At 44.9% G+C, this 115343-nt stretch carries 118 protein-coding genes, 1 other RNA gene and 1 other annotated feature (2 of these 120 only partly in view); of the genes, 91 read left to right on the top strand and 28 right to left on the bottom strand.

Annotated elements, in window-relative coordinates; genetic code table 11:
- Positions 1 to 162, bottom strand: partial view of an FMN-dependent NADH-azoreductase gene (locus tag ATL39_RS11530; protein ID WP_120193501.1) — the 5' portion only. 474 nt of this gene lie to the left of the window's left edge; only the first 162 of its 636 coding nucleotides appear in the window; its start codon is at positions 160 to 162; its stop codon lies off the left edge, out of view.
- 179 nt (positions 163 to 341) lie between these two features.
- Here ATL39_RS11530 and ATL39_RS11525 point away from each other — a divergent pair, with 179 nt between their 5' ends.
- Positions 342 to 926: a TetR/AcrR family transcriptional regulator gene (locus ATL39_RS11525; RefSeq protein WP_342768778.1), complete on the top strand. Its 585-nt coding sequence runs from the start codon at positions 342 to 344 to the stop codon at positions 924 to 926.
- Between the two features lie 45 nt (positions 927 to 971).
- Here the strand turns inward: ATL39_RS11525 and ATL39_RS11520 are convergent, their stop codons facing one another.
- The 3 genes from ATL39_RS11520 to ATL39_RS11510 are packed head-to-tail and all read right to left on the bottom strand — an operon-like array spanning position 972 to position 3463.
- Positions 972 to 2156: a M20 family metallopeptidase gene (locus ATL39_RS11520; protein WP_120193500.1), complete on the bottom strand. Its 1185-nt coding sequence runs from the start codon at positions 2154 to 2156 to the stop codon at positions 972 to 974.
- 51 nt (positions 2157 to 2207) lie between these two features.
- A complete protein-coding gene (locus tag ATL39_RS11515; protein ID WP_342768777.1) occupies positions 2208 to 2933 on the bottom strand; it encodes a cytochrome c biogenesis CcdA family protein in 726 nt (241 codons plus the stop codon).
- Between the two features lie 5 nt (positions 2934 to 2938).
- A complete protein-coding gene (locus tag ATL39_RS11510) occupies positions 2939 to 3463 on the bottom strand; it encodes an antibiotic biosynthesis monooxygenase family protein (RefSeq protein WP_170146912.1) in 525 nt (174 codons plus the stop codon).
- A gap of 155 nt (positions 3464 to 3618) precedes the next feature.
- Here ATL39_RS11510 and ATL39_RS11505 point away from each other — a divergent pair, with 155 nt between their 5' ends.
- From ATL39_RS11505 to ATL39_RS17625, 5 genes are all read left to right on the top strand, one after another.
- On the top strand, positions 3619 to 5787 hold the full coding sequence (locus tag ATL39_RS11505; protein ID WP_120193497.1) for a transglycosylase domain-containing protein: 2169 nt from the start codon (positions 3619 to 3621) through the stop codon (positions 5785 to 5787).
- 207 nt (positions 5788 to 5994) lie between these two features.
- Positions 5995 to 7041 carry a uroporphyrinogen decarboxylase gene (hemE, locus tag ATL39_RS11500; protein WP_120193592.1) on the top strand — a complete coding sequence of 349 codons (1047 nt, stop codon included), beginning with the start codon at positions 5995 to 5997 and terminating at the stop codon, positions 7039 to 7041.
- A 1-nt stretch (position 7042) separates the two neighbouring features.
- Complete coding sequence (hemH, locus tag ATL39_RS11495; RefSeq protein ID WP_120193496.1) at positions 7043 to 7978, top strand: ferrochelatase; 936 nt, start codon at positions 7043 to 7045, stop codon at positions 7976 to 7978.
- Between the two features lie 5 nt (positions 7979 to 7983).
- Entirely contained in the window at positions 7984 to 9381 is a 1398-nt protein-coding gene (gene hemY / locus ATL39_RS11490) for a protoporphyrinogen oxidase (RefSeq protein ID WP_120193495.1), read from the top strand.
- Positions 9382 to 9556: 175 nt separating this feature from the next.
- The gene (locus ATL39_RS17625; RefSeq protein WP_281270895.1) at positions 9557 to 9682 is read left to right on the top strand and encodes a hypothetical protein; all 126 of its coding nucleotides are present in this window, start codon (positions 9557 to 9559) and stop codon (positions 9680 to 9682) included.
- A gap of 48 nt (positions 9683 to 9730) precedes the next feature.
- Here ATL39_RS17625 and ATL39_RS11480 read toward each other — a convergent pair whose 3' ends face one another.
- The 3 genes from ATL39_RS11480 to ATL39_RS11475 all read right to left on the bottom strand — a co-directional run bounded on the left by ATL39_RS11480 (position 9731) and on the right by ATL39_RS11475 (position 11528).
- Complete coding sequence (locus ATL39_RS11480) at positions 9731 to 10159, bottom strand: hypothetical protein (RefSeq protein ID WP_211326986.1); 429 nt, start codon at positions 10157 to 10159, stop codon at positions 9731 to 9733.
- Between the two features lie 165 nt (positions 10160 to 10324).
- Positions 10325 to 10510: a hypothetical protein gene (locus tag ATL39_RS17260; RefSeq protein ID WP_147419355.1), complete on the bottom strand. Its 186-nt coding sequence runs from the start codon at positions 10508 to 10510 to the stop codon at positions 10325 to 10327.
- Positions 10511 to 10577: 67 nt separating this feature from the next.
- Positions 10578 to 11528, bottom strand: coding sequence for an agmatinase family protein (locus tag ATL39_RS11475; RefSeq protein WP_120193493.1), 951 nt, complete (start codon positions 11526 to 11528; stop codon positions 10578 to 10580).
- Positions 11529 to 11902: 374 nt separating this feature from the next.
- On the opposite strand from ATL39_RS11475, the gene ATL39_RS11470 reads away from it, so the two are divergent.
- From ATL39_RS11470 to pheA, 4 genes are all read left to right on the top strand, one after another.
- Positions 11903 to 12415, top strand: a complete 513-nt coding sequence (locus ATL39_RS11470; RefSeq protein WP_147419354.1) for a Spo0B C-terminal domain-containing protein — start codon at positions 11903 to 11905, stop codon at positions 12413 to 12415.
- A gap of 12 nt (positions 12416 to 12427) precedes the next feature.
- Complete coding sequence (gene obgE / locus ATL39_RS11465) at positions 12428 to 13717, top strand: GTPase ObgE (protein WP_120193491.1); 1290 nt, start codon at positions 12428 to 12430, stop codon at positions 13715 to 13717.
- Between the two features lie 121 nt (positions 13718 to 13838).
- On the top strand, positions 13839 to 14279 hold the full coding sequence (locus ATL39_RS11460; RefSeq protein ID WP_120193590.1) for an ACT domain-containing protein: 441 nt from the start codon (positions 13839 to 13841) through the stop codon (positions 14277 to 14279).
- A gap of 24 nt (positions 14280 to 14303) precedes the next feature.
- Positions 14304 to 15203, top strand: a complete 900-nt coding sequence (gene pheA / locus ATL39_RS11455; protein WP_120193490.1) for a prephenate dehydratase — start codon at positions 14304 to 14306, stop codon at positions 15201 to 15203.
- A 30-nt stretch (positions 15204 to 15233) separates the two neighbouring features.
- Here pheA and ATL39_RS11450 read toward each other — a convergent pair whose 3' ends face one another.
- A complete protein-coding gene (locus ATL39_RS11450) occupies positions 15234 to 15773 on the bottom strand; it encodes a transcription repressor NadR (protein WP_120193489.1) in 540 nt (179 codons plus the stop codon).
- A gap of 98 nt (positions 15774 to 15871) precedes the next feature.
- Between ATL39_RS11450 and ATL39_RS11445 the strand changes: the two genes are divergently transcribed.
- From ATL39_RS11445 to aspS, 18 genes are all read left to right on the top strand, one after another.
- Positions 15872 to 16618 carry a YebC/PmpR family DNA-binding transcriptional regulator gene (locus tag ATL39_RS11445; RefSeq protein ID WP_120193488.1) on the top strand — a complete coding sequence of 249 codons (747 nt, stop codon included), beginning with the start codon at positions 15872 to 15874 and terminating at the stop codon, positions 16616 to 16618.
- Positions 16619 to 16687: 69 nt separating this feature from the next.
- Positions 16688 to 17281: a Holliday junction branch migration protein RuvA gene (ruvA, locus tag ATL39_RS11440; protein ID WP_120193487.1), complete on the top strand. Its 594-nt coding sequence runs from the start codon at positions 16688 to 16690 to the stop codon at positions 17279 to 17281.
- A gap of 37 nt (positions 17282 to 17318) precedes the next feature.
- Positions 17319 to 18320 carry a Holliday junction branch migration DNA helicase RuvB gene (gene ruvB / locus ATL39_RS11435; RefSeq protein WP_120193486.1) on the top strand — a complete coding sequence of 334 codons (1002 nt, stop codon included), beginning with the start codon at positions 17319 to 17321 and terminating at the stop codon, positions 18318 to 18320.
- Entirely contained in the window at positions 18317 to 18535 is a 219-nt protein-coding gene (locus ATL39_RS11430) for a DUF2905 domain-containing protein (protein WP_120193485.1), read from the top strand. Before ruvB ends, ATL39_RS11430 begins: the two co-directional genes overlap by 4 nt.
- A 29-nt stretch (positions 18536 to 18564) precedes the next feature.
- On the top strand, positions 18565 to 19608 hold the full coding sequence (queA, locus tag ATL39_RS11425) for a tRNA preQ1(34) S-adenosylmethionine ribosyltransferase-isomerase QueA (RefSeq protein ID WP_120193484.1): 1044 nt from the start codon (positions 18565 to 18567) through the stop codon (positions 19606 to 19608).
- On the top strand, positions 19605 to 20744 hold the full coding sequence (tgt, locus tag ATL39_RS11420; RefSeq protein WP_120193483.1) for a tRNA guanosine(34) transglycosylase Tgt: 1140 nt from the start codon (positions 19605 to 19607) through the stop codon (positions 20742 to 20744). The genes queA and tgt overlap by 4 nt, the downstream gene beginning before the upstream one ends.
- 32 nt (positions 20745 to 20776) lie before the next feature.
- On the top strand, positions 20777 to 21031 hold the full coding sequence (gene yajC, locus ATL39_RS11415; RefSeq protein WP_120193482.1) for a preprotein translocase subunit YajC: 255 nt from the start codon (positions 20777 to 20779) through the stop codon (positions 21029 to 21031).
- Between the two features lie 137 nt (positions 21032 to 21168).
- Positions 21169 to 21492, top strand: coding sequence for a post-transcriptional regulator (locus ATL39_RS11410; RefSeq protein WP_120193481.1), 324 nt, complete (start codon positions 21169 to 21171; stop codon positions 21490 to 21492).
- Positions 21493 to 21658: 166 nt separating this feature from the next.
- Positions 21659 to 22963, top strand: coding sequence for a protein translocase subunit SecD (gene secD / locus ATL39_RS11405; RefSeq protein ID WP_120193480.1), 1305 nt, complete (start codon positions 21659 to 21661; stop codon positions 22961 to 22963).
- Positions 22950 to 23888, top strand: coding sequence for a protein translocase subunit SecF (gene secF / locus ATL39_RS11400; protein ID WP_120193479.1), 939 nt, complete (start codon positions 22950 to 22952; stop codon positions 23886 to 23888). Before secD ends, secF begins: the two co-directional genes overlap by 14 nt.
- Before the next feature lie 81 nt (positions 23889 to 23969).
- On the top strand, positions 23970 to 24878 hold the full coding sequence (locus ATL39_RS11395; RefSeq protein WP_120193478.1) for a cation diffusion facilitator family transporter: 909 nt from the start codon (positions 23970 to 23972) through the stop codon (positions 24876 to 24878).
- 11 nt (positions 24879 to 24889) lie between these two features.
- Positions 24890 to 25201 (top strand): LapA family protein, encoded by a 312-nt coding sequence (locus ATL39_RS11390; protein ID WP_120193477.1) that lies wholly within the window; start codon positions 24890 to 24892, stop codon positions 25199 to 25201.
- 66 nt (positions 25202 to 25267) lie between these two features.
- On the top strand, positions 25268 to 27634 hold the full coding sequence (gene recJ / locus ATL39_RS11385) for a single-stranded-DNA-specific exonuclease RecJ (RefSeq protein ID WP_120193476.1): 2367 nt from the start codon (positions 25268 to 25270) through the stop codon (positions 27632 to 27634).
- On the top strand, positions 27624 to 28148 hold the full coding sequence (locus tag ATL39_RS11380) for an adenine phosphoribosyltransferase (protein WP_120193475.1): 525 nt from the start codon (positions 27624 to 27626) through the stop codon (positions 28146 to 28148). The genes recJ and ATL39_RS11380 overlap by 11 nt, the downstream gene beginning before the upstream one ends.
- A gap of 266 nt (positions 28149 to 28414) precedes the next feature.
- Entirely contained in the window at positions 28415 to 30592 is a 2178-nt protein-coding gene (locus ATL39_RS11375; RefSeq protein WP_120193474.1) for a RelA/SpoT family protein, read from the top strand.
- A gap of 31 nt (positions 30593 to 30623) precedes the next feature.
- Entirely contained in the window at positions 30624 to 31076 is a 453-nt protein-coding gene (dtd, locus tag ATL39_RS11370) for a D-aminoacyl-tRNA deacylase (protein ID WP_120193473.1), read from the top strand.
- Between the two features lie 53 nt (positions 31077 to 31129).
- Positions 31130 to 31352 (top strand) — a binding site (T-box leader).
- Positions 31353 to 31430: 78 nt separating this feature from the next.
- Positions 31431 to 32708, top strand: a complete 1278-nt coding sequence (gene hisS / locus ATL39_RS11365) for a histidine--tRNA ligase (RefSeq protein WP_120193472.1) — start codon at positions 31431 to 31433, stop codon at positions 32706 to 32708.
- Between the two features lies 1 nt (position 32709).
- Complete coding sequence (gene aspS, locus ATL39_RS11360) at positions 32710 to 34497, top strand: aspartate--tRNA ligase (RefSeq protein ID WP_120193471.1); 1788 nt, start codon at positions 32710 to 32712, stop codon at positions 34495 to 34497.
- 73 nt (positions 34498 to 34570) lie between these two features.
- Here aspS and ATL39_RS11355 read toward each other — a convergent pair whose 3' ends face one another.
- On the bottom strand, positions 34571 to 34888 hold the full coding sequence (locus ATL39_RS11355; RefSeq protein WP_120193470.1) for a hypothetical protein: 318 nt from the start codon (positions 34886 to 34888) through the stop codon (positions 34571 to 34573).
- A 149-nt stretch (positions 34889 to 35037) separates the two neighbouring features.
- Here ATL39_RS11355 and ssrS point away from each other — a divergent pair.
- Together ssrS and ATL39_RS11345 are read left to right on the top strand one after the other, a co-directional pair.
- Positions 35038 to 35219, top strand: a non-coding RNA gene (gene ssrS, locus ATL39_RS11350) — 6S RNA.
- A 94-nt stretch (positions 35220 to 35313) separates the two neighbouring features.
- Complete coding sequence (locus ATL39_RS11345) at positions 35314 to 37464, top strand: PAS domain-containing sensor histidine kinase (RefSeq protein ID WP_120193469.1); 2151 nt, start codon at positions 35314 to 35316, stop codon at positions 37462 to 37464.
- Positions 37465 to 37514: 50 nt separating this feature from the next.
- Here the strand turns inward: ATL39_RS11345 and ATL39_RS11340 are convergent, their stop codons facing one another.
- Positions 37515 to 38786 (bottom strand): replication-associated recombination protein A, encoded by a 1272-nt coding sequence (locus ATL39_RS11340; RefSeq protein ID WP_120193468.1) that lies wholly within the window; start codon positions 38784 to 38786, stop codon positions 37515 to 37517.
- A gap of 184 nt (positions 38787 to 38970) precedes the next feature.
- Between ATL39_RS11340 and ATL39_RS11335 the strand changes: the two genes are divergently transcribed.
- The 6 genes from ATL39_RS11335 to recD2 are packed head-to-tail and all read left to right on the top strand — an operon-like array spanning position 38971 to position 45341.
- Positions 38971 to 39672 (top strand): YczE/YyaS/YitT family protein, encoded by a 702-nt coding sequence (locus tag ATL39_RS11335; RefSeq protein WP_120193467.1) that lies wholly within the window; start codon positions 38971 to 38973, stop codon positions 39670 to 39672.
- A complete protein-coding gene (gene cymR / locus ATL39_RS11330) occupies positions 39605 to 40024 on the top strand; it encodes a cysteine metabolism transcriptional regulator CymR (RefSeq protein WP_120193466.1) in 420 nt (139 codons plus the stop codon). The genes ATL39_RS11335 and cymR overlap by 68 nt, the downstream gene beginning before the upstream one ends.
- A gap of 23 nt (positions 40025 to 40047) precedes the next feature.
- Positions 40048 to 41184: a cysteine desulfurase family protein gene (locus ATL39_RS11325; protein WP_281270894.1), complete on the top strand. Its 1137-nt coding sequence runs from the start codon at positions 40048 to 40050 to the stop codon at positions 41182 to 41184.
- A gap of 19 nt (positions 41185 to 41203) precedes the next feature.
- Complete coding sequence (mnmA, locus tag ATL39_RS11320) at positions 41204 to 42322, top strand: tRNA 2-thiouridine(34) synthase MnmA (RefSeq protein ID WP_120193465.1); 1119 nt, start codon at positions 41204 to 41206, stop codon at positions 42320 to 42322.
- Positions 42323 to 42378: 56 nt separating this feature from the next.
- Positions 42379 to 43038 carry a tetratricopeptide repeat protein gene (locus tag ATL39_RS11315; RefSeq protein WP_120193464.1) on the top strand — a complete coding sequence of 220 codons (660 nt, stop codon included), beginning with the start codon at positions 42379 to 42381 and terminating at the stop codon, positions 43036 to 43038.
- Between the two features lie 14 nt (positions 43039 to 43052).
- Positions 43053 to 45341 (top strand): SF1B family DNA helicase RecD2, encoded by a 2289-nt coding sequence (recD2, locus tag ATL39_RS11310; RefSeq protein WP_120193463.1) that lies wholly within the window; start codon positions 43053 to 43055, stop codon positions 45339 to 45341.
- Between the two features lie 335 nt (positions 45342 to 45676).
- Here the strand turns inward: recD2 and ATL39_RS11305 are convergent, their stop codons facing one another.
- Positions 45677 to 46588: a proline dehydrogenase family protein gene (locus tag ATL39_RS11305; RefSeq protein WP_120193462.1), complete on the bottom strand. Its 912-nt coding sequence runs from the start codon at positions 46586 to 46588 to the stop codon at positions 45677 to 45679.
- A 694-nt stretch (positions 46589 to 47282) separates the two neighbouring features.
- On the opposite strand from ATL39_RS11305, the gene alaS reads away from it, so the two are divergent.
- From alaS to ATL39_RS11270, 7 genes are all read left to right on the top strand, one after another.
- A complete protein-coding gene (gene alaS / locus ATL39_RS11300) occupies positions 47283 to 49922 on the top strand; it encodes an alanine--tRNA ligase (protein WP_120193461.1) in 2640 nt (879 codons plus the stop codon).
- Positions 49923 to 50073: 151 nt separating this feature from the next.
- A complete protein-coding gene (locus ATL39_RS11295; RefSeq protein ID WP_120193588.1) occupies positions 50074 to 50346 on the top strand; it encodes an IreB family regulatory phosphoprotein in 273 nt (90 codons plus the stop codon).
- A complete protein-coding gene (ruvX, locus tag ATL39_RS11290; protein WP_120193460.1) occupies positions 50339 to 50770 on the top strand; it encodes a Holliday junction resolvase RuvX in 432 nt (143 codons plus the stop codon). The genes ATL39_RS11295 and ruvX overlap by 8 nt, the downstream gene beginning before the upstream one ends.
- 15 nt (positions 50771 to 50785) lie before the next feature.
- A complete protein-coding gene (locus tag ATL39_RS11285) occupies positions 50786 to 51070 on the top strand; it encodes a DUF1292 domain-containing protein (RefSeq protein WP_120193459.1) in 285 nt (94 codons plus the stop codon).
- Between the two features lie 113 nt (positions 51071 to 51183).
- Positions 51184 to 52302, top strand: a complete 1119-nt coding sequence (gene mltG, locus ATL39_RS11280) for an endolytic transglycosylase MltG (protein ID WP_120193458.1) — start codon at positions 51184 to 51186, stop codon at positions 52300 to 52302.
- Between the two features lie 194 nt (positions 52303 to 52496).
- Entirely contained in the window at positions 52497 to 52973 is a 477-nt protein-coding gene (greA, locus tag ATL39_RS11275; RefSeq protein ID WP_120193457.1) for a transcription elongation factor GreA, read from the top strand.
- Positions 52974 to 53185: 212 nt separating this feature from the next.
- Positions 53186 to 53944 (top strand): YrrS family protein, encoded by a 759-nt coding sequence (locus tag ATL39_RS11270; RefSeq protein ID WP_120193456.1) that lies wholly within the window; start codon positions 53186 to 53188, stop codon positions 53942 to 53944.
- A gap of 101 nt (positions 53945 to 54045) precedes the next feature.
- On the opposite strand, the gene ATL39_RS17555 is transcribed toward ATL39_RS11270, so the two are convergent.
- Positions 54046 to 54261, bottom strand: coding sequence for a DUF2536 family protein (locus ATL39_RS17555; protein WP_245960977.1), 216 nt, complete (start codon positions 54259 to 54261; stop codon positions 54046 to 54048).
- Positions 54262 to 54370: 109 nt separating this feature from the next.
- Between ATL39_RS17555 and mtnN the strand changes: the two genes are divergently transcribed.
- Complete coding sequence (mtnN, locus tag ATL39_RS11260; protein WP_120193455.1) at positions 54371 to 55069, top strand: 5'-methylthioadenosine/S-adenosylhomocysteine nucleosidase; 699 nt, start codon at positions 54371 to 54373, stop codon at positions 55067 to 55069.
- Here the strand turns inward: mtnN and ATL39_RS11255 are convergent, their stop codons facing one another.
- Complete coding sequence (locus tag ATL39_RS11255) at positions 55070 to 55690, bottom strand: NUDIX hydrolase (protein ID WP_245960976.1); 621 nt, start codon at positions 55688 to 55690, stop codon at positions 55070 to 55072.
- 105 nt (positions 55691 to 55795) lie between these two features.
- Between ATL39_RS11255 and ATL39_RS11250 the strand changes: the two genes are divergently transcribed.
- Positions 55796 to 55993, top strand: a complete 198-nt coding sequence (locus ATL39_RS11250; RefSeq protein ID WP_120193454.1) for a hypothetical protein — start codon at positions 55796 to 55798, stop codon at positions 55991 to 55993.
- A gap of 51 nt (positions 55994 to 56044) precedes the next feature.
- Here ATL39_RS11250 and ATL39_RS11245 read toward each other — a convergent pair whose 3' ends face one another.
- The 10 genes from ATL39_RS11245 to ATL39_RS11200 all read right to left on the bottom strand — a co-directional run bounded on the left by ATL39_RS11245 (position 56045) and on the right by ATL39_RS11200 (position 64931).
- On the bottom strand, positions 56045 to 58036 hold the full coding sequence (locus ATL39_RS11245) for a S9 family peptidase (protein WP_120193453.1): 1992 nt from the start codon (positions 58034 to 58036) through the stop codon (positions 56045 to 56047).
- A 364-nt stretch (positions 58037 to 58400) separates the two neighbouring features.
- Positions 58401 to 58694: a HesB/YadR/YfhF family protein gene (locus ATL39_RS11240; RefSeq protein ID WP_120193452.1), complete on the bottom strand. Its 294-nt coding sequence runs from the start codon at positions 58692 to 58694 to the stop codon at positions 58401 to 58403.
- Positions 58695 to 58809: 115 nt separating this feature from the next.
- Positions 58810 to 59082, bottom strand: coding sequence for an HU family DNA-binding protein (locus tag ATL39_RS11235; RefSeq protein WP_120193451.1), 273 nt, complete (start codon positions 59080 to 59082; stop codon positions 58810 to 58812).
- 106 nt (positions 59083 to 59188) lie between these two features.
- Positions 59189 to 59536 carry a monovalent cation/H(+) antiporter subunit G gene (gene mnhG / locus ATL39_RS11230; protein ID WP_120193450.1) on the bottom strand — a complete coding sequence of 116 codons (348 nt, stop codon included), beginning with the start codon at positions 59534 to 59536 and terminating at the stop codon, positions 59189 to 59191.
- A complete protein-coding gene (locus ATL39_RS11225; protein WP_120193449.1) occupies positions 59517 to 59798 on the bottom strand; it encodes a Na(+)/H(+) antiporter subunit F1 in 282 nt (93 codons plus the stop codon). Before ATL39_RS11225 ends, mnhG begins: the two co-directional genes overlap by 20 nt.
- A complete protein-coding gene (locus tag ATL39_RS11220; RefSeq protein WP_120193448.1) occupies positions 59798 to 60274 on the bottom strand; it encodes a Na+/H+ antiporter subunit E in 477 nt (158 codons plus the stop codon). The genes ATL39_RS11225 and ATL39_RS11220 overlap by 1 nt, the downstream gene beginning before the upstream one ends.
- A gap of 5 nt (positions 60275 to 60279) precedes the next feature.
- Positions 60280 to 61761, bottom strand: a complete 1482-nt coding sequence (locus ATL39_RS11215) for a Na+/H+ antiporter subunit D (RefSeq protein ID WP_120193447.1) — start codon at positions 61759 to 61761, stop codon at positions 60280 to 60282.
- Complete coding sequence (locus ATL39_RS11210) at positions 61754 to 62092, bottom strand: Na(+)/H(+) antiporter subunit C (RefSeq protein WP_120193446.1); 339 nt, start codon at positions 62090 to 62092, stop codon at positions 61754 to 61756. Before ATL39_RS11210 ends, ATL39_RS11215 begins: the two co-directional genes overlap by 8 nt.
- The gene (locus ATL39_RS11205; protein WP_120193445.1) at positions 62092 to 62514 is read right to left on the bottom strand and encodes a Na(+)/H(+) antiporter subunit B; all 423 of its coding nucleotides are present in this window, start codon (positions 62512 to 62514) and stop codon (positions 62092 to 62094) included. Before ATL39_RS11205 ends, ATL39_RS11210 begins: the two co-directional genes overlap by 1 nt.
- Positions 62511 to 64931, bottom strand: a complete 2421-nt coding sequence (locus ATL39_RS11200) for a Na+/H+ antiporter subunit A (RefSeq protein WP_120193444.1) — start codon at positions 64929 to 64931, stop codon at positions 62511 to 62513. Before ATL39_RS11200 ends, ATL39_RS11205 begins: the two co-directional genes overlap by 4 nt.
- A 547-nt stretch (positions 64932 to 65478) precedes the next feature.
- Here ATL39_RS11200 and ATL39_RS11195 point away from each other — a divergent pair.
- The 10 genes from ATL39_RS11195 (at position 65479) to ATL39_RS11150 (ending at position 73673) form a co-directional block, all read left to right on the top strand.
- Positions 65479 to 65997, top strand: coding sequence for a YqeG family HAD IIIA-type phosphatase (locus ATL39_RS11195; protein ID WP_120193443.1), 519 nt, complete (start codon positions 65479 to 65481; stop codon positions 65995 to 65997).
- Positions 65998 to 67104, top strand: a complete 1107-nt coding sequence (gene yqeH, locus ATL39_RS11190) for a ribosome biogenesis GTPase YqeH (RefSeq protein ID WP_120193442.1) — start codon at positions 65998 to 66000, stop codon at positions 67102 to 67104.
- A complete protein-coding gene (aroE, locus tag ATL39_RS11185) occupies positions 67101 to 67946 on the top strand; it encodes a shikimate dehydrogenase (RefSeq protein ID WP_281270893.1) in 846 nt (281 codons plus the stop codon). The genes yqeH and aroE overlap by 4 nt, the downstream gene beginning before the upstream one ends.
- Positions 67947 to 68243: a ribosome assembly RNA-binding protein YhbY gene (gene yhbY / locus ATL39_RS11180; protein ID WP_120193441.1), complete on the top strand. Its 297-nt coding sequence runs from the start codon at positions 67947 to 67949 to the stop codon at positions 68241 to 68243.
- Between the two features lie 12 nt (positions 68244 to 68255).
- Positions 68256 to 68831: a nicotinate-nucleotide adenylyltransferase gene (nadD, locus tag ATL39_RS11175; protein WP_120193440.1), complete on the top strand. Its 576-nt coding sequence runs from the start codon at positions 68256 to 68258 to the stop codon at positions 68829 to 68831.
- The gene (yqeK, locus tag ATL39_RS11170) at positions 68824 to 69408 is read left to right on the top strand and encodes a bis(5'-nucleosyl)-tetraphosphatase (symmetrical) YqeK (RefSeq protein ID WP_120193439.1); all 585 of its coding nucleotides are present in this window, start codon (positions 68824 to 68826) and stop codon (positions 69406 to 69408) included. Before nadD ends, yqeK begins: the two co-directional genes overlap by 8 nt.
- Positions 69398 to 69751, top strand: a complete 354-nt coding sequence (gene rsfS, locus ATL39_RS11165; protein ID WP_120193438.1) for a ribosome silencing factor — start codon at positions 69398 to 69400, stop codon at positions 69749 to 69751. The genes yqeK and rsfS overlap by 11 nt, the downstream gene beginning before the upstream one ends.
- Before the next feature lie 6 nt (positions 69752 to 69757).
- Complete coding sequence (locus ATL39_RS11160; protein ID WP_120193437.1) at positions 69758 to 70513, top strand: class I SAM-dependent DNA methyltransferase; 756 nt, start codon at positions 69758 to 69760, stop codon at positions 70511 to 70513.
- A 136-nt stretch (positions 70514 to 70649) separates the two neighbouring features.
- A complete protein-coding gene (locus ATL39_RS11155) occupies positions 70650 to 71297 on the top strand; it encodes a helix-hairpin-helix domain-containing protein (RefSeq protein ID WP_245960975.1) in 648 nt (215 codons plus the stop codon).
- 36 nt (positions 71298 to 71333) lie between these two features.
- Positions 71334 to 73673 carry a DNA internalization-related competence protein ComEC/Rec2 gene (locus ATL39_RS11150; protein ID WP_120193436.1) on the top strand — a complete coding sequence of 780 codons (2340 nt, stop codon included), beginning with the start codon at positions 71334 to 71336 and terminating at the stop codon, positions 73671 to 73673.
- Positions 73674 to 73751: 78 nt separating this feature from the next.
- Here ATL39_RS11150 and ATL39_RS11145 read toward each other — a convergent pair whose 3' ends face one another.
- On the bottom strand, positions 73752 to 73889 hold the full coding sequence (locus ATL39_RS11145; protein ID WP_120193435.1) for a YqzM family protein: 138 nt from the start codon (positions 73887 to 73889) through the stop codon (positions 73752 to 73754).
- Positions 73890 to 74030: 141 nt separating this feature from the next.
- Here ATL39_RS11145 and holA point away from each other — a divergent pair, with 141 nt between their 5' ends.
- Positions 74031 to 75086 carry a DNA polymerase III subunit delta gene (gene holA / locus ATL39_RS11140; RefSeq protein WP_147419353.1) on the top strand — a complete coding sequence of 352 codons (1056 nt, stop codon included), beginning with the start codon at positions 74031 to 74033 and terminating at the stop codon, positions 75084 to 75086.
- Positions 75087 to 75130: 44 nt separating this feature from the next.
- Here holA and rpsT read toward each other — a convergent pair whose 3' ends face one another.
- A complete protein-coding gene (gene rpsT, locus ATL39_RS11135) occupies positions 75131 to 75397 on the bottom strand; it encodes a 30S ribosomal protein S20 (RefSeq protein ID WP_120193433.1) in 267 nt (88 codons plus the stop codon).
- A gap of 269 nt (positions 75398 to 75666) precedes the next feature.
- Here rpsT and lepA point away from each other — a divergent pair, with 269 nt between their 5' ends.
- The 30 genes from lepA (at position 75667) to ATL39_RS10985 (ending at position 106143) form a co-directional block, all read left to right on the top strand.
- Positions 75667 to 77493 carry a translation elongation factor 4 gene (gene lepA, locus ATL39_RS11130; RefSeq protein WP_120193432.1) on the top strand — a complete coding sequence of 609 codons (1827 nt, stop codon included), beginning with the start codon at positions 75667 to 75669 and terminating at the stop codon, positions 77491 to 77493.
- Positions 77494 to 77564: 71 nt separating this feature from the next.
- Positions 77565 to 78710 (top strand): radical SAM family heme chaperone HemW, encoded by a 1146-nt coding sequence (gene hemW / locus ATL39_RS11125; protein ID WP_120193431.1) that lies wholly within the window; start codon positions 77565 to 77567, stop codon positions 78708 to 78710.
- Positions 78711 to 78820: 110 nt separating this feature from the next.
- A complete protein-coding gene (gene hrcA, locus ATL39_RS11120) occupies positions 78821 to 79855 on the top strand; it encodes a heat-inducible transcriptional repressor HrcA (protein WP_120193430.1) in 1035 nt (344 codons plus the stop codon).
- An 84-nt stretch (positions 79856 to 79939) separates the two neighbouring features.
- Complete coding sequence (gene grpE / locus ATL39_RS11115) at positions 79940 to 80521, top strand: nucleotide exchange factor GrpE (RefSeq protein WP_120193583.1); 582 nt, start codon at positions 79940 to 79942, stop codon at positions 80519 to 80521.
- Between the two features lie 40 nt (positions 80522 to 80561).
- Complete coding sequence (gene dnaK / locus ATL39_RS11110; protein WP_120193429.1) at positions 80562 to 82406, top strand: molecular chaperone DnaK; 1845 nt, start codon at positions 80562 to 80564, stop codon at positions 82404 to 82406.
- A gap of 178 nt (positions 82407 to 82584) precedes the next feature.
- Positions 82585 to 83712: a molecular chaperone DnaJ gene (gene dnaJ, locus ATL39_RS11105; protein ID WP_120193428.1), complete on the top strand. Its 1128-nt coding sequence runs from the start codon at positions 82585 to 82587 to the stop codon at positions 83710 to 83712.
- A gap of 21 nt (positions 83713 to 83733) precedes the next feature.
- A complete protein-coding gene (gene prmA / locus ATL39_RS11100) occupies positions 83734 to 84678 on the top strand; it encodes a 50S ribosomal protein L11 methyltransferase (RefSeq protein ID WP_120193427.1) in 945 nt (314 codons plus the stop codon).
- 13 nt (positions 84679 to 84691) lie between these two features.
- Positions 84692 to 85450, top strand: a complete 759-nt coding sequence (locus ATL39_RS11095) for an RsmE family RNA methyltransferase (protein WP_120193426.1) — start codon at positions 84692 to 84694, stop codon at positions 85448 to 85450.
- A gap of 5 nt (positions 85451 to 85455) precedes the next feature.
- On the top strand, positions 85456 to 86799 hold the full coding sequence (gene mtaB / locus ATL39_RS11090; protein WP_120193425.1) for a tRNA (N(6)-L-threonylcarbamoyladenosine(37)-C(2))-methylthiotransferase MtaB: 1344 nt from the start codon (positions 85456 to 85458) through the stop codon (positions 86797 to 86799).
- Positions 86800 to 86811: 12 nt separating this feature from the next.
- Positions 86812 to 87483, top strand: a complete 672-nt coding sequence (gene deoC, locus ATL39_RS11085) for a deoxyribose-phosphate aldolase (RefSeq protein ID WP_120193424.1) — start codon at positions 86812 to 86814, stop codon at positions 87481 to 87483.
- 120 nt (positions 87484 to 87603) lie between these two features.
- The gene (gene rpsU, locus ATL39_RS11080) at positions 87604 to 87777 is read left to right on the top strand and encodes a 30S ribosomal protein S21 (protein ID WP_120193423.1); all 174 of its coding nucleotides are present in this window, start codon (positions 87604 to 87606) and stop codon (positions 87775 to 87777) included.
- A 302-nt stretch (positions 87778 to 88079) separates the two neighbouring features.
- Positions 88080 to 89393: an NfeD family protein gene (locus ATL39_RS11075; protein ID WP_120193422.1), complete on the top strand. Its 1314-nt coding sequence runs from the start codon at positions 88080 to 88082 to the stop codon at positions 89391 to 89393.
- 28 nt (positions 89394 to 89421) lie between these two features.
- The gene (gene floA / locus ATL39_RS11070) at positions 89422 to 90429 is read left to right on the top strand and encodes a flotillin-like protein FloA (protein WP_120193421.1); all 1008 of its coding nucleotides are present in this window, start codon (positions 89422 to 89424) and stop codon (positions 90427 to 90429) included.
- A 24-nt stretch (positions 90430 to 90453) separates the two neighbouring features.
- Positions 90454 to 91020: a hypothetical protein gene (locus tag ATL39_RS11065; protein WP_120193420.1), complete on the top strand. Its 567-nt coding sequence runs from the start codon at positions 90454 to 90456 to the stop codon at positions 91018 to 91020.
- Positions 91021 to 91201: 181 nt separating this feature from the next.
- The gene (locus ATL39_RS11060) at positions 91202 to 92200 is read left to right on the top strand and encodes a PhoH family protein (RefSeq protein WP_425452997.1); all 999 of its coding nucleotides are present in this window, start codon (positions 91202 to 91204) and stop codon (positions 92198 to 92200) included.
- Between the two features lie 18 nt (positions 92201 to 92218).
- Positions 92219 to 92683, top strand: a complete 465-nt coding sequence (gene ybeY, locus ATL39_RS11055) for an rRNA maturation RNase YbeY (RefSeq protein WP_120193418.1) — start codon at positions 92219 to 92221, stop codon at positions 92681 to 92683.
- Positions 92664 to 93050, top strand: coding sequence for a diacylglycerol kinase family protein (locus ATL39_RS11050; protein WP_120193417.1), 387 nt, complete (start codon positions 92664 to 92666; stop codon positions 93048 to 93050). Before ybeY ends, ATL39_RS11050 begins: the two co-directional genes overlap by 20 nt.
- A 13-nt stretch (positions 93051 to 93063) precedes the next feature.
- The gene (locus tag ATL39_RS11045; RefSeq protein WP_120193416.1) at positions 93064 to 93453 is read left to right on the top strand and encodes a cytidine deaminase; all 390 of its coding nucleotides are present in this window, start codon (positions 93064 to 93066) and stop codon (positions 93451 to 93453) included.
- Positions 93450 to 94355: a GTPase Era gene (gene era / locus ATL39_RS11040; protein ID WP_120193415.1), complete on the top strand. Its 906-nt coding sequence runs from the start codon at positions 93450 to 93452 to the stop codon at positions 94353 to 94355. Before ATL39_RS11045 ends, era begins: the two co-directional genes overlap by 4 nt.
- Positions 94356 to 94381: 26 nt before the next feature.
- On the top strand, positions 94382 to 95140 hold the full coding sequence (gene recO / locus ATL39_RS11035) for a DNA repair protein RecO (RefSeq protein WP_120193414.1): 759 nt from the start codon (positions 94382 to 94384) through the stop codon (positions 95138 to 95140).
- A gap of 284 nt (positions 95141 to 95424) precedes the next feature.
- Positions 95425 to 96315, top strand: coding sequence for a glycine--tRNA ligase subunit alpha (gene glyQ / locus ATL39_RS11030; protein WP_120193413.1), 891 nt, complete (start codon positions 95425 to 95427; stop codon positions 96313 to 96315).
- The gene (glyS, locus tag ATL39_RS11025) at positions 96308 to 98404 is read left to right on the top strand and encodes a glycine--tRNA ligase subunit beta (RefSeq protein ID WP_120193412.1); all 2097 of its coding nucleotides are present in this window, start codon (positions 96308 to 96310) and stop codon (positions 98402 to 98404) included. The genes glyQ and glyS overlap by 8 nt, the downstream gene beginning before the upstream one ends.
- 72 nt (positions 98405 to 98476) lie before the next feature.
- Entirely contained in the window at positions 98477 to 99124 is a 648-nt protein-coding gene (gene ccpN / locus ATL39_RS11020; RefSeq protein WP_120193411.1) for a transcriptional regulator CcpN, read from the top strand.
- Between the two features lie 32 nt (positions 99125 to 99156).
- Positions 99157 to 99969 carry a pyruvate, water dikinase regulatory protein gene (locus ATL39_RS11015; protein ID WP_120193410.1) on the top strand — a complete coding sequence of 271 codons (813 nt, stop codon included), beginning with the start codon at positions 99157 to 99159 and terminating at the stop codon, positions 99967 to 99969.
- A gap of 15 nt (positions 99970 to 99984) precedes the next feature.
- The gene (locus tag ATL39_RS11010; RefSeq protein WP_120193409.1) at positions 99985 to 100491 is read left to right on the top strand and encodes a YaiI/YqxD family protein; all 507 of its coding nucleotides are present in this window, start codon (positions 99985 to 99987) and stop codon (positions 100489 to 100491) included.
- A gap of 27 nt (positions 100492 to 100518) precedes the next feature.
- Positions 100519 to 102339, top strand: coding sequence for a DNA primase (gene dnaG, locus ATL39_RS11005; RefSeq protein ID WP_120193408.1), 1821 nt, complete (start codon positions 100519 to 100521; stop codon positions 102337 to 102339).
- A 181-nt stretch (positions 102340 to 102520) separates the two neighbouring features.
- Entirely contained in the window at positions 102521 to 103639 is a 1119-nt protein-coding gene (gene rpoD / locus ATL39_RS11000) for an RNA polymerase sigma factor RpoD (protein ID WP_120193407.1), read from the top strand.
- A gap of 192 nt (positions 103640 to 103831) precedes the next feature.
- Positions 103832 to 104203 carry a c-type cytochrome gene (locus ATL39_RS10995; protein ID WP_120193406.1) on the top strand — a complete coding sequence of 124 codons (372 nt, stop codon included), beginning with the start codon at positions 103832 to 103834 and terminating at the stop codon, positions 104201 to 104203.
- A gap of 99 nt (positions 104204 to 104302) precedes the next feature.
- Positions 104303 to 105025 (top strand): tRNA (adenine(22)-N(1))-methyltransferase, encoded by a 723-nt coding sequence (locus ATL39_RS10990; protein ID WP_170146911.1) that lies wholly within the window; start codon positions 104303 to 104305, stop codon positions 105023 to 105025.
- Complete coding sequence (locus ATL39_RS10985; RefSeq protein WP_120193404.1) at positions 105022 to 106143, top strand: Nif3-like dinuclear metal center hexameric protein; 1122 nt, start codon at positions 105022 to 105024, stop codon at positions 106141 to 106143. Before ATL39_RS10990 ends, ATL39_RS10985 begins: the two co-directional genes overlap by 4 nt.
- Positions 106144 to 106166: 23 nt before the next feature.
- On the opposite strand, the gene ATL39_RS10980 is transcribed toward ATL39_RS10985, so the two are convergent.
- A complete protein-coding gene (locus ATL39_RS10980; RefSeq protein ID WP_120193403.1) occupies positions 106167 to 107111 on the bottom strand; it encodes a 4-hydroxy-3-methylbut-2-enyl diphosphate reductase in 945 nt (314 codons plus the stop codon).
- A gap of 231 nt (positions 107112 to 107342) precedes the next feature.
- Here ATL39_RS10980 and ATL39_RS10975 point away from each other — a divergent pair, with 231 nt between their 5' ends.
- The 3 genes from ATL39_RS10975 (at position 107343) to ATL39_RS10965 (ending at position 110411) form a co-directional block, all read left to right on the top strand.
- Positions 107343 to 108665, top strand: coding sequence for a DEAD/DEAH box helicase (locus tag ATL39_RS10975; RefSeq protein WP_245960974.1), 1323 nt, complete (start codon positions 107343 to 107345; stop codon positions 108663 to 108665).
- Between the two features lie 15 nt (positions 108666 to 108680).
- Positions 108681 to 109571, top strand: a complete 891-nt coding sequence (locus ATL39_RS10970; RefSeq protein WP_120193402.1) for a deoxyribonuclease IV — start codon at positions 108681 to 108683, stop codon at positions 109569 to 109571.
- Positions 109572 to 109715: 144 nt separating this feature from the next.
- Positions 109716 to 110411 carry a lytic transglycosylase domain-containing protein gene (locus ATL39_RS10965; protein ID WP_245960973.1) on the top strand — a complete coding sequence of 232 codons (696 nt, stop codon included), beginning with the start codon at positions 109716 to 109718 and terminating at the stop codon, positions 110409 to 110411.
- Between the two features lie 52 nt (positions 110412 to 110463).
- Here ATL39_RS10965 and ATL39_RS10960 read toward each other — a convergent pair whose 3' ends face one another.
- Together ATL39_RS10960 and ppx are read right to left on the bottom strand one after the other, a co-directional pair.
- A complete protein-coding gene (locus ATL39_RS10960; RefSeq protein WP_120193401.1) occupies positions 110464 to 112569 on the bottom strand; it encodes an RNA degradosome polyphosphate kinase in 2106 nt (701 codons plus the stop codon).
- Positions 112570 to 112686: 117 nt separating this feature from the next.
- Complete coding sequence (gene ppx, locus ATL39_RS10955) at positions 112687 to 114219, bottom strand: exopolyphosphatase (RefSeq protein ID WP_120193400.1); 1533 nt, start codon at positions 114217 to 114219, stop codon at positions 112687 to 112689.
- Positions 114220 to 114367: 148 nt separating this feature from the next.
- Here ppx and ATL39_RS10950 point away from each other — a divergent pair, with 148 nt between their 5' ends.
- Both ATL39_RS10950 and ATL39_RS10945 read left to right on the top strand, forming a co-directional pair.
- Positions 114368 to 115147 carry a metal ABC transporter ATP-binding protein gene (locus ATL39_RS10950; protein WP_211326985.1) on the top strand — a complete coding sequence of 260 codons (780 nt, stop codon included), beginning with the start codon at positions 114368 to 114370 and terminating at the stop codon, positions 115145 to 115147.
- Positions 115148 to 115343: the beginning of a metal ABC transporter permease gene (locus ATL39_RS10945; protein WP_120193399.1), read on the top strand. Its footprint extends 686 nt past the window's final position; only the first 196 of its 882 coding nucleotides appear in the window; its start codon is at positions 115148 to 115150; its stop codon lies off the right edge, out of view. It begins immediately after the preceding gene.

Here is a 115343-nt window from a genome sequence, read left to right as displayed (position 1 = left end):
GTTGAATAGATCCTGGCCGAAGTAAGGCATATCTTCTTCAAACACATCGAATGTGTTTACATTTAAATTTTCTTTTCCCTGGACGCTCTCCATAAAAGTTTCGTACATTTTTGTAGAGACTCCATCAGGGCGGTTATTTGCTTTTACTACTAATACATTCATGTAATAATTTCCTCCGTTTATTGTAAAATTTTAAAAACAAGGTTCGTTTATCCAACACTTGTTGTATAATCACACTATATAGACTTTCATTCCGTTATTCAACCAATAGTTCCTGGCTTTTATTGTTTAAACAACATATGGACGAAAATGTTTAATAAGTAGAGAGGATGTTCACGTGTATGACTATGTCTGAAATCAAAATAGATCCGCGTATTAAGCGGACGAGAAAATTAATTATGGATTCCTTTATTGAGCTTGCCATGAAAAAAGATGTTAAGGATATTACGATTAAGGATATTACCGCAGAGGCTACGGTAAATCGTGCGACATTCTATTCTCATTTTACGGATAAATATGACCTGCTGGAGAAATCATTAACCGAAGACTTGATGATGAATGTCAGCAATGAAATTGCCCAGCATGAAAAACTGACGGAAGACACAATTGTAAGTATATTTTTATCCATCACGACGTTTCACCTGTCGCTGTCTTCTCAGTGCAGAAGAAGCTTTCAGGCTTTTTCGGTTACGATTGAAGCCATCATTAAAAAGAAGCTGGAAGCGATATTTTATCAGGCTCTGCTGAAACAGCATGCAGCAGACAGCGATGAATCGTTAAGAATAGCTGCATTTATGCTGAGCTGGGGGATTTACGGGGCATCGGTAGACTGGAAACAGAGCAGCTCTATTGCACCGGAGGAGTATATAAGACTGGCGCTGCCTTATTTCATGTACGGCATGGACTTTTATGTAACAGCTGAATAGATAAAAAGAAGCTCTTCCCTAGTGGGAGGAGCTTTTTTTTGATTCTTACGCCTGTCCCGGATAATCAAGGACAGCTTTAGCCATTACTTTGGCAGCGGTAAGCATCGCTCTTTCATCGATATCAAACTTAGGATGATGATGCGGATAGGTTTTTGTCCATTCCGGATTTTCTGCTCCGGTGAAGAAGAAGCTTCCTTTTATGTTTTCCAGGTAGTAGGCGAAATCCTCGCCGCCCATTTCCGGCTTCATTTCTTCTGTTTTTTCAACCCCCGGCACATTGGAAGCACATGCTGCCAGATAGGCGGTTTCCTTTTCGTGATTTACGACAGGCGGGTAACCGCGGTAGTAATGGAAATCAGCTTCCGCTCCCCAGCTGGAAACAATACCATTGGTGATGACTTCCAGTTCTTCTTCAATTAAATCCCTCACTCCGGGATCAAATGTCCGCACCGTTCCGGTCAATTTCGCCCGGTCTGCAATCACGTTAAATGCATTGGAGGCTTCAAAAGAGCCAACGGATACGACGGCCGGCTTCTGCGGATCAACGTAGCGGCTGACAATCTGCTGAATCTGGGTAACGAGCTGGGAGCCGATAAGTACGGCATCTTTCGTTAAATGAGGCATGGCACCATGTCCGCCCTGACCAATTATTTCAATTTCAAAGCGATCTGCCGCTGCCATCATCGGCCCGTTGCAGTGCTGGATCGTACCATATGGAGTGGTTGCCCAGAGGTGGGTGCCGAATATAACATCCACTCCTTCGAGGCAGCCGTCTTCAATCATGGCGATGGCGCCTCCCGGGGCAAACTCCTCCGCGTGCTGATGGATAAATACGATAGTTCCTTCTATTTCTTCTTTTATTTCGGTTAAGCATTTGGCAAGAACAAGAAGCGTAGCCGTATGACCGTCATGGCCGCAGGCGTGCATCACTCCGTCTACTTTAGAAGAGAAGGGAAGCCCGGTCTGCTCGTGGATGGGAAGGGCGTCAAAATCGGCGCGCAGGGCTGTTACGGGGCCGGGACGGCCGCCTTTGAGCGTTGATACGACGCCGCGTCCGCCGACCTTCGTCTGAACCTCAAGACCAAGCTTTTCATGGTAGTCCGCAATGTAAGCCGGAGTATTTTCTTCTTGAAAAGAAAGTTCGGGATGCTGGTGAAGGTGACGTCTTATTTCCACCATTTCCTCATAGCGGCCATCAAGCAATTCGTATAGAGACGTTTCTGTATTCATCGTATTCTTCCTTTCTGTATAGTGCAGAGTGTGTTTGTAATGTGAGTTTGCTTAAATGCCGAATGGCACAAACCGGGCCAGATAGCTCGACAGCATTTGGAAATGGCCGGTGAAAATCATAATGCCAAGCGCAATCATAATATAGCCGCTCGTTATTTGGAGACGGGGCAGCCATTTGTTCCAGCGTTTCAGCTTGTTCAGTGACCTCGAATAAAGAAGGGCCACGATAATAAAAGGAACACCGAGCCCGGCTGAATAAAATAACAGCATCGTTATCCCGGAGTAGAGTGTATCCGACTGGCTGGCCATGGCAAGAATAGAACCGAGCACCAGGCCGATGCACGGCGACCATCCGGCCGCAAATATCAAGCCGAGGGAAATAGAGCCCAAGAAGCTGGACGAATGAGTTGGCTTTTTATGTATGCGTTTTTCAGACAGCAGGGCACGGATGGAAATAATACCTGCCATCTGCAGGCCGAATAAAACAATAATCACTGCTCCGAGCTGCTCGATCATGTTCCCCCAGCGGGCAAACTGCTGCCCGAGAAAAGTAGAGGAAGCTCCTAAAAGAAGAAAAATAATCGTAAATCCCATTATAAACCCAACGCTTCTGGAGAGAATCATGCTCCGCGAAGCTTCCACCTTGCTGTCCGTGATGGAAGTGCCGGTAAGCTGGGCCAAATAAGCCGGAATTAATGGAAATATACAGGGCGATAAAAAAGAAATAACGCCTGCGCCGAAGGCAAGCCAAATACTAATTTCATTCAATGCTGTCACCTCATTTAATCATCCATCCCGCCTGCCGCATGCAGAATGCCATTGTAGTATTCTACATAGGAAGGACGGGAGAAAATACTTTTTGATAACCCCTGCTTCGTGTTTCTATGTTTATGTGCTTCTTTATAGGCGTCGGAGTTCTGCCAATCTTCAAAAAAAGAAGCATCCCGCCAAAAAGTGATAATGACATTTACATCTGAATGGATTGGCTTTAAAATACGTATAGCTTCAAAACCGGGCTCTTTTTCGACTTTCCCGGCCCTCTGCAGAAAGCGTTCTTCGAACTGGGGCTGCTTTTCTTCAAGCACGGGAACGTTATTGCAGACAATAAAAGAGCGGGCCGGCAGAGCGCCGGTTTTATTGATAACGGTATGGGTAGCTTCGGATTTAATGGAATCATCGAGTTCTTCAGCGTACCATGCCTCCGCTGAAGAATTATTTTCTGTTTCAGCTGACAGTTGAATCATTTTTATAGATGGTTTCGTAATTAGAATGTCAGCTTGTTTTCTGTCAAAGCGGGCATAGCTCATGTAACTTTTCCTCCTTAAGAAACGACTGGTGTAAAGAAGCATGAAAAGCGTATACAGACTTTCGTTTTCTATTGGTGAAATAAAACGCTTTATTCAATTGTAAAGGTTTTTAATCCAGAAAGAAATATGGAAGGCTGTAAGAAAGGAACACGAACATGTTAAAAAAGAAATGGCTGGTTGTACTTGTACTTGGTACAGCATTTATTATATTAAGTTTTGGGATTTATCTTTCTTCTGTTGTCATCGGTGCAGCAGCTATTGATGAAAAAGAGCTCGTGATGAATGAAACATCCGTGCTTGAAGACGAAAATGGAGAGCTTATCGCGGAGCTGCAGGAAGAAAATAGAGATTTAGTCGATATTGAGGAACTGCCCGATCACGTTAAAGAGGCATTTGTGGCTATTGAAGATGTGCGTTTTTACGAGCACCAGGGAATAGACCCCAGAGCTATAGCACGTGCGCTTTATCGGGACATCCTTGCAGGAGCTGCCGTTGAAGGCGGAAGTACGCTGACACAGCAGCTGGCTAAGAATGCCTTTTTAACAAATGACAAATCATTAATGAGAAAAACAAAAGAAGTACTTATTGCCATGGGACTGGAGCGGAAATTCAGTAAAGATGAAATTCTCGGGTACTATTTAAATCAAATCTATTTCGGCCACGGGGCTTACGGTATTCAATCTGCTTCAGAAATGTATTTTAATAAAGATGCTTCGGAGCTTACTGTTCATGAAGCCGCGCTGCTTGCGGGTATGCCTAAAGCACCAACTACTTATTCACCGGTAGACAATCCGGAGGGGTCAAAAGACCGTCGCGACATTGTTCTTTCCGTTATGGAGAGGCACGGCTTTATCAGTGCAGAAGAAGCGGTAGCCGCGCAGGGCAGAACGGTGCCTTCCGAGCTGCACCGGACCGAAAATAACCCGGCCTACTATACGTATATTGATATGGTTTTAGCAGAAGCAGAAAATAAGTATCAAATCAGTGCGGAAGAAGTGTACCGGGGTGGTTATACGATTACAGTACCAATGAATAATGAGATGCAGCAGATATCCTATGACTTATTTCAGGACAGCAGTTATTTTCCGGAGTCATCCGAAGCCAGAAGTGAAGCCTCCTTTTTCATGATGGACAGTGATACCGGAGGAGTGACAGCGGTGCAGGGGGGAAGAGAATATGTCCGCCAGGGCCTGAACCGAACAACAATGAAACGTCAGCCGGGGTCTGCAATGAAGCCGCTTGCTGTATATGGACCGGCACTTGATACCGGCGACTACGAACCTTATTCGATGCTGGTGGATGAAAAAACAGATTATGATGGATACGAGCCATCCAATAATAATGATGAATACCAGGGTGAAATCTCCATGTCACAGGCATTGATCGAGTCTACGAACACGTCAGCCGTATGGCTCTATGATCAAATCGGAGAAAGCTACAGCAGAAGCTGGATGGAAGAAGCCGGACTGCAGGTGGAAGATGAAGGACTGGGTGTAGCTCTGGGGGGCTTGTCTGAAGGAACGTCCCCGCTTGAAATCGCCAGGGCCTATACGTCATTTTCCAATAACGGTATGAAAGTAGAACCTTATTTCATAGAAAAGATTGAAGACCGAAGTGGAGAAACAATCGGCGAACGGGAGGTAAATGAAACCGAAGTAACCACTCCGCAGAACGCATGGTATATGACAAGGATGCTGGAGCAGGCTGTACTGGAAGGAACCGGTTCAGCAGGCGGCAATACTTCCTATGCCCTTGCCGGCAAAACCGGCACCACCTCCTTTGAAGCTGTGGATGATGCAGCCCGAGATGCCTGGTTTGCAGGCTATACTCCGGAGTGGACGGGATCCCTGTGGATGGGGTATGACCAGACGACAGAGGAAAATTATCTGGAAGGCGGCAGTTCGTACGCCGCTACTTTGTTTAAAGAAATTTTAAACCGTCTTCCGGAGGAGCAGACAGCATCACAGCAGGAGTTTGAAAAGCCGGAAGGGGTGCAGGATCTGGCTGATCCGATCAATATGGGAGAAGTCGATGACCTGAATTCTTCCTTAAGCTTTAAAGGCTCCGGTTTGATTAACGTCCAGCTTACCTGGACGCCATCCGAGGACGACCGGGTGAAATATAAGCTTTACGAAATCGACGGGGATGAAGAAACAGAGATTGCTGAAGTTCAGGGCGAAGGCTCTTATACGGTCGAAGGAGTAAATGTATTTTCATTAAAAGATTACAAAGTAGTTCCATTTAATTCCCAGACGAGCCAGGAAGGTGAACCTTCCAACATTACGGAAGTAGAGGTTGGGTCCATCTGGGGATCTGCTTCTTAAAGCAGACAGCCGGCACTTATATAGTGCCGGTATTTTTTATGAAAAAAAGTCAGCGCCGGCATAAGGCGTTATGGACAATTAATGACTCTTTGCGATAAGTACTATACATGACATTCAGACAAGAGTATGGTAAAAATGATATGGAATTCACACAGAATAAGACAGGCCACCGATATGATATCAGTGCAGTTAAAAGGGGTGCAGGAGATGAACATGCCATTCAACGACCGGTTTTTAAAAGCTTGCAGAGGCGAGGCAACGGATCATGTACCGGTTTGGTATATGAGACAGGCGGGAAGATCTCAGCCGGAATACCGCAAGATAAAAGAAAAATATTCATTATTTGAAATTACCCACCAGCCGGAGTTATGCGCGTATGTAACCAAACTGCCGGTTGATCAATACAATAACGATGCAGCTGTTTTATATAAAGATATTATGACTCCGCTTCCAGCCATGGGAGTCGATGTAGAAATTAAATCAGGCATCGGCCCGGTCATTTCCAATCCGGTCCGGTCCATGCGGGATATCGAAGCGCTTGGTGAACTTCATCCAAAAGAAGACGTTCCGTATATATTCGATACTATTTCCCTGCTCGAAAAGCAGCTGAATGTTCCTTTAATCGGTTTCAGCGGCGCACCATTCACATTGGCAAGCTACATGATTGAAGGAGGACCATCGAAAAATTACCACCATACCAAAGCGTTTATGCACGCGAAGCCCGAAGCATGGAATCTGCTTATGAATAAATTGGCTGATATGACCATCGTGTACATTAATGCACAGATAGAAGCCGGCGCTAAAGCGATTCAGATTTTTGATTCCTGGGTCGGAGCATTAAATGCCGCAGATTACCGGAGGTTTGTAAAACCGGTAATGCATAGAATATTTACAGAACTGCAAAGAAAAGACGTGCCCTTTATTATGTTTGGTGTAGGTGCCGGTCATTTAATGCAGGAGTGGAATGACCTGCCTATTGATGTAATGGGACTCGACTGGAGAACAAGCATTGGAGAAGCAAGGCAGGCAGGCGTTCATAAAGCCCTGCAGGGCAACCTGGACCCATCGCTTCTCTTGGCACCGTGGGAAAAAATTGAAGAGCAGGTAAAGCCTATTCTTGATGAAGGCATAAAAAATGATGCATATATCTTCAATTTGGGACACGGCGTCTTTCCGGAAGTAGATCCACAGGTGTTAAAACGATTGACCGCGTTTGTTCATGATTATACGAAACAGGCAAAGGAGAGTAATTAATATGAAAAAGAAAATTGGACTCCTCGTCATGGCTTACGGAACGCCGAGAAGCCTGGAAGAAGTAGAGCCTTACTATACCCATATCCGCCGCGGCAGAAAGCCTTCAGAAGAAGCACTCGAAGACCTGGTGTCCCGTTATAAAGCGATCGGCGGTATTTCTCCGCTGGCGCGTTTGACAGAAGATCAGGCAAACGGCCTGACAGAGGTGCTTAACAGCCGTCATGAAGATGTAGAGTTTGTGATGTACCTGGGCCTTAAACATATTGACCCGTTTATTGAAGAAGCGGTAGAACAGATGAAAGAAGACGGTATTGAAGAAGCATACAGTATCGTTCTGGCTCCGCACTTTTCCACCTTCAGCGTAAAGTCATACAACGGACGTGCCAAAGAGACGTCTGAAAAGATTAACGGTCCGGTTATCCACAGTGTGGAAAGCTGGTATAAAGAACCGCTCTTTATAGACTACTGGGTCAATCAGGTGAAAGAAACGCTGGCAGAAGTAGAAGACGAAAACAGAACCTGCGTTATTTTTTCCGCCCACAGCCTTCCGGAAAAAATTCTGGCCAATGGAGATCCTTATCCGGAGCAGCTGCGTGAAACGGCGGAAATGATCGCCGAACAGGCAGGCATTAAGCATTATGATATAGGGTGGCAGAGTGAAGGCAACACGCCGGATCCATGGATTGGTCCCGATGTTCAGGATTTAACTAAAGACCTGGCCCGCAATAAGGGATTTAATGCGTTTGTTTACTGTCCGGTAGGATTTGTGACCGACCATCTGGAAGTTTTGTTTGATAACGACGTAGAATGTAAAGCCGCGGCAGATGAAGTAGGCGCCGCTTACTATCGTCCGGAGATGCCTAATGCAAAGCCTGAATTTCTAAATGCGCTGGCGAATGTCATTGAAAGCAAAATGAATGCCAGCGTAGAGAAGTGACTGGCATGACGACCAAAACAGCTATTATTGGGGGCGGCATCACGGGCCTTTCCGCCGCCTATTACCTGCAGAAAGCTATTATGGCAAATGATCTGGATATGGAGTTTAAGCTGTTTGAGAGCAGCGGCAGGCTTGGCGGGAAAATACAGACGGAATACCGGAACGGTTTTGTTATGGAAAGAGGACCTGACTCTTTTCTTGCCCGAAAAGAAAGCGCGTCCCGCCTTGCAAAAGAGGTAGGTATCGATAAAGAGCTGGTTTCCAATTATGCCGGCCAGGCTTATATTCTAAAAAAAACTAACTTATATCCGATTCCTAAGGGTTCAGTTATGGGTGTGCCGACGAAGTGGATGCCTTTTTGGAAAACGCCTCTTCTCAGCTTTAAAGGAAAAGTGCGGGCTTTAGCTGATTTAGTGATACCGAAAAGCTCGCCGGCAGAGGATCAGTCCCTCGGCGGCTTTTTCCGCCGTCGTCTTGGCAGTGAAGCGGTTGATTATTTGATTGATCCGCTCTTATCAGGAGTGTATGCGGGGGATATAGATAAGCTCAGCCTGCAGGCGACTTACCCCCAGTTTTTCGAAGCAGAACAGAAATATCAGAGTCTGATGCGCGGCCTGAAGCCGCCTGCTCCTGATAAAAATGAAGAGCCTTCCAAGAAAAAGGGGGCCTTTCTCAGCTTTGAAAGAGGATTGTATTCTTTAGTGGAAGCCATTGAAAACCATTTAGAAGAAGAGGCCGTAAAAAAAGATACGACGCTGACGCGGCTTTCCAAAACGGACCGCGGCATGATGCTTCATTTTAAAGACGGCTCCACTGAAGAAGTAGATAATGTTATTATGGCAACCCCTCCGCACGTAACGTCAAGGCTGCTTCAGGATCCGGTTATTGAAAAGACACTGGGAAGTATCCCGTCTACAACTGTAGCTACGATATCGATGACGTTTGAAGCCGGAGAAGTGCCGGAAGCATTTGATGGTACAGGGTTTGTTGTATCCAAAAAAGCAGACTATACGATTACAGCCTGCACGTGGACCCACCGCAAATGGAAGCATTCCGCACCGGCGGGAAAAGCGTTAATCCGCTGCTATGTAGGAAAGCCCGGCGGAGAAGATATTGTCGAAAAAACGGATGAGGAAATACTGAATGCTGTACGTCATGATTTGGAAAAGATTATGCAGATTCAGGCAGAGCCTTCCGACTTTTTAGTAACAAGATGGAGACAATCCATGCCCCAGTACGAGATTGGGCATAAGCAGGCGCTCGCGGAAACCAGAAATCGTCTTCAAACGGCGTTTCCTGCTGTATACGCAGGCGGCGCAGCCTTTGAGGGCGTAGGCCTTCCTGATTGTATCCTGCAGGGAGAAAAAGGAGCGCAGTTTGTGCTGCAGCATGAAAAATACTAAACAAAAACCCCTCCACAGGAGGGGTTTTGCACGTTGTTAAGAAATGAAAGAAACAAGGTTGTTTTTCTTTCTTTCTTTCTTTCTTTCTTTCTTTCTTTCTTTCTTGTTTTCGATCTGCCTGCACCTTAGCTTACAGTTTTGCTGGATAGGCAGGAACTTTGGGGGATTTGGCTTTATGCAGAAATTTATTTTTATTGGCATTGGCCTGGACATGGGTGGAATCACTCACGAGAATCCGCCCATTCAGACCCCTGCCTATAAAAAGACTGTCGAGAAAGAAAACTTTCCCGACAGCTTTTAAAGTTTAGATAGTTTTCATTTTTCTATGAGTTAAAACAAGAAGGACGTGTTAGTCTCTATTTCTACTGTTATTTTTCACCAAGCCAAAGCCAAGCGTCAATAAACCGGCAGCAAGAAGGACAGCCCCAGCGTAAGCAGTATAAATAAAAGCATTCGGCTCTGTGGCCTGCGGATCTAATACGGAAAAGAAAAAACCAACCGGCAGCAGGATGGCCGACAATGGAATGCTGTGCCGGATAAAGCGCTTCGGTCCCGGTCCGTAGGAAGTATGATCCACATATAACAGCACGACTAACGCCAAGATAAGGAGCACTCCCGCATGCGCATGACCTGCACGAAACAAATCCTGCCGAATTGGATTGTCTACATAACCTGCATCCATGGAAACAATCATTTGCAGTAGACTAACTCCCCCATAAATCACTGTAGGCAATACGATAATAAGCCAGCCAGCGGTTTTGCGGCTCTCTTCTTCCACTTGTTTTCCTCCCTGCTCTCCAAATTATTTTTCAGCTATGGGGCACTCTCTATCCGGAGCATCGTAAACGGAACCGGCAGCAACTGGTATACAGCTCGTCATGCTGCGCTTTCTTGGCGATGTATGCCTTTTCGCTGCCCGCTTTTTGCTTACCAGCCTCTGCCTTTAGTATCTTTCTTCAATAAATTGAAAATCACTCATTGTATAAATGGTTCGAAGAAAGTTATCAGCGGGCACCAGTTCTTTTACAGAAACAGTTACTTGACCGCATCGATGATTTTTGGCTTTGCCAAGCATCTTAGGATCGTCCTTTTTCTTTTTAGTATACGACCATTCCAGTGTATTGCCCACAAAAAACTGCCGAGAAAGAAAACTTTCTCGCCTACCTGAAAAAACCCCTCCACAGGAGGGGGTTTGATTATGCTTTGGAAAGCTGATGGCCGGCTAAAGCATAAAGCACGGCGTTTGTTACAAAGTGAGAGGAAAAGTCGTTGGGATCCTGCTGGGGATACACTTCCACGTAATCCATTCCAATCAGCCCTTTTTTAGCAAAAGCGTGAATAAGCGTTAATAGTTCATGAGAATGAAGTCCATTTCCGTCAATGGGACCACCGGGGTTAAAAGCGTGGTCAAGGACATCGCTGCAGATGCTTAAGTAAACGGCATCGGTCTGTTCGGCAGCAATAGCGTATACTTTATCCGCAAACGCCTCCAGATCGTGCCCGTTTTTGCGGATATCATGAAGCGTGAGCGTTACGGCGCCGGCTTCTTTTGCGCTGCGCCCATTTTCCGGCTTGTTTCTCGGTCCGTGAATGCCTAAGTGAACGAGGCTTTCATTTCGGACGCCGTCTGTTTCATACAGGCGGGCAAATGGAGCGCCCCGGCCGTATGGGTCCCCCATGGAGCTGTCATTGTTGTCGTAATGGGCATCCATATGAATGATGCCGACTTTTTTTCCTTTGGAAGCCAGTGCTTTTACAATAGGATAGGTAATGCCGTGGTCTCCGCCAAACGCTATGGAAAATGCACCGCTGTCCCAGGCCTTGTCCGCAAATGCGCCAATCCGTTTCATCGTTTCTTCTACATTGGATGGAACAACGTCAATGTCGCCGGCATCGCCCATCGTTAGATGTTCTTTTACATCTATATGATCAAGTTCAGGCAGGTAGCCGCTGTATCTTGCGGAGCTGAGCCTTATCACTTTAGGAGCCAGCTCACAGCCTGTAAAGTCCCCCCAGGTCACTGCCCCTTCCCAGGGAACACCGTAAAACAGCACATCTTTGCCGGCTGCTTTCTTCCAGTCGCCGGAGACGTCGGTGCTTCCTAAATAACAAGGTGTATTACCGTAAATATATTCTTCATCCTGCATGTCCATTCCCTCATTTCTAAATATAGCTTTAATGTGAAGAAAACTTTATTATTTTATTGTATAGGAGAACGCGGCTGATAAAAAGAAATATTATCCCGGGAATGGCCCGGCTTTACCCGGCGGCAGAAGCAGCCGTCGAAAATTTTTGTTGTTATTTCACCCAATGTCAGGTACATTCAATTCTGGACGATTTATAGGCTGTTCTGGTTTTCACCGGGGAATTAGTGGTACGATAAGAAAAACAGAAGCTGTAGAAAACAGCCCGAACGGGTCTTTTCATTATTAATCATACTAGGTTTCAGCCTTTGGCTGCACACAACTTTAGTCTAATGTCAAAAACTGGGAAGTGTTGAATATTGCAGGAAAAAGATAAATTGAATATTCTACGGCATTCCAGGCATGACTGGATGAATGTAGTGCAGGTCATCAAAGGCAATCTTCAGCTGGACCGAAAAGATCGTGTCTATGACATTCTCAATGAAGTAACAAGACGCGCTGAGCACGAAGCAAAGCTGTCCGACTTAAATACGCCGGACCTTGCTTATAAATTGATTACCTTCAATTGGCAGTGGCAGAAATTTCATTTAGATATTGAAATGATCGGAAAACCAATAGATTGTGCCCGGCATGAAATGTGCTGGCTGAAATTTTTTGACCAATTTTTTGAAAAGCTTACTGAGCAGTCCGACAGCATGACAGACCCGAATCTTCTCGTGAGCTTTCATCTTCAGGAAACCCCCTATATTGAGTTTGATTTCCAGGGCGGTATTCAGGATATGAAAAACATGCAGGAGTGGCTGGCTGAGTGGAAAGTTTCCTCGAGCTGCTACGTGGAGAATATCGTAGCAAACGAGCAGGAACTGGTATTTGTACTGAATAAAAAATAAGGAGTGAAGCATGTGTTTGTAGATAGAGTAAAAGTCTACCTGAAAGCCGGAGACGGCGGCGATGGTATGGTAGCATTCCGGCGCGAAAAATATGTACCAGACGGCGGCCCGGCCGGAGGCGACGGCGGAAGAGGTGCCGACGTTGTATTTGAAGTAGATGAAGGCCTTCGTACGTTAATGGATTTCCGTTATAAAAAGCACTTCAAAGCCAAGCCGGGTGAACATGGACGCCCTAAAAACCAGCATGGCAGAGGGGCTGACGATTTAATTATTAAAGTTCCGCCCGGTACGATTGTAACCGACGATGAGACGGGCCAGGCGCTGGCCGACCTGGTAGAACATGGACAGCGCGCGGTTATTATAAAAGGCGGACGCGGAGGACGAGGGAACTCAAGATTCGCGTCTCCTTCCAACCCTGCTCCGGAACTTAGTGAAAAAGGGGAGCCGGCAGGCGACCGGAACGTAACGCTTGAGCTGAAGGTTCTGGCTGATGTTGGTCTCGTAGGATTTCCAAGTGTAGGAAAATCAACTATACTAAGCGTGGTTTCTTCGGCACGTCCCAAAATCGCTGATTATCCCTTTACTACGTTAAAACCAAACCTTGGTGTGGTGAATGTAAAAGAAGGCGTCAGCTTTGTTATGGCTGATCTTCCCGGTTTAATTGAAGGCGCCCACGAAGGCGTGGGACTTGGACACCAGTTCCTCCGCCATATCGAAAGAACACGTGTCATTGTGCACGTTCTGGATATGTCCGGTATAGAGGACAGAGACCCATATGATGATTATTTAAAAATTAATGAAGAGCTTAAACAATATAATATGCGTCTGCTGGAACGCCCGCAGGTCGTAGTGGCTAACAAAATGGATATGCCGGAAGCCCAGGAAAGACTGGATGCTTTTCTGGAAAAAGCACCGAAAGACCTGCAGGTATTTCCAGTATCGGCCCTGACAAAAAGTGGGTTAACGAATCTGCTGCGCACGGTGGCGGAATTGATCGACACGACCCCTGAGTTTCCTCTTTACGAAGATCATGTGGATAAAGAACAGCGTGTCCTTTACTCCTTTGATAAGGAAAAACAGGCTTTCGAAATTACGATTGATGAAGACGGTACGTTTATCATTTCAGGAAAAGAAATTGAGCGCCGCTTCAAAATGACCGACATGATGCGCGATGAATCCATTAAAAAATTCTCCCGTCAGATGAGACACATGGGAATAGACAGTGCGCTCCGGGAAAAAGGAGCAAAGCACGGCGATATAGTAAAACTTCTTGATTTTGAATTTGAATTCATGGAAGGCTAGAGAAGACCCTGGGCTTGCCCGCTTGTTGTAAAACAGCGTGCAAGTCTTTATAATGTATAATTAGTATGAAAATGATGGTATCGACCATGGTTAATGGCGGTGAAACATATTGGCAGAGAAAATGGACCAATTTTATTTAGTGCGCCAGGATCTGCTGACAGAAGCAATGCAGAAAACACTGGCTGCAAAAGCTATCCTCGAAAGCGGGAAAGTAGCCAGAGTGGCAGATGCAGCAGCTGAAGTCAACTTAAGCCGGAGTGCTTTTTATAAATACAAAGATGCAGTCTTTCCTTTTCACCAAATGATACAAGAGCAGATTATTACATTATCTATTCAGCTTGTGGATAAGTCAGGCTCATTATCCGAGCTGCTGGCACTAATGGCGAGAGCGAATGCCAACGTATTAACAATCAACCAAAGCATTCCTCTTCAGGGAAGAGCCAACGTAACGCTCACAGTAGATACGTCTGCTTTGAATATGGAAATTAGAGAGCTTGTGCGCAGAATTCAGGCAATGCCTGCTGTAGAGAAAGCAGAAGTAGTCGGATCAGGGTCATTGTAAATTTATTGAAACAGGGAAGGAACGATGGTTATGAATAAGATAGGATATCTCGGCCCGAAGGGGACGTTTACTGAAATGGCGGCAGTTTCTATATTCGCAGGTGAAGAACTTGTTCCATTTGAGACGATTCCGGCCTGCATGGACGCCTTAGCTGCCGAAGATATAGACCGGGCGGTTATTCCTCTTGAGAATACGATTGAGGGATCAGTAAACATGACGCTGGACTATTTAATTCACAAACACAACCTTCCTATCATCGGGGAAGTAACCGTTCCGATTGAACAGCATTTAATGGTGCATCCTTCCCGCGCTGAGCAGTGGAGGGAAATTGAGGATGTGTATTCGCACCCTCATGCGATTGCCCAATGCCATGATTTTCTGACGGATATACTGCCCGGTGCCAGCCTGCATTATACAAACTCTACGTCCGCTGCTGCCGAAAAGCTGCATGATGATCCATCCATGAACGCAGCGGCTGTGGCTAATGTATTAGCGGCCGAACAGTATGGATTGACGATTGTTAATGAAAATGTACATGACTACGAAAATAATCATACGAGATTTGTCGTGCTTGCACAGGAAGCTTCAATGGAATTACAGCCGGCTGCCAGCCGGACGGGAGATAAAACCACATTAATGGTTACTCTTCCTTCCGACTTTTCCGGTGCCCTGCATCAGGTCCTGTCTGCATTTGCCTGGAGAAAGCTGAACTTGACGAAGATTGAATCAAGGCCGATGAAAACAGGAATCGGAAACTACTTTTTTGTGATTGACGTGGATCAGCTGATGGATGATGTGCTGCTTCCCGGTGCAGTAGCAGAACTGGAAGCCCTTGGCTGTGGAGTACGTATATTAGGGAGCTATCCCTGTCTATTCTCCGTTGAAGAAATAGAAAGCACAGAAAAAAAGCCAATTCCTAAATAAGGAATCGGCTTTTCTTCAAGAAGACAGGCATTAGGAAAGAAGGAATCCTTCTTTTTCCAATGCATCACATACGTTATCCAAAATTTGTTCGGAAGCGGCTTCAATAGTATGCATATGCGTGCCGCCGGTCAGCTCGGAGAGCAGCGCAGCGTTTGTGCTGGATATTTTTTTGATAAACTGACTGATATCGTAACGATTTTTTATTAATAAGGAGGCGGTAAGGTCGCCGTAAATAGGGTGGTCTACCGAAACATCCACAACTACCGCTCCATAATCCACTACAATCTGAAGCTCTTTCTGCGTCGTTTCTATATCAGAGAGATGATAGCAGGCTATTTTTCGTTGAACCATGGACGGCGCCTGGGCAGCTACAAGAATATAGCCCTGGGCTGTTGCCAGAATAGGCTGTCCTTTTGCTTTTAAAAGGGAAACATCCTGTACAATAACCTGCCGGCTGACTTTTGTTCGTCTGGCTAATTCACTTCCTGTTAAGGGAGAGGATGCTTCCTCAAGCCACTTGAGTATTTGGTTACGGCGTGCTTCGCCGAGCATTTTATCCGGGTTATTCATAGTATATGCTCCTAGTGTGCTTATTTACGGTACCTCGTGTAATTGACTTTAAAGGAAAAACAGCTATTTATCAAGATAAAATAGAGGAGAGATCTGTTATGGCAGGGCATTCAAAATGGAATAATATTAAGCATAGAAAAGAAAGACAGGATGCAAAGCGGGCAAAGATTTTTACGAAGCTTTCCAAGGAAATTTTTGCTGCAGTGCGGGAAGCAGGAGATGATCCTTCAACAAACCTGCGGCTTCGGGCTGCCATTGCCAAAGCAAAAGCAGAAAATATTCCCGGAGATAATGTAGAACGGACGATTAAGAAAGCATCCGGTGATACCAGCGGCATCCAGTATGAAGAAATTACGTACGAAGGGTACGGCCCGGGAGGCGCGGCAGTCATGGTCGAGGTGCTTACAGATAACAAAAACCGATCCGTAGCCGAGATCCGTCATGCCTTTAATAAAAACGGCGGCAATATGGGAGAAAGCGGCTGTGTTGCTTTTATGTTTCACAAAAACGGTTATATTTTTCTTTCCAGTGAAGGTGTAGAAGAGGAAACCGCTATGCTTGATGCTATTGAGGCCGGCGCGGATGATGTCTGGCAGGATGAAGAAGTATTCACAGTAACCGTGCCGGTTAAAGAGCTGGAGCAGGTGAAAGCGGAGCTTGAAGAAAAAGGATATAAAGTAGAAAAAGCGGAAGTGCTGATGGAGCCTGAAACCACAGTAGAGCTCAATGAGGAAAACGCCGAAGCGATGATAAAGCTGATTGATGTGCTGGAGGAAAACGATGATGTCCAGGACGTTCATCACAATTATGACTGGAATGAAATGCAGGAACAAATAAATCAGTAATACCCAAACGCCGGCTTTTTTGATAGGATTAGGGAAAGTATGTTCGCAGGATGGGGAAGGGTGTCTTGATTGATAGAATATGTAGCAGGCAGAGTGGTACGGGCTGAAGGAGACACGATTACAGTAGAGGTCGGGGGCATTGGATACTTGATCTACTGCGCCAATCCTTTTGTGTTCCAGCTGAATGAAGAAAATACGGTGTATACCTACCAGTATGTAAGAGAAGATATACTAAGACTTTACGGATTTAAATCAAGAAAAGAGCGCGAGCTGTTTGAACGGCTGCTTCAGGTGAGCGGCATCGGTCCGAAGGGTGCGCTTGCGATTCTCGCAGCCGGGGCCCCGCTTCAGGTAGTAGAAGCAATTGAAAATGAGAATGAGGCATTTTTAGTGAAATTTCCCGGCGTTGGAAAAAAGACAGCAAGACAGATGATTCTCGACCTAAAGGGAAAGCTTCAGGATATTGTAGGAGAAGAAGGCTACCTGGCTTCGTCGAATGCATCCGGCCCCCTATTCGACCAGCCGCTTGAAGAAGCATTAGAAGCATTGAGAGCACTGGGCTATGTAGAAAAAGAAATACAAAAAGTGAAGCCAAAGCTTGCCAAGGAACAGATGAGCGCAGATGAGTACGTCAGGAAAGCCCTGCAGTGGATGCTCTCATAAAGGAGAGACGAATGAATAAAAATGGTGGTGAGCAGTAATGGATGACCGTATCGTATCGCAGGAAGCAACCAACGATGATCAGTCGATGGAAAGCGGTCTTCGTCCTCTGCAGTTTTCAGAATACATTGGACAGCACAAAGTAAAAGATAATTTAAGTATTTTTATAGAAGCCGCCAAGATGAGGGAAGAATGCCTGGACCATGTGCTGTTATATGGTCCGCCCGGTCTTGGTAAAACGACGCTTGCGATGATTATTGCAAACGAAATGGGCGTAAACATCAAAACAACGTCCGGTCCCGCAATTGAAAAGCCCGGCGATCTGGCAGCGGTTCTTACCGCGCTGGAGCCGGGAGATGTTTTGTTTATTGATGAAATACATCGTCTTCCGCGCACGATTGAAGAGGTACTGTACCCGGCAATGGAAGATTTCTGTATTGATATTATGATTGGAAAAGACGCGACGGCCCGTTCCGTGAGGCTTGATCTTCCGCCTTTTACCCTCATAGGAGCAACAACAAGAGCGGGCATGCTTACAGCTCCTCTGCGGGATAGATTTGGGGTTCACGCCCGTCTGGAATATTACCAGCCGGAGGAGCTCGCTAAAATTGTTGCCCGCAGCGCGGATTTATTCCAACTCGACATTACCGAAGAAGCTTCTTATGAAATGGCAAGACGTTCAAGGGGAACCCCGCGTATTGCCAACAGGCTTCTGCGCCGCGTCCGTGATTTTGCGATGGTGCAGGGAGACGGCCTCGTAACAGAAAGCATAGCAAGAAATGCGCTGGAAAAGCTTCAGGTCGATAAGCTGGGACTGGACCACATTGACCATAAGCTCCTTAAGAGCATTATAGAAACTTTTGCCGGCGGACCGGTGGGAGTCGAAGCTGTGGCAGCGTCTATTGGGGAAGAATCCCACACGCTGGAAGACGTATATGAACCGTATCTGCTCCAGATTGGGTTTTTAATACGGAGTCCGAGAGGGCGGATGGTCAGCGCCAGAGTATATGAGCACTTTCAGCTGGAGGTGCCGGAACAGTGAATGATATCCCAAAACTGCTGATTGGTCTCGGAGCGGCACTTATCCTATTTGGATTGATCTGGCAGGTAGGCGGACGTTATATATCATTAGGCCGGCTGCCGGGGGATTTTTTCTTTAAAGGAGAAAATACTTCTTTTTATTTTCCACTCGCTACTTCCATCATTATAAGTATCGTGTTATCTTTGATCTTATTTGTGATAGGCCGTTTTCGTTAAAATGGCATGCATAGAAAGGAATACTGGAAATGAACGTACAGGATTTTGATTTTGAACTTCCGGAGGAGCTGATCGCCCAGACTCCTCTGTTAAATAGAGACCGCTCCCGGCTGATGGTAGTCGATCCGCAGTCAGGTGAAGTGGAGCACCGTCAATTTCCAGAAGTGAAAACGTTTCTTCAAAAAGGAGATGCACTGGTTATTAATGACACACGCGTGCTCCCCGCACGGCTGATCGGAGAAAAAGACACGGGTGCTGCCATTGAAATACTTCTGTTAAAGCAGCTCGAAGGGGACAAGTGGGAAACGCTCGTAAAGCCTGCCAAAAAAATTAAAACCGGCACAGTGATAACGTTCGGCGGAGGAAAGCTTACAGCCGAATGTACAGAACTGCAGGAACACGGCGGCCGCATTCTTCAGTTTTCCTACGAAGGAGTGTTTCTGGAAATTCTGGAATCACTCGGTGAAATGCCGCTTCCTCCTTATATTAAAGAAAAGCTCGAGGACCAGGAGCGTTACCAGACGGTATATGCTGAAAACAATGGTTCAGCCGCTGCGCCGACAGCAGGCCTTCATTTCACAGAAGATCTGCTTCATGAACTAAAGGAGCAGGGGGTTCACATCGTTCCCCTTACCCTTCACGTCGGCCTCGGTACGTTCCGGCCCGTTTCGGTGGATTCCATCGAAGATCATGACATGCACTCTGAATTTTATGAATTAAAGCAGCAGGCTGCGGAGACGCTGAATGAAGTAAGGCGTTCCGGCGGCACTATTACAGCGGTGGGAACCACGTCGGCCCGTACGCTAGAGACTATTGCCGGACAGAATAACGGCCTGTTTGCTGCAGGGTCGGGATGGACGAATATTTTCATCTATCCAGGCTATTCCTTTTCAGGAATTGACGCCCTGCTCACCAATTTCCACCTTCCGAAATCAACGCTGGTTATGCTTGTCAGCGCTTTAGCAGGAAAAGATACGATATTAAATGCATACGAAGAGGCAGTAAATAATAAATACAGATTTTTCAGCTTTGGAGATGCTATGTTTATTAAAAAGGGAGGGGGCGTCACATGAGCGCGATTCGTTATGAACTAATAAAAACGTGCAAGCAGTCCGGAGCCAGGCTTGGAAAGCTTCATACTCCTCATGGGGTAATTGAAACACCGATATTTATGCCGGTAGGCACGATGGCGACTGTCAAAACCATCAGTCCGGATGAACTCGAGGAAATGCACGCCCAGATTATTTTGAGCAATACGTATCATCTATGGATCAGGCCCGGCGAAGATATTATTAAAGAAGCCGGCGGCCTGCATAAATTCATGAACTGGAACAAGCCGATTCTAACTGATTCCGGCGGGTTTCAGGTGTTCAGCTTAAGTAAGCTCAGGGACATTAAAGAAGAAGGCGTTCACTTTAGAAATCATATCAGCGGAGAGAAGCTGTTTTTGTCTCCTGAAAAGGCGATGCAGATTCAAAATGACCTTGGACCGGACATTATGATGGCTTTTGATGAGTGTCCGCCGCATCCTGCGAGTGAAGAATACATGAAAGCCAGCGTAGAAAGAACTTCCAGATGGGCGGAGCGCTGTCTGGGTGCACACGCTAATCCGGATACGCAGGGGTTATTTGGAATTGTGCAGGGCGGAGAATATGAACATTTTCGTAAACAATCGGCGAAAGAATTGATTTCTCTCGACTTTCCGGGTTATGCTATAGGCGGTCTATCAGTTGGAGAGCCGAAAGAAATCATGAATCGTGTGCTGGAATATACGACTCCACTTCTTCCGGATAACAAGCCAAGGTATTTGATGGGTGTAGGATCTGCTGATTCATTAATAGATGGAGCGATCCGCGGCATCGATATGTTTGACTGTGTCCTTCCGACTCGAATTGCAAGAAACGGGACATGCATGACAAGTTCCGGCCGTCTTGTCGTTAGAAATGCAAAGTTTGCCCGGGACTTCCGGCCAATTGATGAGAAATGTGACTGCCATGTTTGCAAAAATTATTCCAGAGCTTACATACGTCATTTGGTGAAGTGCAACGAATCATTTGGTTTCAGGCTCACTTCTTATCACAATCTTTATTTCCTGTTAAACTTAATGGAGCAGGTCCGCCAGGCTATACGCGAAGACAGGCTCCTCGATTTCAGGGAAGAATATTTCGAGGCATACGGCTTTAATAAAGAAAATGCCAAGAACTTTTAGGTTTTTTTAATCAGCGAAGGGAGGGACAAATCATGGAAGCAATAATTATGCTTGTGCTAATGTTTGCTATTTTTTATTTTCTGCTTATTCGTCCACAGCAGAAAAAGCAGAAACAAATCACGCAGATGCACTCTAATCTCCAAAAAGGAGATCGTATCGTCACAATTGGAGGCCTTCACGGCACAATTGATGCGATAGATGAAAACAAATTAGTTATTATCGTAGATGGAAGCAATAAGCTGACTTTTGACCGCAGCGCGGTTAAAGAGGTAGTAAACGAAGATTAATGTACTTCCATTAAAAAAAATGCTGTTTCTCCATTTTATTAATTTTGGAGAGACAGCTTTTTCTTTGTGCTCTCCCCTGCTAGAATAAAGAAGAGGTTAGGTAAAGAGAAGAGCAAAACAGGTGAAGGAGCGGAAGTATGCTATATTCAGTCAGCAATTGGAAAGATGTGGTTCAGCCGGCCCTGCAGAGTAAAAAAGAGGAATTTCATATGCTTGGCTATATTAACGTTACAGAAGAAACAATATGGGAGTATTTACTGGAGAACGAGCGGACCTGGAAAAAAAGAGTGCACTTACATAAAGTAGTACAGGATATTCTTCATCTGAAAATGAGTGACTACATGAACCGTCTTACGATTAATTCTTATATTGACCTTGAAGCAAAAAGCCGCAGCGGCAATCAGCTCGCCTCTATTTTGGAAGATATCGAAAACACCCGAAGTGCCCGTTCGGAAGGATAGGGACAGCCGTGCAGAAAAAAGTGATTTGACATTGATTTAGATGCATCCGTATAATTAGCTTGTTCTGTGTATAAAAAGGCCCGTAACAGCAAACTTGGCAGCACTGCCAAGTTTTTTCATGAAAAAAGCAATGATGAGCCAGCGTATAGAGAGGATGTACCGAAGCATGATAAAAAAATCGAGAATTGTTATCTTTTTTCTCATCGTTCTTGCTATTGGGGGATTGATGTCCCAAACGGCGCTTAATACCGCCAAAAGCATTAATCTCGGCCTCGATCTGCAGGGGGGCTTTGAGATATTATATGAAGTCAGCAACCCTGATGGTGAAGGGGAAGTGACTGAAGAAACGATGCAGTCAACCGTTAGTGCCCTTGATCAGCGTGTGAACGTTTTGGGGGTGTCAGAACCTAATATATCAATCGAAGGAGATAACCGTGTCCGGGTTCAGCTGGCCGGCATAGACGATCAGCAGCAGGCACGGGAGCTTCTGGCTACCGAAGCGGACCTGAGTTTCCGCGACATAGATGACAACGTGCTTTTGTCCGGAGATGATCTTCAGGAAAGCGGAGCGAGCGTGAATTTTGATCAGGGCAATCAGCCTGTGGTTTCTGTTGGTCTCCGGGACGGCGATGAATTCGGCCGGGTAACAGAGCAGGTAATTGAAGAATATCCTCCACCGGAGAACCTGATGGTTATTTGGCTCGATTACGAAGAAGGCGATTCTTTTATGGAAGAATCGCAGAAGGAAGATCCTAAGTTTTTATCGGCGCCTTCCGTTAACGAACCTCTTTATACCGATACCGTACAGATAGAAGGAAATTTTGAACTCGAAGAAGCGGAGTTTTTAGCGGAAATTCTTAATTCCGGATCGCTTCCGGTCGAACTGGAAGAAATTTATTCCAATGCGGTCGGCGCTTCGCTTGGGGAAGAGGCAATGGACCAGACCATATTTGCCGGATTTATCGGAATTGGGCTGATCTTTGCGTTTATGCTTTTCTATTACCGGTTTATGGGAGTTATATCCATTATTTCTCTTACAAGCTATATTTACGTCGTTCTGGTTGTCTTTAACTGGATGCAGGGAGTTCTTACTCTGCCCGGACTGGCAGCTTTAGTACTCGGTGTAGGTATGGCAGTAGATGCCAATATCATCACCTACGAGCGGATTAAAGAAGAACTGCGTGAAGGTAGATCTGTCATCAGTGCTTTTAAATTAGGAACAAGCCGTTCCTTCTCCACAATCGTTGATGCAAACATCACAACGATTATTGCTGCCGGCGTGCTCTTTTATTATGGCACCAGTTCGGTTCAGGGATTTGCTGTCGTACTGATTGTCAGTATTTTAACGAGCTTTTTAACCGCCGTTCTTTTAACAAGGTTTTTACTCGGGTTATGGGTGAAAAGCCGGATTTTCAATAAAAAGCCAAGAGTGTTTGGAATAAAGGAGCGTGACATAGATGCTCGGCAGTAAACGAAGAAAAGAAATTCCATTCGTTAAACACAGAAAAAAGTTTTTTATCATTTCGCTTGTGATGGCGGCTGTTGGAATTGCCCTGCTTGTCACGATCCGTTTAAATCTCGGCATTGATTTTGAGAGCGGGTCCCGGGTGGAAGTGTCTGGAGATGAACCGCTGACCGCAGAGCAGGTGCAGGAGGATTTTGCATCGATTGGAGAAGGGTACGAACCGGATGATATTACGCTTGCCGGGGATAACGGGCAAATGGCCCATGCCCGTTTTATAGGGGCACTGGACCAGGGAGAAATCAGTGAAATACAGACATATTTTATTGATAACTATGGCCAGGAACCTAATATCAGTACCGTTTCTCCGCAGGTGGGAGAAGAACTGGCAATGAATGCCCTGATTTCTGTTCTTATAGCGGCGGTTGGTATTATCATTTATGTAACCATTCGCTTTCAGTTTTTATATGCGCTTGCGGCTATCGTTGCCTTGTTCCATGATGCATTTTTTATTATCGTCGTATTCAGTGCGCTGCAGCTTGAAGTAAACGTACCCTTCATTGCAGCGGTATTGACTATTGTCGGTTATTCCATCAATGATACGATCGTTACGTTTGACCGGATCCGGGAGAATATGGCGAAAGAAGAAGTTTCGACCTTTGAGCAGCTCTCTGCCGTTGTTGATAAAAGTTTAAATCAGACGCTGGGCCGGTCGATCAGCACCGTTCTTACTGTTGTATTTGCAGCAGTTTCTCTTTACGTGTTCGGCGGAGAGGCGATACGTTCGTTCTCCTTTGCCCTGATTGTCGGACTTATTGCCGGAACGTATTCTTCTTTATTCCTGGCAGCCCAGCTGTGGGTCTCCTGGAAATGGAAAAGCATACAAAAGCAGCAGAACAAAGAAGCGCAGAAAGAAACAGAACCAACGATATAATGAAAAGACCATGGTTTGTGCCATGGTTTTTTCTATCTTTTTTTATGGAATCAAGGAAACAACGGTAAAGGAATGATAGCAATGAACGATTATCAGGAACATCGGTATAAAATGGTACGATTGGGTGCTATGATCGGGATTTTTGGAAACATTATTTTAGCTATTATAAAATTTATAATCGGAATTATGGCAGACAGCCGGGCTCTTGTTGCTGATGCTGCCCATTCCGCCTCGGACGTTGTCGGTTCGGTGGCGGTACTGGTCGGTATTCGTGCGGCAAAGCTGCCGCCGGACGCAGATCATCCATACGGCCACGGCAAAGCAGAAACGCTGACGGCCATTATCGTAGCGGTGCTGTTGTTCGTTGTAGGGTTTGAGATTGGCTTGAACGCAGTGAGAGATATCGCCGAGCCCGTCGTTGTTCCGGGAACTATGGCGCTGTATGCCGTTCTTTTTTCGATCGTTGTAAAAGAAGCGATGTTTCGCTACAAATACAAGCTGGGTATAAAATATAAAAGTGAAGCGATTATAACGGATGCCTGGCATCACCGTTCTGATGTATTTTCATCGATTGCCGCTTTAATAGGAATAGGAGCTTCCATTGCCGGAGGAGCCTATAACATCGACTTTCTCACCTATGGTGACCTTTTAGCGGGTTTGTTTGTTTCTCTGCTGATCATGAGAATGGCCTGGAAGCTTGGGAAAGACTCTATTCACAACGTGCTTGACCATGTGCTGCATGCAGAAGATACGGTGGAAATGAGAAAAAATGCGGAACAGGTGGAAGGCGTGCTTCATGTCGATGAATTTTTTGCACGGGAACACGGGCATTACGTTATAATTGATATCAAGATAGGCGTAGATCCGTATATCAGCGTAGAGGAGGGACATGCGATCGGAAAGCAGGTAAAGGAATCGTTAATAACAATGGAAGAAGTGCAGGATGTATTTGTGCACGTGAATCCATTTGAAGAAAAAACCCCGGAATAGGAGAATGCGTCATGAAAACACAAACCGTCTTTATTATAAGTTTAGTTTTAGCTATCATTATTGCTGTTTTTGCTGTTATTAACGTAAATAGTGTGGAAGTGAACTACCTGTTTGGTACCGCCGAATGGCCGCTTATTCTGATCGTACTCGGCTCTGTATTAATAGGAGCCTTCATCGCAGGGTCCATTAATGCAGTGAAAATATACGGACTTCGCACGGAATTAAAAAAATATAAAAACCGCACGCCTGCTTCTGAATCCTCAGGAAGCAAAGGGTTTAGCCGTAAGAAAGATAAGCAGAGCACTGGAAAAAACGGTTCATAAGCCAAAAATATAAGATTGTCACCCTTCCACCCCTTTAGTATAATAAACGGGTTGAGGGGTGTTTTAATGTTAAAATCCAAAATGAATTGGAAAACAGCTTCCTCTATAAACGAGGAATGGAAAGTACTTCAAAAAAAAATGAACCTGTCTCCTCTCGCAGCAAAAGTATTATCTGCTAGAGGATTTTCCTCTGTAGAAGAGGCCTCCTCCTTTTTGGACACGAGTATGTCCAGGCTCCACGACCCTTTTTTACTGGATGGCATGGAGCGGGCGGTCTCCCGAATAAAACAGGCGATAGAAGATAAAGAAAAGATATTGATTTTTGGTGATTATGACGCAGATGGTGTATCCAGCACAACGTTAATGGTGCTTCTGCTCAAAGAAGCAGGAGCGGTGTTCGGCTGGTATATTCCTAATCGCTTTACAGAAGGCTACGGGCCCAACGTACCGGCTGTGGAACAGGCAGCGGCTGACGGAGCGTCCCTGATGATTACGGTGGATACGGGAATTAGTGCAAAAAATGAAGTAGCCGCAGCCAATGCACTGGGAATGGATGTTATTATTACCGATCATCATGAGCCGCCTCCAGAACTGCCGGAAGCCTATGCAATTATAAATCCGAAAAAACCGGGATGCCCTTATCCATTTAAAGAACTGGCCGGTGTCGGCGTTGCTTTTAAAGTGGCTCACGCCCTGCTTGGAGAAATGCCCGAACATTATTTAGATCTAGTGACCCTTGGTACGATAAGCGACCTCGTGCCGCTTATCGGTGAAAACAGGAGTATGGTGAAAAAAGGCCTTCATTCTCTTACCTCTTCTACAAGGCCCGGAATTTCGGCATTGAAGAAAGTGTGCGGTATTGAAGCGGAAACGATGCAGGAAGATCATGTAGGATTTACAATGGGGCCGCGTTTGAATGCAGCCGGGCGTATGGATTCCGCTGATCCGGCTGTTCACCTGCTGCTCTCTGAAAATGGAGAAGAAGCGGCCGAATGGGCCGAGCGCATAGATACGTTGAACCAATCGAGAAAAAATATAGTAAAAGAATTAACAGAGACAGCCGTAAAACAGGTGGAAGACAAACGTTATTACGAAAATGAAGTAATCATCACTGGAGGAGAGGGATGGAACGAGGGAGTTATCGGCATTGTTGCCTCACGGCTTGTTGAAACATACCACCATCCAGTCATTGTTTTATCGATTAATGCCGAAACCAAAACGGCAAAAGGATCAGCCCGGAGTATTGAAGGCTTTAATATGTTTGAGCATTTATCCCGGCAGCGTCCGCTTCTTGAAAAATTCGGAGGCCATGAAATGGCAGCCGGCCTTTCCATGAATGTAGAGAATATTGAAAGCCTGCGCACAGAGCTGTGCCGGCAGGCCGCATCTGTGCTGGATCCTTCTGCCTATGTCGCTTCTGCTTCGATTGACCTGCAGGTACCTTTATCTGATATTACGGTGTCGGCGCTCGAAGATCTAAGTACGCTTGCCCCATTCGGCATGGCAAACCCAAAGCCTGTGTTTCTGCTTGAAGATGTAGAGATTACTGCATTCAAGAAAATAGGCAGTGACAAAACACACTTGAAGCTTTCGCTGGAACAAGCCGGCAGCCGGCTCGATGGTATTGCTTTTCAAAAAGGCCACCTGGCTGATCAAATGACAGTAACAGCAAATGCTTCATTCATAGGTCAGCTTTCCATAAATGAATGGAACAATTTCCGTAAGCCTCAGCTGATGATGCACGATATGGCTATTACAACATGCCAGATTCACGATAAGCGCCAGCAAAAAGGGCTCAAACAGATGATACAGGCACTTCCTGCCGGGACGGCGGCAGTCGTTTTTCAGGATCAGACAAAAGCGTTAATAGCAGACGAGCTGCCTGACGATGCAAATCTATACATGGCCCGTGATCTGGCAGAGCCTCTGGAAGAAAAATATACAGCTTTTATTGATATTCCAGCCTCACTTGAAGAATTAAACCAGGCGCTTCATTTCTGCCGGCAGACAGAGCATATGTATGCCTGTTTTTTCACGGAAGAAGAAACGTATTTCCAGCACGGCGGCACAAGAGAGCATTTTAAGTGGTTTTATTCCTTTTTAAATAAGTATCAGTCGTTTAATATGGATACGCTCAAACAAAAGCTGATTCAGCAGAAAGGCTGGAAAGCGGCAGATATTGATTTTATGACAGACGTATTTACGGAGCTTGGGTTTGTCAGGATGGATGGCAGCATGATTGAATTTTTAGGATCGAATGAAAAGAAGCCGCTGACAGAATCAGTTTCATACAGGCGCCGGGACCAGCTTAAACAGATGGAGCAGGACCTGCTTTTTTCCACGTACAGGCAGCTTAAAGACCGGCTGCTGGGGGAACTGCTTTTAGATAAACAAGACAATGAACAAAGAGAGAAGGTTAATCATGGATTATAAGAAATATATTACGGTCGTTGAGGATTACCCGAAAGAAGGCATTCGTTTTAAAGATATAACCACCCTTATGCAAAACGGTCCGGCCTACAAAGAGGCAATTAACGAAATGAAAGAATTCGCGAAAGACAAGAACATAGACGTGATTGTCGGACCAGAGGCCAGAGGATTTGTGGTAGGCTGTCCGATTGCCTATGCTATGGAAATCGGGTTTGCGCCTGTACGAAAGAAAGGAAAACTGCCCCGGGAGACAGTAGATATGGATTACGGGCTTGAATACGGGGAAGATCAGCTTTCCATGCACCTGGATTCCATTAAACCCGGGCAGCGTGTATTAATCACGGATGATCTGCTGGCTACCGGCGGTACTATTCATGCCACTGTAAAGCTTGTAGAAGAGCTTGGCGGTATTGTAGCAGGTCTGGCTTTTCTGATTGAACTGGACTACCTGAACGGCCGCGGAAAGCTTGCTGAACTTGGCGAATATGATATTTTTTCTTTAGTGACTTTTCAATAAATCAGTCAAAGGCTGATAGTTGTACAAAAAGTACTCCTGAAACGGAGTGCTTTTTTTATTTCTTGAATAAAGTAGTGCAAATGAGGGCATAGTCGAGTTATACTTAACAGATTAGACCCAAATTTGCATGGAGAGCCTTTTAACAAAGTACAGACCTTTTAAGTTAATTAGAACAAGTCTAAAAACTTTACAGAAAAGCAATTCTTACAGATAATATAGAAAATAGAAAAAACACGTTATAGTAGAAAGGTGTGCAGGGTGATTCCATGACCATCGACGAAGTGTTGGAAAAAGCTCGACATTATTTATCCGAAAATCATGTCTCTTTTTTAGAAAAAGCATATAAATATGCAGAAGAAGCTCACAAAGATCAGTACCGCAAGTCTGGAGAGCCATATATCCTCCATCCCATTCAAGTAGCAGGAATATTAGTAGACCTTGAAATGGACCCCAATACAGTTGCGGGTGCTTTTTTGCATGACGTGGTGGAAGATACGGAAGTAACCGTGGAGGACATTACGGAAGCATTTAACGAAGAAGTAGCTATGCTGGTAGATGGCGTAACCAAATTAAAGAAAATTAAATATAAATCAAAAGAAGAACAGCAGGCGGAGAATCACCGGAAAATGGTCGTTGCGATGGCAAAGGATATTCGGGTTATCCTGATCAAACTGGCAGACCGCCTGCACAACATGAGAACGTTAAAGCATCTGCCGCCGGATAAACAGCGCCGTATATCCAATGAAACCCTGGAAATATTCGCGCCGCTTGCCCACCGTCTTGGTATTTCAAAGATTAAGTGGGAGCTTGAGGATACGGCTCTGCGTTATTTAGATCCGCAGCAGTATTACCGGATCGTTAACCTCATGAAGCAGAAGCGCGCAGAGCGTGAGCAGTATATTGAAGAAGTGATCGGGGATATCAATCATAATCTTGATGATTTAAACATCAAAGCTGAAATGTACGGACGTCCCAAGCATATTTACAGCATTTACCGGAAAATGGTCAAACAGAAAAAACAGTTTAACGAAATATATGATCTGCTGGCCGTGCGTATTATTGTAAAGAGCATCCGGGACTGTTACGCCGTGCTGGGTATTATCCATACCTGCTGGAAGCCGATGCCGGGACGATTTAAAGATTATATTGCGATGCCAAAAGCAAATATGTACCAGTCTCTTCACACGACCGTCATCGGTCCAAAAGGAGAGCCGCTTGAAGTGCAGATCCGCTCTACCGATATGCACCGTGTAGCTGAATTTGGTGTAGCTGCACACTGGGCCTACAAAGAAGGCAAAAGCGTTTCCGGAAAGCAGACGTTCGAAGACAAGTTAACATGGTTCCGGGAGATTATTGAATGGCAGAATGATGCCGATGACGCCCAGGATTTCATGGAATCATTAAAAATGGACCTGTTTTCCGACATGGTATTTGTGTTCAGTCCGAAAGGTGACGTTATCGAGCTGCCGAGAGGATCGGTGCCTATTGATTTTGCGTACCGCATTCATACGGAAATCGGAAACCGGACCATTGGAGCTAAAGTAAACGGGAAAATGGTGCCGCTTGATTATCAGCTTGATACCGGTGATATTGTAGAAATGCTGACTTCCAAACATTCCTACGGCCCGAGCCAGGACTGGCTCAAGCTTACCCAGAGTTCCCATGCTAAAAATAAAATTAAGCAGTTTTATAAAAAAGAACGACGCGAAGAAAACGTTCAAAAAGGTAAAGAGCTGGTGGAAAAAGAATTAAAAAACCAGGATTACGATCCAAAGCAGATCCTTACCGAAGAGAACAAAAATGAAGCTGCTGACAAATTCAGCTTCAGCGGAGAAGAAGATATGTTTGCTGCCGTAGGCTACAATGGCGTAAGCCCCAAGCAGATTGTAACCAGACTGACAGACAAGATCCGCCACCAGAACGAACAGGAAGAAAAGCAGTCCGTGGCTGAAGCAGTTAAAACGATTAATACGAATCATCCCGTGAAGAAAACAAACGCAGGGGTACGTGTTAAAGGGGTGGATAACCTGCTTATCCGGTTATCCAAATGCTGCAGCCCGGTGCCGGGTGATGATATTGTAGGTTTTATTACGAAGGGGCGGGGAGTATCCATCCACCGCCGGGACTGTGCAAATGTAGACAATGACGAAGCGCGTCCCCGCCTTCTCGATGTAGAATGGGAAGGCTCAGTTGAAACGAATAAAAACTACAATGTGGATATAGAAATTATCGGTTACGACAGGCGCGGCCTGTTGAATGAAGTGCTGCACTGTGTGACGGAAGCAAAAACAAATATTAATGCAGTCAGCGGACGAAGCGACAAAAATAAAATGGCATTTATTGATTTGAGCATATCCATCCACAACACCGGTCATTTACAGAAAGTTGTAGAGAAAATAAAAAAACTGCCGGATATTTATACAGTGCAGCGCGTTATGCATTAATGCCGGTTTACAGAAAGGGCACATCCGAGCAATGAAAGTCATAATTCAGCGAGTATCAGAAGGAGCCTGTTCCATTGATGGAGAGATTTCCGGTTCTATTACAGAAGGGCTTGTTGTATTAGCGGGATTTACTCACGTTGATACGCACCGGGAAGTAGAATGGATGGCTGAAAAAATAGTTAATCTCCGCATTTTTGAAAATACAGATGGGAAATTCGACAAATCCCTGCTCGATATTTCGGGTGAAGTGTTGTCGATTTCACAGTTCACGCTGTACGGAGACGCTCAAAAAGGCAGGCGTCCAAGCTTTACAGAAGCCGCCCGGCCGGAAGATGCCGAACCGCTTTATCATTTGTTTAATGAGAAACTCCGTGAAAAAAAAGTTACGGTGGCGGAGGGAAAATTCGGCGCGGATATGCAGATATCACTAACGAACAACGGACCCGTTACCCTTACGCTGGAATCCCCCGGATCAAAGGCATAATACGCAGGTTCGTATTGACACAAAAGCTAATTATTCGTATGATGGAATTCGATAGAAAACCAATGATGGAGAAAAGTATGTAAAGGTAGACGAGGTCAGAGAAGAGATGCCAAGGCTGGAAGCATTTCTGCTCGTTATTTACAGAAAGACACTCCTTAGGTGCTGCTTTGAAACCACGGGAAGTAAAGGCAGCCGTATACAGGCGTTAACTGTTAAAGCGGGAGCTTGCAAAGCTCTAACCAGGGTGGTACCACGGGAATAAATCCCGTCCCTCATATTTTTGAGGGGCGGGTTTTTTGTGTTTTTTATTAAGCTGGTGGAGGCATCGACAATTATTTTTAAAGGAGTGGGGAAATGGCAGTTCAAATACCTAGAGGAACCCAGGATATACTTCCGGGAACATCAGAAAAATGGCAGTATGTAGAAAACAGAATGCGCGATTTATGCCGGGCTTTTAATTATTCGGAAATCCGCACTCCTATTTTTGAACAGACAGAGCTGTTTCAACGCAGCGTTGGAGACACGACGGATATTGTACAGAAGGAAATGTACACTTTTGAAGATAAAGGCGGACGCAGCATGACCCTCCGGCCGGAGGGAACGGCATCTGTAGTGCGTTCTTACGTAGAAAACAAACGCTTTGGGCTTCCGGATCAGCCGGATAAGTTATATTATATTGGTCCTATGTTCCGCTATGAGCGCCCGCAGTCGGGGAGAATGAGACAATTCGTTCAGTTCGGGGTTGAGGCGATAGGCAGTGATGATCCTTCTATTGACGCCGAAGTTATTGCTCTGGCGATGGAGCTGTATTCGTCTCTTGGATTAAAAGGATTGAAGCTGGTTATTAACAGCCTTGGAGATAAGGAAAGCCGTGAGAATCACAAGCAGGCGCTCATCAGCCACTTCAAGCCAAGCATCGATGAGTTCTGCAGCGACTGCCAGGAGCGTCTGGAAAAAAATCCGCTCCGCATCCTGGACTGTAAAAAAGACAAAGATCATCCTTTAATGGAAACGGCACCGTCTATTCTCGATTATCTTAATGAAGACAGCCGCCGCTATTTTGAAAAAGTACAGGCTTTTCTCAGCCAGATGGATATTTCATTCGAAATCGATCCAGGGCTGGTAAGAGGACTGGATTATTACAACAACACAGCCTTTGAAATTATGATTGAAGGAGAAGGATTTGGCGCGATAACTACGTTGACAGGGGGCGGCCGCTACAACGGCTTAACAGAAGAGCTCGGAGGACCGGAAGCACCCGGTATTGGCTTTGCCTTAAGTATTGAAAGACTGCTGATGGCACTTTCCGCCCAGAATGTGGAGCTTCCTGTCGAAAAAGGTCTGGACTGCTATGTAGTAACCATGGGGGAAAAGGCAGAAACAGAAGCGGTATCTATTCTTTGGGATCTGCGTCGAAAAGGACTTCGCGTGGAGAAAGATTACATGCAGAAAAAAATCAAAGCGCAGTTTAAAGCAGCCGATCGAATGAATGCGGCTTATACTGTTGTTATTGGTGAGGATGAACTGCAGAGCGGAGAAGTCAGTATTAAAAAAATGAGCGATGGCAGCCAGGAAAAAACGGCAATAGCAGATCTAGCTGCCTATCTGACTGATAAAACGGGGAGAGAATAATATGGGAAAAAGAACACATTATGCAGGAGATATAACGGAATCACTTATTGGGGAAAAGGTCCGCCTGAAAGGATGGGCCCAGACGAGAAGAGATCTGGGACAGGTTATCTTTATTGACCTGCGCGACCGCAGCGGAATTGTGCAGATTGTAGCCAATCCGGAAATTTCGGCGGATGCTTTGGAAACCGCGGACAGCGTACGCAGCGAATATGTGCTGGAAATCTACGGTACAGTCGTACAGAGAGACGAGGAAACGTATAACGAAAAGATTCCTACCGGTACGGTGGAAATCCGTGTAGAACAGATCGATATTTTAAATACATCCAAACCGCTTCCTTTCCAGATCGACAGCAATCAGGAAATTTCGGAAGATGTCCGCCTGAAGTATCGTTACCTTGATTTAAGAAGAGAAGAAATGCGGGAAACCATTAAGCTGCGCAACCGCGTGACTAAAATTATCCGTGACTATATGGATGACAACGAATTTGTCGACATTGAAACGCCAATGCTGACAAAAAGCACACCGGAAGGAGCCCGGGATTATTTGGTGCCAAGCCGCGTGCATAAAGGGGAATTCTATGCCCTTCCTCAGTCTCCGCAGCTGTTTAAACAGCTTTTGATGGTATCCGGTTTTGAAAGATACTACCAGATTGTACGTTGTTTCAGGGATGAAGACCTGCGGGCAGACCGTCAGCCGGAATTCACCCAGCTTGATATTGAAGCCTCTTTCCTGGAAACGGAAGAATTTCTTCCTATGATTGAAGAACTGATGAAGAAAACCGTAAAAGAAGTTCTCGGCAAAGACGTCGAGACCCCTTTTCCAAGAATGACATATGAAGACGCAATGAACCGTTATGGTTCCGATAAGCCGGATACGAGATTCGGCCTGGAGCTTACAGAGCTCTCTCATATTGTAGGCAACAGCGATTTTAAAGTGTTTGCCCAGGCGGTTAAAAACGGCGGTATTGTGAAAGGCCTGAACGTTAAAGGCGCCGCTCCAAAAATGTCCCGCAAGGAAATTGACGAGCTGGCGGATTTTGCAGCGATTTACGGTGCAAAGGGACTGGCATGGCTTCGTGTAGAAGAAGATATGCTGCGCGGCCCAATTGCGAAATTCTTTACAGAAGAAGAAACGGAGCAAATTAAATCGGCAATGGATGCAGAACCGGGAGATCTGCTTTTCTTTGGCGCAGATAAAAAAGAAGTTGTTTACGCTACGATGGGTGCGCTTCGTCTGAAATTCGGAAAAGATTTCGAGATGATCGATGAGTCTAAATACAACTTCCTTTGGGTAACGGAATTTCCGCTTGTAGAATACGACGACAATTCAAAGCGCTATACAGCGATGCATCACCCGTTTACAAGTCCTCTTAAAGAGGATGCGCACAAGCTTGACTCGGAGCCGGAAAACGTAAGGGCGGAAGCGTATGATATCGTCCTTAACGGCTATGAGATCGGTGGAGGCTCCCAGCGTATTTATAAAAAAGATATGCAGCAGAGCATGTTCAAGGCACTCGGCTTCAGCCAGGAAGAAGCCCAGGAGCAGTTCGGCTTTCTGCTTGATGCATTTGAGTTCGGCACGCCGCCACACGGAGGAATTGCCCTTGGACTGGACCGTTTTGTTATGATTCTTGCAGGACGGGACAACCTTCGTGATACGATTGCTTTTCCAAAAACAGCCAGCGCAAGCGATCCTTTGACAGGAGCGCCTGGGGCTGTCAGCGAACAGCAGCTTAAAGAACTGCATCTTAAACTGGCCATTGCAAAAAAAGAAGAACAAACAAAATAATTTTAGTTAAAAAAGGTTCCAATTATCGAGTAACGATAATCGGAACCTTTCTTTTTAAATAGCAGCCGTATAATTATAGGTGTTCCAATGTATGGAACGTTGAAATAAACTTTTCAGGCGAGGAATGGATATGAAAGGTACGGATGCCAAACACTGTATGAACATATAAAAACCCAATTTGTTCTTCAGACCAGCGGTAGGAAAGATCAAAAATATCTTCCAGGTAGTATACATGCTGTTCACTTTCAATCCTGTCATCATATAAACAAAGAGAAGAGACGTGTTTTATCCGCTTTTTTTCAAGCCACTCGATTTTCTGTTCAATGAAGACAGTGTCCTGCTCGACGAGGGGCTGCCGGGTATTGTTTTTTTGAACGGAGGAATTAGTCAATATGCTGTGCTCCCTTCTTTAACATAAGTCTTTTAAAAAGAGTACCACAAAGAAACAGGAAAGTTTAGTGATAACAAATACTCTTAAATATGCCGGTTAAGTATCTTGACCATTCGCATCCGTCATGCTATGATAAAAACACAATTTGAAGAGTCCTGAGGTGTACGTAGAACACTGTACGTTTTGAGCCAACACCTATACATCGGGAGCCTGATGTTTTCATCGAAAGTGCATGCCTCTGCGAAGTGGAAGCACGGACGATGAAGCAGGGCACCCACCTGCGAGAGCAGGCTTCAAAACAAAGTTAGTTTAACGGCACTACGGGACTCTTCCTAATTACTACTACAAATTCTTACTCCGAAGGCTGTTACTTCGGGGTTTTTTATATGCTGATCTTATGACTTAATAGATAGTGGGGGAAGTAAATGCGTACGCTGCGGTCGAAATTATTAGTCTTTTTTGTATCCATTACAAGTATCCCACTGCTCGTAATTGGTTTTGTTTCGTATGAAACTCAGGAATCGGATCTTTCAAATCGTATAGAACAAACGTTAATATCATTCTCCGCAAATTTGTCCGTATCGGTAGAAGGAATGATACAAGAACGGCTTTCCGACCTGGAGCAGCTGGCGACAAGCCCTGTTATACGTGATCCGGAGGCTACCGAAGAAGAACTGCAGGCTGAATTTACCCGTTTTATCGAATCCCAGGAGATGTATCATGGCATGGTATTCACGGATAATGAAGGCACGATTGCCCATTCCACAGAAGATAATGCGATCGGGCAGGATGTTAATGACGTGGTTTGGTACGAAGAAGCTAAAAACGGAGATCTCTATTTCTCTGACCTGTTTATGTCCAAAGTACTTGAGCGGCCGATTTTAGCGATGTCAGCCGGGGTTAAGGATGAAGAAGGCAATAATATAGGCGTGATTTCGCCGGCCTATGACCTGGTTTCACTTGAAACGTTTATCTGGGACAGAATGAACCGTTTTACAGATGAGCAGGAGCAGCTGGGGATGAATGGAGAAGCCTTTATTCTAAATGAAGAGGGTTATTATATCGCCCATCCGGACAGTGGATATATTCTGGATCGTAATTTTATCCGGGACACGGAACTCAGCACGGAGGAATTCCGGGAAATGGGAAATTCTCCATCGCTTACGATGAACAGAAGTGAAGAAACGGTCAGTACGGTGGTACCGATTGAACAGATGGAAGGCTTTGATAACCAGTGGTACGTAGGAATTTCCGTACCTGAAAGTGCATTATATGCTCCATTAAGAAGACTGCTGCTTACATATGTGATTTTATTCAGCGCCGTGCTCATTATTACGATCCTGGCGGCTGTTGCCCTTTCCAGATATATTGTCAGACCGCTCGAACTGCTGGTGACGGCAACGCGGGACTTTGCTGTAGGAAAGCCCGTTATGCCTCTGCCTTCAGCCTCCTACTCCGAGGTTAATGAGCTTACACAGACATTTAACGTGATGACGGCCAGATTGGAAGAGAGGGAAAAAAGCCATAAAAAATCAACATTAATTCTTGAAACAACCGACAACGGTGTTATTTCCATTAACAAAAGCACCTATGCTGTTACTACATTTAATTATGCTGCAAGTTCGCTTTTTAAATTGAATAAAAATAATGTTCTTGCTTCATCCCTTGATGATTTAAAAAATCAGAGCAGCTTATTTCGTGCTTTTATCGAAAAAATTGATCTGGAGCTGGAAAAAGAGGAAACAAAGGAAATGGAGCTGACCTTTGAGGGGAAAACCTACTATTTTATTACGAGCGTGACGCTTCTGCCAAGGCTAGAAGATGCTGAACAGGTAGAAGATATTTTAATCGTTTTTAATGATGTGACCGATAACAGAGCGCTTGAAAAGGAATTGATACGAAGCGAAAAACTTCAGGCAGTAGGAAAACTTGCGTCAGGTTTTGCCCATGAAATCCGCAATCCGCTTACGACGATAAAAGGATTTATTCAATTATTTAAAGAAACGTCCGAGCAGAAAGAGGAAGAAGTCCAGCATTATCAAATTATTCTAAGTGAAATTGACCGGGTGAACGGAATTGTCCGCGATCTTCTCGGAATTGCGAGTCCTGAATACGATGAAAAGGCAGTTCAGGTCAACATGAATACAATTCTGCAGGATATTGTGTATCTCCATAAAGACCAGGCGCAGGCAAAAAATATAGAGATTCATACGCCCTGGCAGGAGATTCCCGATATATATGCCAATGAAAAAAAACTAAAGCAGCTTTATTTGAATTTACTTCAAAATGCGATGGAAGCCGTGAAGGAAAATGGCAGAGTCAGCATAAGAACATATGAATTCCTTAATGAAGCCGGCCGTTCCTGTATTGGGGTGGAGATAGAAGATACCGGAGACGGTATGGATGCCCGCACGCTTTCTAAACTGGGGACCCCGTTTTTCACAACGAAAGATGAAGGCACGGGACTGGGACTGATGATCTGCTATCAGATTGTAAGTGAAATGGATGGAAAGATTAAAGTGTTTTCAGCTGAAGGCAAGGGTACGTTGTTTCAGCTTACGTTTCCAACAGAATAAAAGAAAAAGCCGGAAGGGACGCTCCTTCCGGCTTTTTCTATATAACAGCGTTACCGCTTTGTCATTTTCTTATGCCCTTCCGCTAAAGCGTGTTCAAATTTGTTATGGGTTCTGGCTTCATAATATATTTCATTTTTCACTGCATCGGGCAGGTACTGCTGAGCGAGCCAGCCGCCCGGTTCGTTATGCGGGTATTTATATTCCACTCCCCGGTTCAGACTAGAAGATCCTTTATAATGGGAATCTTTCAAGTGGCGGGGGATTTCTGGAGTCCCGTGTTTTAACAGGGACTCGCGGGCTTTATCCACCGCTTTGTAGGCACTGTTTGATTTAGGGGAGAGGCAGAGCTCCACGACGACATTTGCGAGCGGAATGCGTGCTTCCGGAAAGCCGAGTCTTTCTGCTGCTTCCACAGCTGCAACAGCTCTGGCTCCTGCCTGGGGATTGGCCAGGCCTACATCTTCATAGGCGGTAACGATAAGCCTTCTGCTGATACTGATTAAATCCCCGGCTTCGATCAGTCTTGCCAGATAATGAAGGGCGGCATCCGGATCGCTCCCCCGAATTGATTTTTGAAAAGCAGAAAGCACGTCATAATGAGCATCACCGTCTTTATCGTGCTGAAAACGGTTGTGCTGTATACATTCTTCCGCCGTTTCTTTAGTAATCGTAACGGGCTGATCGGAAGAAGAGCTGGATAACACTGCGATTTCCAAAGCGTTTAAAGCAGCTCTCGCATCTCCGCCGCAGGCATAGGCAAGGTGTTCCGCTGCTTCTTCGGATAAATCAGCATTAAAGGAGCCGAGGCCTCGCTCCTCATCTTCCATAGCGGCAAATAAAAGTTCTTTAATATCGTTATGTTCCAGGCGGTGCAGTTCGAAAATCTGGCATCGGCTGCGAATGGCAGGATTAATGGAATGATACGGATTGGCAGTGGTGGCACCGATCATCGTAATCAGTCCTTTTTCCAGGTGGGGAAGGAGAAAATCCTGCTTTGTTTTATCCAGCCGATGTACTTCATCCATAATGACAATTAAATGATTGGATATTTTTGCTTCTGCCACGGCTATTTCCATATCTTTTTTATTGTGGACTACCGCATTCAACATTTTAAATGGGGTGTCGGTACTCCCTGCAATGGCGGAAGCAATTGATGTTTTTCCGGTGCCGGGAGGGCCGTATAGTATAAGGGAAGTGAGACGGTTGGCAGTTATCATTCGTTTTAGAAGCTTTCCCTCTTCCAAAAGGTGCTGCTGTCCTGCAATTTCTTCTATCGTTCTCGGCCTCATTCGATAAGCCAGAGGCTGCTGTTTGTTTTTCATAAAATCCTCCATCTTGCAGCCGGCTCAAATGGGCTTTACGCTGCATCGTATCTACAGCCTTTATTATAGAGAGAGCGGCGGCGGAAGTAAATAAAGGGACATAGAGCACTCCTATGCAAATAATGGGGCTTTCATGCTATAATAGCGTAGACTTCAGTGTGAATCGGTTGAAAGAAGGTCTTTGATGGTAAAATTATATACAAAACGCGAGCATCTTTTCATGCGGTGGCTGATTTTTATGATAGGATTGGTCATTGTATCATTTGGAATTGCGTTGATGATCCGTGCAGATCTCGGCAGCGCTCCCTGGGATGTTCTTCACATTGGCCTCCGCGATCAACTGGGCCTGACGGTAGGAACTTGGAGCATTATAATCGGTATCATCGTAATTGTGATGACATCCCTGCTGCAAAAGGAGACTCCTCAGGCAGGCGGAATAGTAAATATGCTCTTAATTGGAGTGTTTATTGATATATTTCTTCTTCTCATTGAAACACCATCCCTGCTGGCAGTTCAGATCATTATGCTTTTAGCAGGAATTATTATTATCGGCTATGGAATTGGGCTTTATATAGCGCCAGAGGTCGGTGCAGGGCCCAGGGACAGTCTGATGATTGCACTGCATGAGCGGACAGGATGGAAAATTTCCAGAGTGAGAATTATGATGGAAACAGTAGTCCTTGCTGTCGGCTGGGCTTTAGGAGGACCTGTTTTTGTCGGTACTATTCTTTTTTGCCTCGGCATCGGGCAGGTAGTAGGTTTTGCTATGCCTCAAACGTCGAAGCTCGTGCATTATTTGATTGAAAGAGGTGGCAGACATGAAAATTTCAACAAAAGGACGTTACGGCCTTACCATAATGATGGCATTAGCAAAAAAACACGGTGAAGGACCGACATCATTAAAATCCATAGCTCGTGAACATGAACTTTCTGAACATTATTTAGAGCAGCTGATTGCCCCGCTTCGAAACGCCATGCTTGTGAAAAGCGTGCGTGGAGCATACGGCGGTTATATGCTGACGAAAGAACCTTCCGAAATTACAGCGGGCGACATTATCCGTGTGCTGGAAGGCCCAATAAGCCCGGTGGAAGTCCTCGAGGACGAAGAACCGGTAAAGCGGGCGCTGTGGATAAAAATAAGAGACGCTGTGAAAGATGTTCTCGATAACACAACCCTTGAATATTTAGCGAACTATAAAGAAGAAGGCGACATGCAGGACTATATGTTTTACATTTAAACTATGCGAGGAGGGGGCGTAAAGTGGCCTCAGCCATTTATTTGGATCATGCGGCGACAACGCCCATGCTTCCGGAAGTAATTGAAACGATCACAAAAAGCATGCAGGATTCCTACGGTAACGCATCGAGCATTCATAGAATGGGAAGAGATGCGAGAAAGCAGCTTGATAAGGCAAGAAGCATGCTTGCAGAAACGATTCGTGCCGATGCGCGGGACATTGTTTTTACAAGCGGGGGCACCGAAGCAAACAATCTCGCGCTAACCGGCTATGCCAGAGCCAATAAAGAAAACGGAAAGCATATTATTACAAGCGCTGTAGAGCACCATGCTGTTCTGCACCCTCTTGAAAAGCTTCAACAGGAAGGGTTTGACGTTACTTTTCTTCCTGTAGATCAAACAGGGGCAGTATCCCTGGATCAGCTCAAAGCGGCTTTTCGGGAAGATACGATTTTAGTAAGCATTATGCACAGCAATAACGAAACGGGTGTTTTACAGCCTGTAGAGGATATAGCAGCGTTTGTTAAAAACACACGGGCGGCTATGCACACAGATGCGGTACAGTCGTACGGACTTTCCAATCTGGATGTAGAAAAGCTGGGCGTGGATATGCTTTCTGTTTCTGCCCATAAAATTAACGGGCCTAAAGGAACAGGATTTTTGTATATCCGCCGGGGAACGCTGGTGGACCCGCTGCATGCAGGCGGTGAACAAGAGCGCAGGAAAAGAGCGGGAACGGAAAATGTACCGGGAGCAGCTGGTTTTGCAAAAGCAGCGGAAGAGAAAACCCTGTCCCGTGAACAGGCAGCCGCCGATTTGTCAGCACTAAAAAAACACTTTTTAAGCCGTCTTGAAGAAGAAGCGGTTTCTTTTGCCGTTAATGGGGAGGTTTCCCGGACGCAGCCGCATATCGTGAATATTTATTTACCCGGCGTACAGATGGAATCGTTTTTAGTGCAGCTGGATATGGAAGGAATTTACGCTTCCAGCGGTTCTGCCTGCACAGCCGGATCCATGCAGCCATCCCATGTAATAGAAGCTATGTATCCAGGGGAAGAAAGAGCATACTCTTCGATACGGTTCAGCTTTGGGATAGGCAATACGCTTGAAGAGATAGACAAAACAGCAGCCGTTATAGGAAAAATAATAAAACGCTCGTAGAAGCGGAAGGGAGAAAAAAATGGCAGTTAAACAAAAAGCCCCGGAAGATACAAGAGTGGTTGTCGGAATGTCCGGCGGCGTGGACTCTTCGGTTACAGCAGCCCTTCTCAAAGATCAGGGCTATGAAGTAATTGGTATTTTTATGAAGAACTGGGACGATACGGACGGCAGTGGATTCTGTACAGCCACTGAAGATTTTGATGATGTAGTCAAGGTCTGCAATCAGCTGGATATCCCGTATTACGCGGTCAATTTTGAAAAAAAATACTGGGATCTTGTGTTTACGTATTTCCTTGATGAATACCGGGCAGGGAGAACGCCGAACCCCGACGTAATGTGCAACAAAGAAATCAAGTTTCAGGCGTTCCTGCAGCATGCTCTTTCGCTTGGTGCCGACTATCTGGCGACAGGCCATTACGCACAGGTGGAAACCGACAGCGATGGAAACGTTACGATGAAGCGCGGCGTAGACAATAATAAAGATCAGACGTATTTTTTAAATCAGCTGAGCCAGTCACAGATTGAGCAGGTTATGTTTCCGCTTGGAGGCATGAACAAGCAGAAAGTCCGCGAAATCGCAGAAGAAAAAGGATTGGCTACCGCTAAAAAGAAAGACAGCACGGGCATCTGCTTTATCGGCGAAAGAAACTTTAAAGACTTTCTTCAGTCCTTTCTTCCGGCACAGCCGGGGTCAATGGTTACGGTAGACGGAGAAGTAAAAGGCTCCCATGAAGGCCTGATGTATTATACGCTCGGACAGCGCCAGGGACTTGGCATCGGCGGCGCCGGTGAGCCGTGGTTTGTTATCCGCAAAGACCTTGAAAATAATAATCTTATCGTAGGACAGGGCTATCATAACGACGGCCTTTACAGCGACGAACTGGAAGCGTCCGGACTGAACTGGATTAATAAGGAGTACACGGAACCGTTCGACTGTACGGCAAAATTCAGATACCGTCAGGCGGATCAGGCGGTAACCGTTTATCCATCAGCAGACGGCAGCGCACGTGTCGTGTTTCATGAGCCGCAGCGCGCGGTAACTCCAGGGCAGTCTGTCGTGTTTTATGATGGTGATATCTGTCTGGGCGGAGCAACAATTGAATATGCAGTAAAAAAAGAGGAGAGCGTTGAGGTTTAAAACGTTGTCCTCTTTTCCCTCTATCATGCGAATCAATACAAAAGGAGATTTTTAATATGGATACGAATCAACAGGCTCTGCAGGAACTACAGGAAGGAAATATGGAAGAAGCAGCCAGGCTATTAAATCAGGCGATTGAAGAAGAGCCGGATAACCCGGTCGCCTATATTAATTTTGGAAACCTGCTTGCCGAACTGGGAGAAGCAGAAAAAGCGCTGCGCTTTTTTGAAAAAGGGATAGAACTGGACAGCAGTGCCGCTGCCGCATACTACGGAGCAGGCAATGTGTTGTTTAATGAAGATAAGTTTGCGGAAGCGCTGACCATGTACCAGCAGGCCCATAAAGCCGGACTTGATGACAGCAGTCTTCATTACATGCTCGGAATGGCGTATTTTCAGTCCGGCCGTGTACCCCATGCGATGGCTTCTTTTAAACGTGCCGTAGAGCTGGACGCAGAAGATACGGAAGCCCGTTTTTACTATGCAATGAGTATGGCCCAGAACGGAATGGTCGAAGAGGCAGTGGCAGAATTCCACGTGGTGACAGAGCAGGACCCGGAACATGCGGATGCTTATTTTAATCTGGGAGTAGGCTATCTTCATACGAAAGGGGCCGCGGAGGCGCTTCCCTACTTTGAACAGGCGATTGAAATAGAGCCGGACCATATGCTTGCCCATAACGGCAAAAAAGAGGCGTCCAAGCTATTAAATGAGTAACGGAGGAATAAGCGATGAATGACTATTATCCGGAAGCCTATGCCTCCTCTTATATTACAGGCTCTGTGCTTCATATTATTTTCCGGAATGAGGAAAATGGGTATACTGTTTTAGTCATTAAAGTAAAAAAATCGGAACCAAAGCTTGATGAAAAGAAAATGAGCATCGTCGGCTACTTTCCGGAAATTGACAGTGAAGAAATGTACCGCTTTGAAGGAGCGTATAAAGACCATCCCCGGTTTGGCAAACAATATGTAGTGCAATCCTATGAAAAGCTGGTGCCGACGGAAAAAGAAGCACTAATCGGATATTTATCGAGCGACCGTTTTCCAGGCATTGGGGAGAAGACAGCGGGGAAATTAGTCGAGGCGTATGGAGAAAATGTAATTTCCCATGTGCTCGATGATCCGGAACGATTAAAAGAAGTGGTCGGATGGAACGAAGAAAAACGGAATAAAGTGTACCAGGCGATGCTTGAAAACCAGGGAATGGAGAGAGCGATCACGCGTCTTACCCGTCTTGGATTTGGTATGGAACTGGCCGTGAAAATCTACAATTCCTATAAAGAACAGACGCTTCATATTATTGAATCTTCTCCCTATCAGCTCGTATGGGATATCCAGGGCATTGGTTTTGTAAAAGCCGACCGTCTTGGTAAAAGTCTGGGTATTAAGCATGACGACTTAGAAAGAGTAAAAGCAGGTATTTTATACTTATTGTATGAAAAAACCATGCAGGAGGGCCATGTCTATGTGCCGGCGCTGGACCTGCTTGAAGAAGCAGGCGAGCTACTGAAAGAAAGACAGGCCATGGAAGCCGATTTACTGGCGGAGGGGCTCCGGGTGCTGGAACAGGAAGAAAAGGTCAGCCGGGAAGATCAGTTTGTATACGTTTCTTCTTTATACTATGCAGAAAAAGGGTTTGCCGCAAAAGTACGAAAGATGGCTGAATCTGGGGAGCTGGAAGAAACGTTTCCTGAATCGGAATTTCTGGAAGCGCTTGGAGAAACGGAAGAAAAGTACAGCATTGAATACGCCGAACAGCAGAAAGAAGCTATAAAACAGGCGATCCACTCCAAAATTATGATTCTGACCGGTGGGCCGGGTACCGGTAAAACGACGGTTATCCGGGCCATTGTGGAAGTGTTTGCTTCACTGCACGGTTTTCCACTTGATCCGAAAGAGTATAAAAAAGATGAAGCCTATCCTATCGTACTCGCCGCGCCTACAGGACGCGCAGCAAAACGAATGAAAGAATCCACGGGTCTGGCCGCCTCCACGATTCATAAGCTTCTTGGTTTTAATGGCGAAGAAGGAATGGATATTGAAGCAAGAGAGGAAGATTTGTACCTGCCCGGCAAGCTGCTGATCATAGATGAAGTATCGATGGTGGATATGTGGCTTGCCAACCAGCTGTTCCGTGCCGTGCCGGATGATATGCAGGTCATTCTTGTTGGGGATGAAGACCAGCTTCCTTCTGTCGGACCGGGACAGGTGCTGACGGATTTAATCGAATCCGATAAGCTGCCGGTCGTATCGTTGTCTGTCGTCTACCGGCAGGCTGAAGGCTCATCTATTATTGATCTGGCCCATGCTATCAAAGCGGGAGGCCTTCCGGAAGATATAAAAGGAAAATATCCGGACAGGCGGTTCTTTCCCTGTTCAAAAGCGCAGACGGCGGAATTAATTGTGAAAGTGTGTGACGGGGCTGTAAAAAAAGGATACGATCCGATGGATATCCAGGTGCTTGCCCCCATGTACAGGGGACCGGCAGGAGTGCATGAATTAAACAAGCAGCTTCAGCATCTATTTAATCCACTTTCACAGAAAAAGAAAACCGTCAGTTTTGGAGAAGTGACCTACCAGAAGGACGACATCGTGCTTCAGCTTGTAAATAATCCGGAACAGGGCGTGTTTAACGGGGATCGCGGAAGAATTGAAGCGATCTTCGAAGCAAAAGAAACAGCAGATAAACAAATGCAGGTGATTATTACGTTTGATAATAAAGAAGTCACCTATTCACGACAGGATCTGAATCAGATCATGCTGGCATATTGCTCCTCCATCCACAAGTCACAGGGAAGCGAATTTCCAATTGTGGTCGTTCCGATGCTGATGGCGTACCGCAGAATGCTGAGACGTAACTTAGTGTATACGGCGATTACAAGGGCAAAGGACTATTTAATACTATGCGGGGAATATGAAGCATTGGAACTTGCCGTACAGACGGAACACAAAGATACCCGCTACACACGGCTGAAAGAAAAGCTGGAAACACCCTCAGATGAAACGATTAACAAATAAAGAGCTGTTTCAAAAGTCCATTAAAAGACAAAACCTTTACATGGTGCTTTGATAAAAAAGGAGAAACAGGACCAGGCGGAAGCTATCGGCAGGCCATGCCTCAGCTAAAGAGGAAAGAGCCCTCTCTTTAACTTCACCGATGGCTGTTCTGCCAGAGTCCCCGCCTGGTCTTTGCTGCATGTGCGGTTTTCCTTCGTTACAGCAGAGTGGACCATCATAATAATACAAGAAACCTCGTATTCCTTTTGAAAGGAATACGAGGTTTCTTGATGGACCTTTTTTCTAATGAAATGGAATATCAAATCCACAAAATAGGTTTTGGGACAGGCCCTTTGTTATTTAGAAAACATGCCTTTAAAAGCGAATGATACATTCTGAGGCCTCTCAGCAAGGCGCCTCATAAAGTAGCTGTACCAGTCATTACCGAAAGGAACGTAAGTTCTGAATCTATATCCCTCCTGTGCAAGAGCCTCCTGCATGTCAGTGCGGAAGCCATATAACATCTGAAATTCGAATTGATCAGCAGGAATTCCTGCTTCGGCGGTGAAGTTCTTGACCTCTTCAATAATCCGGTGGTCATGTGTTGCAATGGCCGTGTAGCTGCCGCTAGTTAAATGCTGTTTAATAATATTCAGGAAGTTAGCATCAATCTGCTTTTTATCCTGCCAGGCAACAGCATCATCTTCTTTGTAGGCGCCTTTGACTAAACGAAGGGGCACTCCTTTTAAATCATCTATATCGTCAGAGGCTCTATATAAGTATGCCTGAATTACGGTGCCCACGTTATCATATTCTTTTCGCAGTCTTTTCAGCATATCAAGCGTAGGCTGGCAGTGCGCATAATCTTCCATGTCGATTCGTACAAATAGCTGCAGAGAGGCTGCTTTTTCCAATATTTCTTTCATGAATTGGAAACAAAGCTCCCGGTCAATATCAATTCCGAGCTGCGTTAATTTTAATGAAAGATAACAGTCTGCGCCGCAGCGGTCGACAGCCTCTAAAGTGCGCAGACAGTGCTCAGCAGCTTCTTTTGCTTCCTGCTCGCTGGACACAAACTCCCCGAGATGATCAACGGCAGCAAGTATGCCTTTGCGGTTAAGGGAAAGGACGGTATCCATCGCGCTTTCAATGGATTCTCCGGCGACTACTTTGGCCGCCCCCAGATTAAACCCCCAGCGTTTAGCACTCTTATTCAGTGTTTTGTTTTGTGATAAAAACAAAAAGAAGTTTCTCGATGTTTTCTGCATAGCTTTCTCCTTTCATTGGGAAAAACAGCAGCTTGGACAAGCGGCAGAGGGGAACCAAAGATAATGAGACGCGGTATTCGCACGTGAAAATCTCCGCGTGCCCGCTCGAAACGAGTGTGGTTATTGACACTAATGCCCCCAGTGCCAGAGAAAATATAATAACATGTATTCTGTTCTATATATTCTCTGCCGGGAATGGAAATTCCTTCTTTCAGGCGGGGCATACAGCGGGCGTAATAGTTGGGGGAGTCAATCGCTTCAGCCGTTTCGATGGCTGCTGCTTGCTATGAGTTACCGGCTTCAAATACGAAACAGGGAGAAAATTTACGGCATGAAACAAATAGAGGCAAAGACAGCCCGGGATAGATGATTGACAGAAAGAGAAATATTCGTTATAAAAGATAAGAGAATAATAATAACACGTTGAAGGAAAAAGTACGTTTTCCACCCAGTACAGAGACTGTTTAGGCTGCTGAGATAAACAGAAGGGTCCGGATTGCGGAAAGCTGGTCCAGAGTGCACGGTAATGCGTGCCGCTTCGCTGCGTTACAAGCGTTTAAGTTGACGAAGGTTTCATTTCCTTCGTAAACAGGGTGGTACCGCGAGCAATCTCGTCCCTGCGTCCAGGGGCGGGATTTTTTTGTCTGCAGAATTTTGACGAATAGATTGGCCAAATCCAAGGAGGAACCTACAAATGCAACAGCACACTTCCGCACAGGTAAGACAGATGTTTTTAGATTTTTTCAAAGAAAAAGGACACGATATTGAGCCAAGCGCTTCGCTTGTGCCAAGTGAAGACCCAACGCTTTTATGGATCAACAGCGGTGTCGCTACGCTGAAAAAATATTTTGACGGCCGCATTGTGCCGGACAATCCAAGAATTGCAAACGCCCAGAAGTCCATTCGGACCAATGATATTGAAAATGTTGGTAAAACCGCACGGCACCACACGTTCTTTGAAATGCTCGGCAACTTTTCGATCGGTGATTATTTCAAAAAAGAAGCCATTGAGTACGCATGGGAATTTCTTACCTCCGATAAATGGATTGGTTTTGAAAAAGAGCGTCTTTCTGTAACGGTACACCCGGAGGATTTTGAAGCGTATGATCTATGGAAAGAAGTAGTCGGCCTTCCGGAGGAAAGAATTATCCGCCTGGAGGAAAATTTCTGGGATATCGGCGAAGGTCCGAGCGGACCAAATACGGAGATTTTCTATGACCGGGGCCCTGAATACGGCAATAATGAAAAAGATCCGGAGCTTTATCCGGGCGGGGAAAATGAACGGTATCTGGAAATATGGAATCTTGTATTTTCCCAGTTTAATCACAACGCCGATGACACATATACGCCGCTTCCGAAGAAGAATATTGATACAGGAATGGGACTCGAGCGGATCGTTTCCGTTATTCAGGATGCGCGCACGAACTTTGATACGGATTTATTTCTGCCGATTATGAAGGAAATTGAGAGATTTGCAGATGTTCCCTACGGGCAGAAAGAAGAATCGGACGTTTCCTATAAAGTGATTGCCGACCACATTCGTACCGTTGGATTCGCTATCGGCGACGGTGCCCTGCCGTCCAATGAGGGGCGCGGCTATGTGCTGAGACGCCTGCTTAGAAGAGCAGTACGTTACGCAAAGCTGATCGGTATTCACGAACCATTCATGTTCCAGCTTGTACCGGTGACAGGAAGCATAATGAATGATTATTATCCTGAAGTTCAGGATAAAGAAGCGTTTATCCAAAAAGTGATCAAAAATGAAGAAGAACGTTTTCATGAAACACTGAGCGAAGGTTTAAACATTCTTTCAGATATTATGAAAAAAGCAGAAACAAATGATACAACGATTATACCGGGAGAAGAAGTGTTCCGTCTGTATGATACGTATGGTTTTCCGGTTGACCTCACAGAGGAATATTTAACGGAAGCCGGATTCACTATGAACCGCGACAGCTTTCAAACGGCGATGCAGGAACAGCGCAGCCGGGCACGTGCTGCAAGAAAATCGACCGGTTCAATGCAGACGCAGGATTCCCTCTTGTCCGACCTGAAAGAAAAAAGTGAATTTATAGGTTATGACCAGCTGTCGGCTCGTACGACAGTCAGCACGCTTATTCATGATAAACAGGCTGTCGATGAAGTAACAGAAGGAGTAACAGCTCATATTCTGCTTGATCACACGCCTTTTTATGCAGAAAGCGGCGGCCAGGTGGCTGACACAGGATTCATCACGACCGATAATGCGACAGCAGAAGTAACAGATGTCCAAAGAGCACCAAACGGACAGCATCTGCATGCTGTTACTGTTAAAGAAGGCACACTGAAAAAAGGGGATCTCGTCCAGGCTCAGGTTGATTCGTATACCAGAAAAGATATTGTGAAAAATCATACGGCTACACACTTAATGCATCAGGCTTTGAAAGATGTACTGGGAGAACACGTAAATCAGGCAGGATCACTGGTGACTGGAAACAGGCTTCGCTTTGACTTTTCCCATTTCGGTCAGGTGAAGGCAGATGAACTGAAAGAAATCGAGCGGAAAGTAAATGAAAAAATCTGGGCGGATATTCCTGTCGTTATTGAAAGCAAAAAGATTGATGAAGCAAAAGCAATGGGAGCCCGGGCGCTTTTCGGCGAAAAATACGGAGACGATGTACGTGTCGTACAGATTTCAGACTATAGTATTGAATTATGCGGCGGCTGCCACGTGAATAATACCGCAGAGATCGGTATATTTAAAATTGTTTCCGAAGCGGGTACAGGAGCCGGTGTTAGAAGGATTGAGGCATTAACCGGCCAATATGCATACGGGTATATGAACAGCCAGATTGAAACACTTGAACACGCAGCCGAGCTATTAAAAGCTAAATCAGTCGATGATGTCCCTAACAGAATTGATGCACTTCATCATTCTTTAAAAGACCTGCAGCGCGAAAATGAGTCCATGTCGTCAAAACTAGGCAATGCTGAAGCCTCCACCTTGTTAAGCAAAGTACAGCAGGTGAACGGTGTATCTGTTATTGCAGAAACAGTGGCCGCTAAAGATATGGATGCGATAAGAAATACAGTCGACGAATTGAAACAGCAGCTCGAATCAGGTATTGTGGTGCTTGGAGCTGTTAATAATGACAAAGTACAAATTGTAGCAGGGGTTACAGACGATTTAATAAAGAAGGGATATAAAGCCGGTGACCTCGTAAAACAGACCGCGTCTATCTGCGGCGGCGGGGGAGGCGGACGTCCTGACATGGCCCAGGCCGGCGGCCGTAATCCGGATAAGCTCCAGGAAGCTTTGGATTCCGTTCCGGGCATGGTGGAATCTATTTCCTAAACGCTTTTAAATGTTGTACAATGATACACGAAGAGATAAACAAACCATTTCTTTAAATGCATAATCATAGCATGTCTTTCTGTATTTATGATGATAGAGACAGACGATTTCTTTCATTAGAAAAGATAGGCAGATCGAAGGAGGCAGCATGGTGGATCCGAAAGACAAAACAGTAAAGTTTAATGTGCAGGATGAACTATCCACCGATTTGCAAGCGGAAGAAGTCCTTTTAAAAGTATATGATGCGTTGAAAGATAAAGGGTACAATCCAATCAATCAAATAGTAGGCTATCTTCTTTCCGGCGATCCTGCCTATATTCCCCGCCACAATGAAGCGAGAGCATTAATCAGGCGTCTGGAAAGAGATGAACTGCTTGAAGAGTTAGTACGGTCTTACGTACAAAAAGGCGGCGGAAATGGATAGAGTACTTGGACTGGATGTTGGTTTAAAGAGAATCGGGGTTGCCCTCTCAGATCTAATGGGCTGGACTGCTCAGGGACACGATACGATTCATTTAAAAAGCAGCGCGACGGAAGAATCATTTCCTGCTATTAAGCAGATGGTAGATGAAAATGAAGTAGCGGTTGTGGTTGTCGGCCTCCCTAAAAACATGAATGGAACTATTGGGCCAAGAGGGGAACAGTGCCAGGAATTTGCAGCAGCCCTTGAGAAATATATAAATATTCCTGTGGTTCTTTATGATGAAAGACTGACGACCCAGGCTGCCCAGAAAACGCTGATTCAAGCTGACGTCAGCCGAAAAAAAAGAAAACAGGTAGTGGATAAAATGGCTGCTGTGTTAATATTACAGGGATACCTTGACAGGAATCAAAATTCTTTACAATAAATGGAGGCGTTATTTTTGTCTGAAGAAGAAACAGAGCGTATTGTAATACCTGACGAAGAAGGAAATGAGCATTTATTTGATGTTCTTTTTACTTTCCCTATTGAAGAACTGGGGCATTCTTATATTGTTGTTACTGCTTCCGGTAATCAGGAAAGTGAAGATGAAGAGATTGAAATCCTGGCTTTCCGTTATCAGGAAGGCGAAGATGAGGACGATATCGCTTTAGAAGAAATTGAAACAGACGAAGAGTGGGATATGGTAGAGGAAATGATTAACACGCTTGCGGATATGGAAGAGTAGAGCAGGCAACTCTGCAGGAAAGAAAAGCGCTGCCCCTGTTTTTACAGGGCATGGGCGCTTTTCTTTGTACTTTTTCAAGTATGAGCTGTTTAGTATAAAGAAAGGGGAGTCCCGTGGAAGAGACTAACCGCCCCAAAAGAAAAAGGCCATTTTTAAAACGAAAACTATCTATTATTCTTTTAATCATCCTTTTTATTATTATTCTGATAACAGCGGCAGGAAGCTGGTATTTAATGAATGCTATGGGCCCTGTGAAAAGCAGCGAGCCGAAAGAAGTCGATATAGAAATAGAACAGGGATATTCTGCAGCCCAAACAGCAGGTCTGCTCGAAGAAAATAACTTAATACATAGCGAGGTAGTCTTTCGGTACTACTTAAGAGCAACGTCAGACTCCTCTATTCAGGCTGGTCATTATACATTTTCGCAGGATATGCCGATAAGGGATATTGCCGGGCAGCTGGAAGAGGGACCAAACGCAGAGCCTGGTATTGCATTTACCGTGCCTGAAGGAGTCTGGCTTGAAGACATAGCGTCCATTATTTCTGACAATACACCTTATTCAGAAGAGGAAGTAGCCGCCGAGCTGGAGAGCAGTGATTTTATAGCCGACGCTGTAGAACAGTATAGTGCAGTTACTGAAGAAATTGAAAATGAGGAAATCCTCTATCCATTGGAAGGCTATCTCTTTCCCTCCACCTATGAATTTTATGAAGAAGATACGGAACTTCAAGTGATTTTAAACGAAATGATTGAACGAACGGAAGAGAATATGGTAGAATACGCCTCACAAATAGAAGAGAGCGATTATACAGTCCATCAATTACTGACTATTGCCTCTATTGTGGAAAGAGAGGCTCAGTTCGACGTTGACCGGCCGCTTATTGCGGGTGTGATTGAAAACAGGCTGGAGGCGGATATGCGGCTGGAAGTGGATCCGACGGTGGCCTACGCTATAAGGGAACACCGCTACATGACATCTCTTGATGACCTGGATACGGAATCACCTTATAATACGTATCGAAACGCAGGGCTGCCGCCAGGACCGATTTCAAGTCCGGGAATTGCTTCTATTGAAGCTGTCCTCGAACCGGAAGACACGGAGTATATCTTCTTTTATGCCCGTCCCGACGGTGAAGTGATTTATAATGAATCCTTCGAAGAACATCAGCAAACCCAGGAACAGTACCGCAGTGAGTGGGAAGATGGAAGACAAGAGGAAGAAGCTGATTAAAATTCTTTAATGCAGGGAAAGTATAGTAATAAGGGAAATCTATTTCCAAATTTCATCAAATCTAATTGAAATATGGTAAAAAAATGAGTATGATGAAAACTATGGAAATAGCGATATCGCTTACATTTTTAATTGAAATATAAGAATGAACAACTTTAGAGCATTTAAGCTGAGAAAGAGGAGTGACCATAGTAATGGCAGAAGAAAAGCAAAATTATATGACTGAAGAAGGTAAAAATAAATTAGAGGAAGAACTGAATTTCCTGAAAACGGACCGCCGCACAGAAATTGTAGAGCGGATAAAGGTAGCCAGAAGTTTCGGTGATCTATCAGAGAACTCCGAGTATGATGCTGCCAAGGATGAGCAGGCTTTTGTGGAAGGCCGTATCGGGCAGATTGAGAACATGCTGAAAACAGCTATTATGATTGAAGAAGATAAAACGAATAATTCTGAAGTGGCTCTTGGTAAATCCGTAACATTTAAAGAGCTTCCGGATGGAGAAAAAGAAATGTATACCATTGTCGGCAGCGCAGAATCTGATCCGCTGGAAGGCAAAATATCCAATGATTCTCCTATGGCTCAGAGCCTGCTTGGAAGAAAAGTGGGAGAAGCCGTTATGGTTAACACACCCGGCGGTGATATTGAAGTAGAAATTATTGAAGTCAGCTAATATGAAAGAAAACGACTGCCGCTGAAAAGCGGCAGTTTTTTAACATCGCCCAGGGACATCTTTCTCCTGTTTTTCCGGCTGATTACATAGTTTACAATTGTGTGTGAAAAGTATAAAAACAATAGATTCTTGCAGATAACATTGTATAATAGGAAAAAGTAGTGTAGTTTTTTTGATAGGATACATAATGAAAGTGGCAGGTGAATAATTAAATGGATAGAAATAATCGAGGTTTTGGGGAAGAAAAAAGGTATGGTATGCGCCGCAAAAAAAGAATGAACCGCCTTTTAAATGCAGGAATAGCGATAGTAGCAGTACTGATTTTGTTTTTCTCTATCACGCTTCTTTTTACAGGAAATGAGGAAGCGTCTGACGAGGAGCAGAACCAGGAGCAGACGGAGGAACAGACAACAGAGCCGGCAGAGACAGAACAGCCGGAGGAAGAAACAACGGCTCCGGAAGAGGAACCGGATACATCCGAATCGGAAGAATCATCTGATTCGCAGGAAGAAGCAGAAACAGAACCTGCTCAGGAAGAAGAAGCCAATACAACGGAAGAAACAGAAAGTAGTACAAGTACAGAGGAGCAGCAGAGTACGGATGAATCAGCTGCCGAGGAAGATGAGAGCGCAGCGGAGCAGGAAGAAACAGAGGAGCCTGCTTCTGATCCTGCCGAGCAGGGAGAATGGGAGCCTGTCGGGACTGAACAAAGCGGCTCCTTTACCCCGAGCTTCGACAGCGACGGCCAGAACTGGGCGGAAATGGTAAATGCCCTCAGCGCAGCAACCGGCTTGTCCGAGGAGGAAATGACTATTTACAGGCTTGAAAATGGAGGAAGTCCTACAACAGCAGTAGGAACGGTCTCCACCAGCGAAAACCGAAGCACGCCGTACCGTGTGGAAATGGAATTTATTGAAGGCCAGGGCTGGCAGCCGACAAACGTAGAAGTGTTAAGCAGCAATCCTTACTAAAAATAAAATTGCTTAAGCAAAGACCCCCCTTACTTTTGTAAGGGGGGTCTTGAGCGGTAACAAAAACTTCCAATAGGCAGACGAGAAGTTTGTCTATGTTTTTAACGCGGGGCGGCTGCTTTAAAGTGAACAGAAGCTGTAAATATCGGCCGGCCATGCTCAGGGTGATAGTAAACATGATGCTGGACCTGGTGCACTTCAAGCATAATGGCTTCATTTACTTCAACTTTCTGCTGAATAGCGTCTTCTAATTTTTTTATATGATCTGCTTCAAAAAACTCAATTTTATCTTTTAATGGGCCAACACTAATATTCAATAGAAACGAATCCTCTCTATGTCTAATTGTAGAAAACGGGTACAGTCTAATAGTATAATGTATAAGTTGCAGTAAAAATGCAGAAAGTAAATAAAAGGAGCTGAATATAATGAAAATAGGAATCATAGGAGCTATGAAAGAAGAGGTGGAGATTCTCCAACACTCGCTTTCTTCCCTGCATGAAAGCAGAAAAGGCGGATGTATCTTTTTTGAAGGGACGATGAACGGCCAGGATATCGTACTGCTTGAATCAGGAATAGGTAAAGTGAATGCAGCAATAGGCACGACTTTATTAATTGATACATATGCCCCCGATGTAGTTATTAATACAGGTTCAGCCGGAGGATTCGACCCTGCGTTAAAAGTGGGGGATCTGGTGATTTCCACTGAAGTTCGTTACAACGATGTGGATGCCACGGTTTTTGGCTATGAATTCGGCCAGGTGCCGCAGATGCCGGCATTTTATCCTGCCGATGAAGCATTGATAAGTATGGCCGAAAAAGGAGCGGCTGAAGGCGGCCTTCAGGCAGCATCCGGCCTTATATTATCAGGAGATTCTTTTATGAGCAGTGAAACGAGAGTAGGGGAACTAAAAGAGATGTTCCGGAAGCCGCTTTGTTCGGAAATGGAAGCAGGAGCTATTGCACAGGTGTGCCATCGTTTTGATGTGCCTTTTGTAATCACACGCTCTTTAAGTGATATTGCCGGAACAGAGGCAAAAGTTTCCTATGACCAGTTTCTCGTTACCGCGTCTAAACATTCAGCAGAGCTGGTTATCCATATGGTAGGACAGCTGGCGGAAAAATAATCAGCTGGCTGTAACCTGGAGAAAATGCCGGAGAAGTCTGGCAGTCAGTCCCCAGATAATATAGTCATTATACTCATAAAAATATTCGGGTACGGTGGCAGTACGCCAGGAATAATTTTCCCCTCCCGGGATAAGGGAATAAGGAAACGTGTCCTCCGGCTGAACTTGTAAATAAATGTTATGTTTGACCGGAGGATTCTCATGGAAATAAGAAAGAGGCACCGTGAAAAGTTCACCAACTTCCGCTGGATTCGGTGAGAGAACTGCTGATTTTGAAATATGGCCGGCAAAGGAATAAATCATATGATTGTAGGGGGTAACAAGTGTATCCAGTGACCCTGCAAGCGTAATATCCTGCCGCGTGACTCCTATTTCTTCCATAACTTCACGAATACAGGCCTCTTCCTCGTTCGCGTCCTCAGCATCGACCCTGCCGCCTGGAAAGCATATTTCGCCGGGCTGGCTGTTCATATGCTCAGCGCGTACTTCAAACAGCACATGAGGAGTGCCCTCTTTTTCAATAATGGGAATCATTACAGCTGATTTATGAAAATGGTCTTCCCCCAGAATGCGGGAAGGTCTATTTTTTATCTGCTCAAACATGTGATCTAATTGGTTCAAAAGACATTCTCCTTTCTGTTTTCTATGATACCAAACAATAGCGGGAAAGGAGAATGTTTTCATTCCACCCGGGGGTGGTATAGAGTAAAAAGGAGGCTGTTAATAATGAGTGACCAAGATAAAGAAAAAGATATCAAAAAAGACGTAAATCAGGAAGAACCGCCGACTGCTCTTGAAGATCCAATGCCGTTGGAAGATATAAAGCAGGAAGAACAGGATACAAAAAAGAAGCATAAATCAAAAGATTCCTCTTCCAGCCAGATTAAAGATAAATTAAAAGATAAGCTGAAGAGAAACAAATAATATAATATAAAGCCTGGCTGCAGTGACAATCTGCAGCCAGGCTTTTTTAGTTTATAAATAGCGGTTAAACCATTCTGCCATATGTTCCAGGCGGTGAATACGGAGAACGGGGGGACCGCCGCGGCTGAGTTCATGATTGGAGCGGGGAAATCTCAGGAACTCCACCGTTTTATCAAGTTTCTTTAAACCGATAAAAAACTGTTCCCCCTGCTCGATAGGGCAGCGCAAATCCTGCTCTCCATGCATGATAAGGAGTGGTGTGGAAACATGTTTAATATACTTAAGCGGCGAAAAATTCCACAGCTCTTCCGGACTGTCCGGCAGACTGCTCTTTAATTCCCATTCTGTAAAAAAGAATCCAATATCGCTCACACCCTGGAAACTAAGCCAGTTGGAGATAGAACGCTGCGTGACAGCTGCTTTAAATCGATTTGTGTGCCCAACTATCCAATTGGTCATAAAACCGCCGTAGCTGCCTCCTGTGACGCCCAGACGGCTGCCGTCTATAAAGGAGTACGACTGAAGAACATAATCAACAGCGCTCATCAGGTCAGTATAGTCTTTTCCACCATAGTCACCGCGGACGGCATCAACAAAGGACTGGCCATATCCATGGCTTCCACGTGGATTAATATACAAAACTGCATATCCCCGGGCTGCCAAATACTGCATTTCATGAAAAAATGTATTGGCGTACATCGCGTGAGGGCCGCCATGGATTTCCAATACTAAAGGATACTGCTGTCCTTCTTCAAATTGAGCAGGACGCATTAACCATCCTTGAATTTCCCATCCATCTTCCGCTTTAAAAGAGAGCGGTTCCGGAATGGATATATCCACCTTTTTTAAAAATTCATTGTTTACATCCGTAAGGCGCACATGAGCTTCTGCCTTGCGCTGTATTTCAAAGAAATCACCGGGATTGGAAGGGTCGCTTATGCCTGCGATAAAAAAGTCTTTCGCTGCATGGTAGGAAAAGCCGAATAAATGATTCTCTTCTTCATGTACAGCTTCAATTTCGCCGAGCATATCCATCTGGTATAAACCGGTACTGCCTCTTTCACTGGCGAGGAAATAAATGTGTTTTTGATCACGGGACCATACGGGACCGGGATTGGGATGAGAAGAGCGGACATCGCCGATTGCGGCGTCGCCAATCTGAACATCCCATTTAAGCGTCATGCATGTATTTTCTTTTGTACGGGAGTTGATAATCCATACCTGATTGATTGTAGCATCTGCATACTCAAGCTCGTGGCCTATGGCAGCAAGGTATTTTCCATCACCGGACCAGTTGGCCATAGTGAAAATACCAGTGGACTCAGTCATTTTTTCCAGCTCTTCGGTTTCCAGATGGAGTACGAATAAATCAACAACAGCTGACTTGTCTTCGTCCTCATTTCGGTTTGCGCTGAACGCGAGCCGTTTACTGTCAGAGGCCCAGCTGAGTCCAAAATGGTCAAATGGTCCTTTTGTCAGCAAAGTTGTCTTATTGGATCTTAAATCAAGAAGAGCAGCATGCTGTCTGGTTTTATCATGAAGACCTTTTGTATCCGATTTATACTTCAGGCGGTTTACAAGAACGGGCTCCAGCGGCTTTTTCTCTTCCTGGGTGCTGTCTTCCATCAAACCAGCCTCAGAGTCAACGGAAGCAATAAAAGCAATCGACTGGCTGTCCGGTGCCCAGGCAGCTTCTGTAATACCGCCTTTAATATTAGTATACTGGCGGGGTTCGCCGCCGGCTGAAGACATAAGCCATATCTGTGTACTGCCGGAACGGGCAGAGAGAAATAACAGCTCGGATCCGTCCGGTGCCCACTGCGGGCTGTGGTCCTGAACTTCGCCAAATGTCCATTGGACAGGCTTATCATCTGTTAAATGCTGAATATAAATATGAGAATAATAAATATCTTCTTCTCCGGCATGTTTTTGTACAAAAGCGTATTTCGTTCCTTCTTCAGATATATGTGGTTCGCTGACTACAGCAATGTGCTTTATATCATCAGCAGCGATCGGACGTTTTTGTAAAGACACGGATCTCATCCCCTTTAGTAGCAATTCATTAGTATGTAAGTCTTATGGATTAAGTATAGTAAAATAGTGTAGGAAACACAATCACTCTTCTGGATATAATAGAACAATAAGAAAAAGTGAAAGATAATCTTACAAATTTAATGATTTGTCTGCACATACTCCCTATAATTACAAATAACAGGAAGTCATTCATCCCTTTTGAAGGAAAATCGGTTTCGTTCAAGAGGCTTCTGGCTCACCCTCCAGAGTATTAATGTTTCCTGTAAGCCGTGAATAACAGGCTCTCCTTTAGGCATCACTCTCTCTCCCTTTGAAGCCATTGCCGGCATTCGGCAATGGCCTTTTTTTTCTGTATATAAACGGAATGATTAAATTAATCCTGTACGTATTCAAATTCGATTTCATTTATTTTTCTGCTGAATTTAATATGAAGAGAGTGGTCCTTAAAGTACCAGGCATCTTTTTCTTCGATAAAAAAAGTAATGCCGTCCATTTCCATAGTAACAGCAGGAGTAGAAGGATCAGAAACTTCTATGCCGATAGAAAATCCGGCAATAAGCTGGGGACTGCCGCCGTAGCGAACGTAAAAACGAACCGTATCCTCTTTGTTCAGATTCATTTCTTCCAAAAACCATTTGAAAGCAGGCTGTGTCATTGTAATATTCATTATTTATTCCTCCTATATGTTTACATTACTATTCCCGTCCAGACGTGCATAAAACTATGTAAAAAAGGATCTGACAAAGTCAGATCCTTTTTAATGATTCATTAATATTTGTAAATTAGTTAACAGCGTCTTTTAACTGTTTACCTGGGCGGAATGCTGGGTTTTTAGTTGCAGGAATTTTGATTTCTTCACCTGTTTGCGGGTTGCGGCCTTTACGGGCTGCACGCTCGCGTACTTCAAAGCTGCCGAAGCCTACAAGCTGAATTTTGTCACCCTTTTTAAGAGTGTCTGTGATGCTTTCAAATACAGCGTCTACTGCTTTAGAAGCATCCTTTTTTGAGATATCTGCTTGTTCTGCTACGGCGTTAATCAAATCTGTCTTATTCATCAAAAAACTCCCTTTCATTCCTAGTAATGTATAACTTCACTTACAAATTTACTCATGAATCCTTGCTATGTCAAGTGTTCAGCGGTAATTCGTCAAAATTAGCCCCTTATTCTGCCTTTTTTTTATCGTAAGACTCCTTTAAATCATCATGTGTACTCTTGTTCCACAAAGGAACTCCAGTACGATGGGCAGAGCGGCTCATGATCTGCGCCCCAACGGGTGCCGTCAAAAACACGAACAAAATAGCCAGTAAAATTTTGCCAATAAACTCGGCTTCTACGATCCAAAAGTGAAGAAAGGTAGCAAAAACCAAAAATGCGATGCCGAGTGTAGCACTTTTAGTAGCCGCGTGAATTCTTGCATAAATATCAGGAAGTCTTACCAGGCCGATTGAACCAAGCAGACTAAAGAAAATACCAATGATAATTAAGATGCTAATCAGGATTTCTATCAATGACTAAGCCCCTCTCCCAATATTTTGCCAGTGCAACGGAGCCTAAGAAGGCCAGGATGGCAATCATTAATATAACTTCCGAGAAAGCAGCTGTGTCTAAAGAGATCATCAAAAGTCCTACAAATCCTACCATGTTAAGCCCGAATGCATCAAGAGCTACTATACGGTCAGGAACAGTAGGGCCTGCGATAACCCGGTATGTGCACAATACCAGAGAAACAGCCATCGCTATAAGGGCGATGTCCACTACGATAGTAAACATTACTTTCTCACCTCCAGAATAGCTTTTTCAAATTTATTTTGTATATCTTCAATCATTGCCTTACGGCTCTCAATATCAATATTGTGAATATAAATATACTTGCTGTCCAGCGAGTAGTCCATAACGAGCGTTCCGGGCGTTAAAGATATCAGGCAGGAAATCAGGCTGATTTCCCACTTCTTCGTCAAATTGGTAGGAACCGCGATAATGCCGGGCTTGTGCTTAAAAGAAGGGCTCAGCACAATTTTTACCATATCAATGTTGGCAATGAAAAGCTCTTTGGTAAACAGCCAGAGCAGTGCGAACACTGCTTTGAGGCGGCGGAAATAAAACTCAAACGGCAGGATTTTCTGAAGCAGGTACAAAACACCAAATCCGATAACGTAGCCTATGACAAAATCTCCAAAGGTGAAGCTGTTCTGCAGAAGCACCCAAATAAATGCAATAAACACATTTAATACAATCTGAAAGGCCATGCGATCTACTCCCCTAACACCGAATTAATATAAATAGATGGTTCAAGCAGTTCCTCGGCAATTCCATACGAGTAGCTGAAAATAGGTTCAGCAGCAAAGCCCAGAATAATGGTTAAGAGAACCATAGGAACAATAGGAAGGAGGATAGGGCCGATTTTTTTAGCCGCCTGCTCATCCGTGTGTTTCTGCTCACCCCAGAACGCATAAATGAATATTTTAAGCATGGAGAAGAGGGTGAGCAGCCCGACTAACAGAGCAACAGCGGTAATAATGTAGCGGCCTTCCTGCATACCGGACAGAATCAGCGGGAATTTACTGAAAAACCCGCTGAGCGGTGGAATACCTGCAAGAGAAACAGCAGTAATAAAGAACATCCAGGCTAAAAGAGGATGCGTTTTTAAAATGCCGCCCATTTTTTTCAGGTCAGTCGTACCGGTAATCGATTCAGTCGCTCCGCTGAATAGGAATAACGCGGATTTAACAATGATGTGATGGGCAATGTAGTAAATCGCGCCGGCCAGAGCAAGCGGAGTGAAGATACCAAGTCCCATTACCATATAACCGACCTGGCTGATGATGTGATACGACAGAATCCGTTTGAAATCAAACTGGGATACAGCGCCGAGCACTCCAAAGAACATGGTGAATCCGGCGAGAGCGAGAATAATGTTGTGCGTAAACCCAATGTCGTGATTGAATACCAGCGTAAATAAACGAATAATCGCATAGATACCCACTTTTGTCAGCAGGCCGCCAAACAGGGCGGCAATAGCAGAAGGAGGACCGTAGTACGATTTAGGCAGCCAGAAATACAATGGGAATAAGGCGCCTTTGGATGCAAATACAATGAGAAGCAGAATAGCAATAACATTTAGAATGCCGGTCTGTCCGGTTTCTTCAATCCGGACTGCCATATCTGCCATATTGAGCGTTCCAAGTGCTCCGTAAATATAAGCGACACCTATAAGAAAAAGCATTGAGGCAAAGACATTAATTACTACGTACTTAAAAGATTCACGCAGCTGGTATTTGGTTCCTCCCATCACAATAAGAACGTAGGAGGCCAGCAGCATTACTTCGAAAAACACAAACATATTAAATAAGTCACCGGTTAAAAATGCACCGTTTACCCCGGCAAGTAAAAATAGATAGAAGGGATAAAAGTAAAATTTTTCCCGTTCGGTTGAGATGGTGCTGAAAGCAAAGAACAAACAGACTACGCCAACAATGCTGGATAAAATCACCATCATGGTGGCAAACATATCTGCTACAAAGACAATACCGAATGGAGCCGGCCAATCTCCCATTTCCATTGTAGCGATGCCGTTTTGATATACATCAACTGCTAGAATAACCGAGGCGGCCAGCATAGAAAGAACGGTTAAAGAAGTGATGACCCTCTGGGCCTGGTGCTTTTTTGCCAGCAGAATGAGAACGGCGCCAATTAAGAAGGGCAGGAGTACAGGTAAAATAACTAAACTATTCATCGGAAGTACCTCTTAACTGATCAAGATCATCTGTTTTGTGTGCATCGTACGTTCTGTAAGCCAGCACGAGCACAAAAGCTGTCAACCCGAAGCTGATTACGATAGCTGTTAATATGAGTGCCTGAGGCAGTGGATCTGTGTAATTTGCTGCCTCCTGCCCTAAAAGAGGAGGCATGCCGTTCTGCAGGCCGCCCATCGTTAAAATAAGAAGGTGGGCGCCGTGGGAAATGATAACAAGACCCATTACTATCCGGAAGATACTGCGGGAAAGCATCAGGTAGGTTGCTACCATAAAGAGGACGCCGACTGTGATCGACATTAGTATTTCCATTATGCATCCTCTCCAATCGCTAAAATAATAACCAACGCTATTGCTACAACAACCAGGTAAATTCCAAGGTCAAATGGAACAGCCGTTGTCAGGTGGACCTCTCCAAATAAAGGAACATGGACATACTGATCATACTGATTAAGAAAAGGACCTCCTAAAAACATACTGACCATTCCTGTAGCAAGTGAAATAATTAACCCTATAGCAATAATATTGACATAGTTAAAGGCAAGGGCTTTTTTGATGGACTGAATATCAAAAGCCAGATATAAAAGCAGCAGGGCCGAAGCAGTCATCAATCCCCCGATAAACCCGCCGCCGGGATTGTTATGGCCGGCAAAGAATAGATAAATAGAAAATGCAAATATCAAGAACGTTACTACTTGGGTAACGGATTGAAGAAGCAGGTTATTTGTCTTCATACATCCTCCCTCCCTGTCATACGCAGTTTGATGAGTGTAATAACGCCAAGTGCGGCTATTGCCAGCACCAGAACTTCCAGAATCGTATCGAGTCCACGGAAGTCAACAAGGATGACGTTAACCATATTTTCTCCTGCAGCCAGCTCATAGGAATTGTCGATGAAATACTGTGAAATAGATTCCAGCCCGTTTTCCTGGCGGAAGGCATAAGAACTTAAGCCAATGAGAGTGACCATCACTCCCACCCCTACGGAGATAATCGCATTTGTAACCTGAATTCTCGGTTTCGTTCGTTCTTTTTTCAGGTTGGGAAGGTGCTTAAATGCCAGCAGGAATAATACGACGACCACTGTTTCGATTAGAAACTGGGTTAAAGCCAGATCCGGAGCCCGGAAGGCTACAAAGAAGATAGCAACTAAAAACCCTAGAGCGCCGACGATAATAATAACGGCCATTCTGTCATTTATAAATGGTACAACAACGGTCGTAAGGATAAAGAGCAGCACAAGCACCCACATATATCCCGGAATAGGGGAAATATTCTCCGTTGGCATAGAGAAAGCATCGTAACGGAACATTGTATAAGCGAGCAGCAGTACAATAAAGATGGACATGTAGGCTAAATAGTCACGAAGCCTTCCTGTAATCTGCGCGCGTGTTATTTTCTGCGACCCTGTAACGAGTGCGCTCAATGATCCATCATAAAGCGGGTTAAGAATATCGCTTTCCTTTTTATAAATAGCCAGAGAAGACCATTTTTTCATATAAATGAACAACAACGTGCCGAGTGCAATAACACCCATTGTCATAAACAGCTCCAGCTCAAAACCATGCCATAAATAAATATCAACATAGAATCGTTCGCCGCCTGTCATAACGCCGGGAAGAATACTCTGCATAGCGGGCTCAATCAAAGAGTAAGCCAGAAGGTTTGGAAATAGCCCGAATACGATAACAAGAACAACGAGAATGATTGGGCTGATTAGCATACCGATCGGCGCTTCATGAACGTGCTTATCGAAGTTTTCCGGCTTGAATTTTCCGGTGAACGTTTTAAAGAATAGAATCAGGCAGTACAAAAAGGTGAATATGCTGGCAACCCAGGCAATAACCGGAAAGAGTATGCCGAATGTCTGCATGTTCCACGCCGAAATTTCCATCGCTTCAAGCATGCCGGTAAAAAACATCTCTTTACTGATAAATCCATTAAAGGGTGGAATACCGGCCATAGAGGCCGCTCCGATCAGCGTAATAGTAAATGTAACCGGCATAATGGTCATCAGGCCGCCGAGACGGTTTATGTCTCTTGTACCTGTTTCGTGATCGATAATACCAATTGCCATAAACAAGCTTCCTTTAAAGGTCGCATGGTTAATAAGGTGAAAGATGGCCGTCATAATAGCCGCATGGTAAAGAGCATTTTCTACGCCATCGTTAAAATACAGCGAAGCGGAGCCGACACCCAGCAGTGACATGATTAGTCCGAGCTGGCTGATAGTCGAGAAAGCAAGAATTCCTTTTAAATCCTTCTGACGCACCGCAGATAACGAGCCCCAGAATAATGTAAATAACCCAACGCCGGATACGATCCAGAACCATTCCGGAACACCTGCGAACACGGGCGTAAAGCGGGCAACTAAATATAGTCCGGCTTTTACCATCGTAGCAGAGTGCAGGTAGGCACTGACCGGTGTCGGTGCTTCCATCGCATCAGGCAGCCAGATGTGGAAAGGAAACTGGGCGGATTTTGTAAAGGCGCCCAAAAGAACAAGAATCATTGCCGGGATAAATAAATTACTTGCCATTACCAGGTCGGCGCTGGCGATTGTTTCCTGAATGCTGAATGTGCCGGTAATGCTGTAGAGTATGGCAAAACCGCCAAGCATGGCGAAACCGCCGAATACAGTGATCAGCATGGATTTCTGGGCACCATAAATGGATTTATCGCGCTGAAACCAATAGCTGATAAGCAGAGCGGAAGAAAGGCTTGTTAATTCCCAGAATACATAAAGCACAATCATGTTATCGGAAATAATAACGCCGAGCATGGCTCCCATGAACATGAGGAGGTACACATAAAAATTGTTCAGCGCTTCTTTTTTCTTATCTAAATAATAGATAGAATAAAGTACAACCAAAGCGCCTATTCCAGTAATAAGAAGAGCAAATAAAATGCTCAGTCCGTCCAGGTAAACGGTATAGAAAATTTGAAGCGACGGCACCCAGGGAGCGGAAGCCTCTACGACACCACCCTGGGATGTAGTCTGGAGCATCTGCTGCATGAAATACCCAAACAAGGCAAGCGGCAGAATAAAAACGAACCACCCAGTATGTATTTTGGGGATGTAGCGGTAAAAGAAAGGAATAAGGATGGCCAGTAAAAATGGAGATATAATGGCCCAGTGTAAAAACGTCATAATGTCTGTCCTCCTCGTGTAATAAAAAGCATGAAATGATGTAAATGTTCTGACAATAATTCATTTGGCAGAAGACTGTGCCTGGAAAAGATGCACAGTTGAGGGCATCCATAATCCATAAGAAAGCGAATATAAAATGTAATGTATTCACAGTACCGCACGCAAGTATTTTGTATTGTTGTTAACTGTATACTTTATAAAACAGCCTGGAAAGCATCCTTTTGCTTAAAAAAGGTGTAAGCTTATATAAAACACACAGACAATAAAAATTATAACGTAAAAAAGTAAAGCCTGCATCCAAGAACGCCGCAACATCACCAGCTGTAAAGTGTAAAATACCGTTTTTCTTAAATAAGAAGAAACGCGATGAAAATTAAATGTATTACGTTTTTTTGAACGCTTAAAAAATGGGGGAACTCAGGCACAGCAACCGGATTCTATTTGAAAAAAATCAATGCAGAGGTTATACTATTTGCTTAGAAAGCCGACGTTTAGAGTGCTTTTAATGAAAATAAAAACCGTTGAATAAATAAAAGGATGTGGCCGCGTGCTTAAGCGTTTTATACCAAATGAATATATTCCCTCCGTATATGATTTAGATCTGGATCATCTTCATGAGAGGAATATTAAAGGCATCATAACGGATCTGGATAATACTCTGGTAGAATGGGACAGGCCTGAAGCGACCCCGGAGCTGCTGAGCTGGGTAAAGCTGGTTAAAAATAAAGGCTTCCAGGTTACGATTGTGTCCAATAATAATAAAAAAAGAGTGAGTGCGTTTTCCAAGCCAAGCGGCATTACTTTTATTCACTCAGCCAAAAAGCCTCTTGGACGTGCCTTCAGGAAAGCTAAAAAGGATATGGGTCTGCATACAAATGAAGTGGTTGTGATTGGAGACCAGGTACTTACAGATGTATTCGGCGGAAACCGATCCGGTTTTTATACCGTACTTGTTGTTCCTATTGCGAAAACAGACGGAATGCTTACTAAAATTAACCGCAATATCGAAAGAAGAGTACTGAAAAGGCTGAAAGATAAAGGCCATGTTCAGTGGGAGGAATCATAAGTGACAGAGGAACTTGTATGTTCAGGCTGCGGAGCAGCTATCCAGACAGAAGATCAGAATAAAGCGGGGTATACTCCGGAATCAGCGCTGGAAAAAGACATTATTATATGCCAGCGCTGTTTTCGTCTGCGCCATTACAATGAAGTACAGGATGTGGAATTAACGCATCAGGATTTTTCCAACAAGCTTCATGAAATTGGCAATCAAAAAGCGCTGATTGTAAAAGTTGTTGATATCTTTGATCTGGAGGGAAGCTGGATTTCAGGGTTTCATCGGTATACAGGCAACAATGACGTTGTACTTATTGCCAATAAAGCCGATCTGCTGCCTAAGTCAGTAAACCAGAACAAAGTAGTGCAGTGGCTGAAAAAGCAGGCGAAAGATCAGGGACTGACGGCCAAAGACGTGGTACTCATCAGCGCCTCCAAAAACCAGGGTGTAGAGGAAGCCGCGCAGTTGATTGAGAAATACAGGCAGGGCAGTGATGTTTTTATTACCGGCTGTACCAACGTAGGGAAATCGACGTTTCTTAACCAGATTATTCGATTATTCAGCGGGGAAGACGATGTTCCTATTACAACGTCCCATTTCCCGGGAACTACACTCGATATTATAGAAGTAATGCTCGAAGACGGAAAGCATTTAATTGATACACCAGGTATTATCAATAACCGTCAGCTTATTCATCAAATGCACAGCAGCGACTGGAAAAAAATGATGCCGAAAAAAGAAATCAAACCAATCATTTATCAGCTTCAGCCCGGACAAACTTTGTTTGTGGGCGGATTTGCAAGGCTTGATTTCGAAGAAGGTGAACGGAACTCCTTTGTCGCGTATTTTGCAAACGAGCTGAAAATTCACCGCACAAAACTCGAGAATGCAGATGAGTTAATGGCGAACCACCTGGGCGGCATGCTGTCGCCTCCGTCTCCTAAATCAGTTGAAAAGCTGGGTAAATGGAAACGGTATGAGTTTATTATTAAAAAAGATAAAACCGATATTGTTATCGCAGGACTCGGCTGGTTTTCCGTTCCTAAAAAAGGAGCAAAAGTCAGCATCCACGTGCCGGAAGGAACCGGCGTTTCTTTAAGGGAGGCGATTGTGTGACGGACGGCATAAAGCTGCTGGGGCTGTTCGGCCATCCGGTCCATCACTCTTTATCACCTGCTATGCACAATAAAGAGTTCATGGCGCTGAATCTTCCTTATTACTATCAGGCCTTTGATGTCGCGCCGGCTAACTTAAAAGAAGCTGTCGCCGGTATCCGTGCGCTTGGAATACGGGGAGTCAACGTGACGATTCCTCATAAAGTAGATGTTATGCAGTACCTGGATGACGTGGATGAACATGCCGAATTAATCGGCGCAGTAAATACGATCGTTAATGAAAACGGGTACCTGACGGGTTTTAACACAGACTCCAAAGGATTTATGGATTCATTAAAGGAAGAGACTGCTGCTGACATCGAAAAGAGCAGAATTCTTGTTATCGGAGCCGGCGGGGCTGCAAGGGCAGTTTTGACCGGTCTGTGGAGCAGCGGAGCCTCTGATGTATGCCTGACAAACCGCAGCATGGAAAAAGCACAACATCTGGCCGGAAAATTCGAAGGCAGGCTTTCTTTAAAAGTATGGTCCAAAGAAGAAGCCGCAGCTAAAAATAATGAATATGATATTATCATTAACACAACTTCGCTCGGCATGAGTCCAAACACAAAGGAAAAGCCGTGGCCGACGGATCGGATCAAGCCGGAATGTATTTGCTGTGATTTAATTTACAATCCATTAAAAACAGAGTGGCTTCATGAAATGGAAGAAAAAGGGAATTTAACATTGAACGGGCTTGGCATGTTTGTCAGGCAGGGAGCTGCATCTTTTGAAAAATGGACGGGAAGCTATCCTGATGTTCATCGAATGAAAGAAACAGTTCTGCAGAATTTAGGAGGAAAATAAATGTCATTAACGAACAGCCAGAAAAAATATCTACGCAGGCTTTCCCACAAACAAAGTCCTGTTTTTCAAATAGGAAAACAAGGGCTGGGCGAAAACCTTATCAAACAAACCGCTGATACGCTCGAGGCAAGAGAATTAATTAAGATCAATATCCTGCAGAATTCAGCGGAAGAAGTGAACGAAGCAGCAGAAGCTATTGCTTCTGCCGTCGATGCAGAGATTGTACAGACAATTGGAAGCACCATGGTTTTATATAAAGAATCCAGGAATAATAAGAAAATCGAACTTCCAAAATAAGGTGGATGCGGGATGTCGGAAAGAATTGGTATTGTAGGAGGTACATTTGATCCTCCCCATATAGCTCATTTAATGCTTGCTGAAGAAGCGCTTCATTCGCTTGATTTAGATGAGGTCTGGTTTATTCCGGTGTATACACCGCCTCACAAAAATATGAAATCAGACAGTACGCCTGAACAGCGGCTGGAGCTGATCAAAGCTGCGGTAAAGGATCATCCGGACTTCCATGTATCCACTATTGAATATGAGCGCCGCGGGCCTTCCTATTCGATTGATACGATCCGAATGTTGAAAGAGGAGTATACGGCCGCGTCTTTTTACTTTATTATTGGCGGAGATATGAAAGCGCAGCTTCATACGTGGAAAGATATTGAGCTTTTAAAAAAGCTGGTTACTTTTGCCGTAGCAGACCGCCCAGGCTATTTTGCTGAAAAAATGGATGAAGATGGTATACAATATATAGAAGCACCTTTATTAGATATTTCTTCAACCGATATAAGAGAAAGAATGCGGCTTGGAAAGAGCATTCGATATTATGTAACCGAGGAAGTTAGAGACTTTATTGAAAAGCAGGGATTGTATGAATAGAGCAGAAGCACTGGCTCTGGTAGAGCCTCATTTAACAGAGCACCGCTATATTCATACGATAGGAGTAGCGGATACCGCTCTAAAGCTCGCAGAGAACACAGATGTCGACAAAAACAGGCTGGAACTGGCTGCCATATTTCATGACTATGCTAAGTTCAGAGACAAGCAGGAGATGCGCGGGATCATTATGAACGAAAAGCTTGACCCGGATTTTCTTCTTTACGGGGACGAACTGCTGCATGCGCCGGCGGGGTCCTTTCTGGTAGAAAAAGAGATAGGTATAGAAGATGAAGAAATATTGTCAGCGATTACCTGGCATACTACGGGCAGACAGGACATGACAATGATGGATAAAATTTTGTTTCTTGCTGATTATATTGAGCCCAACCGTTCTTTTCCAGGAGTCGAGGAAGTAAGGGAGCTTTCCGCTTCCAGTCTTGACGAAGCCATTATAAAAGCTTTAGCAAACACCATTGAGTTTCTTATGAAAAAAAAGCAGCCGGTTTATCCGGGAACGCTTGCTACGTATAATCAATTAGTATTTAATATCCGAAAGGGGAATGTAAATGAAAAGTAATGAAATTCTGGAAAGTGCGATTCGTTCAGCAGACGAAAAGAAAGCGGAGAATATTGTAGCCTTAAATATGCAGGGTATTTCTACAATGGCGGACTACTTTGTTATCGCAAGCGGCCAATCTTATAAACAGGTTCAATCTATTGCACGGGAAATTCGTAAAAACGCGCTGGAAAATGAGTATGAGGTAAAAAGAATGGAAGGCTTTGATGAAGGAAAATGGATTTTGATTGATATCGGCGACGTAATTGTCCATGTTTTCCATGAAGAAGAGCGGATGTATTATAATCTTGAAAAGCTATGGGGAGACGCACCGGAAGTAGAAATTGAAAAGGTGCTTTCTTAATCACCAGTGAATGTATACGGCGATTTTTCCCGGGTATACGATGAATTGATGGGGGATGCCCCTTATGAAAAGTGGAATGACTGGCTGATAAAAGCGCTGCCTTCTGATATGAAACCAAGCCGGACGAAACTGCTGGATGCAGGGTGCGGCACGGGAACGATGCTCCGCCGCATGCTTGACGAAGGTTTTGATGCCGAAGGGATGGATCTGTCTGCTGACATGCTCACGGTAGCCAGAAGTAAGCTCGAAGCTGCAGGCTACCGTCCGCTGTTATTTCAGCAGAACTTATCCGAGCTGAAGGCTCCAGCTCCATACAGTGTCATTACTGCGTTCTGCGATACAATTAACTATCTTACAGAAGAGCATGAAGTTAAAAATGCTTTTGAAGCTGTATTTGCCAGCCTGGAAACAAACGGACGGTTTTTGTTCGATGTACATTCCGTTTTCTACATGCAGAACGTATTAAATGACTTTGCGTTTTCTGAAGTGAGGGATAACCTGGCTTATATCTGGAACTGTTTTGAAACCGAAAATCAAAACGAAATCATTCATGAGCTAACATTATTTATAGAAAATGCTGAAGGCTTATATGAGCGGTCGGATGAAGAACACGTACAAAAAGCTTTTACATCGGAGCAATACAGCCAATGGCTTTTTGAAGCCGGCTTTTCTTCTGTTAAAGTGTACGCTGATTTTTCTTTTGATCATTCGCAGGCTGAAAGTGAACGTCTCTTCTTTATCGCAGAAAAAGATTTACAATAATAGGATAACCGTCTAAAATAAGAGAGAATCCCGGCACCTGTCGGGAATCTTTCTTATTTTTTTACCCCGAATACCCTTCCCGCTTTAAATCCATTAACCGCAGGACCCATTTTTCTTGAATGGAGGTGAAAATCGATTGAAAAAAGTCCATATGTTTGGAGCGGCCGCAGCCGCAGTTTTTATTATGGGCATTTTTGTATTTCTAATCCTTTCTCCGTCTGCTGAAAGCACGACGGGAGAAGGTAATATGGCAGATGACTATTTTTTGGATAGTCAGGAAGAAAACGATACAGAAGAAGCAGTGGCAGAAGAAATAGAGCCGGAGGCTGCTGAGACGGATACAGCTTTTGTTATGGTAGACGTTAAAGGAAAAGTAGCATCTCCAGACGTATACGAGCTCGAGCAGAATAAACGTGTTATAGATGCTGTAGAAATGGCAGGCGGCCTGGCAGAAGGTGCTGATGCCTCACAGGTGAATTTCGCAGCCAAACTGCAGGATGAAATGGTCATTTATGTTCCGGCCGATGGAGAAGAAACGACTCCTTTGAATATGGAGAGCACGGATGTTGAAACAAACGGGGAAAGCCTGGAAAAAGTTAATCTCAACACCGCGGAAGCGGCTGAGCTGGAAACTCTGCCCGGAATCGGCCCCGCAAAATCAGCCGGTATTTTATCGTACCGGGAAGAGAACGGTCTTTTTACATCTGCAGAAGAATTAAAAGAAGTATCCGGAATAGGAGACAAGACATACGAACAGCTTCAGGACAGTATTACGGTGGAATAAGCTAACATAAAAATCTAACAGAAAGATGCTGCTTAAATGAACCTATTAATAGCTGTATTAGCGGCTCTGCTGGGTATTACAGCAGTTTATTATTCTTTTCCGATTTTTCTTATTTCCGTATTTCCGCTGTTATTTGTCTACGTCTGGTGGAAAACGGGACAAAAACGTACCCTGATTTATGGCGGGATTGTGTTTGTTCTTTTTTCCATAAGAATGGATAGTGCAGAAAGAAATAACGTGTCTGCTTTTAATGAACCGCCTGAAAGGGTAGAGGCCGTAATTCTGACTACTGCAGCAGTGGATGGAGACCAGGTACAGTGGCAGATGCGGGAGAGGCATCATCAGGAGAAAATATTTGTTTCCCTGTATATGGCGGAAGAAAAAGAATTACTCCAAATACAATCTCTTACTCCGGGTTCTATATGCCGGGTGGAGGGACAATGGAAAAAACCGGCAGCGGCGGGTAACTTTTCTGCATTTGACTACAAAAACTATCTGCACAAACAGCAGATTCACTGGACGGTTGAAGTTTCCGGTATGGATCATCTTTTGTGCCGGTCTCCAGAGCAGGATTCTTTTTTGTCCGCGGTCTCCCAATGGCGCTATTTTGGTATTAAACACATTCAGAAACATTTTCCGGAAGAACTGCAGGGGATCAGCAGTGCTCTTATTTTTGGGGACCGAAATGATCTGGCTCCCGGAGTGGAAAAAGCCTACCAGCAATTGGGGCTTATCCATCTGCTGGCCGTTTCCGGTCTTCACGTTGGAATTATAAGCGGTATTTTGTATTATACCGGACTCCGCTTAGGCGTAACGAGGGAGCAGATGAGTTTCATTCTAGTAGGGTTTCTTCCGCTGTATGCAATGCTGGCAGGGGGAGCACCTTCTGTATGGAGAGCAGTCTTAATTACTATGCTGGTGCTTTTGTATCAGCGTTTTTCAAAACAAACGCTTCCGCCTGTAACTGCTCTTGGGGCAGCTGCGCTGGCAATGCTTTGGATAGATCCCTACTACAGCTGGTACATCGGCTTTCAGCTTTCTTTTTTTATCAGCTTGAGCCTCCTGCTGTCTTTCCCGATTTTAAGGCGTTTACATTCGCTGCCTCTCCAATTATTCGGCGTATCTGCCGTGGCCCAGACGGCTTCCCTTCCTATTATTCTTTTCCATTTTTATGAATTTTCTCTGCTTAGTTATATATTGAATATCGGCTTTGTACCTTTTGTTTCGCTGTTGCTGTTACCATTTTGTTTTCTTTTGTTTTTTCTATCCCTGCTTCTGCCACAGGCGGCTGAAGCAGCAATGAAACCGGCTGAATTCATCATTCTTCTTTTGCATAATAATCTGCAGGCTTTAGCCGAAAGCCGCATACTGCAGGTGGTAACGGGGCAGCCGGATACCCTGCAGCTTCTGTTATTAAGTGTGAGCCTTCTGTTTGTTTTTGCCATGGCCGAAAAAAAACACCGAATGGGTATAGTACTGGCAGCAGGCTCTCTTGCAGTTGTGTTCGGATGGTTGTTTGCTGCTCCTTATTTTGATTCCAAAGGAGCTGTGACGGTTATTGATGTAGGTCAGGGCGACAGCATATTGATAGAGCTGCCATACCGAAAAGGAGTCTATTTAATTGACGGCGGCGGAGCGCTTGCATTTCCTAAAGAAGAGTGGCAGAAGCGGAAGAAGGAATATGATCCGGGTGAGCAGACCGTGGTTCCATTTTTAAAATCAAAAGGTATCCGTACTATCGATAAACTGATCGTCACGCATGGGGATATTGATCATTATGGAGGGCTGTATGCCGTACTGAAACAAATCGAAGTGAAACAGATGCTGTATGGAAGAAGTGATGAAGAAAAAGACTCGGAACGACAATTTCTGGAAACGGCCTATCGGCAGGGGATTCCGATCGTATTTGCCGAAAAAGAAATGGCCTGGAAAGAAGGAGATCAGTATTTTCAAGTGTTGGCTCCATTGGACAATAAAGCGAGCGGAAATGAAGCATCGATTGTATTATATGCTGTGATGGGAGGCAGAAGCTGGCTTTTTGCCGGGGACTTGGAAGAAGAAGGGGAAAAGCACGTGATGCAGGCGTTTCCCGGTTTAAAAGCGGATATCTTAAAGGCAGGTCATCATGGAAGCAGAACATCTACATCCGCTTCCTGGATAAACCAGCTGCAGCCTAAAGCAGCTCTGCTTTCATCCGGACGCTGTAATCGGTTCGGGCATCCCCACGGTGAGGTACTGGACAATTTAGAGGCAGGTGAGGTAGATATTTACCGGACAGATGAAAAAGGAGCGGTTGAAATCGCATTTACTCATCAAGACATTGTTTCCATCCGTCAGGCAAGTGAGGAAATTCTGAATGATCAATGCGGCAGCTAAGGAGTATAGAGTCTCCCTGCTCTGTTAAAGACATTTACGATAAAGCAAAAGAAGCCCCCATAAAAGGGAGGCTTCTTTTTACAGGTTGCCTACGAAATGAACAACGGTAGCGATAATAAATATAAGTGAAAAAAAGCTGAAGGAGACTACTCCTGCTACCACGGAGTCCAGTAAATCATTCCGTTTGCTCTGTACATCTTTTTCAAATGGATTCACGGCGAAACTCCTCTCCATTGCATGCTACACTCATTATAAAGGAAGCGCTGTCAGAAATCCATACAAAATCCACAGCTGAATCAATAGTTGTTTCTTCTGAAACACAGGTGTTGTAAGGTAGAATAAAGAAGAGGCAAATTAGTGCAAAGGGTGAGGAAAATCGATTATCTAACCATGCAGAAAGAAGTAAAATCCGGCCAGACGGCGCCGCTTTATGTATTTTATGGAAACGAAGCTTTTTTAATGGAAAAAATGACGGATTTAATTGTCGGGCAGACACTGAGCGAAGAGGAAAAAGATTTTCAGTTTATCGCTTACGATATGCGGGAGACGTCTGTAGAAACAGGAGTGGAGGAGGCAGAAACACTTCCCTTTTTCGGATCCAATAAAGTAGTCCTCCTGCAGCACTGCTATTTTTTAACCGGGGCACGGGAAAAAGAAAAGGTGGAACATAACCTGAAGGCCCTGGAGGCTTACTGCCTTAATCCTGCCAAAGAAACCGTCCTGATCCTTTCCGTCCCGGCAGAAAAGCTGGATGAACGAAAAAAAATAGTGAAAACACTAAAAAAAGAAGGCAAAATGCTGCAGGCTGCTGCCCCTGATCAGCGAAGCATGGAAAAGTGGGTGGATGCCCAATTCAAGCAGAGGCATCAGACCATTGAACCGGCAGCAAGAACAGAACTGCTGAAAAGAGCAGGATTTAATTTAAATATGCTTTCCAATGAAACGGATAAAGTAGCTCTGTATGCCGCACAGGGAGATACTGTACATCTCAGCGATATTCAGGCGCTTACTCCTGTTACGCTGGAAGATAATGTGTTTACACTGATTGACAGGGTAATAAGCCAGCGCACCGATGAAGCGCTCCGGATTTATTATGATCTGCTCAAGCAGAAAGAAGAGCCGATAAAAATTCTGGCACTGCTGGCCAGGCAGACAAGAATGATTATTCACGTGCTTTATTTAAAAAAGCAGGGCTATTCCCGGCAGAAAATGGCCGGTCAGCTTAAACTGCATCCTTACGCGGTGAAAATCGCAGAAGAGCAGGGCAGAAATTATAATGAGGCGATTTTGGAAAATAGTTTAAAAGAGCTGGCGGCAGCAGATTTTGATATAAAAACAGGGAAAATGGAAAAGGAAATGCGGCTGGAGTTAAGTATTATTACCCTCTCCAAACACAAACATTTTTCCGCATAAAAAAAGCCGCTTTCCTAATTAAAGGAAAGCGGCGGAAACGCTCATTATTGAGCAATTTTATTTAGGTGCTTCTGCATACGTGATTTTTCACGGGAAGCTGCATTATGATGAATGATATTTTTATCGGCTGCTTTATCTACTTTCTTAGAAGCTAGTAGAAAAAGTTCTTTAGCGCCTGCAGCGTCATTGTTTTCTACTTTCTTGTAGAATTCTTTAACCGCAGAACGTGTCGCAGATTTGAAAGCCTGCTGCTTTACACGCTTTGTTTCGTTTGTGATGACGCGCTTTTTAGCTGATTTAATATTTGCCATGGTACCCACCTCCTTAAAGTGATTCAAGTTCCGTTCTTTTATGAACACAGAAGGATTTTACCAAAATTTGAACATCGGCGCAAGACAAAGTCAATATATATTTGAAGTACGAACCTACGATTGCTATAATGAAGAGTAGTCTTTATCCCGTATGTAAATATAGCGGTTGTGTCCTGATACAGCTTCCTGGTCGAAAAACGAATCGGAAGCTGCTTTTATATGCAGAACTACATATCCAAATAAGATTGAATCGGCAGGAGTGAAGCTTCATGAATAACAAAGACAGGTTGGAAAGACAAAAACGAATCAGGAATTTCTCTATTATTGCTCATATTGACCATGGTAAATCAACGTTAGCGGATAGAATCCTTGAATCCACCAGTGCGCTGACAAAACGTGAAATGAAAGAGCAGACGCTCGATGCGATGGATCTTGAGCGCGAGCGGGGGATTACGATTAAGCTGAACTCGGTCCAGCTCAAGCATACGCATACCGATGGAGAAGAATATATTTTTCATTTAATCGATACGCCGGGACACGTAGACTTTTCGTATGAAGTCTCAAGAAGCCTTGCAGCCTGTGAAGGAGCGCTGCTTATTGTAGATGCTGCGCAGGGCATTGAAGCCCAGACCCTGGCTAACGTTTATTTGGCTCTCGACAACGACCTGGAAATCATTCCGGTTATTAATAAGATAGACCTTCCAAGTGCGGAGCCCGAACGGGTAAAGCAGGAAATTGAAGACGTGATCGGCCTGGACGCATCCGAGGCCGTTCACGCTTCAGCTAAAAGCGGTATTGGCATCGAAGAAATTCTAAGCCAGATTGTTGAAAAAGTGCCGGCTCCTGAAGGAGATCCCGAGAAACCGCTGCAGGCGCTGATTTTCGATTCTTTGTATGATACCTACCGCGGTGTCATTTCCTACATCCGTGTAGTGGAAGGAACGATCCGTCCCGGCCAGAAAATTAAAATGATGGCTACCGGAAAAGAATTTGAAGTATCGGAAGTTGGCGTATTTACTCCAAAGCCGATCGCCTGTGACGAATTAACGGTAGGGGACGTAGGATTTGTGACAGCTGCTGTCAAAAATGTAGGTGATTCGCGCGTTGGTGATACGATCACAGATGCAGAACGCCCGGCAGAAATGCAGCTGGAAGGCTACAAAAAAATGAATCCGATGGTATTCTGCGGGCTTTATCCAGTGGATGCCAATGATTATAATCCGCTTCGTGACGCATTGGAACGGCTGGAGCTGAACGACAGCTCGCTGCAGTATGAAGCAGAAACCTCCCAGGCACTCGGATTTGGTTTCCGTGCCGGATTCCTGGGGCTTCTCCATATGGAAATTGTCCAGGAGCGTATTGAACGCGAATACGGAATTGACCTGATTACAACAGCGCCAAGTGTTATCTATAATGTGTATCTAACTGATGAAACGATGATTTCCATCGATAACCCGGCTAATTTCCCTAATCCGCAGAAAGTAGATTATGTGGAAGAGCCATTTGTTAAAGCAACCGTTATGGTGCCTAATGATTACGTAGGGGCTGTAATGGATTTATGCCAGAAAAAACGCGGCGAGTTTATAGATATGAAATATATGGACGCCAACCGCGTAAATATTGTTTACAATATTCCGCTCACAGAAATTGTTTATGACTTTTTTGATCAGCTGAAATCAAGCACAAAAGGCTACGCCTCGTTTGATTATGAAATGATCGGATTCAGGCAGTCCAGTCTTGTGAAGATGGATATCCTCCTGAACGGGGAAACGGTAGATGCTTTATCTATTATTGTTCACCGCGATTTTGCCTATGAAAGAGGAAAAGCAATTACAGATAAGCTGAAAGATTTAATTCCCAGACAGCAGTTTGAAGTGCCGATTCAGGCAAGTATCGGTCAGAAAATCATTGCCAGGCAGACAATTAAAGCCATGCGCAAAAACGTCCTCTCTAAATGCTACGGCGGAGATATTTCGAGAAAAAGAAAACTCCTCGACAAGCAGAAAGAAGGAAAAAAACGGATGAAAAGCGTCGGTAAAGTAGACGTGCCCCAGGAAGCCTTTATGTCTGTACTGAAAATGGATAACGACAAATAAAAGGGAAGGACTGTCTATCCAACAGACAGTCCTTTTCCAACGGAAAATAGAAATGAAAGGAGGAAGGGAAAATGGCAGTTACCTCAGCGTATATTCATATTCCTTTTTGCAGACAGATATGCTTCTACTGCGATTTTAATAAATTTCTGATTGACCGTCAGCCCGTGGATCAATACCTTGATGCACTTGAACAGGAGATCAGACAGGCCAATATCAGCGAACCGCTGGATTCGATTTATATTGGAGGCGGAACACCCACTGCCCTGAATGAAGCACAGGTTAAAAAAATGCTGGACATCGTCGACCGCCTCGTTCCGCTTGCTGAAGGTGCAGAGTATACGGTGGAAGTAAATCCAGGAGAAATTACCATGGAGAAACTGGCAGCCATGAAAAACAGCGGCGTCAATCGTCTTAGTATTGGCGTGCAGAGCTTTGAAACAAGGCTGCTTGAAGTTATCGGAAGAGGTCATGGAAGAGATGATGCAGTAGAGGCAGTGAAATTGGCTGAACGAGCCGGATTTGACAACTATTCCATTGATTTGATGTTCGGTCTCCCGGGACAGACGATGGCTGATTTTCAAGCTTCCCTGGACATGGCAGTCAGCCTGAATGTGCCTCACATTTCCGCATATTCCTTAAAAATCGAAGAAAAAACAATGTTCCATAATTGGTACAAGCAGGGACGTCTTACGCCTTTTCCGGAAGATACGGAAGCGGATATGTATGAGCTTCTGCTTGACTATGGAAGCCGGAACGGGCTTTATCCTTATGAAATCAGCAATCTTGCGGCTGCGGGCTATGAGAGCTTTCATAACTGTGTGTATTGGAAAAACGAAGAATATTATGGATTTGGTGCAGGCGCCCACGGATATGTAGACGGAATGCGCTATGCCAACATTGCTCCGCTCACTCATTATATAAAAGCATTGGAACAGGGGAATACGGTTGTAAAAGAAGAAATGAACGTAAGCAGCGCAGAAAAGATGGAAGAAGAAATGTTTTTGGGGCTGCGGATGTATGCAGGCGTGGATAAAAGCAGGTTTAAAGAACGATACGGAATGGAATATAAAGAGGTGTTTGCCTCTACAGTACCTGACCTGCTGGAAAACGGGCTTATTGAAGATGATGGAGAAAAAGTGAAACTGACCCCACGGGGAAGACTGCTTGGCAATGAAGTGTTTGAAAAGTTTTTATTGGAAAAAGATGATGCCTCCTAAAATTTTCAGTTGATTCCGTTGAATATAATTGACAAAAACAGAGGTCTTTGATAACTTAACATATAGATTTAGCACTCGAACAACCGGAGTGCTAAAAGAGGTGATAATGGATGTTATCGAACAGACAGCTGCTGATTCTGCAGGCCATTATAAATGGCTATATCAAATCAGCTGAACCGGTTGGATCCAGAAGCATATCGCAGGAAAAAAGTATTTCGTACAGTCCTGCCACAATAAGAAATGAAATGGCGGATTTGGAGGAGCTTGGTTTTTTGGAAAAAACCCACAGCTCTTCCGGGCGGGTACCGTCTGAAAAAGGCTACCGGCATTATGTGGACCATCTGCTTCTGCCGCATCACTTTTCAAAAAATGAAGTAACGAACATGAAATCTTTGTTCGAACAGAAAATTCTGGAAGCAGATCAGGCTGTGAAGCATTCTGCCACTATTTTGTCCGAGCTTACGAGCTATGTATCTATCGTACTCGGGCCGAAGATGTTTGATGCAAAACTAAAAAGTATTCAGGTTATTCCGCTGCGTGAAGATGCAGCAGTAGCTATTCTGGTTACGGATACCGGTCATGTAGAAAACAAGGCGGTAAGCCTGCCTGCAGGCTTAAGCAGCTCAGATCTTGAAAAAATGGTTAATATTCTTAATGAGAAACTCAGCGGCGTTCCTTTATATCTGCTGGAACAAAAAATGGCAACCGAAATCACGGTGCTGATGAAGCAGCATATTGATAATTATGCAGAAGCGCTTCTTTTTGCAGAGGATACGCTGAAAAAAAGCTCAAATGAAAAAGTCTATTACGGCGGTAAAACAAACCTGTTAAACCAGCCGGAATTTAAAGACATCACGAAAGTAAAATCCCTATATGAGCTTTTCGAGAAAGAAGACATGATGCATGAGCTCCTGAAGCCAAATAAATCAGGCCTTTCTATACGGATAGGCCAGGAAAATGAAAATGCAGCATTTGAGCACTGCAGCATTATCTCCGCCACCTATTCCTTCAACGGCAGAGCCGTAGGCACGATTGGAATTGTAGGACCTAAACGAATGGAATATCCGAAAGTAATCAGCCTGATTCAGCATATTTCCCATGACCTGGAAGATATACTGAAGAACCTGTACAGAACAGATGCTTAGTGATATCATTTATGATTGGCTGTGGAGGGAAGCGTCTCTCCTTCTTTCTATGTAAAAGCAGGAAAACTGGTGGAGGTGAAAGATATGAAAAAAGACGAACCGCTATCTAACGAAGAAACAGAAACAGTAAACGATGAAAAACAAGAAGAGTCAACCGAAGAAGATACGGTTGAAATTATAGATAATGATACTTCTGATGAAGCAGTATCAGAAGACGCCCAGCGTATCGAGGAGCTTGAAGCAGAGGTGCTGGAATGGAAAAACCGGTCCCTTAGAACACAGGCTGACCTCGATAACGTAAGAAAACGCGCAAAAGATGAAAAAGTAAAACTGGAAAAATACCGCGCGGAAAAGCTTCTGCTTGGGATGATGCCGGCTCTCGATAATTTTGAAAGAGCACTTAAGGCAGAGCCTGAAGGCGAAGAGGCTAAATCCATTTATAAAGGCGTAGAAATGGTGTTTAATCAGCTTAAAGAAGCAGCCGAAGCAGAAGGACTGCAGGAAATGCCTACTGTCGGTGAGATGTTTGATCCGCATTACCATCAGGCGGTCATGCAGGTGGAAGAAGAAGGGTTTGAGTCCAATCAAATAGTGGAAGAACTCCAAAAGGGCTACCTCTTAAAAGATAAAGTACTGCGCCCGGCAATGGTAAAAGTAAACGCATAAAACAAGAAGTGTTAATTAATAGTAGGAGGATGAACTTACAATGAGTAGAACAATTGGAATTGACTTAGGAACAACAAATTCATGTGTAGCAGTGATGGAAGGCGGAGAAGCAGTAGTTATTCCCAATCCGGAAGGCAACCGCACCACTCCATCCGTTGTTGCATTTAAAGACGGCGAGCGCCAGGTAGGGGAAGTAGCCAAGCGCCAGTCTATAACAAACCCAAATACTATCCAGTCCATTAAGCGTCATATGGGTACGGATTATAAAGTAGAAGCAGAAGGTAAACAGCAGACTCCGCAGGAGATCAGTGCCATCATTCTGCAGAAACTTAAATCAGATGCTGAAGCTTATTTAGGCGAAACAGTAACAAAAGCTGTTATTACTGTTCCGGCTTACTTCAACGATTCCCAGCGTCAGGCAACTAAAGATGCCGGTAAGATTGCTGGACTTGAAGTAGAGCGTATCGTAAACGAGCCTACTGCAGCAGCGCTTGCCTACGGTCTTGAAAAAGAAGAAGATCAGACGATCCTTGTTTATGACCTTGGCGGCGGTACGTTTGACGTATCGATCCTTGAACTCGGTGAAGGCTTTTTCGAAGTAAAATCAACATTTGGTGATAACAAGCTTGGCGGAGATGATTTCGACCAGGTAATTATTGATCACCTTGTTGCAGAGTTTAAAAAAGAAAACGGTATTGACCTGTCTCAGGATAAAATGGCAGTGCAGCGTTTAAAAGATTCCGCTGAGAAAGCAAAGAAAGATCTTTCCGGTGTATCCCAGACGCAGATTTCCCTACCGTTTATTACAGCAGATGCGAGCGGTCCTAAGCACCTTGAGCTTACATTAAGCCGTGCGAAGTTTGACGATCTTACTTCCCATCTTGTAGAAAAAACGATGGGGCCAACACGTCAGGCGTTAAAAGACTCCGGACTAAGCGCTTCTGAAATTGACAAAGTAATCCTTGTCGGAGGATCTACGAGAATTCCTGCCGTTCAGGAAGAAATCAAAAAGCTTACCGGCAAAGATCCACACAAAGGCGTAAACCCGGATGAGGTTGTTGCTCTTGGTGCAGCTGTTCAGGCCGGCGTACTTTCCGGTGACGTGAAGGACGTTGTACTTCTTGACGTAACGCCGCTTTCTCTTGGAATTGAAACGATGGGCGGAGTATCAACTCGTTTAATCGACCGCAATACAACGATCCCAACGAGCAAATCCCAGACGTTCTCTACTGCATCGGACAATCAGCCTTCCGTTGATATCCATGTACTTCAGGGTGAGCGCGAAATGGCAGCCGACAACAAGACGCTCGGCCGTTTCCAGCTTACAGATATTCCACCTGCACCACGTGGTGTTCCACAGATCGAAGTAACGTTTGATATTGATGCAAACGGTATTGTAAATGTTCGTGCGAAAGATCTTGGCACAAACAAAGAGCAGTCCATTACGATTACGTCTTCATCCGGATTAAGCGATGAGGATGTTGAACAAATGGTAAAAGACGCAGAGGAAAATGCCGAAGAAGATAAAAAGCGCAAAGAGGCTGTAGAAGTCCGCAATGAAGCAGACCAGCTTGTCTTTACTACGGACAAAACGCTTAAAGATCTTGGCGACAGTGTAGAACAGGCAGATAAAGATAATGCAGAAGCTGCAAAAGAAAAAGTAAAAACAGCTTTGGAAGGCGATGACATCGAAGCGATCAGAACTGCAAAAGATGAGCTTCAGGAAATCGTACAGCAGCTTTCCACCAAGCTTTACGAGCAGGCAGCCCAGCAGGCTCAGCAGGCTGAAGGCGCAGAAGGCGCTGCAGACGGCCAGAATGAGGACGACAATGTCGTTGATGCCGACTATGAAGAAGTAAAAGATGACGACAACAAAGATAAATAAATAATGATGTAAAAGCAAAGGGGCTGTCCCATTACTAACGAAGCCAAGCTTCTTTATGGGGCGGCCTCTTCTTTTATGTAAATGGGACGCCTATTTGTCATGGTTTCTGGTTGAATCAATAAATACGATAATGGTATGATTACCTTTGTGTAATGAGCGATGAACGGGAGTGAATAGATTGAGTAAAAAAGATTATTATGAAACGCTTGGCGTAGATAAAGATGCATCAGTAGATGAAGTGAAGAAGGCTTATAGAAAATTAGCCAGAAAGTATCACCCGGACGTTAATAAAGAAGCGAATGCAGAAGAAAAGTTTAAAGAAGTAAAAGATGCGTATGACGTATTAAGCGATCCGCAGAAAAAGTCCAACTATGATCAGTTCGGAAGCGCGGAACCGAATCAGGGTTTCGGAGGCGGCGGATCCGGCGACTTCGGCGGCGGGTTTGGCGACATTTTCGACATGTTCTTCGGCGGGGGCGGCGGCGGTAGACGCCGTGATCCAAACGCACCTCGTCAGGGCGCGGACCTTCAGTATACAATGACGCTTGCTTTTAAAGAGGCGGTATTCGGAAAAACGACGGAAATTGAAATTCCGAAAGAAGAAACATGCGGTACGTGTGATGGAGACGGTGCAAAACCCGGGACAAGCCCGCAGACCTGCAGCAAATGCGGAGGTGCCGGCCAGCTGAACGTAGAGCAGAACACACCGTTCGGACGTGTAGTAAACCGCCGCGTATGTGATAACTGTCAGGGCACCGGAAAAATCATTCCTGAGAAATGTAAAACGTGCGGCGGCAGAGGAAGAATAACCAGAAATAAAAAAATCAGCATCAAAGTACCGGCAGGTGTTGACTACGGCCAGCAGATCCGTGTGTCCGGACAAGGTGAAGCAGGCGTTAACGGTGGTCCGCCTGGAGATTTATATGTCGTGTTTGATGTTCAGTCCCATGAATTCTTTGAACGGGAAGGCGATGACGTTTTCTGTGAAATGCCGCTGACTTTCGCCCAGGCAGCGCTTGGTGATGAAATTGAAGTACCGGCATTAAGCGGAAAGGTTAAAGTGAAAATTCCGGCAGGTACTCAGACAGGAACCAGCTTCCGTATGAGAGGAAAAGGCATACCGAATGTTCATGGCCGAGGCCACGGCGACCAGCATATTAAAGTGAAGGTTATTGTGCCGAAAAAGCTTTCCGACGATCAGAAAGATTTGATACGCGAGTTCGCCAAAGTAAGCGGGGATTCCAACGTAGATGAACAGCATCAGAATTTTTTTGATAAAGTAAAGCGCGCATTTCGCGGAGACTAATAAAGCACATGGGAGAAAAAAATGAGTAAATGGACGGAATGCAGTATTCACACTACGGAACAGGCGATTGAGCCTGTTTCGTATATTTTACATCAGGCCGGAGCCAGCGGAGTTGTGATTGAAGATTCTGCGGACCTGACAAGGCTGTGGGATGAAGCAGAAGACGAAATGTATAAGCTTTCTGCGGAGGACTACCCGGAAGAAGGGGCCATTGTTAAAGCGTATTTTCCAGCTAACGAACATGTTGGGGAAACAATTAAGAAAATCAAAGCGGCACTTAAGGATCTTCCTCTGTATGATATTGATCCGGGCTCTGTAGAAGTTGTTCTTGCTGAAGTATATGAAGAAGACTGGGCGAATGCCTGGAAGCAGTACTATAAACCGGTAAGAATGTCTGAAACGATGACGGTGGCTCCGAGCTGGGAAAACTATACACCGGAGTCTTCCAATGAAAAAGTTATTGAACTCGACCCGGGTATGGCTTTTGGTACAGGAACCCATCCTACAACAATGCTTTGCATACAGGCCCTTGAAAGAGAGCTTAAAGGCGGAGAAACCGTACTTGATGTAGGCACCGGCTCGGGAATTCTTGCGATAGCAGCAGCAAAACTGGGTGCCGCAGACGTTAAGGCTTTTGATTTAGATGATATAGCGGTGCGGAGTGCACTCGAAAATGTGGAATACAATCAGTGCACATCAGTCGTACAGGTAACCAAAAATGATCTGCTTGCCGGTTCTTCTGTGCAGGCAGACCTGATAGTGGCGAATATATTAGCTGATATCATTATAAGGCTGATGGATGGCGCATACAGCCAGCTTAAAGCAGGAGGCGTCTTTTTAGCCTCCGGCATTATAGAGAGCAAGCGCAGCCAGGTGGAGCAGGCTCTTCTTGATACGGGTTTCAAAGATCTGGAAGTACACACGATAGAAGACTGGGTTCTTTTTAAAGCAGTTAAGCCTGAGTGAAGGATGCGGACGAATGCAGAGATATTTTATTCCCTCAATCCAAATGGAAACAAGCAAGGCAGTCATTCAGGGAGATGATGCAAAGCATATAACGAAAGTCATGAGAATGGAGATTGGCAGCAGATTAGTCGTTCTGAATAATGAAGGACGTGCAGCTGTCGGTGTGATCACCTCATTCAATGACGGAGGCGAAGTGTCGGTTGAACTGGAACAAGAAGAACAAAAAAACAGTGAACTGCCTGTAAAAGCAGCAATCGCCCAGGCTCTTGTAAAAGGCGACAAGCTTGATTATATTGTGCAGAAAAGCACGGAGCTGGGCGTTTCTGTTATTTATATTTATCAGGCAGAACGTTCTGTTGTAAAATGGGATCAGGCAAAGGCAGCAAAGAAAATAGAACGTCTTCAGAAAATAGCTAAAGAAGCGGCGGAACAGTCGGAGAGACGCATTATCCCTCAGGTCATGTACTGTGAAAATACCAGTAAATTAATGGAGCAGGCAGCTTTTTATGAAGAATGCCTGGTCATAGACGAAGAAGAGGCCCGGTCGGGTTCCCATAGCGCGCTTTCAGAATCCTTAAGCCGTTCTTCCCACAGTGATTCTTCTTTTTTTGCCTGCATCGGCCCTGAAGGCGGCATAAGTGAAAAAGAAAAACTGTCCATGACGAGCAGCGGATTCTATTCTGTCAGCCTGGGTCCGCGTATTCTTAGAAGTGAAACGGCCTCATCATATTTCCTGGCCGTGCTGTCCTACCATTTTGAATTAATGAGGTGAACGCAATGAAAAATGTGGCATTCCACACCCTCGGGTGTAAAGTGAACCACTATGAAACAGAAGCCATTTGGCAGCTGTTTAAAGATGAAGGATACGAAAAAACAGATTTTGACAAACGTGCGGACGTATATGTCATAAATACCTGTACAGTAACAAATACAGGGGATAAAAAAAGCCGGCAGGTTATCCGCCGTGCGGTTCGTAAAAATCCTGAAGCAGTTATTTGTGTAACGGGCTGTTATGCCCAGACGTCCCCGGCTGAAATTATGGCGATACCCGGCGTGGATATCGTTGTAGGAACGCAGGACCGTAAAAAGATGCTTCCATACATTGAACAATTTAAAAAAGAAAGAGAACCGATAAACGGCGTCGGCAATATTATGAAAACAAGAGTTTACGAAGAGCTTGATGTGCCGTCGTTTACGGATCGGACCCGCGCTTCCCTGAAAATTCAGGAAGGCTGTAATAACTTTTGTACATTCTGCATTATTCCATGGGCCAGAGGCCTGCTGCGTTCCCGGGATCCAAAAGAAGTCTTAAAGCAGGCGCACCAGCTGGTGGACGCAGGCTATAAAGAAATCGTTCTGACCGGTATTCATACAGGAGGATACGGAGAAGATATGAAAGACTATCATCTGTCTGACCTTCTGCTTGAACTTGAAAACGTAGAAGGGCTCAAGCGTATCCGGATTTCATCAATTGAAGCAAGCCAGATCACCGATGAAGTCATTGCAGTAATCAAAGCTTCGGAAAAAGTAGTGAATCACCTTCATATTCCCCTGCAGTCAGGATCAGATACTGTACTAAAAAGAATGCGCCGGAAATATACCAACGCTTTTTACGCGGAACGAGTTGAACGTTTGAAAGAAGCACTTCCCGGACTCGCGGTAACGTCTGATGTCATCGTCGGTTTTCCCGGGGAAACAAAGGAAGAATTCCAGGAAACATTTGACTTTATTTCAAGGCTGGAGTTTTCAGAGCTTCATGTGTTTCCTTATTCCAAGCGTACAGGTACTCCTGCGGCCAGAATGGACGAGCAGGTGGACGATGAAATTAAAAACGAACGAGTTCACCGTTTAATTGCCCTGTCCAATCAGCTGGCCAAGCAGTATGCAGCTCGTCACGAAGGCGAAGTGCTGGAAGTTATTCCGGAAGAACAGGAAAAAGAAGATGCAGAGAGCGGCCGTCTGGTCGGCTATTCTACAAATTACATGAAAGTGAAATTTGAAGCGGATCCATCGGTTATCGGAAAAATAGTTAAGGTGAAAATAAACAGAGCAGGCTATCCTTACAACGAAGGTGAAGTTGTACGAATCGTTGAAGAGGAAGAAATGCTGCAATCCCAGTAAAGGAGAGATACTATGAATAACATGGCCTCAATGATAGATCATACATTGTTAAAACCGGAAGCAACGTTTGAGCAGGTACAAAAACTGGCGCAGGAAGCGAAAGCAAATGAATTTGCCTCTGTCTGTGTTAATCCGGCTATGGTAGAAGAAGCTTTTTCCATTCTAAAAGGTACTTCGGTCAAGGTCTGTACCGTGATTGGTTTTCCGCTCGGTGCCTCTACGCCTGAAACAAAAGCCGCGGAAGCAGAGCAGGCAATGAAGCACGGAGCAGCAGAACTGGATATGGTTATTAATATTGGCGCTTTGAAATCCGGACGCGATGAAGTAGTGCTTCGTGACATACAATCCGTAGTGCAGACAGCAGATAAAACTGCTCTAGTGAAAGTCATTATTGAAACCTCTCTTCTTAATGAAGATGAAAAACGCAGAGCATGTGAACTGGCACTGGAGGCTGGTGCAGATTTTGTGAAGACATCCACTGGATTTGCCGGCGGAGGGGCCACAGTAGAGGACGTAACTTTGATGAAAAGTATTGTAGGAGAAAAGGCGCAGGTGAAAGCAAGCGGCGGCATCAGGGATCTGAAAACAGCTGAAGCTATGATAAATGCCGGAGCTTCAAGACTTGGAACCAGTTCAGGTATAGCGCTTGTATCGGGAAACCAGGCAGAAGAAGGAAGCTACTAATCCAAAAGATTTAAATAATGACTAGGGTGTATTGCTTTTTTATTCCATATGCATTATAATTTTATAAAATGATCAATTATTTAATTGGTTATATTGGTTGTCCGGAGGGAGGGAATCATTATGGCTGAAACACGAGTTCGTAAGAATGAGTCCATTGATGTCGCTCTTCGCCGTTTTAAGCGTTCGCTTTCAAAAGAAGGAACATTGGCTGAAGTGCGTAAGAGAAAGCATTATGAAAAGCCTAGCATTAAGCGTAAGAAGAAGAGTGAAGCGGCAAGAAGCCGTAAATTCTAATTTACGATCTAATCTGGCAGAAATAAGAAATACTAGTGTTAGAAGAAATGCCCTGGCATTTTTCTGTTAAAAATATAGGGCAAGAGATGTGGGAAACGTTAGCCTTAAGGCTCTGTTTCTAAAAGATTCTCTCCACGTAAGTTTCTTCAGCAGCAAAAGCATGACTTCCTTCGATGGAAGCATGCTTTTTCTGTATGATCAGGGCTTCTCCATTAATTTTTTGTTTGAAGAATGTGAAACGTAAATGAGCTGTCTGCGTACATAATAATGCGAGTTATAATATGTAAAGAAAAGAAAGAGAGGTGGGGGCTATTCTCATACGTTCTCTTGTATTGGCCATAAGTGCTGTTGTCTTTTTTATCTTTCCTTTCACAGTTCAGGCGGATGAAGATGATCTTGTGTACGTAATTCCCGTGGAACAGGCGGTAGAGCGGGGTCTCGAATCATTTTTGGAAAGATCATTTGAGCAGGCAGAAGAGGCAGGAGCTACTCATGTGATTTTAGAAATAGATACCCCGGGTGGAGCTGTTGACGCAGCGGGTAACATAGCAAGTATTGTAAGCGATGCTCCAATGCCTGTTACTGCTTATGTTACAGAAGAAGCAATGTCAGCCGGTGCTTTTATCGCTCTAAGTGCTGACACGATATCCATGGCACCCGGTACGGAAATGGGCGCAGCCCAGGTAATTGACGGTTCTGGAAACGCTGCAAATGATAAAGCACAGTCTGCCTGGTCTGCAAATATGACCAACGCTGCACAGGCACAGGATAGGGATCCTATTTATGCAGAAGCGATGGCAGACCCTTCCGTTGACCTTCCGGAGTACAGGGCAGAAGAAGGAGCACTTCTAACTTTGACCCCCTCCGAAGCAGAAGAAGTAGGATATGCTGATTATTTAAGCGATGATCGTGAGCAGCTTCTTGGTCAGCTTGGGCTGGAAAACGCCCAGGTAGAAGAGCTCAGCGTTAGCTTTGCAGAACAGATTGCAAGATTCGTTACCAATCCAGTTGTTATTCCTATACTATTAAGCGTAGGAAGTATTGGTCTTATTATGGCTGTGCTGACTCCTGGTTTTGGAATTCCCGGCATATTAGGCATCGGTGCCCTATTATTGTTCTTTTTTGGCCACTCGATCGCAGGTTTTGCCGGTATGGAATCGATTATTTTGTTTCTCGTCGGTTTGGTGCTTCTTTTAATTGAATTGTTTGTTCCGGGATTCGGTATCTTCGGATTTCTTGGAATAACCGCCATGGTAGGCGGTTTGATATTAGCATCTTTTTCCACTACGTATATTGTTATATCCATTTTAGTAGCCGGCGCTCTAGCAGTTGGACTCGGAGTGATAATGATAGTAATATTTGGAAAAAAAGGACCTATGCAAAAGCTGGTATTAAAAGATACAATGAAAAAGGAAGAAGGATATTATTCCAACCGTGACAGAGACGACCTGCTTCAAAAAGAGGCAGTTGCATTAACCCCTCTTCACCCGTCAGGTTCTGCTGTAGTAGATGAAGAGCGGATTGATGTTGTAACCGAGGGAGGCTTTATTGAAAAAGGAGCGGCTCTCAGGATAATCAAAGTAGAGGGCACAAGAATTATTGTAAGAAAAATTTAAGGTTAACATTTAAAGGAGGAAGCGGCACATGACAGTAGATTTGACTCTAATTATTGTACTGGCTCTTGTATTAATTGCATTGGCCATTCTTTTCACATTCGTACCAGTAGCGCTTTGGATTTCCGCGCTTGCAGCAGGAGTAAAGGTGGGCATTTTTCAACTGGTAGGTATGAGATTAAGACGTGTTATTCCAGCACGTATTGTAAACCCAATGATCAAAGCTGACAAAGCAGGTCTTGAACTTTCCCTTAACAAACTGGAAGGACACTATCTTGCAGGCGGTAACGTAGACCGCGTAGTTAACGCGTTAATCGCCGCTCAGCGTGCAAACATTGAACTTACGTTTGAGCGCAGTGCAGCAATTGACCTTGCCGGCCGTGATGTGCTGGAAGCAGTACAGATGAGTGTAAATCCTAAAGTGATTGAAACACCATTTATTGCCGGTGTAGCAATGGATGGTATCGAAGTGAAGGCAAAAGCCCGTATTACTGTTCGTGCCAACATAGACCGTCTTGTCGGTGGTGCTGGTGAAGAAACAATCATTGCCCGTGTTGGTGAAGGTATTGTTTCTACTATCGGTTCTTCCAAAGACCATAAAGGCGTATTGGAAAACCCGGACAGCATTTCCCAGACTGTTCTTAGTAAGGGACTTGATTCAGGTACTGCATTTGAAATTTTATCTATTGATATTGCAGATATTGATATTGGTAAAAACATCGGCGCAGGCCTTCAGACAGATCAGGCAGAAGCCGACAAGAAGATTGCTCAGGCAAAAGCCGAAGAGCGTCGCGCAATGGCCGTAGCACACGAACAGGAAATGCGTGCACGGGTTGAAGAAATGCGTGCGAAAGTGGTTGAGTCAGAAGCAGAAGTACCAATGGCTATGGCTGAAGCCCTTCGTTCCGGTAATCTGGGCGTAATGGATTACATGAATATCCAGAACGTAGAAGCAGATACGGATATGAGAGATTCCATCAGCAAAGGTACGAAAAAAGACCTGAATGATGATAATAACGATTCTGGCCCAATCCGCTAGAATTAGACAAAGAGGAGGCAGCCAATGGATGCTTTCATAGAATTTCTGCTTGGTAATATATTTTTCCTATTCATTGCAGCAGCGGGCATTTATTCCCTGTTTAACCGGGGCAGGCAGCGTGCTGAGGACGACGGGTCACAAAATAAACCAGTCAGCGGCCAGCCAAAGCGAACTGGTTCCGGCAAAATAGACTGGGAGTCCATCTTTCAGCAGGAAAAGCCGGAAGGCAGACGTGCCCCGGAAAGCGAACGCCCGACAAAACCGGTTCCTGAAGCAGAAGGAGAGTTTGTGCGGGGGGAAAGCACCGATCCCGCTTCCGGCCGTACTGCCCAGTATTATGAAAAAATGGAGCAGGCTAAAAAGCGGAGATCAGAGGCAGAAAAGAACCCGATTGACGACACCTCTCCCATTTTTAACCAGTCTCTGGATAACAGAAGAAGTTTACGAAGTACCGAAATTTCTTCTTCCAAAACGTCGTTTTCTTCTCCAACGCATGAAGACGCAAAAAATGGAATTATATGGTCTGAAATCCTGGGTAAGCCCCGTTCCCAGAGACCGCATCAAACATCTGTATATTCAAAAAGAAAATAGGAAACTGAGCCCCCGCGGCTCAGTTTCTTTTTATTTGCTGCTTGTTTCGTCCCGTGACAAAAATTTGAAAGAGAGCAGTGGATCCCTTTGCAAGGGCGGGATAGGGATGGTAAAGTAAGAAAGAGATGAAAGCAACTAGACTAGGTCGGTGCCGCCGATAAATCCGAGGAGAATGAGTATATTGGCAGAAAAGCATGTACTATCCTTAGAAGTGAAAGATGCAAACGAAGCGCAGCTGCTGTTCGGTCCCAACGATATTCATTTGAAACGGCTGGAAGAAAAGCTGAATGTATCGATTGTGACACGGGGAGAAAGCTTAATTATTTCCGGAGATAAAAGTGATGCAGATACCATTTCGGAAGTAATGGCGTCGTTAATTGAACTTCTAAGAAAAAACGTAGAGATTACAGAAAGAGACGTAATCTACGCTATACAGCTATCCAAAGAAGACAAAATAGATCAGCTGCATACGTTATACCAGGAAAAAATTGCAGTGAACACAAAAGGAAAACCCATTGTTGTCAAAACATTAGGCCAGCAGGAGTACGTGCATGCCATCCGCAGACGCGACATGGTTTTTGGCATTGGTCCTGCAGGTACTGGTAAAACGTATCTTGCTGTCGTTATGGCAGTAAATGCATTAAAAGATGGCAGCGTAAAGCGTATTGTGCTTACAAGGCCTGCCGTAGAAGCCGGGGAAAGCCTGGGATTTCTCCCGGGCGATTTGAAGGAAAAGGTAGATCCATACTTAAGGCCGCTTTATGATGCCCTTCATGACGTGTTCGGATTGGAGCATACGAACCGCTTACTAGAACGCGGAACCATTGAGGTGGCCCCACTCGCTTATATGCGGGGCAGAACATTGGAAGACGCCTTTGTTATACTGGATGAAGCGCAGAATACAACAAAAGAACAAATTAAAATGTTCATTACAAGACTGGGATTTGGTTCCAAAATGGTAGTCAATGGAGACCTGACGCAAATTGACCTTCCTAAAGGTCAGCAGTCCGGGCTGCGGGTAGCTATTACTATTTTAAAAAATGTGGAATCAATAGGGTTTATTTATCTGAAGCCGACCGATGTAGTAAGACATACGCTTGTTCAGCAGATTCTGGAAGCATACGATGAAGCAGATCCGCAGAAACAGATAAACGCAGCGGAAGCTAAGAAACCACTATAGATATAATGGAGGCAGGTTATGGCAGTAACGATTGATATTAACGATGAAACAACAGAAGTATCCGGGCCATCGCTTACGATGCTTGAGGAAGTGCTGCAGCTCGCTGCGGACATGGAAGACATTAAAGGAGAAGCAGAACTTTCTGTTACTATCGTGACCAACGAAGCTATTCAGGAGATTAATAAAGAATACCGCGGAATAGATAAACCGACTGATGTAATTTCATTCGCGCTTGATGATGAAGAGCCTTTCACTGACGGAGATGATGTGCCGCATCTGCTTGGCGATATTGTTATCAGCCTTCCTCGTGCCGTAGAGCAGGCAGAAGAGTACGGCCATTCTTTTGAGAGGGAATTTGCTTTCCTTGGAGTGCACGGTCTGCTTCATCTTCTTGGCTATCTGCACGACAGTGAGTCAGAGGAAAAAGAAATGTTTGCCCGCCAGGAAGAGATACTCAAGGAATATGGGCTTAAACGACAATAAGCAGAGCAGAGTGAAACGGCTGCTTCTGTCTTTTCGGTACGCAGCCAGGGGAATGAAAAAGACTGCAGAAAATGAGGCAAACATGCAGTATCATTTAGCAGCTGCCGCAGCGGTAATCGTGCTTGCTCTGCTTGTGCCCTTTCCTTTATGGAAATGGGTAGTGCTGCTGCTTACCATCGGCATGGTTCTTTCGCTTGAACTGCTGAATACAGCATTAGAAAAAACAGTTGATTTAGTAACGGAGCAGTATCATCCCCTTGCTGAAAAAGCGAAGGATGCTGCCGCTGCCGGAGTATTTATATTTACAATAACAGCTGTCATCATTGGTATACTGCTTTTTGCAGAACCAGTGAGCGTATGGCTTTAAGAGGAGATTTTTTATGGAAAAATTAATTGAACAGGCTAAACAGGCAAGAGAATTCGCTCATGTGCCTTATTCGAACTTTAAAGTGGGAGCGGCCTTGAAGACAAAAGACGGTTCCGTATATACGGGATGTAACGTAGAGAATGCTTCCTACGGATTAACCAACTGCGCAGAGCGTACAGCCGTTTTTAAAGCGGTAAGCAGTGGCAGCAAGGATATTGAAGAGATTGCAATCGTTGCTGATACAAAAGAAGCTGTAGCTCCGTGCGGTGCCTGCAGACAGGTTCTGTCCGAATTCATGGCTCCGGAAGCTGTTATTATTTTAAGCAACCTGCAGGGGAATATTGTGGAAACGACGATGCAGGAACTTCTGCCGGGAGCTTTTCAGGCAGGGGATATGAGATGACAGAAAACGTATTTAAATCAGGATTCGCTGCGTTAATTGGACGCCCAAATGCCGGCAAGTCTACGCTGTTAAATCATGTGATCGGCCAGAAAATTGCGATCATGAGCGACAAGCCGCAGACAACGAGAAATAAGATCCAGGGGTTTTACACGGACGAAAATTCCCAGATCATTTTTATTGATACCCCGGGTATTCATAAACCCAAGCACAAGCTCGGAGATTATATGGTGCGGATGGCGACGGAAACACTTAGAGAAGTAGATATTATTCTTTATTTGATTGATGCCACTGAAAAGTACGGTCCCGGTGAAGAATATATTATTAATAAATTAAAAGAAACGTCAACGCCGGTGTTTCTTATTGTAAACAAAATCGATGAAATGACCCCGGAGCAGGTCATGCAGGTTATCGAAAAGTACCGTCACCTATATGATTTTGCCGAGATCGTGCCGGTATCTGCTTTAAAGGGCAATAATGTAGAGACGATGATGCAGCAGCTTCTTGAATATATGGAGGAAGGTCCTGCTTATTATCCGGAAGATGAAATTACAGATCATCCCGAACGTTTTATCGTAAGCGAATTGATCCGGGAAAAAGTGCTTCAGCTGACCCGCGATGAAATACCTCATTCGGTCGCCGTTATTATAGAAGAAATGAAAGAACGAAAAGGCGGAGCTGTATATATATCAGCTGTTATTGCCGTCGAGCGTTCTTCGCAGAAAGGAATTATCATCGGGAAACAGGGCGCCCTGTTAAAGAAAATCGGCGAGCTCGCCCGTCAGGATATTCAGAAACTGCTTGGTTCCAACGTGTACCTGGAGCTCTATGCCAAAGTAGAAAAGGATTGGAGAAACAGCTCCTACCAGCTTAAAGAACATGGATATGACCAGAACGATTATTAACGTTACGTAAAAAAAGGATCGATGTCATGCTGAAAAAAGCTGAAGGAATAGTGATTCGAACCGTTCCATACGGAGAAGCGGATGTAGTGCTGACATTGTACACAAGAGAGGCCGGTAAAGTCGCTGTTATGGCAAAAGGGGCCAAAAAGCCGAAAAATCGGCTGGCCGGTGCAGCGCAGCCTTTTGTTTACGGTATTTTTCTCTATTACAGCAGCTCCGGCATGAGTTCGCTCAATCAGGCGGACATTATTAAATCCTACCGCCACATTCGTGAAGATTTGTGGAAAGCGTCTTATATCGCCTATGCAGCTGAACTGCTGGATAAGCTGACCAACGACCGGGAAACGAACCCGTTTTTGTTTGAGCTGTTCTGGCAGATTCTCGAGCATGTGGAAGAAGGCGACGACGCTGAAACGCTTATACGGATTTTTGAGTTGAAAATGACAGATGCTGCAGGTATTAAGCCGCAGCTGGATCAATGCGTTAATTGTGGCAATAAAGAAGGAACGTTCAGCTTTTCCATCAGAGGAGCGGGATTTCTCTGCCACCGCTGCAGTCATCGGGATGAATACCGCATGGATATCAGTCCGAAAGCGATCCAGCTGCTGCGCACGTTTTACTATCTGGATTTAAAACGTCTCGGCAGCATTACGCTGAAGCCGGAAACCAAAAAGGAACTCCGGCAGGTCATGGATACGTACTACGAAGAATACTCGGGGCTGTACCTGCGTTCCAAGCGATTTATGGAGCAGATGGAAAAATGGAATCCTGTGGAGGATACTTGACAGGCCTGATGGATTTGAGTATGATTCAACTACATTTAATAGTGCACTGAAGGGAAATAGTACTCTTTCTCTAAACAATCAGCGAGCGCAGGACGGTGAGAGCTGCGCAGTTTATGAAGACGAAGGCATCCTGGAGCATACTAAACGAAGAGCGGCTTTCTGCTGTCCGGCAGAGAGCAAGTAGGGTGGAACCGCGGAGCATACAACCGTCCCTATACCATAGATGTGGTATAGGGACGGTTTTTTATGTGTTTAAAAAAGCAGTTATTCAATGGAGGGATTAGATGAACGTTCAGGATATGATTTTAACGCTTCAGAAATTTTGGTCTGATCAAAACTGTATTCTTATGCAGGCGTATGATGTAGAAAAAGGAGCGGGGACGATGAACCCGATGACCTTTCTAAGAAGCATTGGCCCGGAGCCATGGAATGTGGCATACGTGGAACCTTCAAGACGTCCGGCTGACGGCCGCTACGGTGAGAATCCGAACCGTTTATACCAGCATCATCAATTTCAGGTGATTATGAAGCCGTCGCCGCCCAATATTCAGGAACTGTACTTAGAAAGCCTGGAACAGCTCGGAATTAATCCGAAAGAGCACGACATCCGTTTTGTGGAGGACAACTGGGAAGCACCTACGCTGAGCGCATGGGGACTGGGCTGGGAAGTCTGGCTCGATGGCATGGAAATTACCCAGTTTACTTATTTTCAGCAGGTTGGCGGAATGGAAGCAAGTCCGGTAGCCGTCGAGATTACGTATGGCATTGAAAGATTGGCTTCTTATATTCAGGATAAAGAAAACGTTTTTGACCTGACATGGGTAGACGGATTTTTATACGGAGATATATTTAAGCAGCCGGAGTACGAGCATTCCAAATATGCGTTTGAGGTAGCGGATGCAGCCATGCTTTTTAAAGAGTTTGATACGTATGAAAAAGAAGCAGCCAGAGCGCTTGAAGAATCGCTCGTATTTCCCGCTTATGACTACGTGCTGAAATGCTCTCATACATTTAATCTTCTTGATGCAGGAGGGGCGATAAGCGTGACGGAGAGAGCCGGCTACATCGGCCGGGTCAGACGCCTGGCGAGAGAGTGTGCTTCGTCTTATTATCAGGAAAGAGAGCGCCTGCAGTTCCCGCTGCTTAACAAGAAGGAGGAGTCATCGAATGGCTAATAAAGACTATTTACTGGAAATCGGCCTTGAAGAAATGCCGGCCCGTTTTGTAACCGATGCAATGCTTCAGCTGGAAAGCAGAGCGGCTGCGTGGCTGAAAGATAAAAGAATTAACTATACAGCAATTGCTTCTTTTTCCACTCCAAGAAGACTTGCGGTCCGTATTGAAGGGGCAGCAGACGCACAGGAGGATATTGTAGAAACGAAAAAAGGCCCTGCACGCAGCATCGCGCAGGCAGAGGATGGATCCTGGACAAAAGCAGCAATAGGATTTGCCAAGGGACAGGGACTGTCTGAAAACGATTTGTATATTGAATCGATCAAAGATGTTGAATATGTATTTGCAAAAAAAGAAGAAAAGGGCCGGGCAACGGCTGAACTTCTGCCGGAACTTGGCGCAGAAGCTTCCAAAATGACTTTTCCAAAAAGCATGAAGTGGGGAAGCCACACTATGCGTTATGTGCGGCCGGTCCAGTGGATTGTTTCTTTGTATGGTACAGAGATTATTCCAATGGAAATGGCGGGAGTTAAGGCGGGCCGGCAAACAAGAGGCCATCGTTTTCTGGGAGCCAATACTGTTATTGAGAGCCCGGCGGCTTATGAAGCTGTACTGGAAAAAGAATGGGTAATAGCAGAGCCGTCCGAACGAAAAGAAATGATCAGAAAACAGATTGCTGCAATCGAAGAAAAAGAAAACTGGCTTATCCCTATCAATGAAGACCTGCTCGAAGAAATAAACAACCTGGTTGAATATCCAACCGCCCTGTCGGGATCATTTGATGTTTCTTATCTGGAACTTCCCCAGGAAGTGCTGATTACTTCCATGAGAGAGCATCAGCGCTACTTCCCGGTAGAAGATGAAAACGCACGCCTGCTTCCGAACTTTGTTACGGTGCGTAATGGAAACGAAGAGCACATTGAAAACGTACGAAAAGGAAACGAAAAAGTGCTTCGGGCACGGCTGGCTGACGGCAGATTTTTCTATGAAGAAGATCAGAAGCTTCCTCCTGAACAGGCAGCGGCAAAACTGGATAACATTGTGTACCAGGAAGGCCTCGGCACTATAGGAGATAAGGTCCGGCGCATTCAAGGACTGAGCCTGGCTGCAGCCAAAAAAATCAGCCTGTCGGAAGAAGCGCAGGAAAATATCCGCCGTGGAGCGTTTTTATCGAAGTTTGATCTGGTCACGCTTATGGTGGATGAATTTACAGAACTTCAGGGTATTGTCGGTGAGAAATACGCGCTGCTGGCCGGAGAAAATGAAACCGTGGCACGTTCGATAAGAGAGCACTACCTGCCCCGTTTTGCAGGGGACATGACGCCTTCTTCCAAAGAAGCAGCCGTTATCGGGCTGGCTGACAAAATGGACACCGTAGTAACAGCGTTTGGCATCGGGGCAGTTCCTACAGGCTCCCAGGATCCAAATGGTATTAGAAGGCATGCAGCCGGAGCAGTTGCTATTATGCTTGCCCAGGAGCTGCCGATTACGGTGGAAGGGATGATTCAGCAGACAATGGAAATAGCTGCAAAAGCAGGGGTGCTGAAACGTCCGGAAGAAGAACTGGCCATTGAACTTCAGGAATTTTTCAAACAGCGGATCCGCAACCTTCTGCTGGAGCGCTCCATCAGCCATGATGTCTGTGATGCCCTTCTTCAGGGAGACATTGGCTATATTTATATTTTAGTCAACAAAGCCGGTTTTCTGCAGGCGCAGAAAAATAAAGCTTCGTTTAAAGAGACGGTGGAAGCACTCAGCCGTGTTACCAATATTTCCAAAAAAGCCGAATTGGATGCTCCCCCTGTACGAACAGAGCTGATGGAAAACGATCAGGAGAAGCAGCTGATGAAAGCCCATGAAGAGCTGGCAGTCTCCCTGCCATCCCTGCTCCAGGATAACAGCATGGAAGAGGCGCTTCAGGAACTTGAGAAGCTCTCTCCTTATATTAATGACTACTTTGAGCATGTAATGGTGATGAGCGATGATGAAGCTGTAAAGCAGAACCGTCTTGCGCAGATGGTCCAGCTGTCCGGGCTTATCCAGACCTTTGCTGATTTCAGGTATCTCGTATTTACCGAGTCGTCAGACTAGAGAAGTCTGCGTAGTCAGCGCCGGTCCAATAAGATATAATAATAGATAGAGTAGCATAGCATGTCGTATGTTATGAAGGCGGTGTTGACCATTCAATTATCAAAAAGACAGGAATTTATAGTAGATATAGTAAAAGCAGAAGGGCCGATTACCGGAGAGCATATTGCAGATAAGCTTTCTCTTACGAGAGCGACTCTCCGGCCCGATCTGGCGATTCTTACGATGTCCGGGTACCTCGATGCAAGACCAAGAGTCGGCTATTTTTATACAGGAAAAACAGGTACGCAGCTTCTTAACGAAAAGATCAAGCAGATTACGGTAAAGGAATACCAGTCAATCCCGGTAGTCGTAAACGATGCAAGCTCTGTGTATGATGCGATTGTAACAATGTTTCTTGAAGACGTTGGAACACTCTTTGTTGTAGACGGAGCATCGTCTTTAACAGGAGTGCTTTCCAGAAAAGACCTGCTGCGTGCCAGTATAGGCAAACAGGAGCTTGAGGCCATGCCGGTAAGTATTATTATGACTAGAATGCCTAATATAACGGTCTGCCGTAAAGACGACTTAATTATAGAAGTGGCCAGTAAACTGATTGAAAAGCAGATTGATGCACTTCCTGTTATTAAAGATCAGCAGAACGGAAAAATGGAAGTAACGGGAAGAGTAACAAAAACGAACATTACAAAGCTGCTTGTTGACCTGGCACATGATGACATGTAAAAACGCGTCAGGCATCTGGAAAGGGAGGAACGATGGTAAAAACTAAACCAAGACCAATTGTATATGTAGTGTCTGATTCCGTTGGAGAAACGGCGGAGCTTGTAGTTAAGGCTGCTGCCAGCCAGTTCGGGGAAAAAGGAATGGAAATCCGCCGCATTCCCTATGTAGAGGATGAGGGCACTATTGACGAGGTAATTGAACTGGCAAGAGAAGCTCATGCTATGATTGCTTTTACGTTAGTGATTCCTGATAAAAATAAATACTTACTGGACCGGGCGGAAGAAGCCGGAGTAGAAACCGTGGATATTATCGGACCGATGCTCGACAAAATGGTGAACATGACCAACACCCAGCCGAAATATGAACCAGGGCTTGTCTATCGTCTGGATGAAGACTATTTCCGTAAGGTCGAAGCGATTGAATTTGCGGTGAAATATGATGATGGAAGAGATCCGCGCGGCATTATGAAAGCAGATATTGTTCTTGTCGGCGTGTCCCGTACTTCAAAAACCCCGCTTTCCCAGTACCTTGCCCACAAGCGGCTGAAAGTGGCAAATGTACCTTTAGTACCTGAAGTAGAGCCGCCGGAAGAGCTTTACAAGATTCCCCCTGAAAAATGTATCGGCCTGCGGATCAGTCCGGAAAAGCTTAACAACATCCGGGCCGAGCGCCTGAAAGCATTGGGTCTTCGGGCAGAGGCAAGCTATGCAAGCCTGGACCGTATTAACCAGGAGCTCGTCTATTCCGAAAAAATAATGGAAAAAATCGGCTGTACGGTGATTGATGTGTCCAATAAAGCCGTAGAAGAAACAGCCAATTTGATTTCCAATATGTTTCAAAAATAATGACTAACTGCTGCCGTGCTTATTAAATGCCGGCAGTTGTTTCATATTCACGTGGAGGTGGTATCTATTATTATTTATACGGACGCAGATGCCTGCCCTGTAAAAGAAGAGATTGATGCACTGGCAGAAGCCCGGCAGATTCCATCGTTGTTTGTACACAGCTATGATCACGTCTCCTCCAAAACCTATTATTCAAAAGCTGTGATGGTCGACATCGGACCGGAAGCGGTGGATATGTATATTATGAATCACATCGGAAAAGAAGATGTTGCAATAACTCAGGACCACGGTCTTGCTGCCCTGCTTCTGCAAAAAGGGGCCGCTGTACTTTCTCCAAAAGGAAGAGTGTTTCGGAAAGACGAAATAGACATACTTCTTGCCGGCCGATATGAAGGTCTTCTGATCAAGCAGGGGAAATTAAAGAAAAAAGGCCCGCCGCCGTTAAAAGCTGCTGATAAAAAACATTTCAAAGAGTCGTTTGCCTCTTTTCTGGAGGCAGGACAGAGCGGTGCGACCGAATAGGCTGCGTATAAAGGAAGAGGATAGAAAATGGCACAACGTATTCCTGAACAAGTAATTAATGAAATCCGGGATTCTCTGGATATTGTTGATGTAGTCAGCGATTATGTATCGTTGAAAAAACAGGGCAAGCACTATTCAGGGCTGTGTCCTTTTCATAATGAAAAAACACCATCATTCACCGTGTCGTCGGATAAACAGCTGTATCACTGCTTTGGCTGCGGAGCCGGCGGGAATGCGATCACTTTTGTAATGGAAAAAGATAATCTGCCGTTTGTAGAAGCTGTGGAAAAGCTTGCCGGTAAAGCTAACATAGCACTTCCGGAGCAGCCGGGAACGGCTTATCAAAAGGAAGAGGACGCCAGTCCGCTTTGGGAAGCCTACGAGCTTGCTGCAAGATACTATCACCACCTGTTAATGAATACCGAACAGGGAAAAGAAGCTTATGATTACCTGCTGAATAGAGGAGTAACGGTGGAGCAGATGGAAACCTTCCGCCTCGGTTACGCTCCGAATCAGCCGAGAATGCTCAAAGAACTTCTGGAGAAGCGTGAGTTTGATATCGAAGAGATGGTCGACGGAGGACTTCTTTTCAGGCGGGAATCCAGCTGGGATATTTATGACCGGTTCCGCCACCGCATTATGTTTCCTATTCATAATGCCAAAGGAAAGGTAAAAGCGTTCGGCGGAAGGTCTCTTGGCGAGCAGGAACCTAAATATTTAAATTCACCGGAAACCTCGATTTTTTTAAAGCACGAATCCCTATACGGCATTCACTTAGCCCGCGGACCGATACGTAAAAAAAATCAGGCGGTTCTGTTTGAAGGGTATGCCGATGTTATTGCAGCCTCAGGCGCCGGAGTGACGAATGGCATTGCTGCGCTGGGTACTGCTTTATCCGAAAGACAGGTACAGTGGATCCGGAGAAATACAGATCAGGTTCTTTTATGCTACGACGGCGACGAAGCGGGACAGAAGGCAGCATGGAAGGCGGGTGCCCTGTTCGAAAAGGAAAAGGTGAATGTTCAGGTAGCCCTGCTTCCTGATAAAGTAGACCCGGATGATTATATTAGAAAACACGGCAGTGAAAAATTCAAAAAAGATATACTAAATTCTTCTGTATCGATTACTTCCTTTAAGATGAAATACCTGCGTAAAAATAAAAATCTTAATAATGAAGGAGATAAACTCGCTTACGTCGAAACCGTAATAAAGGAAATTGTAAAACTGCCGGGTGCTGTAGAACAGGATATTTATTTAAGACAGCTTGCAGAAGAATTTTCTTTATCACTTGATGCACTTAACGAAGAGAAAGAACGACTAGCCCGGACACGTCAGGAGCCAGTCCGGCCGCCTTCTTCTTATATGGAGGAACCGCCGCCTCCGCCTGTGCAGGAAACGTCCTCGTATAGAAAAAATCAGCTGCTTCCGGCTTATATGAACGCGGAGAAGCAGCTGCTTGCCCACATGCTGCAGAATAAAAACACAGCATTTCGGGTACAGGAAGTACTGGGCGGGGAATTTAACTTTGATGCCCATATGGCTGTTGCTGCCCATCTTTATGCTTTTTATGCAGATGGGAACGAACCGGATCCTGGTGAGTTTTTATCGTATTTAGAGGACGGGGAGCTCAGAAATATTGTGTCGGAAATATCTCTTCTTGACATTCAGGCTGATTTATCGGAAAATGAAATGTCTGACTATGTGTACCAGATTAAAAGATACCCGGAAAGGGTATTAGTTAAAGAGAAAGAACGAAAAATTAAAGAAGCTGAACATCGAAAAGATTATGAAACAGCCCTGAAGCTTGCTATGGAGCTGTTGGAGCTTCGTAAATCATCAGGATTATAAACAGCGGTTCTTACAGGCTATTCCTCTTTCTCCATAAAGGAAAATAGCCCTATTTTTTTGCAGGCAGTTTATTGGAATCCACTGGCAGAGATATGCTAAAATCGACTTCCAACTGCATCAGAATAATGAACAATAGAGATAAATAATGGAAGTAATGAGACGATCGGAAGGAGGGGATCGAATGGCTGAGAAACCAACCCGCCCACTGGCGGAAGGCGATATGTCCATCGATCAGGTAAAAGAACAATTACTAGAAGCAGGTAAAAAACGCGGAAATTTGTCCTATGCGGAAATTTCTGAGAAACTTGCCCCTTATGAGCAGGATTCAGAACAGATGGATGAATTTTTTGAATATCTCGGCGAACAGGGAGTAGATATTCTCAATGAAGGGGAAGAAGTTGTTCCAAGCATGGATCGTGTAGCCAAAGAGGAAGAAATCGACCTCAATGACCTGAGCGTTCCTCCCGGCATTAAGATTAATGACCCCGTTCGTATGTATTTAAAAGAAATCGGCCGGGTGCACCTGCTTTCAGCAAAAGAAGAAGTATCCCTGGCAAAGCTTATTGAAGAAGGGGACGAAGAAGCAAAGCGAAGACTTGCAGAAGCAAACCTTCGTCTTGTCGTTTCGATTGCAAAGCGTTATGTAGGACGCGGCATGCTCTTTCTGGACTTAATCCAGGAGGGCAACATGGGACTTATTAAAGCAGTAGAGAAGTTCGACTACAACAAGGGTTATAAGTTCAGTACCTATGCTACATGGTGGATCAGACAGGCCATTACCCGTGCAATTGCCGACCAGGCCAGAACGATCCGCATACCTGTGCACATGGTGGAAACAATCAATAAATTAATCCGCGTACAGCGTCAGCTGCTTCAGGACCTTGGACGCGAGCCTTCTCCAGAAGAAGTATCCAAAGAAATGGATTTGACGCCGGATAAAGTAAGAGAAATTCTTAAGATCGCCCAGGAACCGGTGTCACTTGAAACACCAATTGGGGAAGAAGATGACTCTCATCTCGGCGACTTTATTGAAGACCAGGAAGCTCTTGCTCCATCCGATGCTGCGGCATACGAACTTCTGAAAGAACAGCTGGAAGACGTGCTTGATACGCTTACGGATCGTGAAGAGAATGTACTGCGTCTCCGTTTCGGCCTTGATGACGGCCGTACGAGAACGCTTGAAGAAGTCGGTAAAGTATTTGGCGTAACCAGAGAAAGAATCCGCCAAATCGAAGCCAAAGCTCTTCGGAAGCTCCGCCACCCAAGCCGGAGCAAGCGCCTGAAAGATTTCCTTGATTAAATAACGATGAAAAAGCCGCCTGCCGGGCGGCTTTTTTTATGTACAGCCTGATGTTTCTTCAGCTGTCTGGTTTCTAATATGTATTCGCTCTCATAAATATTGGTTTTAGTCTTTTTAAATTGTTCAATATAAAGTAAAATAAAAAAGAATACGTATACATGATTTGATACATAGTGAAGAGGGGGAGAGTGTGTGAAAAGAAAACCGCTTATTCCATTTTTATTAATCGCTGTACTTGGACTCCTTTTAACACTTGGTCTATCCTTTATTGGATTGAGCGAGCAGGCGGAAAGAGAAGCAGAAGAATCTGGAGAAGCTTCGGTAGAAGACGATCCGGTTGCCTATGGAGAAGATCTGGTAGCTGAAAACTGTATTTCCTGCCATGGTGAAAATCTGGAAGGACAGGGAGAATTTCCAGCTATTAATAACGCAGCATCTAATTATTCAGCTGAGGAGATTTCTACAATTGCCCAGGAAGGTATAGGAGATATGCCTGGAGGGATTGCAGCCAACGCAGAAGAAGGCGATGCAATAGCAGAATACTTAATGTCGCTGGAAGAATAAACAAAAAGAGGGGAAGCCTTCTTTTTGTTTTTTTATGCAGAGAAAACAATGGTATATGGTACGATAATAAAGGATCTATACATAGAAAGGAAAGCCGATATGACGAATATAGCACTATCCAAAAGACTCGCTGCGATTGCAGCATTTGTAAAAGAGGGCGCCGATGTAGCTGATATCGGAACCGATCACGGCATTCTGCCGATTTATTTATGTCGGGAGGACAGCTCACGAAAGGCTATAGCCGCAGACCTTCGTGATGGACCGCTTGCAGCAGCGAGAAAAAATATTCAAAAGTACCATATGGAAGATCGGATTGAACTCCGATTGGGAAGCGGCGTGTCCGTTTTGCAAAATGAAGATCGTATTGACACAATTATGATAGCCGGAATGGGAGGTCCTTTAATTGTTTCCATCCTCGATGACGGCAGGGACCTGGTAAACAGCCTTCCCTCCCAGCTGGTGCTGCAGCCGAATGTAGCAGCGGTGGAAGTCCGGCAGTGGCTGCTGGACAATAACTGGGAGCTTATGGATGAATGTATTATAGAAGAAGACAATCACTATTATGAAATCCTTACCGCCCAAAAGGGAGACCCTGAAAAACCATACCGGCAGGCAGCCATGAGCAGGGGAGCGGCCCTATTGTTCGGCCCATTTCTTTCTGTTAAAAAAGAACCAGCTTTTATAAACCAGTGGAAAAGGGAACAGAAAAACTGGGAATCCATCGGCAGACAGCTGAGTAGGGCAGAAAACAAAGAAGAAGTTCAAAGTAAAAAAAAGCTCCTGCAGCAAAAGCAGGAGTGGTACAAGGAGGTATTTTCATGAGCAGAGAGGTAAAAGGACAAACTGTAATTGACGTGTTTGAAGAATGGTCGCCGCGTACGTACGCTGTACAAGGGGACCGGGTCGGGCTGATGGTCGGCATGCTTGATAAGCCGGTAAGCCGGGTGCTGGTCGCACTGGACGTGACGGACGAGGTGATCGAAGAAGCGATCTCTGCAGGAGCAGAGCTGATTATTGCGCATCATCCCTTGATATTCCGTCCTCTGACAGAAATTGATACGGCCCATGGCCAGGGACCACTAATTGAAAAGTGCATTAAACACGATATTGCTGTATACGCCGCTCATACTAATCTCGATATTGCTCCGGGAGGAGTAAACGATATGATGGCGGATGCTTTGAGTCTTCAACATGTGGAAGTGCTGGTACCGACACAGACAGAAAACATGAAAAAAATTGTCGTGTTTTCTCCGGAATCCCACGCCGATACTATCCGTAAAGCCATCGGAAATGCTGGAGCCGGCAATTTAGGGGACTACAGCCACTGCAGCTTTTTTGTGGAAGGCACGGGCACCTTTATGCCGGAAGCTGATGCAGATCCATTTATTGGAGAGTCCGGCCGTCAGGAATATGTTAAGGAAATGCGCATAGAAACCATTGTGTCTGAATCAGACCTTAACCGTGTGAAACAGGCAATGCTTGATGCCCATCCTTACGAAGAGCCGGCCTATGATGTTTATTCATTAGATGTAAAAGGCCGCGAACTGGGATTGGGAAGAGTCGGCCTGCTGCCGGAAGAGATGACGATAGAGGCTTTTGCCGACTATGTAAAGCAGCGGTTTAACGTGCCGTCAGTTCGTATTGTAGGAGACCGGAATAAAAAAGTCCGGAGAGTGGCGCTTCTGGGCGGGGACGGCAATAAGTACTGGAAGCAGGCACTTTCTAAAAACGCCGATATTTATCTAACCGGAGATATTTATTATCATACCGCTCAGGACGCAATGCTGGACGGCCTAAGTATGATAGATCCCGGGCATAATGTTGAAAAAATTATGAAAGCCGGTACAAAGCGCTATATGGACGAGTTAAAGGATAAGCGTATAGAGGGTGTCGAATGGATTGCTTCTGAAGTGTCGTCAGAGCCATTTTCATTCATATAAAAAAAGAGGCCGAAATGGCCTCTTTATTTTTTCGCTTTTACTTTAGGAAGGATTTTTGATCCTTCTACTTTTTTCTCTGTTTTCCACGTAGTGGGATCGTTTTCGTCGTACTGCTGTAAGAAGGTAATAACTTCTTTTGTAATAGGGGTAGGGGTTGATGCACCGGACGTTACGCCTATTTTTTTAATACCGTGAAGCCAGCTCAGCTGTAGTTCGCTGATATCAGAAATACGGTAAGCCGGGGTATTGGCAATTTGTTCAGAAACCTGGGCAAGGCGGTTGGAGTTATTACTTTTCGGATCCCCAACAACTAGTACCAGCTCGGTCTGGCTCGCCTGTTCAGCAACAGCTTCCTGACGGACCTGGGTCGCCATACAGATTTCATTATGAATAGATGCTTTAGGATATTTTTCCATCGCACGATTCATAATATCGGAAACGTCCCATTGGCTCATTGTCGTCTGATTGGTAATAATAATTTTTTCGGATTGAATGTTGAGATTTTCTACATCATCAAGTGTCTCCACAAGGTGAACGACGTCAGGTGCCACTCCGATAGCGCCTTCCGGCTCGGGGTGTCCTTTTTTACCTACATAAATAATATCGTATCCTTCATCACGCTTAGCACGGATCAAGTCATGCGTTCTCGTAACATCAGGGCAGGTGGCATCGACAGTCGTCAGCCCTCTTTCCTGAGCAATTTGGCGTACTTCAGGTGATACACCATGTGCCGTGAAAATAACGGTCCCGTGATCTACCTGCTTTAAGATTTCTACACGATTTTCTCCGTCCAGTGAAATAATGCCATCCTCTTCAAATGCATCTGTAACATGCTTGTTGTGAACGATCATTCCCAGGATATAGATGGGGCGCGGCAGGTCCAGGTTGCTTGCAGCCTGTCGTGCCATAACCATCGCGTCAACCACTCCGTAGCAATAACCGCGGGGTGAAATTTTTAATACTTCCATAACTGCCTCCTCTGAAACATACTTCCGTTATCCTGTTCCGGCTGTTTTTCCGGGCCAGGGTTCTCCATGCATTTAGCATGTCCCTTACAGTATACTAGCTTCTTTATAAAATGAAAAGCAGGACGAAGTAGAGAATATGGTCAGGAAGCCTGTGAAGAAGCGCAGTTTATGATAAAATAGGGGTCGGTTCAATAGGATACCCACAGGGTAATCAAAGACGGAGGAACAAACATGAATATGAAAGCTTTTGAGCAATACAAACTGCCTGCTTTTCTAATAGAGGCATTGGAGAAACAAAAATTAAATTCTCCTACAGACATTCAGGAAAGGCTGATTCCAGCTGTCATAAATGGTAAAGACGTAATTGGGCAGTCCCAGACGGGTTCCGGAAAAACGCTGGCATTTCTGCTGCCTATCATAGCGAGAATTGAGCCTGACGTAAAAGAAGTCCAGGCTGTTATTACTGCACCGACAAGAGAACTTGTAGAACAGATTAATAAAGTGCTGAAGGGACTGCTTGCTGACCAGCCGGAAGACCGGGTTATTACGTCCCAGCGTGTAGTCGGAGGATCAGACCGCAAGCGCGACATTGAAAAGCTTCAAAATACCCCTCATATAATCGTTGCGTCACCGGGACGTTTACGGGACATGGTGAAAACCCAGTCTATCGATATTCACCGTGTAAAGATGCTCGTTATTGATGAAGCTGACCAAATGCTCGATATGGGATTTATTGAAGATATCGACCCAGTGGCAGCTTTAATGCCGGACTCGCTGCAGATGATGGTTTTTTCCGCCACCATTCCAGAGTCGCTGCAGCCATTTCTAAAAAAATACATGACTAATCCAAAGCATGTGCACATTGATCCAAAGTCAGCTGCGCCGAGAGAGATTAATCATTACTTTCTTCCTCTTAAACACAAAGACCGTACGGAAGAAACGGTACGTATTGCTTCCTCGATTCAGCCTTACTTAGCGATAGTATTCGCTAATAAAAAGGAAGAAGCAGACGAGGTGCATGCAGCTTTCCTGGAAAAAGGGCTGAACGCAGACCTTCTCCACGGCGGCTTGTCGCCACGGGAAAGAAAACAGGTGATGCGCCGTGTTCATAGTCTTGAAGTGCAGTATCTGGTCGCTACCGATCTGGCCGCACGCGGAGTGGACATCCCTGGAATTACGCATATTATCAACCATACACTTCCTACCGATTTAGAATACTATGTCCACCGTATCGGTCGTTCAGGCCGTGCAGGGTTAAGCGGAGAAGCCTATACGCTTATTGAAAAAGATGAGCTGGCCTCGCTTCAAAAGCTTGAAAAAAAGGGGATTAAGTGTGAATTGGTTGAGCTCCGCAAAGGGGAGTTCGTTAAAACAGTAGACCGGAAAAGTTTCCGTGCCGCCTCTCAAAAGCAGGAACAAAAGGCCGTGCCTAAAAAGCCAAAGCCAAAACCAAAAAACGTAAAGCCGGGCTACAAGAAAAAAGCCCAGCAGGAGCTCAGCCATCAGCAGAGCCGTGAAAAAAGATTAAATAAACGCAAAGATAAGCGCTCATAAAGGAGAAGACCCCAGATGCTACTAGGATCCCATGTTTCCATGAGCGGCAAGAAAATGCTGCTCGGTTCGAGCGAAGAAGCCGCCTCTTATAACGCTACAGCTATGATGATATATACAGGCGCTCCGCAGAATACCCGCCGCAAAGCTATCGAAGACCTGCAGATCGAAGAAGGCACAAAGCATATGCAGGAAAATGGCATTAAAGAAGTAGTCGTGCACGCACCTTATATTATTAATATCGGCAATACTACAAAGCCGGAAACGTTCCAGCTGGGCGTTGATTTTCTAACGTCTGAAATACAGCGGACCGAAGCACTCGGTGCAAAACAGATTGTCCTGCATCCGGGCGCCCACGTCGGTGCAGGGCCGGAAGCAGGAATTAAAAAGATTATTGAAGGGCTCAATGAAGTTATTGTACCGGAGCAGAACGTGCAGATTGCGCTTGAAACAATGGCCGGCAAAGGCTCGGAATGCGGAAGAACGTTCGAAGAGCTTGCAGCTATTTTCGACGGGGTTCATCATAATGATAAATTATCGGTCTGCTTTGATACCTGTCACGTCCACGATGCCGGCTACGATATCATTAATGACCTTGACGGTGTATTGGAATCATTTGACCGCCTGATTGGATTGGACCGCTTGAAAGTGCTCCACATTAATGACAGCAAAAACGATGTTGGTGCCCATAAGGATCGTCATGAAAACATCGGCTTTGGCTATATTGGTTTTGAAGCCCTCAATAAAATTGTTCACCACGAGAGATTTAAAGACATTCCAAAGATATTGGAAACACCTTATGTCGGAGAAGATAAAAAGAATAAAAAACCGCCGTACCACCATGAAATCCAAATGTTGTCCAAACAGTCTTTTAATGGGAATTTAAAAGAGGAAGTCCTGGCGCAGTAAGTACCGCGGCGTTATAAAGAAAAACAAAAAGTCAAGGAGCCGCTGCGGCCCCTTGACTTTTTTCGTTAGATCCGGTAAAACCTTATAGCGAGAGAAAGAAACCTAATCCGGAACACAAAAAAGCACAAAACAGGGGGCTTTACCGTGAGTGTAACGAGTGAATTTTCGATACTGGCGATCCCATTTTTGTTCATGCTCAGCGGGATTGAAAAAGAGCAGGTTCATAATCATTTAGACGTACTGAATGAAAAACAGGAAGATCTGGAGCGTGCAGAAAAAATTGAAACGGAAGAAATCTTTCCGGAAGAACTCCAGCCGATCAGCAGCGAAATGACGTATCACGAATGGAAAGCCGCAGAAGACGAAGCGGAAGATTTTTATGAAAAAAGCGATGGTCTATTCAAAAAAGACTGGGGAGTTTTTATGTCTTATCATGCTCATAATAAAGACATTGATCCAGCCATCGTTTACGAACTGCTCAGTGTAGAAACGGGCGAAACGTTTGATCCTGATCTGGTAGGACCGCAGACGAAATATGGACGCGCCTATGGGATGGCCCAGTTTATGACTAATACGGGGCCGTGGATTGCAGATATGGCAGATATTGCTTATGAAAAAGATTTTCTCTACAACCCTTATTATTCCATGCGTTTGTCCGTAGAGTATCTTGATTATCTGCACGACAAATACGAAGGAGACTGGAATAAAGCCTTAACAGCTTATCACCGCGGCGTGGCAGGTATGAGAGCCTATGTCGAAGAGCACGGGGATGCAAAGAGCTGGTATGCCGTCGAGATCCAGGAAAAAGCGGAAGGCAGCGAACTAGTTGCTAAAGAATAAAATGTGAAAAGCGTCCCGGCACTATGCCGGAACGCTTTTTTGTCTTACTATATTACTCTCCATCGGAATCTACAAAGCGGGCGGCCCAGTCATGAAACAACAGCTGGCTGTTTACCGGCTTATGGTCGGATGATACATAGTGATAGGTGCCGGTATTGTCCTGGTATCTTGCTTTGACATTATCTTTTAGATACGTTTCCAGAATTTTCTTCAATCGTTTTTTTATAGAGGGGGAGAACACAGGAAACATAATTTCGATACGTTTGTCCATATTTCTTGTCATCCAGTCCGCCGACGATAAATACATTTTTTCTTCTTTGTGGGAATGGAAAAAGAATATACGGGAATGCTCCAGAAATCTTCCTATAATACTGATAACGTGAATATTCTCACTGACTCCTTTTATTCCAGGTTTTAAGCAGCAGATGCCACGGATAATCAGGTCAATCTTCACGCCCGCTGCCGAAGCTTCATAGAGCTTCAAAATAAGCGGTTTATCTGTTAATGAATTCATTTTTGCGATAATACGGCCGTCTCCGTGCTTTTTTTGATAGGCGATTTCCTGGTCTATCAATGCCAGCAGGTCTTCCCGAAGATCGGTCGGAGCTGTCGATATCTGATTCCATTTCGGCTTTTTCGTAAATCCGCTGATGTGATTAAAAAAGTTCGTAGCGTCCTCGCCAAATGAGGTATTCATCGTTAGAATCCCCATATCCGTATACAGTTTGGCTGTCGAATCATTATAATTTCCCGTACCCAAATGGATGTAGCGTTTAATTTTTCCTTTATGCTCTTTTACTACGAGCGTAATCTTGCTGTGGGTTTTAAGGCCGCTTACTCCGAAAATAACATGAGCGCCGGCTTTTTCCAGCTTTTTAGCCCAGATAATGTTGTTTTCTTCATCAAAGCGTGCTTTAAGTTCTACGAGCACAGTCACTTGTTTTCCGTTATCAGCTGCCTCAAGCAGAGCCTTGATAATGGGAGAATCACCGCTTACTCTATAGAGCGTCTGCTTGATAGCCAGAACTTCAGGATGATGCGCGGCGGCGGTAATAAAGTCTACGATCGGCTGAAACGATTCATAGGGATGGTGAAAAAAGAGATCCTTTTTTTCAATGGCTTCAAAAATATCCGGCTCGTCGATAAGGTCTTCCGGCGTCTGGGGAATCAGTGTTTCATCCACCAGATGCTCCCGTTCTTCTGATAAGTTGGAATACAGTCCAAATAGAAAAGAAAGATCAAGCGGCCCGATTGTCTGATAGACATCGTCCTCATGTACGTCCAGGGTCTGTACGAGGTAGCGGAGGGTTTTTTCGTCCATCAGCCCCTTCTGGTACTCTAGTCTAATAACAGCCCCCCAGCGTCTCTTCTTTAATTCTTTTTCTATTTCCTGCAGAAGGTCCCGGGCTCCCTCTTCGTGAATAGTTAAATCGGCATTTCTTGTAATCCGGAATGGAGACACGCTGATAATGTCATAGCCTTTAAATAATTCCGGCATATACTCCATTAACAAATGTTCAAGAAGCATAAACCGCTTTTCACCGGAGGCAGCCGGCAGCTCAATAAACCGGGAAAGCACGGCGGGGATCTGGACGATCGCAAAACTTTCCGCCTGATCGCCATCCTGTTTGTGCTGAAGTCTTACTGCCAGGTGGAGAGATTTGTTAAGAAGCATAGGAAAGGGCCTGGAGCTGTCCACGGCCATAGGAGTCAGCACGGGAAAAACATAGCTCCGGAAATAATTTTCCACATACGACTGCTGGCCGTTATTCAGTTCCTGCATCGTTAATATCTGTATGCCTTCTGTGTCCAACAGCGGAAGGATGGTTTCGGTGAAAAAGATATCCTGCTTCTGGACGAGCGCAGCTGTTCGGTCGGTAATTGCTGCGAGCTGCTGCTTAGGCGTCATGCCTGCTTTGTTTTCAGGGCGGTTGTACCCGGCTTTGACCTGATCCTTTAAACCAGCGACGCGCACAGAAAAAAATTCATCCAGATTGGAACTGAATATAGCAAGAAATTTAAGCCGTTCCAGTAGAGGAGTTCTTTCATCTACTGCTTCCTGAAGAACTCTTTCGTTAAAGGAAAGCCAGCTTAATTCTCTGTTGTTATAGTAGGCAGGAGAGCTGAAATCAATAGATTGTTTTTTAGAAGGCGTCATAGGCTGATCTTCCTTTCTGCAGACGGCTTTTTTCCATCTATAATGGGTCCTGGAAGCGTAAAGAAGGCTCCAGAGCAAACATTAGCACAGCAATGTAAATGCCGTATAAATATTTGATTACAAAAAGTGAAGAGTAATGGAGCGGTCGAGCACTTTTTCCAAATGCTTTTTATGTTTTTCACTTTTCATCATTTCAAATACGGGAGAAATATCATCGGCACTGTAAAAAGTAAAGTGCAGTTCTTTACGCTGTTTTTCAATATCAAGGCGCTCGATTACGTTGCGGTTCGTGCGGTTGAGCGCATAGGCAAGCTTTAATATACTGCCTAGAAGCTCGTACTGGGCAAGAAGCTTATCGTCTATCTGCTGTTTAAATGGTTTGGAAAAAGACTGCAGCCATGATTTCGATTTAAAGGAGGCGATAAAAGCCATCGCCATTCGATCCCGGTGCGAAATGCCGTCAATGGAACGATTCGTTAATAAATAAAACGTATGCTGGCTACTGGCTTCGTAGCTTATATATTCCCCTATATACAAGACGTTTACACTTTTTCGCAGTAATTCCTGCTGGTTATTTGCAATGAGCTCCTCGGGAAGATGCGGAAGCAGCTGCGTATACAAATGATCGGCAATAAACCCTACCTGCTCTACGTTGACATTGTTTACTTCAAATTCTTCTTTCAGCTGATAAAAGCTCTCTTCTTCAACTTCTATCGTTTTGATTTCCGGATGTTCTTTCTGCAGTTCTTCCATTAATAATCCATCCCGGAGTCCTTTGTTGCTCATCATAAAATAAGGGGCGCTGGTATATTCAATAAGAGACTGAATAATAACGGCAGCCGGCAGAATTGTATCAGAGCGGTCTTTGGATAACCCTTCAATAGAGTCACGCTTTTCTTCCGGTGTGTCGGACAGCAGATCGATAACAGACTGCATCTCGTCTGGCACCATCGTGTACTGATGCAGGCCGGAAAGAGGGTAGTCGATGGACGCCTGATGAATTAAGGACAGGTTACGGGCACTTCCGCCTATACCGACAATCGGAAGATCCTCAGTAGAGAGAAGCCAGGGGAGGGTTTTAAATTCATTTTTAGCTTTTTCCTTAACCGCTTCGAGTGCCTTATGCTCTTTTTTATAAGAATCCACAAACTCTTTTTTTAGTGTTAGAGCACCAAAAGGAAAGCTGTGGGAGTGAATAATCTTTTTGTCTTGAAATAACGTGATTTCCGTACTGCCGCCGCCGATATCAACGGTGATGCCGTCATTTAGGAAGGTAGACTGCTGCACTGCCAGAAATCCGTAGTAGGCTTCTTCGTCTCCGCTCAGCACCCGGACCGGCATGTTTGTTTCATCTGTAATAAACTGGATAATCTCTTTGCAGTTCGATGCATTTCGAATAGCCGCTGTTGCTGCTGCCTGAACGGTTTCCACTTCATGGAAATCAATTACTTCCTGAAAGCGGAGAAGCACAGATCGAAGAATACTGAAGCCTTCTTCCGTTAAATTATTCTGCTCGTCCATGTGCGAGCTCAGCCGGGCCACTTCTTTTACGTTATGTAATTCCCTCAGTCCGCGTTTGCCATTCATTCCGTGGATAACCATCCGGATCGAGTTGGAACCAATATCAATAACAGCTATTTTTTTTAACATAGTATTGTCTCCTTTTTCTTCTTATAAATACAGTATGACAGGAAGCTGCGAATATTTACATCTCTCTTTTCCTCCTGTATACTTGATTAGTCAAATCGTAATGATTCTTAATGAATGAACATTAACTAAAAGGGGGAGGAGCCTCCAGATGAAAAATACCATTTCTGCACCAGCTTCTATTATTTCTGTTGATCAAGTATCTTTCTATTATACAAACCAGCCCGTGCTGGAAGATATTACGCTGCACATAAAAAAAGGCGATTTTCTGGGCCTGGTCGGACCAAATGGCTCCGGTAAGTCAACGCTCGTCAAAATTCTGCTGGGTCTGCATGCCCCGGAGAGCGGAACCGTTCAGCTGTTTGGCACTCCTGTAAAAAAATTCAAATCATGGGATCAAATCGGCTATGTATCCCAAAAAGCCAACAGTTTTAACAGCGGCTTCCCAGCTACTGTATTTGAAGTCGTAGCCATGGGCCTGTATGGAAAAATCGGTTTGTTTCGTTTTTTGGGAAAAGCGCATAAAGAAAAAATCAAACAGACGCTTTCGAGTGTCGGCATGCTTGAATTTAAAGATAGAAATATTGGAGAGCTTTCCGGCGGCCAGCAGCAGCGGGTTTTTATCGCAAGAGCGCTGGTCAGTGATCCGGAGATACTAATTCTCGATGAGCCGACAGTCGGGGTCGATACAGCTTCGGTGCAGGCTTTTTATGAGCTGCTCAGCCATCTGAATAAAAAAAGAGGAATTACGCTTCTGCTTATCACGCATGATGTAGGAGCTATGACAAGCTATGTCACAAAGGTAGCCTGCTTAAATAAAAGCCTTCATTTTCACGGCAGCACAAAAGATTTTGAAGAAAGCGATATGTCTTCTTTGTACGGCCATGATGTACATCTGCTGACTCATGAGCATGGGGGAGGCGGGCACTAAATGTTTGATCTGTTTTTTCAGTATGAATTTTTACGCAATGCATTTCTAGCCGGCATTATTATTGGATTTCTTGCACCGGTACTGGGCGTGTTTATCGTTGTCCGCCGGATGGCGCTCGTAACGGACGCTCTCTCTCATATTACGTTAACCGGTATTGCGTTTCATTTACTGCTTAGCCAGAGCGCTGTATTCCTGC

This window comes from Sinobaca qinghaiensis, assembly GCF_003610495.1.
GTDB lineage: Bacteria > Bacillota > Bacilli > Bacillales > Marinococcaceae > Sinobaca > Sinobaca qinghaiensis.
The sequence above is the reverse complement of the archived record's forward strand: the minus strand, read 5'-3'. Positions and strand labels throughout refer to the sequence as shown.

What these genes read in the sequence shown, in the direction of transcription:
- yajC (WP_120193482.1), top strand. Translation starts at nt 20,777, where the DNA reads ATGGAAGCAATAATTATGCTTGTGCTAATGTTTGCTATTTTTTATTTT.
- hisS (WP_120193472.1), top strand. Translation starts at nt 31,431, where the DNA reads ATGGCAGTTCAAATACCTAGAGGAACCCAGGATATACTTCCGGGAACA.
- ATL39_RS11525 (WP_342768778.1), top strand. Translation starts at nt 342, where the DNA reads ATGACTATGTCTGAAATCAAAATAGATCCGCGTATTAAGCGGACGAGA.
- glyQ (WP_120193413.1), top strand. Translation starts at nt 95,425, where the DNA reads ATGAACGTTCAGGATATGATTTTAACGCTTCAGAAATTTTGGTCTGAT.
- mtnN (WP_120193455.1), top strand. Translation starts at nt 54,371, where the DNA reads ATGAAAATAGGAATCATAGGAGCTATGAAAGAAGAGGTGGAGATTCTC.
- ATL39_RS11340 (WP_120193468.1), bottom strand. Translation starts at nt 38,786, where the DNA reads ATGAAAAACAAACAGCAGCCTCTGGCTTATCGAATGAGGCCGAGAACG.
- mtaB (WP_120193425.1), top strand. Translation starts at nt 85,456, where the DNA reads ATGAAAAATGTGGCATTCCACACCCTCGGGTGTAAAGTGAACCACTAT.
- ATL39_RS11210 (WP_120193446.1), bottom strand. Translation starts at nt 62,092, where the DNA reads ATGGAAATACTAATGTCGATCACAGTCGGCGTCCTCTTTATGGTAGCA.
- recO (WP_120193414.1), top strand. Translation starts at nt 94,382, where the DNA reads ATGCTGAAAAAAGCTGAAGGAATAGTGATTCGAACCGTTCCATACGGA.
- dnaG (WP_120193408.1), top strand. Translation starts at nt 100,519, where the DNA reads ATGGCACAACGTATTCCTGAACAAGTAATTAATGAAATCCGGGATTCT.
- yhbY (WP_120193441.1), top strand. Translation starts at nt 67,947, where the DNA reads ATGTCATTAACGAACAGCCAGAAAAAATATCTACGCAGGCTTTCCCAC.
- ATL39_RS11395 (WP_120193478.1), top strand. Translation starts at nt 23,970, where the DNA reads ATGAACGATTATCAGGAACATCGGTATAAAATGGTACGATTGGGTGCT.
- rpsU (WP_120193423.1), top strand. Translation starts at nt 87,604, where the DNA reads ATGGCTGAAACACGAGTTCGTAAGAATGAGTCCATTGATGTCGCTCTT.
- pheA (WP_120193490.1), top strand. Translation starts at nt 14,304, where the DNA reads ATGGTTATGAATAAGATAGGATATCTCGGCCCGAAGGGGACGTTTACT.
- ATL39_RS11520 (WP_120193500.1), bottom strand. Translation starts at nt 2,156, where the DNA reads ATGAATACAGAAACGTCTCTATACGAATTGCTTGATGGCCGCTATGAG.
- nadD (WP_120193440.1), top strand. Translation starts at nt 68,256, where the DNA reads ATGTCGGAAAGAATTGGTATTGTAGGAGGTACATTTGATCCTCCCCAT.
- ATL39_RS11065 (WP_120193420.1), top strand. Translation starts at nt 90,454, where the DNA reads ATGGATGCTTTCATAGAATTTCTGCTTGGTAATATATTTTTCCTATTC.
- ATL39_RS10960 (WP_120193401.1), bottom strand. Translation starts at nt 112,569, where the DNA reads ATGACGCCTTCTAAAAAACAATCTATTGATTTCAGCTCTCCTGCCTAC.
- rpsT (WP_120193433.1), bottom strand. Translation starts at nt 75,397, where the DNA reads ATGGCAAATATTAAATCAGCTAAAAAGCGCGTCATCACAAACGAAACA.
- ATL39_RS10985 (WP_120193404.1), top strand. Translation starts at nt 105,022, where the DNA reads ATGAGCAGAGAGGTAAAAGGACAAACTGTAATTGACGTGTTTGAAGAA.
- aspS (WP_120193471.1), top strand. Translation starts at nt 32,710, where the DNA reads ATGGGAAAAAGAACACATTATGCAGGAGATATAACGGAATCACTTATT.
- ATL39_RS10970 (WP_120193402.1), top strand. Translation starts at nt 108,681, where the DNA reads ATGCTACTAGGATCCCATGTTTCCATGAGCGGCAAGAAAATGCTGCTC.
- tgt (WP_120193483.1), top strand. Translation starts at nt 19,605, where the DNA reads ATGAGCGCGATTCGTTATGAACTAATAAAAACGTGCAAGCAGTCCGGA.
- ATL39_RS11505 (WP_120193497.1), top strand. Translation starts at nt 3,619, where the DNA reads ATGTTAAAAAAGAAATGGCTGGTTGTACTTGTACTTGGTACAGCATTT.
- hemW (WP_120193431.1), top strand. Translation starts at nt 77,565, where the DNA reads ATGGCAGTTACCTCAGCGTATATTCATATTCCTTTTTGCAGACAGATA.
- ATL39_RS11205 (WP_120193445.1), bottom strand. Translation starts at nt 62,514, where the DNA reads ATGAAGACAAATAACCTGCTTCTTCAATCCGTTACCCAAGTAGTAACG.
- ATL39_RS11445 (WP_120193488.1), top strand. Translation starts at nt 15,872, where the DNA reads ATGGCAGGGCATTCAAAATGGAATAATATTAAGCATAGAAAAGAAAGA.
- ATL39_RS11460 (WP_120193590.1), top strand. Translation starts at nt 13,839, where the DNA reads ATGGACCAATTTTATTTAGTGCGCCAGGATCTGCTGACAGAAGCAATG.
- hemH (WP_120193496.1), top strand. Translation starts at nt 7,043, where the DNA reads ATGAAAAAGAAAATTGGACTCCTCGTCATGGCTTACGGAACGCCGAGA.
- ATL39_RS11250 (WP_120193454.1), top strand. Translation starts at nt 55,796, where the DNA reads ATGAGTGACCAAGATAAAGAAAAAGATATCAAAAAAGACGTAAATCAG.
- glyS (WP_120193412.1), top strand. Translation starts at nt 96,308, where the DNA reads ATGGCTAATAAAGACTATTTACTGGAAATCGGCCTTGAAGAAATGCCG.
- ATL39_RS11225 (WP_120193449.1), bottom strand. Translation starts at nt 59,798, where the DNA reads ATGTTTACTATCGTAGTGGACATCGCCCTTATAGCGATGGCTGTTTCT.
- yqeK (WP_120193439.1), top strand. Translation starts at nt 68,824, where the DNA reads ATGAATAGAGCAGAAGCACTGGCTCTGGTAGAGCCTCATTTAACAGAG.
- ATL39_RS11305 (WP_120193462.1), bottom strand. Translation starts at nt 46,588, where the DNA reads ATGCAGAAAACATCGAGAAACTTCTTTTTGTTTTTATCACAAAACAAA.
- ATL39_RS11050 (WP_120193417.1), top strand. Translation starts at nt 92,664, where the DNA reads ATGGGCTTAAACGACAATAAGCAGAGCAGAGTGAAACGGCTGCTTCTG.
- ATL39_RS11235 (WP_120193451.1), bottom strand. Translation starts at nt 59,082, where the DNA reads ATGAATAAGACAGATTTGATTAACGCCGTAGCAGAACAAGCAGATATC.
- ATL39_RS11150 (WP_120193436.1), top strand. Translation starts at nt 71,334, where the DNA reads ATGAACCTATTAATAGCTGTATTAGCGGCTCTGCTGGGTATTACAGCA.
- ruvB (WP_120193486.1), top strand. Translation starts at nt 17,319, where the DNA reads ATGGATGACCGTATCGTATCGCAGGAAGCAACCAACGATGATCAGTCG.
- ATL39_RS10950 (WP_211326985.1), top strand. Translation starts at nt 114,368, where the DNA reads ATGAAAAATACCATTTCTGCACCAGCTTCTATTATTTCTGTTGATCAA.
- prmA (WP_120193427.1), top strand. Translation starts at nt 83,734, where the DNA reads ATGAGTAAATGGACGGAATGCAGTATTCACACTACGGAACAGGCGATT.
- ATL39_RS11220 (WP_120193448.1), bottom strand. Translation starts at nt 60,274, where the DNA reads ATGGCCTTTCAGATTGTATTAAATGTGTTTATTGCATTTATTTGGGTG.
- queA (WP_120193484.1), top strand. Translation starts at nt 18,565, where the DNA reads ATGAACGTACAGGATTTTGATTTTGAACTTCCGGAGGAGCTGATCGCC.
- ATL39_RS10980 (WP_120193403.1), bottom strand. Translation starts at nt 107,111, where the DNA reads ATGGAAGTATTAAAAATTTCACCCCGCGGTTATTGCTACGGAGTGGTT.
- grpE (WP_120193583.1), top strand. Translation starts at nt 79,940, where the DNA reads ATGAAAAAAGACGAACCGCTATCTAACGAAGAAACAGAAACAGTAAAC.
- ATL39_RS11245 (WP_120193453.1), bottom strand. Translation starts at nt 58,036, where the DNA reads ATGAGATCCGTGTCTTTACAAAAACGTCCGATCGCTGCTGATGATATA.
- ATL39_RS11375 (WP_120193474.1), top strand. Translation starts at nt 28,415, where the DNA reads ATGACCATCGACGAAGTGTTGGAAAAAGCTCGACATTATTTATCCGAA.
- ATL39_RS10975 (WP_245960974.1), top strand. Translation starts at nt 107,343, where the DNA reads ATGAATATGAAAGCTTTTGAGCAATACAAACTGCCTGCTTTTCTAATA.
- ybeY (WP_120193418.1), top strand. Translation starts at nt 92,219, where the DNA reads ATGGCAGTAACGATTGATATTAACGATGAAACAACAGAAGTATCCGGG.
- dnaK (WP_120193429.1), top strand. Translation starts at nt 80,562, where the DNA reads ATGAGTAGAACAATTGGAATTGACTTAGGAACAACAAATTCATGTGTA.
- ATL39_RS11390 (WP_120193477.1), top strand. Translation starts at nt 24,890, where the DNA reads ATGAAAACACAAACCGTCTTTATTATAAGTTTAGTTTTAGCTATCATT.
- ATL39_RS10990 (WP_170146911.1), top strand. Translation starts at nt 104,303, where the DNA reads ATGACGAATATAGCACTATCCAAAAGACTCGCTGCGATTGCAGCATTT.
- ccpN (WP_120193411.1), top strand. Translation starts at nt 98,477, where the DNA reads ATGAAGGCGGTGTTGACCATTCAATTATCAAAAAGACAGGAATTTATA.
- cymR (WP_120193466.1), top strand. Translation starts at nt 39,605, where the DNA reads ATGAAAATTTCAACAAAAGGACGTTACGGCCTTACCATAATGATGGCA.
- ATL39_RS11095 (WP_120193426.1), top strand. Translation starts at nt 84,692, where the DNA reads ATGCAGAGATATTTTATTCCCTCAATCCAAATGGAAACAAGCAAGGCA.
- dtd (WP_120193473.1), top strand. Translation starts at nt 30,624, where the DNA reads ATGAAAGTCATAATTCAGCGAGTATCAGAAGGAGCCTGTTCCATTGAT.
- ATL39_RS11215 (WP_120193447.1), bottom strand. Translation starts at nt 61,761, where the DNA reads ATGAATAGTTTAGTTATTTTACCTGTACTCCTGCCCTTCTTAATTGGC.
- ATL39_RS11380 (WP_120193475.1), top strand. Translation starts at nt 27,624, where the DNA reads ATGGATTATAAGAAATATATTACGGTCGTTGAGGATTACCCGAAAGAA.
- hemY (WP_120193495.1), top strand. Translation starts at nt 7,984, where the DNA reads ATGACGACCAAAACAGCTATTATTGGGGGCGGCATCACGGGCCTTTCC.
- era (WP_120193415.1), top strand. Translation starts at nt 93,450, where the DNA reads ATGACAGAAAACGTATTTAAATCAGGATTCGCTGCGTTAATTGGACGC.
- ATL39_RS11200 (WP_120193444.1), bottom strand. Translation starts at nt 64,931, where the DNA reads ATGACGTTTTTACACTGGGCCATTATATCTCCATTTTTACTGGCCATC.
- lepA (WP_120193432.1), top strand. Translation starts at nt 75,667, where the DNA reads ATGAATAACAAAGACAGGTTGGAAAGACAAAAACGAATCAGGAATTTC.
- rsfS (WP_120193438.1), top strand. Translation starts at nt 69,398, where the DNA reads ATGAAAAGTAATGAAATTCTGGAAAGTGCGATTCGTTCAGCAGACGAA.
- ppx (WP_120193400.1), bottom strand. Translation starts at nt 114,219, where the DNA reads ATGTTAAAAAAAATAGCTGTTATTGATATTGGTTCCAACTCGATCCGG.
- alaS (WP_120193461.1), top strand. Translation starts at nt 47,283, where the DNA reads ATGCAACAGCACACTTCCGCACAGGTAAGACAGATGTTTTTAGATTTT.
- mnmA (WP_120193465.1), top strand. Translation starts at nt 41,204, where the DNA reads ATGGCAGTTAAACAAAAAGCCCCGGAAGATACAAGAGTGGTTGTCGGA.
- recJ (WP_120193476.1), top strand. Translation starts at nt 25,268, where the DNA reads ATGTTAAAATCCAAAATGAATTGGAAAACAGCTTCCTCTATAAACGAG.
- deoC (WP_120193424.1), top strand. Translation starts at nt 86,812, where the DNA reads ATGAATAACATGGCCTCAATGATAGATCATACATTGTTAAAACCGGAA.
- secD (WP_120193480.1), top strand. Translation starts at nt 21,659, where the DNA reads ATGATAAAAAAATCGAGAATTGTTATCTTTTTTCTCATCGTTCTTGCT.
- ATL39_RS11450 (WP_120193489.1), bottom strand. Translation starts at nt 15,773, where the DNA reads ATGAATAACCCGGATAAAATGCTCGGCGAAGCACGCCGTAACCAAATA.
- ATL39_RS11475 (WP_120193493.1), bottom strand. Translation starts at nt 11,528, where the DNA reads ATGCAGGATGAAGAATATATTTACGGTAATACACCTTGTTATTTAGGA.
- greA (WP_120193457.1), top strand. Translation starts at nt 52,497, where the DNA reads ATGGCAGAAGAAAAGCAAAATTATATGACTGAAGAAGGTAAAAATAAA.
- ATL39_RS11510 (WP_170146912.1), bottom strand. Translation starts at nt 3,463, where the DNA reads ATGAGCTATGCCCGCTTTGACAGAAAACAAGCTGACATTCTAATTACG.
- ATL39_RS11315 (WP_120193464.1), top strand. Translation starts at nt 42,379, where the DNA reads ATGGATACGAATCAACAGGCTCTGCAGGAACTACAGGAAGGAAATATG.
- ATL39_RS11015 (WP_120193410.1), top strand. Translation starts at nt 99,157, where the DNA reads ATGGTAAAAACTAAACCAAGACCAATTGTATATGTAGTGTCTGATTCC.
- hrcA (WP_120193430.1), top strand. Translation starts at nt 78,821, where the DNA reads ATGTTATCGAACAGACAGCTGCTGATTCTGCAGGCCATTATAAATGGC.
- ATL39_RS11270 (WP_120193456.1), top strand. Translation starts at nt 53,186, where the DNA reads ATGGATAGAAATAATCGAGGTTTTGGGGAAGAAAAAAGGTATGGTATG.
- ATL39_RS11335 (WP_120193467.1), top strand. Translation starts at nt 38,971, where the DNA reads ATGGTAAAATTATATACAAAACGCGAGCATCTTTTCATGCGGTGGCTG.
- recD2 (WP_120193463.1), top strand. Translation starts at nt 43,053, where the DNA reads ATGAATGACTATTATCCGGAAGCCTATGCCTCCTCTTATATTACAGGC.
- floA (WP_120193421.1), top strand. Translation starts at nt 89,422, where the DNA reads ATGACAGTAGATTTGACTCTAATTATTGTACTGGCTCTTGTATTAATT.
- rpoD (WP_120193407.1), top strand. Translation starts at nt 102,521, where the DNA reads ATGGCTGAGAAACCAACCCGCCCACTGGCGGAAGGCGATATGTCCATC.
- secF (WP_120193479.1), top strand. Translation starts at nt 22,950, where the DNA reads ATGCTCGGCAGTAAACGAAGAAAAGAAATTCCATTCGTTAAACACAGA.
- ATL39_RS11240 (WP_120193452.1), bottom strand. Translation starts at nt 58,694, where the DNA reads ATGAATATTACAATGACACAGCCTGCTTTCAAATGGTTTTTGGAAGAA.
- ATL39_RS11045 (WP_120193416.1), top strand. Translation starts at nt 93,064, where the DNA reads ATGGAAAAATTAATTGAACAGGCTAAACAGGCAAGAGAATTCGCTCAT.
- ATL39_RS11345 (WP_120193469.1), top strand. Translation starts at nt 35,314, where the DNA reads ATGCGTACGCTGCGGTCGAAATTATTAGTCTTTTTTGTATCCATTACA.
- ATL39_RS17625 (WP_281270895.1), top strand. Translation starts at nt 9,557, where the DNA reads ATGCAGAAATTTATTTTTATTGGCATTGGCCTGGACATGGGTGGAATC.
- ATL39_RS11410 (WP_120193481.1), top strand. Translation starts at nt 21,169, where the DNA reads ATGCTATATTCAGTCAGCAATTGGAAAGATGTGGTTCAGCCGGCCCTG.
- ruvX (WP_120193460.1), top strand. Translation starts at nt 50,339, where the DNA reads ATGGATAGAGTACTTGGACTGGATGTTGGTTTAAAGAGAATCGGGGTT.
- hemE (WP_120193592.1), top strand. Translation starts at nt 5,995, where the DNA reads ATGAACATGCCATTCAACGACCGGTTTTTAAAAGCTTGCAGAGGCGAG.